This is a genomic window from Algoriphagus winogradskyi (assembly GCF_900182815.1).
Lineage (GTDB): Bacteria > Bacteroidota > Bacteroidia > Cytophagales > Cyclobacteriaceae > Algoriphagus > Algoriphagus winogradskyi.
In genome coordinates this window covers 173015-288357 of record NZ_FXUA01000003.1, presented here as the reverse complement: position 1 = coordinate 288357, position 115343 = coordinate 173015, and the positions used below count along the sequence as shown (strand labels likewise).

General features: G+C 40.8%; 88 protein-coding genes and 1 tRNA gene (2 of these 89 running past the window's edge). 43 read left to right on the top strand and 46 right to left on the bottom strand.

Features of this window, described 5'->3' with window-relative positions:
- From QOL76_RS09740 to QOL76_RS09710, 7 genes are all read left to right on the top strand, one after another.
- Positions 1–1217, top strand: partial view of a RagB/SusD family nutrient uptake outer membrane protein gene (locus tag QOL76_RS09740; protein WP_283412767.1) — the 3' portion only. The gene continues 274 nt to the left of window position 1, outside the view; only the last 1217 of its 1491 coding nucleotides appear in the window; its start codon lies off the left edge, out of view; its stop codon occupies positions 1215–1217.
- Between the two features lie 109 nt (positions 1218–1326).
- Entirely contained in the window at positions 1327–2016 is a 690-nt protein-coding gene (locus tag QOL76_RS09735) for a fasciclin domain-containing protein (protein ID WP_111316803.1), read from the top strand.
- Positions 2017–2225: 209 nt separating this feature from the next.
- Positions 2226–5750, top strand: a complete 3525-nt coding sequence (locus tag QOL76_RS09730; protein ID WP_283412766.1) for a sulfatase-like hydrolase/transferase — start codon at positions 2226–2228, stop codon at positions 5748–5750.
- Positions 5751–5849: 99 nt separating this feature from the next.
- A complete protein-coding gene (locus QOL76_RS09725; RefSeq protein WP_283412765.1) occupies positions 5850–7616 on the top strand; it encodes a sulfatase family protein in 1767 nt (588 codons plus the stop codon).
- Positions 7617–7655: 39 nt separating this feature from the next.
- Positions 7656–9566: an ulvan lysase-like protein gene (locus QOL76_RS09720; RefSeq protein WP_283412764.1), complete on the top strand. Its 1911-nt coding sequence runs from the start codon at positions 7656–7658 to the stop codon at positions 9564–9566.
- A 16-nt stretch (positions 9567–9582) separates the two neighbouring features.
- On the top strand, positions 9583–11103 hold the full coding sequence (locus QOL76_RS09715) for a sulfatase (RefSeq protein ID WP_283412763.1): 1521 nt from the start codon (positions 9583–9585) through the stop codon (positions 11101–11103).
- Between the two features lie 315 nt (positions 11104–11418).
- On the top strand, positions 11419–12264 hold the full coding sequence (locus QOL76_RS09710) for a hypothetical protein (RefSeq protein ID WP_283412762.1): 846 nt from the start codon (positions 11419–11421) through the stop codon (positions 12262–12264).
- A gap of 186 nt (positions 12265–12450) precedes the next feature.
- Here QOL76_RS09710 and QOL76_RS09705 read toward each other — a convergent pair whose 3' ends face one another.
- The 4 genes from QOL76_RS09705 to QOL76_RS09690 form a co-directional block, all read right to left on the bottom strand.
- Positions 12451–14025, bottom strand: a complete 1575-nt coding sequence (locus QOL76_RS09705; RefSeq protein WP_283412761.1) for a carbohydrate binding domain-containing protein — start codon at positions 14023–14025, stop codon at positions 12451–12453.
- An 11-nt stretch (positions 14026–14036) separates the two neighbouring features.
- Positions 14037–15755 carry a RagB/SusD family nutrient uptake outer membrane protein gene (locus tag QOL76_RS09700; protein WP_283412760.1) on the bottom strand — a complete coding sequence of 573 codons (1719 nt, stop codon included), beginning with the start codon at positions 15753–15755 and terminating at the stop codon, positions 14037–14039.
- A gap of 18 nt (positions 15756–15773) precedes the next feature.
- Positions 15774–18896 carry a SusC/RagA family TonB-linked outer membrane protein gene (locus QOL76_RS09695; RefSeq protein WP_283412759.1) on the bottom strand — a complete coding sequence of 1041 codons (3123 nt, stop codon included), beginning with the start codon at positions 18894–18896 and terminating at the stop codon, positions 15774–15776.
- Between the two features lie 344 nt (positions 18897–19240).
- Positions 19241–20809: a tetratricopeptide repeat protein gene (locus QOL76_RS09690; protein ID WP_283412758.1), complete on the bottom strand. Its 1569-nt coding sequence runs from the start codon at positions 20807–20809 to the stop codon at positions 19241–19243.
- 504 nt (positions 20810–21313) lie between these two features.
- Here QOL76_RS09690 and QOL76_RS09685 point away from each other — a divergent pair.
- From QOL76_RS09685 to QOL76_RS09650, 8 genes are all read left to right on the top strand, one after another.
- A complete protein-coding gene (locus tag QOL76_RS09685) occupies positions 21314–22516 on the top strand; it encodes a glycoside hydrolase family 117 protein (RefSeq protein ID WP_283412757.1) in 1203 nt (400 codons plus the stop codon).
- Between the two features lie 23 nt (positions 22517–22539).
- On the top strand, positions 22540–23556 hold the full coding sequence (locus tag QOL76_RS09680) for a zinc-dependent alcohol dehydrogenase (RefSeq protein WP_283412756.1): 1017 nt from the start codon (positions 22540–22542) through the stop codon (positions 23554–23556).
- Between the two features lie 25 nt (positions 23557–23581).
- The gene (locus QOL76_RS09675; protein ID WP_283412755.1) at positions 23582–24352 is read left to right on the top strand and encodes an SDR family NAD(P)-dependent oxidoreductase; all 771 of its coding nucleotides are present in this window, start codon (positions 23582–23584) and stop codon (positions 24350–24352) included.
- Between the two features lie 21 nt (positions 24353–24373).
- On the top strand, positions 24374–25831 hold the full coding sequence (gene aldA / locus QOL76_RS09670) for an aldehyde dehydrogenase (protein ID WP_283412754.1): 1458 nt from the start codon (positions 24374–24376) through the stop codon (positions 25829–25831).
- Positions 25828–26922 (top strand): mandelate racemase/muconate lactonizing enzyme family protein, encoded by a 1095-nt coding sequence (locus QOL76_RS09665; RefSeq protein WP_283412753.1) that lies wholly within the window; start codon positions 25828–25830, stop codon positions 26920–26922. Before aldA ends, QOL76_RS09665 begins: the two co-directional genes overlap by 4 nt.
- Before the next feature lie 9 nt (positions 26923–26931).
- Positions 26932–27975, top strand: coding sequence for an aldose epimerase family protein (locus QOL76_RS09660; protein WP_283412752.1), 1044 nt, complete (start codon positions 26932–26934; stop codon positions 27973–27975).
- Positions 27976–28008: 33 nt separating this feature from the next.
- Positions 28009–29022 carry an L-rhamnose/proton symporter RhaT gene (locus QOL76_RS09655; protein WP_283412751.1) on the top strand — a complete coding sequence of 338 codons (1014 nt, stop codon included), beginning with the start codon at positions 28009–28011 and terminating at the stop codon, positions 29020–29022.
- A gap of 161 nt (positions 29023–29183) precedes the next feature.
- Complete coding sequence (locus QOL76_RS09650) at positions 29184–30758, top strand: sulfatase family protein (RefSeq protein ID WP_283412750.1); 1575 nt, start codon at positions 29184–29186, stop codon at positions 30756–30758.
- A gap of 38 nt (positions 30759–30796) precedes the next feature.
- Here QOL76_RS09650 and QOL76_RS09645 read toward each other — a convergent pair whose 3' ends face one another.
- On the bottom strand, positions 30797–31639 hold the full coding sequence (locus QOL76_RS09645; protein WP_283412749.1) for an AraC family transcriptional regulator: 843 nt from the start codon (positions 31637–31639) through the stop codon (positions 30797–30799).
- A 172-nt stretch (positions 31640–31811) separates the two neighbouring features.
- Between QOL76_RS09645 and QOL76_RS09640 the strand changes: the two genes are divergently transcribed.
- The 7 genes from QOL76_RS09640 to QOL76_RS09610 all read left to right on the top strand — a co-directional run bounded on the left by QOL76_RS09640 (position 31812) and on the right by QOL76_RS09610 (position 38918).
- Positions 31812–32975: a cytochrome P450 gene (locus QOL76_RS09640; RefSeq protein ID WP_283412748.1), complete on the top strand. Its 1164-nt coding sequence runs from the start codon at positions 31812–31814 to the stop codon at positions 32973–32975.
- A gap of 73 nt (positions 32976–33048) precedes the next feature.
- Positions 33049–33288 carry a 2Fe-2S iron-sulfur cluster-binding protein gene (locus QOL76_RS09635; RefSeq protein WP_346771405.1) on the top strand — a complete coding sequence of 80 codons (240 nt, stop codon included), beginning with the start codon at positions 33049–33051 and terminating at the stop codon, positions 33286–33288.
- On the top strand, positions 33285–34541 hold the full coding sequence (locus QOL76_RS09630) for an NAD(P)/FAD-dependent oxidoreductase (RefSeq protein ID WP_283412746.1): 1257 nt from the start codon (positions 33285–33287) through the stop codon (positions 34539–34541). The genes QOL76_RS09635 and QOL76_RS09630 overlap by 4 nt, the downstream gene beginning before the upstream one ends.
- A 33-nt stretch (positions 34542–34574) precedes the next feature.
- Positions 34575–35693 carry a Zn-dependent alcohol dehydrogenase gene (locus tag QOL76_RS09625; RefSeq protein WP_283412745.1) on the top strand — a complete coding sequence of 373 codons (1119 nt, stop codon included), beginning with the start codon at positions 34575–34577 and terminating at the stop codon, positions 35691–35693.
- Positions 35694–35702: 9 nt separating this feature from the next.
- The gene (locus QOL76_RS09620; protein WP_283412744.1) at positions 35703–36506 is read left to right on the top strand and encodes an alpha/beta hydrolase; all 804 of its coding nucleotides are present in this window, start codon (positions 35703–35705) and stop codon (positions 36504–36506) included.
- A gap of 16 nt (positions 36507–36522) precedes the next feature.
- Positions 36523–37566 carry a family 16 glycosylhydrolase gene (locus QOL76_RS09615; protein WP_283412743.1) on the top strand — a complete coding sequence of 348 codons (1044 nt, stop codon included), beginning with the start codon at positions 36523–36525 and terminating at the stop codon, positions 37564–37566.
- Between the two features lie 86 nt (positions 37567–37652).
- Positions 37653–38918 carry a glycoside hydrolase family 117 protein gene (locus tag QOL76_RS09610; RefSeq protein WP_283412742.1) on the top strand — a complete coding sequence of 422 codons (1266 nt, stop codon included), beginning with the start codon at positions 37653–37655 and terminating at the stop codon, positions 38916–38918.
- Positions 38919–38964: 46 nt separating this feature from the next.
- Here the strand turns inward: QOL76_RS09610 and QOL76_RS09605 are convergent, their stop codons facing one another.
- From QOL76_RS09605 to QOL76_RS09590, 4 genes are all read right to left on the bottom strand, one after another.
- On the bottom strand, positions 38965–39669 hold the full coding sequence (locus QOL76_RS09605; protein ID WP_283412741.1) for a siderophore-interacting protein: 705 nt from the start codon (positions 39667–39669) through the stop codon (positions 38965–38967).
- Between the two features lie 47 nt (positions 39670–39716).
- Positions 39717–40571: an SDR family oxidoreductase gene (locus QOL76_RS09600; protein ID WP_283412740.1), complete on the bottom strand. Its 855-nt coding sequence runs from the start codon at positions 40569–40571 to the stop codon at positions 39717–39719.
- A gap of 143 nt (positions 40572–40714) precedes the next feature.
- Entirely contained in the window at positions 40715–41581 is an 867-nt protein-coding gene (locus QOL76_RS09595) for a helix-turn-helix domain-containing protein (RefSeq protein ID WP_283412739.1), read from the bottom strand.
- Positions 41582–41923: 342 nt separating this feature from the next.
- Positions 41924–42015 (bottom strand) — tRNA-Ser (locus tag QOL76_RS09590).
- 302 nt (positions 42016–42317) lie between these two features.
- Here QOL76_RS09590 and QOL76_RS09585 point away from each other — a divergent pair.
- Positions 42318–42572, top strand: coding sequence for a hypothetical protein (locus QOL76_RS09585; RefSeq protein WP_283412738.1), 255 nt, complete (start codon positions 42318–42320; stop codon positions 42570–42572).
- Positions 42573–42615: 43 nt separating this feature from the next.
- On the opposite strand, the gene QOL76_RS09580 is transcribed toward QOL76_RS09585, so the two are convergent.
- On the bottom strand, positions 42616–43827 hold the full coding sequence (locus tag QOL76_RS09580; protein WP_283412737.1) for an S-adenosylmethionine:tRNA ribosyltransferase-isomerase: 1212 nt from the start codon (positions 43825–43827) through the stop codon (positions 42616–42618).
- A gap of 70 nt (positions 43828–43897) precedes the next feature.
- Between QOL76_RS09580 and QOL76_RS09575 the strand changes: the two genes are divergently transcribed.
- On the top strand, positions 43898–44980 hold the full coding sequence (locus QOL76_RS09575; RefSeq protein WP_283412736.1) for an o-succinylbenzoate synthase: 1083 nt from the start codon (positions 43898–43900) through the stop codon (positions 44978–44980).
- On the opposite strand, the gene QOL76_RS09570 is transcribed toward QOL76_RS09575, so the two are convergent.
- Positions 44977–46116 carry a lactonase family protein gene (locus tag QOL76_RS09570; RefSeq protein WP_283412735.1) on the bottom strand — a complete coding sequence of 380 codons (1140 nt, stop codon included), beginning with the start codon at positions 46114–46116 and terminating at the stop codon, positions 44977–44979. The two genes, QOL76_RS09575 and QOL76_RS09570, sit on opposite strands and share 4 nt — an antisense overlap.
- 174 nt (positions 46117–46290) lie before the next feature.
- Between QOL76_RS09570 and QOL76_RS09565 the strand changes: the two genes are divergently transcribed.
- On the top strand, positions 46291–48825 hold the full coding sequence (locus tag QOL76_RS09565) for a phosphoenolpyruvate carboxylase (RefSeq protein ID WP_283412734.1): 2535 nt from the start codon (positions 46291–46293) through the stop codon (positions 48823–48825).
- Positions 48826–49055: 230 nt separating this feature from the next.
- Here QOL76_RS09565 and QOL76_RS09560 read toward each other — a convergent pair whose 3' ends face one another.
- The 8 genes from QOL76_RS09560 to QOL76_RS09525 form a co-directional block, all read right to left on the bottom strand.
- A complete protein-coding gene (locus tag QOL76_RS09560; protein WP_283412733.1) occupies positions 49056–49382 on the bottom strand; it encodes a nucleotidyltransferase domain-containing protein in 327 nt (108 codons plus the stop codon).
- Positions 49357–49776, bottom strand: a complete 420-nt coding sequence (locus tag QOL76_RS09555; RefSeq protein ID WP_283412732.1) for a nucleotidyltransferase substrate binding protein — start codon at positions 49774–49776, stop codon at positions 49357–49359. Before QOL76_RS09555 ends, QOL76_RS09560 begins: the two co-directional genes overlap by 26 nt.
- 136 nt (positions 49777–49912) lie before the next feature.
- Complete coding sequence (locus tag QOL76_RS09550) at positions 49913–52546, bottom strand: valine--tRNA ligase (RefSeq protein ID WP_283412731.1); 2634 nt, start codon at positions 52544–52546, stop codon at positions 49913–49915.
- 287 nt (positions 52547–52833) lie between these two features.
- Positions 52834–53979 carry an ATP-binding protein gene (locus QOL76_RS09545; protein WP_283412730.1) on the bottom strand — a complete coding sequence of 382 codons (1146 nt, stop codon included), beginning with the start codon at positions 53977–53979 and terminating at the stop codon, positions 52834–52836.
- 171 nt (positions 53980–54150) lie between these two features.
- Positions 54151–54651 (bottom strand): GreA/GreB family elongation factor, encoded by a 501-nt coding sequence (locus QOL76_RS09540; protein WP_283412729.1) that lies wholly within the window; start codon positions 54649–54651, stop codon positions 54151–54153.
- A gap of 89 nt (positions 54652–54740) precedes the next feature.
- A complete protein-coding gene (locus tag QOL76_RS09535; RefSeq protein ID WP_283412728.1) occupies positions 54741–55103 on the bottom strand; it encodes a DUF4260 domain-containing protein in 363 nt (120 codons plus the stop codon).
- A 63-nt stretch (positions 55104–55166) separates the two neighbouring features.
- The gene (locus QOL76_RS09530) at positions 55167–55748 is read right to left on the bottom strand and encodes a Crp/Fnr family transcriptional regulator (protein WP_283412727.1); all 582 of its coding nucleotides are present in this window, start codon (positions 55746–55748) and stop codon (positions 55167–55169) included.
- Positions 55749–55914: 166 nt separating this feature from the next.
- Positions 55915–57804: a CocE/NonD family hydrolase gene (locus tag QOL76_RS09525; protein WP_283412726.1), complete on the bottom strand. Its 1890-nt coding sequence runs from the start codon at positions 57802–57804 to the stop codon at positions 55915–55917.
- A gap of 236 nt (positions 57805–58040) precedes the next feature.
- Here QOL76_RS09525 and fahA point away from each other — a divergent pair, with 236 nt between their 5' ends.
- Together fahA and QOL76_RS09515 are read left to right on the top strand one after the other, a co-directional pair.
- Positions 58041–59309 carry a fumarylacetoacetase gene (gene fahA, locus QOL76_RS09520; RefSeq protein WP_283412725.1) on the top strand — a complete coding sequence of 423 codons (1269 nt, stop codon included), beginning with the start codon at positions 58041–58043 and terminating at the stop codon, positions 59307–59309.
- A gap of 267 nt (positions 59310–59576) precedes the next feature.
- The gene (locus QOL76_RS09515) at positions 59577–61079 is read left to right on the top strand and encodes a hypothetical protein (RefSeq protein WP_283412724.1); all 1503 of its coding nucleotides are present in this window, start codon (positions 59577–59579) and stop codon (positions 61077–61079) included.
- A 270-nt stretch (positions 61080–61349) separates the two neighbouring features.
- Here QOL76_RS09515 and QOL76_RS09510 read toward each other — a convergent pair whose 3' ends face one another.
- Both QOL76_RS09510 and QOL76_RS09505 read right to left on the bottom strand, forming a co-directional pair.
- Positions 61350–62873 (bottom strand): arylsulfatase, encoded by a 1524-nt coding sequence (locus QOL76_RS09510; RefSeq protein ID WP_283412723.1) that lies wholly within the window; start codon positions 62871–62873, stop codon positions 61350–61352.
- A 146-nt stretch (positions 62874–63019) separates the two neighbouring features.
- The gene (locus tag QOL76_RS09505; RefSeq protein WP_283412722.1) at positions 63020–63931 is read right to left on the bottom strand and encodes a sugar phosphate isomerase/epimerase family protein; all 912 of its coding nucleotides are present in this window, start codon (positions 63929–63931) and stop codon (positions 63020–63022) included.
- A gap of 159 nt (positions 63932–64090) precedes the next feature.
- On the opposite strand from QOL76_RS09505, the gene QOL76_RS09500 reads away from it, so the two are divergent.
- On the top strand, positions 64091–64756 hold the full coding sequence (locus QOL76_RS09500) for an FAD-binding oxidoreductase (RefSeq protein ID WP_283412721.1): 666 nt from the start codon (positions 64091–64093) through the stop codon (positions 64754–64756).
- 8 nt (positions 64757–64764) lie between these two features.
- On the opposite strand, the gene QOL76_RS09495 is transcribed toward QOL76_RS09500, so the two are convergent.
- From QOL76_RS09495 to QOL76_RS09460, 8 genes are all read right to left on the bottom strand, one after another.
- Positions 64765–66024 (bottom strand): cation:proton antiporter, encoded by a 1260-nt coding sequence (locus QOL76_RS09495; protein ID WP_283412720.1) that lies wholly within the window; start codon positions 66022–66024, stop codon positions 64765–64767.
- A 138-nt stretch (positions 66025–66162) separates the two neighbouring features.
- Positions 66163–66888, bottom strand: coding sequence for a DoxX family protein (locus QOL76_RS09490; protein ID WP_283412719.1), 726 nt, complete (start codon positions 66886–66888; stop codon positions 66163–66165).
- A 39-nt stretch (positions 66889–66927) separates the two neighbouring features.
- Positions 66928–68259: a cell envelope integrity protein CreD gene (gene creD / locus QOL76_RS09485; RefSeq protein ID WP_283412718.1), complete on the bottom strand. Its 1332-nt coding sequence runs from the start codon at positions 68257–68259 to the stop codon at positions 66928–66930.
- 53 nt (positions 68260–68312) lie between these two features.
- Positions 68313–68639 carry a hypothetical protein gene (locus tag QOL76_RS09480; RefSeq protein WP_283412717.1) on the bottom strand — a complete coding sequence of 109 codons (327 nt, stop codon included), beginning with the start codon at positions 68637–68639 and terminating at the stop codon, positions 68313–68315.
- Positions 68640–68691: 52 nt separating this feature from the next.
- Positions 68692–68985: a winged helix-turn-helix domain-containing protein gene (locus QOL76_RS09475; protein WP_283412716.1), complete on the bottom strand. Its 294-nt coding sequence runs from the start codon at positions 68983–68985 to the stop codon at positions 68692–68694.
- A 1-nt stretch (position 68986) separates the two neighbouring features.
- Complete coding sequence (locus tag QOL76_RS09470; RefSeq protein WP_283412715.1) at positions 68987–69601, bottom strand: hypothetical protein; 615 nt, start codon at positions 69599–69601, stop codon at positions 68987–68989.
- A 90-nt stretch (positions 69602–69691) separates the two neighbouring features.
- The gene (locus tag QOL76_RS09465; RefSeq protein WP_283412714.1) at positions 69692–70387 is read right to left on the bottom strand and encodes a LytR/AlgR family response regulator transcription factor; all 696 of its coding nucleotides are present in this window, start codon (positions 70385–70387) and stop codon (positions 69692–69694) included.
- Positions 70384–71469, bottom strand: a complete 1086-nt coding sequence (locus tag QOL76_RS09460; protein WP_283412713.1) for a sensor histidine kinase — start codon at positions 71467–71469, stop codon at positions 70384–70386. Before QOL76_RS09460 ends, QOL76_RS09465 begins: the two co-directional genes overlap by 4 nt.
- Positions 71470–71680: 211 nt before the next feature.
- On the opposite strand from QOL76_RS09460, the gene QOL76_RS09455 reads away from it, so the two are divergent.
- Genes QOL76_RS09455 through QOL76_RS09445 form a run of 3 tightly spaced genes read left to right on the top strand, consistent with a single transcriptional unit; the run spans position 71681 to position 74786 of the window.
- Positions 71681–72109: a hypothetical protein gene (locus QOL76_RS09455; RefSeq protein WP_283412712.1), complete on the top strand. Its 429-nt coding sequence runs from the start codon at positions 71681–71683 to the stop codon at positions 72107–72109.
- 35 nt (positions 72110–72144) lie between these two features.
- The gene (locus QOL76_RS09450; RefSeq protein WP_283412711.1) at positions 72145–73374 is read left to right on the top strand and encodes an alpha/beta hydrolase-fold protein; all 1230 of its coding nucleotides are present in this window, start codon (positions 72145–72147) and stop codon (positions 73372–73374) included.
- A 59-nt stretch (positions 73375–73433) separates the two neighbouring features.
- Complete coding sequence (locus tag QOL76_RS09445) at positions 73434–74786, top strand: amidohydrolase family protein (protein ID WP_283412710.1); 1353 nt, start codon at positions 73434–73436, stop codon at positions 74784–74786.
- A gap of 31 nt (positions 74787–74817) precedes the next feature.
- Here QOL76_RS09445 and QOL76_RS09440 read toward each other — a convergent pair whose 3' ends face one another.
- Positions 74818–77172: an ABC transporter permease gene (locus QOL76_RS09440; protein ID WP_283412709.1), complete on the bottom strand. Its 2355-nt coding sequence runs from the start codon at positions 77170–77172 to the stop codon at positions 74818–74820.
- Positions 77173–77389: 217 nt separating this feature from the next.
- Positions 77390–77839 carry a nuclear transport factor 2 family protein gene (locus tag QOL76_RS09435; RefSeq protein WP_283412708.1) on the bottom strand — a complete coding sequence of 150 codons (450 nt, stop codon included), beginning with the start codon at positions 77837–77839 and terminating at the stop codon, positions 77390–77392.
- Positions 77840–78244: 405 nt separating this feature from the next.
- Here QOL76_RS09435 and QOL76_RS09430 point away from each other — a divergent pair, with 405 nt between their 5' ends.
- A complete protein-coding gene (locus QOL76_RS09430) occupies positions 78245–79507 on the top strand; it encodes a hypothetical protein (protein ID WP_283412707.1) in 1263 nt (420 codons plus the stop codon).
- 3 nt (positions 79508–79510) lie between these two features.
- Entirely contained in the window at positions 79511–80965 is a 1455-nt protein-coding gene (locus QOL76_RS09425) for a Dyp-type peroxidase (protein ID WP_283412706.1), read from the top strand.
- A gap of 10 nt (positions 80966–80975) precedes the next feature.
- Here QOL76_RS09425 and QOL76_RS09420 read toward each other — a convergent pair whose 3' ends face one another.
- Complete coding sequence (locus tag QOL76_RS09420) at positions 80976–82541, bottom strand: SRPBCC family protein (RefSeq protein WP_283412705.1); 1566 nt, start codon at positions 82539–82541, stop codon at positions 80976–80978.
- Positions 82542–82739: 198 nt separating this feature from the next.
- On the opposite strand from QOL76_RS09420, the gene QOL76_RS09415 reads away from it, so the two are divergent.
- Positions 82740–87869: an adenylate/guanylate cyclase domain-containing protein gene (locus tag QOL76_RS09415; RefSeq protein WP_283412704.1), complete on the top strand. Its 5130-nt coding sequence runs from the start codon at positions 82740–82742 to the stop codon at positions 87867–87869.
- 58 nt (positions 87870–87927) lie between these two features.
- Here the strand turns inward: QOL76_RS09415 and QOL76_RS09410 are convergent, their stop codons facing one another.
- On the bottom strand, positions 87928–89457 hold the full coding sequence (locus tag QOL76_RS09410; RefSeq protein WP_283412703.1) for an FG-GAP repeat domain-containing protein: 1530 nt from the start codon (positions 89455–89457) through the stop codon (positions 87928–87930).
- Positions 89458–90447: 990 nt separating this feature from the next.
- Between QOL76_RS09410 and QOL76_RS09405 the strand changes: the two genes are divergently transcribed.
- A complete protein-coding gene (locus QOL76_RS09405) occupies positions 90448–90633 on the top strand; it encodes a hypothetical protein (protein ID WP_283412702.1) in 186 nt (61 codons plus the stop codon).
- 70 nt (positions 90634–90703) lie between these two features.
- On the opposite strand, the gene QOL76_RS09400 is transcribed toward QOL76_RS09405, so the two are convergent.
- Positions 90704–91606 carry an NAD-dependent epimerase/dehydratase family protein gene (locus QOL76_RS09400; protein ID WP_283412701.1) on the bottom strand — a complete coding sequence of 301 codons (903 nt, stop codon included), beginning with the start codon at positions 91604–91606 and terminating at the stop codon, positions 90704–90706.
- Positions 91607–91907: 301 nt separating this feature from the next.
- Here QOL76_RS09400 and QOL76_RS09395 point away from each other — a divergent pair, with 301 nt between their 5' ends.
- Entirely contained in the window at positions 91908–92783 is an 876-nt protein-coding gene (locus QOL76_RS09395; protein ID WP_283412700.1) for a carbon-nitrogen hydrolase, read from the top strand.
- Between the two features lie 6 nt (positions 92784–92789).
- The gene (locus tag QOL76_RS09390) at positions 92790–93863 is read left to right on the top strand and encodes an agmatine deiminase family protein (RefSeq protein ID WP_283412699.1); all 1074 of its coding nucleotides are present in this window, start codon (positions 92790–92792) and stop codon (positions 93861–93863) included.
- A gap of 78 nt (positions 93864–93941) precedes the next feature.
- On the opposite strand, the gene QOL76_RS09385 is transcribed toward QOL76_RS09390, so the two are convergent.
- Genes QOL76_RS09385 through QOL76_RS09375 form a run of 3 tightly spaced genes read right to left on the bottom strand, consistent with a single transcriptional unit; the run spans position 93942 to position 96999 of the window.
- A complete protein-coding gene (locus QOL76_RS09385; RefSeq protein WP_283412698.1) occupies positions 93942–94634 on the bottom strand; it encodes an ABC transporter ATP-binding protein in 693 nt (230 codons plus the stop codon).
- On the bottom strand, positions 94631–95887 hold the full coding sequence (locus QOL76_RS09380) for an ABC transporter permease (RefSeq protein WP_283412697.1): 1257 nt from the start codon (positions 95885–95887) through the stop codon (positions 94631–94633). The genes QOL76_RS09385 and QOL76_RS09380 overlap by 4 nt, the downstream gene beginning before the upstream one ends.
- Entirely contained in the window at positions 95884–96999 is a 1116-nt protein-coding gene (locus tag QOL76_RS09375) for an efflux RND transporter periplasmic adaptor subunit (protein WP_283412696.1), read from the bottom strand. Before QOL76_RS09375 ends, QOL76_RS09380 begins: the two co-directional genes overlap by 4 nt.
- Before the next feature lie 156 nt (positions 97000–97155).
- Between QOL76_RS09375 and QOL76_RS09370 the strand changes: the two genes are divergently transcribed.
- Complete coding sequence (locus QOL76_RS09370; protein WP_283412695.1) at positions 97156–98013, top strand: alpha/beta hydrolase; 858 nt, start codon at positions 97156–97158, stop codon at positions 98011–98013.
- A gap of 11 nt (positions 98014–98024) precedes the next feature.
- Here the strand turns inward: QOL76_RS09370 and QOL76_RS09365 are convergent, their stop codons facing one another.
- The 5 genes from QOL76_RS09365 to QOL76_RS09345 form a co-directional block, all read right to left on the bottom strand.
- Positions 98025–98444 (bottom strand): type II toxin-antitoxin system VapC family toxin, encoded by a 420-nt coding sequence (locus QOL76_RS09365; RefSeq protein WP_283412694.1) that lies wholly within the window; start codon positions 98442–98444, stop codon positions 98025–98027.
- Positions 98428–98700 (bottom strand): DUF6364 family protein, encoded by a 273-nt coding sequence (locus tag QOL76_RS09360; RefSeq protein WP_283412693.1) that lies wholly within the window; start codon positions 98698–98700, stop codon positions 98428–98430. The genes QOL76_RS09365 and QOL76_RS09360 overlap by 17 nt, the downstream gene beginning before the upstream one ends.
- 255 nt (positions 98701–98955) lie before the next feature.
- Positions 98956–101475 carry a replication restart helicase PriA gene (priA, locus tag QOL76_RS09355; RefSeq protein ID WP_283412692.1) on the bottom strand — a complete coding sequence of 840 codons (2520 nt, stop codon included), beginning with the start codon at positions 101473–101475 and terminating at the stop codon, positions 98956–98958.
- Positions 101476–101478: 3 nt separating this feature from the next.
- The gene (locus QOL76_RS09350; RefSeq protein ID WP_283412691.1) at positions 101479–103506 is read right to left on the bottom strand and encodes a thioredoxin domain-containing protein; all 2028 of its coding nucleotides are present in this window, start codon (positions 103504–103506) and stop codon (positions 101479–101481) included.
- Between the two features lie 156 nt (positions 103507–103662).
- On the bottom strand, positions 103663–104640 hold the full coding sequence (locus QOL76_RS09345) for a GSCFA domain-containing protein (RefSeq protein WP_283412690.1): 978 nt from the start codon (positions 104638–104640) through the stop codon (positions 103663–103665).
- A 142-nt stretch (positions 104641–104782) separates the two neighbouring features.
- Here QOL76_RS09345 and QOL76_RS09340 point away from each other — a divergent pair, with 142 nt between their 5' ends.
- Together QOL76_RS09340 and QOL76_RS09335 are read left to right on the top strand one after the other, a co-directional pair.
- Positions 104783–105292, top strand: a complete 510-nt coding sequence (locus QOL76_RS09340) for an RNA polymerase sigma factor (protein WP_283412689.1) — start codon at positions 104783–104785, stop codon at positions 105290–105292.
- Positions 105279–105872 (top strand): hypothetical protein, encoded by a 594-nt coding sequence (locus tag QOL76_RS09335; protein ID WP_283412688.1) that lies wholly within the window; start codon positions 105279–105281, stop codon positions 105870–105872. Before QOL76_RS09340 ends, QOL76_RS09335 begins: the two co-directional genes overlap by 14 nt.
- Positions 105873–105915: 43 nt before the next feature.
- On the opposite strand, the gene QOL76_RS09330 is transcribed toward QOL76_RS09335, so the two are convergent.
- Positions 105916–106668: a DUF1835 domain-containing protein gene (locus QOL76_RS09330; protein ID WP_283412687.1), complete on the bottom strand. Its 753-nt coding sequence runs from the start codon at positions 106666–106668 to the stop codon at positions 105916–105918.
- A gap of 4 nt (positions 106669–106672) precedes the next feature.
- Positions 106673–107092, bottom strand: a complete 420-nt coding sequence (locus tag QOL76_RS09325; RefSeq protein WP_283412686.1) for a DUF1801 domain-containing protein — start codon at positions 107090–107092, stop codon at positions 106673–106675.
- A gap of 203 nt (positions 107093–107295) precedes the next feature.
- Between QOL76_RS09325 and QOL76_RS09320 the strand changes: the two genes are divergently transcribed.
- The 3 genes from QOL76_RS09320 (at position 107296) to QOL76_RS09310 (ending at position 114796) form a co-directional block, all read left to right on the top strand.
- A complete protein-coding gene (locus QOL76_RS09320) occupies positions 107296–109731 on the top strand; it encodes a S9 family peptidase (RefSeq protein ID WP_283412685.1) in 2436 nt (811 codons plus the stop codon).
- A 427-nt stretch (positions 109732–110158) separates the two neighbouring features.
- Complete coding sequence (locus tag QOL76_RS09315; protein ID WP_283412684.1) at positions 110159–113293, top strand: SusC/RagA family TonB-linked outer membrane protein; 3135 nt, start codon at positions 110159–110161, stop codon at positions 113291–113293.
- A 12-nt stretch (positions 113294–113305) separates the two neighbouring features.
- Positions 113306–114796 (top strand): RagB/SusD family nutrient uptake outer membrane protein, encoded by a 1491-nt coding sequence (locus tag QOL76_RS09310; protein ID WP_283412683.1) that lies wholly within the window; start codon positions 113306–113308, stop codon positions 114794–114796.
- Between the two features lie 62 nt (positions 114797–114858).
- Here the strand turns inward: QOL76_RS09310 and gloA2 are convergent, their stop codons facing one another.
- Positions 114859–115248, bottom strand: a complete 390-nt coding sequence (gloA2, locus tag QOL76_RS09305) for an SMU1112c/YaeR family gloxylase I-like metalloprotein (RefSeq protein ID WP_283412682.1) — start codon at positions 115246–115248, stop codon at positions 114859–114861.
- 51 nt (positions 115249–115299) lie between these two features.
- A protein-coding gene (locus QOL76_RS09300; RefSeq protein ID WP_283412681.1) for a D-alanyl-D-alanine carboxypeptidase crosses the window boundary here: on the bottom strand, positions 115300–115343 show its end. The gene runs 1264 nt beyond the window's last position; only the last 44 of its 1308 coding nucleotides appear in the window; the start codon falls outside the window, past its right edge; it ends in the stop codon at positions 115300–115302.

The following is a 115343-nucleotide window of genomic DNA, read 5'->3' as shown; positions in this document are numbered from 1 at the left end:
CAACCAATAATCTTAACGATCAAAGCCGAAATTACGGGGGATGGGGAGACATGTATAATGTGCTTTTGAGAGCTAACCTAGCGATCAATAACATTCCTAATATTTCTGGTGATGTCAATGGGCTTTTAGGGCAGGCACATGCTTTAAGGGCTTTCGTTTACTTCGACCTTGTACGGACCTTTGGTGATGTGCCCTTATATCTGGACGTGATCACAGGAGTGAGTGACGATATCTATCGGCCAAAAACGTCAGGAGATGAGATCATGAATAGTTTGATTATCCCTGACATGCTAAAGGCGGAGGAGCTAATCCTTAATCCTCATGAAAAATCAAGATTTTCACTATCAAGTGTATACAGTTTGCAGGCTGAAGTATACATGCATTTAAAGGAATATGCGCTAGCTAAAGAAGCGCTGGATAAGTTGGATGATTTAAAACAATTTACCCTAGTGAACACGGCCGAAGACTTTCACGCCCTTTTTCGCAATGAACCGGATAGATCTGGTATCCCGACTAACCAAATGGAAACAGGACCAGAATTGATATTCTCAATCGTCTTGAATATTGAGGAAGATCAAGGGGCAGGTGGTATCTATAGTTTATTTTGGCCTGGTGTTCCCGCATATTTTATTTCAGAGCATCTTGAAAATAAGTGGATCGAAACATTTCCTACAGATTCTATTTCCTGGCATTCCAAATATCCAGACTATACTCCCAAAACTGTAGATGAAAATACTGGACAGACGATTTACGGTGACTATCATAGATATGTACAACTGATCGAGTCTGTTAAAGATATCGGTGAGCGAAGATATGGGAAGTACAATCTGACAAACTACTCTGGAAATGAAGATGATACAGATGTGGTTGTGTATAGATATGCAGGGATGCTTCTACTCAAAGCCGAAGCTGAACTTCAATTAGGTAATCTGGAAGAAGCAGCAAATCTGGTCAATAGAGTGAGGCAAGCAAGGGATCTTCCAGGTATTCAGCTGGCAGACTATACAACTAGTGAAGAAATGCTGAATGTAGTCTTGGATGAGCGTCAGTTCGAGTTGTTGGCTGAAGGGAAAAGATGGTGGGACCTTATTCGTAATGATAAAGCGGTCGAAGTAATGGCACCAATCAATGGGCAAGGTGCTGATAGATTATTGTTTCCGATCTGGTTTCAGCATTTGGTAGATAACCCAAATTTAACTCAGACTACTGGTTATTAATTTAAATGAACTTATAGATGAAATCGAGCATGACTCAAACGTCACACACTGACATTATTATTGGCCATGTAAGATTCCATATGACCTCTAAAAAAATAATTATAATCATATGAAAGTATATATAAATAAGGCAAGTAAACTATTGATTGCAGCTGTTGTCGCTTTTGCCACATTCAGTTGTGATCTGGAATTGCAAAAGGAATGGGAGTACGTGCCGGAGCCTTTTGGAAATAAGCCTACAGGAATGTCAGCTCTAGAATGGCTGGAGATGATAAATAGCGATCCTACCTACCAGGATGCCAACGGACTTCCAGAATTTAATTACTTGCTAGAAGCAATTGCTCGAACAGGATTAGAAGATTTGTATTTAGGGCAGGACACTACCACAACTTATCTCTTATTAAGAAACAGTGCTTGGAATGGAAATAATCAGCTGATACAGAACATGGCAGGTAATAGAGATTATCCGCTTGACTCGATCAGCAATGAGAGGCTTGAGCATGTTCTGAGATACCACATTATTGATGAGTATTTGTCTCAACCTGCCATACCTAAAAACGATTTCTTCTTGTACTACCAGACCTTAGTACCGGGTGATTCGGGCTCGATAGAGATTAATAAGCGATTGTTTGATCAATCTATCCGTATCAATACCAGCATTGCTAGGATAGGTTCTCCATCCACACCTTCCAATATGCCGAGCACATCTAGAGGTACGGTGGTGAATCTTCATAATTTCATTTTTACCAATGGAATTGGGCATCAGCTGAACAGTTACGTGAGGTATCAACCGTTCTAATTTTAAAATAAACAAGGAAGAAGTAAGTCTACTAATGCTTGCTTCTTTCTGTTTTCTACAAACTGATCCGAAATAATCACTGAAGATTTAAAGCTATTTAGAATACACTAGGGTACAGGATAGTAGTTTAATTCTTAAAATCTAATTTGAATTTCCATTTCAAAAGTGGATCAAAATTTCCCTACATCAATTAAAATTCACCCAAATTAATGAACAAGTTTATAGCAGTAGTTTGCTTTTTATATATTCCCTTCAATGCAACAAAACTTCTCGCTCAGGAGTCAAAATCACCTTCGGATAAACCAAATATTATTTTCATTCTAACTGATGATCAGCGCTTTGATGCATTAGGATATGCGGGAAATAAATTTGTCCAGACACCGGAAATGGATAAGCTTGCCGAAACGGGAGTCTATTTCGAAACTGCCATAGTCACTACGCCCATCTGCGCGGCAAGTAGAGCCAGTTTGTTCACCGGGCTTTACGAGCGATCACATAATTTCAATTTCCAGACAGGTAACATCCGGTCAGAATACATGGAAAACTCCTATCCAACAGTTCTAAAAAACCATGGATATTATACGGCGTTTTATGGCAAGTATGGCGTGCGATACGATGATCTGGACAAACAATTCGATGAGTATGAGTCCTATGACCGTAACAATCAATATCCTGACAAAAGAGGGTATTTCTACAAAACCATCGATGGAGACACAGTTCACCTGACCCGATATACCGGGCAGCAGGCACTGGATTTTATCGATAAGGCTCCTTCAGATCAACCTTTTAGTTTATCATTGAGCTTCAGTGCTCCTCATGCACACGATGGTGCTCCTGATCAGTATTTTTGGCAATCCACCACAGATCAATTGCTTCAGAATACCACTATTCCAGGTCCTGTACTCGGAGAGGATAAGTATTTTCAAGCACAACCGCAGTTTGTACGCGACGGGTTTAACCGCCTGAGATGGACATGGAGGTATGATACGGAAGAAAAGTATCAGCATAGCCTGAAAGGATATTATAGAATGATATCGGGTATTGACCTGGAGATCGCCAAGATTCGTCAGAAACTAGCCGAAAAGGGACTAGACAAGAACACAGTAATTATCGTAATGGGTGATAATGGCTACTTTCTAGGTGAGCGTCAACTTGCAGGAAAATGGCTGATGTATGATAATTCCATTCGTGTTCCTTTGATTATTTATGATCCGCGTGTAGGTAAACATCAAGATGTAAAAGACATGGTGCTCAATATTGATGTGCCAGCAACTATTGCTGATTTGGCGGGTGTTGAAGCTCCAGAAAGTTGGCATGGAAAGAGTTTGATGCCGATCGTGACCGGACAAGATCAGGAAATCGGTAGAGACACGGTATTGATAGAGCATATTTGGGAATTTGATGAAATACCGCCAAGTGAAGGAGTGCGCACCGAGGAATGGAAATATTTCCGCTATGTCAATGACAAAAAGGTGGAAGAACTTTATTACCTAAAAGATGATCCACAGGAGGTTAATAACCTTATCAATGATCCAAAGTATAAGGACATTGCTAGAAACCTTCGAGCCAAAACGGATGAGCTGATCACTAAATTCAGTAATAAATACAGAGCTGCGCCATCTAATCTGACCGTTGAGCTCATTAGAGATCCTCAAAATGCTGTGAAGATTTTGGATACCAAACCTGAATTTGGCTGGCAGATATCGGAATTTTCCAAAACTCAGTCTGCCTACCAAATCCTAGTCAGTTCCAGTGAAGAGCTGATTAATTTGAATTCAGGCGATGTATGGAATAGCGCTCAGGTCAGATCCAGCAGTTCTTCCAATGTAGAATACAAGGGAGAGACTTTGGAAGTAGGGAAAAGCTACTATTGGAAAGTGAGGATATGGGATGAGGAAAATCGAGTGGTGGATTATTCAAAGGCTCAGAAATTCACCGTGGGTGAAAGTGAGGATAAGATGATTTCTACTGCCAATATTCAGGATGTAAGTAGAATTAAACCTCGGGTTTTTGAGAAAAAAGGAGGCGCTTATTTCATGGATTTTGGTAAAGCTGCATTTGCTACTATTGAGTTCAATTATAAAACGGATAAGGCGGAGACTCTGATTTTTAGAATAGGAGAAATGGCTGATGGCCAAGCTGTCAACAGAACTCCTCCCGCAAAGAGCCACATTCGCTATCAGGAAATCGCAGTAGAGGTAAAACCAGGTCAAACAACCTATCAATTGCCTATACAAAAGGACGAAAGAAATACGCTTCCGGGAGTAGCGCTGCCTTTACCTGAAGGAACTCCTGTTTTGATGCCTTTTAGATATGCTGAGGTAGAAGGAGCAAGCGGGAATTTAGTAGGTGATGACTTTATCCAACTTGCTTACCATACCTATTTTGATGATAAAGCAAGTGCTTTTGAGAGTTCTGATGCTATTTTAAATCAAGTTTGGGAGCTGTGTAAATACACCATCAAAGCGACCACTTTCAATGGGCTTTACGTGGATGGGGATCGGGAGAGAATTCCTTATGAATCAGACGCGTACTTAAATCAGCTGAGTCATTATACCACGGATGCTGAATATGCCATGGCCAGAAGGACAATAGAGTATTTTATGGAGCATCCCACCTGGCCTACAGAGTGGCAGCAACACGTGGCACTGATGTTCTATGCGGACTATATGTACACGGGTAATACGGAATTGATCGAGAAATACTATGAGCCATTGAAGTATAAAACACTTTATGAGTTGGCAAATGAGGATGGACTGATCACTTCTACCAAGGTAGATCATGATTACATGTTGAAGCTGGGTTTTAAGGAGGATTATAAAAAGCCACTTACGGATATTGTGGATTGGCCACCGGCAAAGTTTAATGGAGCGGTTACTATGGGAGAGCAGGACAACTTTGTTTTCAAGCCCTATAATACCGTGATCAATGCCTTCTACTATGAAAACATGAGAATCATGGCTGAATTTGCCAAGGTCATGGGTAAACCCCAAGAAGCTTTGGAATTTGAATACCGGGCTGCCAAGGTGAAGAAATCGCTCAATGAGCAAATGTTTGATTCTGAGCGTGGAGTTTATGTAGATGGAATCGATACAGATCATGCTTCCTTGCACGCCAACATGATGCCCCTGGCTTTTGGGCTGGTGCCAGAGGAGCATAAGGAGTCAGTCGTGGAATTTATCAAATCCCGTGGAATGGCCTGTAGTGTTTATGGTTCCCAATACCTAATGGATGGGCTTTACCGGGCAGGGGAGCAGGATTATGCTTTATCCTTATTGGTGGACACCAGCGATAGAAGTTGGTACAATATGATAAAACTGGGATCAACGATTACTCTGGAAGCCTGGGATAACAAATACAAAAATAACCTGGATTGGAATCATCCTTGGGGAGCTGTTCCGGCCAATGTAATCCCGAGAGGTTTATGGGGAATACAGCCTAAAACCCCTGGATTTGGTATTGCACAGATTCAGCCTCAAATGAGCACGCTCAAATCCAGTTCTATCGAGGTTCCAACTGTTTTGGGTTCGATCAAGGCGAACTATGTCTTCAACAATGCAAGGCTACAGACCTATGAGATAGAAATACCGGCAAATATGGTGGTTGAATTTTCTTTAACTGAAATGGACGGAAAGGATGTAATCCATAATGGGCAGAAAGTAGCCACAGCGTTTGGTACGATAAGGCTAGAACCTGGTAAACATACTATTCTGTTGAAAGTCAATTCTTTCTGATTAGTGGTAAGAGTGTATTAATCTTAATAGTTAGTTTATTGTTCTTGTCATTTTACAGAAAAAATTAAGCTTTCAAAAACCATTACATCAATAAGCCCTGTGAAAAATTATCTTATCAATTACCTTAAATACTACGCAGTCAAAAATCATATTTTGGTTTTGCTTGCCATGCTGTTTGCATACGGATGTACCAGTAAAGGATCCGCTCTCGAAGCAAATGAATCTGAATATTTTCTCCCTGAACGCCCCAATATTTTATGGTTGGTGACCGAAGATATGGGAGCTTATATCCCGGCTTTTGGAGATTCAAGTGCCATTACGCCAAATTTGAATCGTCTAGCTAGAGAGGGAGTCATTTACACCAATTTGTACTCCACTTCAGGAGTCTGCGCACCTAGTAGAGCCGCAATAGCCACTGGAATGTATCCTTCTAGTATAGGAGCCAATCATATGAGAACTGATTCTTATACCGAAGTGACTGGACTTCCAAAATATGAAGCTGTTCCAGGGCCCGAAGTGAAGATGGTCAGTGAGCTGCTTCGAGAGAAAGGATATTACACCAGTAATAATTACAAAGAAGACTATCAGTTTAAAGCACCTGTCACAGCCTGGGACGAAAATGGGCCTTATGCACATTGGAGAAATAGAGCTGAAGACCAGCCGTTTTACTCAATTTTTAACTTTACCACTACACACGAGTCGGGTCTTTTCGAACCTTATGGTTTCCGAAATATAGAAATGAGACATTACCACTCAGGTGATACCACTTACAAATGGGAACCGGGTAATATGACTGAAACGGAAACGCCTGTTCATGTTTCCAAAGACCAAGAATTTGCGGTTCCTCCCTACCTCCCAAATACTCCCATAGTGCAACGGGATATGTGGAAGCTCTACAATAATATTTCTGAAATGGATAGGCAGTTGGGAGCAATACTGGCACAATTGGAAGAAGATGGATTGCTGGAAAATACCATTATCGTGTTCTATGGAGATCACGGTGGGCCACTGCCCCGGGAGAAACGTTTGATTTACGATTCAGGGCTAAATACACCCATGATCATCCGATATCCTAATTCTTGGAGAGCTGGATCTAAAGATGATCAGCTGATTAGTTTTGTGGATTTTGCGCCGACACTCCTTTCATTGATTGGTGAAAAACCACTGGATTACATGCAAGGACAGGCATTTTTGGGTGATTTCCAGGCTCAAGAAAAGCGTGAATACATACATGGTGCTGCTGATCGCTTTGACGAAGTCACGGATGCCATCCGAGCAGTCCGTGATAAGCAGTTTAAATACATCAGAAACTATCGCCCGAACCAAGGGTATTACTTGCCTTTGACTTATAGGGAGCAAATCCCAACGATGCAGGAGCTTTTACGGATGAATGAATCCGGAGAACTGAATGCAAGTCAAGCCCAATGGTTTCGAAAGTCCAAGCTGAAGGAAGAATTATATGATTGTGAAGCAGATCCTTACGAGCTGAATAATCTTGCAGAAGATCCTAACTATCAAGAAAAACTCAAGGAATTGAGCAATGAGCTGGATCGCTGGCTCACGGATATTGATGACAGACCTAATTTACCTGAGCAGGAATTAATAAAAAGACTTTGGTCAGGCGCAGGTAGCAAGCCCACCACAGCTGATCCCAAGATTAAGATCACTAATGGGAAAATTGAAATTCAATCTGCTACTGAAGGAGCTTCTATAGGATATAAGTTGATCAATTCCGACGGAAAACAATCACCAACTTGGAGTATATACCAAGAGCCTATAGATGTAGAAGAGGTAGAAAGCATCTGGGTAAAAGCCCATAGAATAGGATACAATCCCAGCCAGGTTATCAAACAAAATTTAAACTAGGCATTCTGATCAAACCTCAATTAGCCTAATTCGACTGAAATGAAAAGAAGGGAATTTATCCATACTACAGCATTGACTGGTATCGGTCTATCGCTGCCATTTGCTAATCTTTTTGCCAAAGGGGATCCTGTCACTTTTCACTCAGAAGAATATAGAGATTTGGTTTTTAGTCTTTTAAAGGATTGGTGTGATGGGATGATTAAGGTTCAAATTATTAATCCTTCTGATCCTAAAGTTCACGGTTTGCTGGATTGCCCAGCTTGCGAAACCATACACGGAAGGGTGTCTGATGCTGTTTACCCTTTTTTCTATATGGCTGAGGCAACTGGAGAAAAGAAATACCTGGATGCGGGGATTGCCGTGTTTGAATGGAGTCAAAATGTCTCCCAACCTGATGGTAGTTGGACAAATGATGTAAATCCCAATTCTTGGAATGGGACTACCGTATTTGGTGCAATAGCGCTGGCTGAGACTCTGAAATACCATGGGGATTTGCTGGAAGCCGACCGTCGCCAGAATTGGACTGATCGCCTTGGCGAAGCGGCAGAATTCATTTATAGGAAATTCCCCACCATCGATGCCACTAACGTGAACTACGGAGCGACCAATAGTTATGCGATGAACCTGATTGGGAATTTGCTGGATGAGCCCAAGTACATAGCCCTCAGTAAAAAACTTGCTGCGGAGGTCAAAAAGTATTTTACTGCTCCCAATTCATTATTGTATGGTGAGATAAAACCTTCTGCTCACAAATTAAGTGGAAAAGGGCTTCCAGGAGTGGATTTGGGGTATAATGTGGAGGAGTCGCTGAATAGCCTGGTCATGTACGCTTTGCACGAAAAGGATGAGGAATTGCTCGGGATTTTGCAAAAGTCTTTGGCAAGTCATCTGGAGTTTATGTTGCCTGATGGAGGTTTTGACAATAGTTGGGGCACGCGAATGTTTAAATGGACCTATTGGGGCAGCCGAACCTGTGATGGATGCCAACCCGCATTTAGTCTGATGGCTGGTTATAATCCAGCTTTTGGGACCGCAGCATTCAAAAACACAGAATTACTCAAACGATGTACGGCTGATGGATTACTTCATGGTGGTCCACATTACGTTTCACATGGGATCAAACCTTGCGTCCATCACACATTTGCCCATGCCAAATCACTGGCGGTGATCTTGGATCATTGGGATCAAATGCCAACAATAGATCAATCGAATCCACTTCCTAGAGCCACGGCTGATGGGCTAAGATATTTTGAAGAATTGGATACAGTCCTATTTTCAAGGGGAGATTGGAGAGGAACTGTTTCTGCCTATGATGCTCAGTATTATCCTAAAATGGATCTCCGGCAAGCTACTGGCAATTCTTTAGGAATGCTTTATCATACTAAAGTAGGCTTGCTTTGTGCTGCAAGCTTGGCTGTTTATAGGTTGATGGAGCCTTTAAATCAGCAAGATGCTCCCGGAAAAGATATTGCCCTTACACCTCGCTTGGAGACTTTTCAGGTAGGTGAATGGTTTACCAATCTTTATGATTTGCCAGCCTCTTTTTCTACAGAAGATCAAAACGGAGAAATCCGTATATCGGGAGATGTTAAGTTAAAAAATGAAGCCAGGGAGATTTTACAAGGGTCCGCTTCTGACTTTAGGATCACCTATATCTGTTCCGGGAAAGGCATGCAGATCAAGGCAGAAACTAGGCAAGCATTGAAGCAACAAACCTCATTTACAATCCCCATTATTTCCAAAAATACTGAGCCAGTCGAACAGCCAGAGGATCATGTGATCATCATTACCAAACCTGAGGGCAAAGTAAAAATTGAAGCAAATGTCCCGCTGACCATTATAGAAACAGAGAAAGGCAGGACTTTTAATATGGTGCCCGGCGTGGAAGCCCTGCCAATTCGAGCAGAGCTTGTATCTGAGTCTGTTGAATTGACTATAAGTGTGATTTAAACTGAGTGCTTTAGTTATGAAAATTATAGGTCGTTTTGTTTTAGTACCACTGGCTCTATTCGTTTGGATTCAGGCTTCATTGGCCCAATCAAATCAAGAGAAGTCATCTAAGCCCAATGTCCTGTTTATCTCCGTTGATGACCTAAACAATTGGATTGGGTTGCTCAATGATTACTCTGATACCAAAACTCCCAACATTGATAAATTAGCGGCCAAAGGTGTATTATTTTCAAATGCACATAGCCAAGCTCCTCTGTGCGGCCCTTCACGGGCTTCGATCATGACTGGATTGCGTCCCTCGACTACTGGGATCTACGGGATGATCAGTGACGAAAAAATCAGATCTGAAAATTCAACGACCTCAGAATTAACTTTTCTCCCAGAGTATTTCAAGGAGAACGGATATTATACCATGGGAATTGGAAAGCTGTTTCATGACCATGCCCCAGAAGGACTTTTTGATGAGTCGGGAGGAAGGGAAAAAGGTTTTGGACCTTTGCCTGATGAGCGATATGTGTGGGACGGTTATGGTACCTCAGATCGCAAAAACTATGGACGTACCAGTACCGATTGGGGAGCTTTTCCTGAGTACGATTCTCTGATGCCGGATCATCAGTCGGTGGACTGGGTGATCGAACGATTAAACAAGGAATATGACAAGCCCTTCTTTATGGGCTTGGGATTTTTGAGACCACATGTACCGCTCTATGTACCTCAAAAATGGTTTGACATACACCCTCTGAGTGAAATTCAAGTGGCTCCTTACTTGTCTGATGATCTCAATGATATTCCAGAAGTTGGACTTAAGATCAATGATTTGCCCATGATGCCCTCTACCGAGTGGGCGATTGAATCCGGAGAATGGAAGAAAATAATCCAAGCCTACTTGGCATGTGTCAGTTTTGTAGACTACGAGATCGGACGGGTAATGGATGCTTTAGAAAAAAGCGGGCATGCCGACAATACCGTGATTGTCCTATGGTCAGACCATGGATATAGACTGGGGGAGAAAGGGACTTTTGCCAAGCATGGCTTATGGGAATCTGCCACCAAAGCCCCGTTGCTCTTTGTCGCACCAACTCTACCAAAGGGAAAAGTGATCGACTCTCCTGCTGAGATGCTCTCGATCTATCCGACGCTCTTGGAACTATGTAGTCTGCCGGCATATGATAAGAATGAGGGTAAAAGTCTGGTGTCAACCATGCAAGGAAAAAGTCATGAGAAAAAGGCATTTGCCCTTACAACCTATGGAATGAATAACCATGGAATCAAGGCTGATGGTTTTCGGTACATTCAATATGAAGATGGGACTGAAGAATTGTACGACCATACGATTGATCCCTATGAATTTTCTAATCTCGCAGGTAACCCAACCTATGCAAAGAGAATCAGGAAAATGAAGAAGCTATTGCCAGAGTACAATTCCACCTGGGACCCGAACTCTTCCTATACTTTTCAGCCCTATTTCGTGGAGCAAAAAGCCCGGACCAGCGGCGCAGATGGCAAGACAGTGAAGGTGATAGGAGCTGATAGGTAAGGGATTCCTACTCTTGATTATTTTAGTTTAGTTGGATAGCATTTGAAATACCTAAATTAGCCCACCGCCTATGCCCTAAAGTATAGGATGAAAAAGGATGCAATTCAACTGAGAAATAGCGCAAGGCTAGAGCTATGGGTATTAACATGGCATAATAGATAGGGTTTGATGTTAGAAAAGTAAAGGCATATGTCTGGGTTTTTTTTAACTTCAAACTTTAGGTCTTTCCACAGAAAAAATACCTGGAGTTCTCATGCTGTCCTTGAGGGATTTAGCAAATACATAAGCCATTTAAACCTAATAACTTAACCCAAGATGAAAATCAAATTTTTACTTACGATGACCATTGCCCTAGTGCAATTATCATTTCAAACTATTGCTGGAGATAATCCTGGAAAACTTACAGATCGATTTGATATTAAAAAAGACTTGTTGTTGCTTCAACTTGATTGCAAAACTGATGTAGACGATCTGCATACCCTTGCAGCTTTTATGACTTTGGTTGCGAATAAGGAATACTCCAAGCTCAACTTTTATCCCATTGCCGGTACCTATGGAATTCAGAAAGGGCTTTATGTTCCACCAAATGATTTGTTTAATCTAGCCTTCGGGAAAAATTGGTCAGACGCTGATGCGGACTTCAATCAGGCTATCAAAGAAACGATGATTCAGGTAAAAGCTGCACTTTCTAAGCAAGGAGATATATGGATAGCTGAGGCAGGCCAGTCCGATTTTTCGGCTGCACTGGTTAAGGCTGTTCAATCCGAGATGCCGACGATTGATGTTTCTCAGCGTATTCATGTAGTTCAACACAGTGATTGGAATGAGGAATCTACTTCCCCGGAGGCCTTGGGATTTGTCAAGAGAACTACTGACTATCACAAAATACCTGATGGAAATGCAGTAGGGAATGGTTCGCCAGGTTTTCAAACTTCTGAGCAACTTGATGTTGAAGGAATTATGTCAAATAAAAAATTGAGCAAGATTTGGGAGCTTGCAATTGATATTTCTAATGAATACAATGGAAAAGACGGGAGATATAATAACAAAGCTGTTGCCGCTGGTGGTTTAGATTTCTCTGATCTTTCTGAGGTTTGCTATATTTTAGGCTTGGAGAATATAAAGGATGCAGAGGATTTTTTTGAAAAGTTCGCGGATTGATAAGCCTACTTATTTAAAGTAAAAAAGTTGTAGTACAAATGAAGCCCGGGTATTCTGGCTACTTTATTACAACAAATGGGATGTATTAACTATTTCGGTTGGAATCCTTTCCCTTAAAAAAGATAGGGGTGGCCATTCATATGTTTGGCCACCCTTATACTGTTGAAACCCAATCTCCTTATTTACCTATTGTCTTAATTTTGCTTCTGAAATAGAAATGTTGTCCATGTAAAACTTGATAGTCTGGGCATTTCCTGCGTTGGCACCACGGATGTTGATGTTATAGTTTCCAGTGTTTGCAAACTCCACTAGAGTAGAACTGTACACCCATTTTCCAATTTCAAAATCTGCAGAAAATTCAGGGTTTGGACCCACACCCCAGTTTGTGTCAGGTGCCCAATAGAACCTCAAATCTGGAGGATTTGCTGCAGGGTCGCTGTTTCCCAGGTCTTCCATATACACCCAAACTCCGATTTCATAGGTTTTTCCTTTTTCCACTGGAAAAGTGATCGGTACATTAGCATTGTCGGTGTGGCCTATGATCATGCCGCCATTTGGTTCCATGGTAACATAGGCGCTCTTTTTGCCATCGTATGATTTGACTGTACTAAGGTTGAATTTATACTTATCCCATGGCGCTCCCCACCATTGGTAAGGCCAATTAGTAGCCATTGAGTTTTCAAAGCTGTAGTCAAAAGCAGTTTTCTTAAGGATGTTTTCTCCTATGAAAACTACCGGGACAGCTTCAAAATCATCAGATTTCACACCATCTGCTGTAGCCAATTCTCCTTGAGTATAAGAGACTGTGACTATATCATCATTAAAGATGGATTGGTTGTCCAATGTCAAAATCACAAAGTTTCCTTCATTTGGATCCAAAGTGGCTGAAGAAACTGAAGTTGCTATTTGGTTACCATTATTTATAATATTCACGGTGAAATCAGCAGGATTTAGCGTGTTTCCATTCATCTCTCTGCTGAAGTTTAATGCAATTCCACCGGCTCTTTCTTGAGCACCTTCCAAGGAGACTGGCTCGGTAGATGGAATGATTTTTAGAAAATTTTCTAACGCAAAAACAAATTCACCCTGAGGTCTATCTCGTGAAGCGATTAATTCAAAATCAAATTCGCCAACTTTCTTATATCGAACATCAAGCGTTTCCACCAACTCCTCTGAGTATGGTGGGTCACCTCCGTCTAAATTCCATTGGTATTGTGCAGGCTCACCTTCAGAAGTAACGGTATATCTGATGAAATTCCCAGCCATCACCTCATTGAGTGCGCCATCTTGAAGATTGAGTGCCTCACCTACAGTGCCATCGCTGTTTATGATATTAGCAGTAATAGCCAATTTCACTTCTCCTAGTACTTTCACTACAATTGTGGTATCGAGTTCTTTTCCGCGCTGTTCTAATCCCACAAAAGCATTGTCTTTGAACACCTGATGAAGTTTAACTTCATGTTCGCCGAGCATTTTGAAAGTTGTTTTAACCGTAGCTTCGGTCGAGGTAACGTCGTTGTCAGAGCCTTCGATATCGACTACACCTTCTGGAAATGTCCAAGTGCGTGACACTACACCTGATGAAACGTCTCCGAACGCGAGTTCTCCATTAATTTGAATGGTATTTTCAAAATCCATTTCGGAGGTAAAAATAACCTGATTGCTTGCCTCATTCAAGTTCATGCCTTCATAAGGATCTTCGCATGATTGTAGCAACACGGCCACCATCATTAGTTTTATGATATAGATATATTTTTTCATTTGAGTCGGGATTAATTACCTATTTGATTATTGTTTTGGAGTTCCAAAGCAGGAATAGGGAAGTAATTGTGTACGGTAGGAGAATAATTGGCTGATGAAAGCAAGAAATCAGGTCTGATCCTTTCTGCGATGAAAAGAGGTTCTTGATCAAAAATGGAAGCTTTGTTTGCCTCTCTCCATACTTCATCCTGGCGAAGCTCATCAAAAACCTCCTTCACTATTCCCCATCTTACAAGGTCTTTCCAACGATGCCCTTCAAAAGCTAGCTCTAATGGCCTCTCCACCCGGCGAATATGGGTCATGATGTTATCCGCAGTAGGAGCGACCATTGGTTGAGTCCCATGAACCTGCTTGCTGATATGAAGCTGCGGGAATGTATTGCCGTTTTCAGTCAAGTATTGCCTGATAGTGACCACGCCCGATCTAGCTCTCACTAGATCGATGTATTCAATAGCTTCATCCACAGATCCACCTGCATTGAGCAGCGCTTCAGCGTACATGAGATACACATCGGCTAAGCGGATATGTCTGAAATTTATTCCAGATCTAGCATTGCCATCTTCATTTGGTAGGTGATACCAATTTGTGTGTTTTTTGATATAAGCACTTTGTCCAAAAGCCCATCCGCCACGTGTGCCGATTGGTAATTGGTAATACAATCCTTCACCATTGATAGGAACTACGGAGGCAGACATTCTTACTGATTGGGTGTTGTCTTTATTGATAGAGTTGTTTGGATCTACCTCGTCATTTACATATAGTTCATGGAGGTAGTAGCTAGGCAAAAGCGTGTTATACGCACCGAAATTCAATTGTCCGAGTCCCGTAGCAATAGCTGTAGCTTCTGCCCCTGTTCTACCAGGATCATCATCTACCACTGACCCATTTGCGCCCGGGTTGATTTCGCTATTGTATGCCACTTCGAAAATTGATTCCTCATTGAATTCATTTTCTTCGGAGAAGTTATCTCTGATTTTTGGAGTCAGTGCATACACTTTAGAATCAATTACACTTTTGAATTCTGTTGCCGCTTCAGACCATTTTTCTTGGAATAGCAAGGTTTTACCATATAGAGAAGTTGCGGCTCCCCAAGTAACTCTTCCTTTATTTTTATCATCCCAGGATTTAGGTAAATGAGTTTTTGCAAACTCTAAATCTGGTAATACCACCGTGTTTAGGATTTCTTCCTTTGTGCTTGGAGGCAAATTGAAATCTTCATCAGTCACGGGTATTTCCGTTCGGATGACCGCTTTTCCGTAGGTATGTGCTAACTGGAAATAGAAGAATGCTCTAAGAAATTTAGCTTCAGCCTCAATTGTCTCTTTTTCATTTTCAGCAAAAAGGCTAGGATCAGCTTCTTGTATTTGGTTGATCACTTGATTGGCTCGGAAGACTCCGATGTAGAGCTCATTCCACTTGTCAGTTACTTGATCACTGGCGTCGTTATAGGTAAGGTTTCTGTAGGCGGTAGGTCTATACCAGGATTCGGTGCCACCTATATCTCCGAGGATCATCTCATTAATCAAACCTGCTCCGCTGATAGATTGGAACTGTAACGCTCCATAGACAGTAGCAAGCCCAGATTGGAATTGCTTGGATGTTTCCCAAAAGGTATCGGTAGTTATGGCATTTGGATTTGTTTCTTCCAGAAAATCTACACCACATCCGAAGAGAAGCATTGAAGATAAGGCGATCGATGCAAAGGATCTTTTATATATTTTGAGTTTCATTGGATTGCTTTTTTAAGATTAGAATTGGATCTGAACACCGAAAATGAATCTTCTGGATACCGGGTAATTACCCTGGTCTACACCTCTAGTGTTAATACCATTTCCCCCCACTTCAGGATCATAGCCAGTGTATTCGGTGAAAGTGAATGGATTCATAGCGGTACCGTAAATCCTCGCTTTATTCACTCCGATCTTGCCAGTAGCAGAAAGTGGAATTGTATATCCTAGCGTAATATTTCTGATTCTGAAGTAAGTGCCATCTTCCAAAAAGAAATCAGATCTCGCTCTCACGTTGTTGTGGTAATCATCTCCTCGATCTGTAGGGATATCAGTGTCTGAGTTTTGCGGAGTCCACATGTAGTATTGATCTAGGTGACGGCCTTGGGTATAGGCATAGTATTTAGCGCCGTTGTACAATTTTGCGCCATAGGAAAAGTAATTTTGTACAAACAGATCAAAGCCTTTGTAGTCAAAATTTGTACTCAAACCTATGTTGAATTTGGCTTGACCAGAACCCGAGTATACACGGTCGTTTTCATCAATGCGGTTGTTTCCGGCATCAGGAATCCCATCTCCATTAGTATCTTCAGTCATCTGATCTTTGTACATCATATCACCGATCTGAGCGCTTGGGTTTATTTTCTTATAGTCCGCTAGTTGCTCTTGGGTTTTTATTATTCCATCATGCTGTACTAAAAAGAATGCTCCTGCTTCATAGCCTACGGCAAAGAAAGTCGTGTAATCCACGTTTGGACCAAGGGAAGAAGATGGCTGTCCATTTCCATACCCTCGTTCTATTCCTTCCAAATCAGTGATTTCATTTACATTTTTAGTAAATGTAGAGGCGATATTCCATTTGAAACCTGAGGCATATTCTGTTCTATAGGATAGTGAAAGTTCAATCCCTTTGTTAGTCATGTTTCCAGCATTCACGATAATAGGGCTGTATGTCCCAGTTGCGCCTGGATGGAAAGCTCCACCGGATGGGGGAGTTGCTCGTGGCAAAAGCATGTCCTGCTTGTCGTTTTTGTAAACGTCAGCAGTGAAGTTTAATCTGTTTGAGAACATGGCGAGGTCTATACCAAGATTTGAAGAAATACTAGATTCCCACTTTACATTAGGATTAGAATACCTTCTCTGAATAGCTCCATTGTATAGTTCTTCATCCAAACCGAAAATGTAATTCACACCACTTTCAATCTGGCTGGCATAGGTATATGGAGGAATGCTTTGATTTCCTACTTGAGCATAACTTCCACGGATTTTGAAGTTATCAATGAATTCAGTATTTCCATTTCTGAAAAAACCTTCTTCTGAAATATTCCATCCTGCGGACACACCGAAGAAGTCACCATAAACATTGCTTTGACCAAAATTTGAAGAGCCATCTCTTCTAAAGCTTCCAGAGATCAAGTAGCGCTCGTCGTAATTGTATTGCACTCGACCCATCAAACCGCTCAGTGAATTGGTATAGTCGAAACTAGTCGGCTTAGTCGCTTGCTGTCCTGCTCCCAAAACAGGGGTTTTATTGCTCAGAAGTCCAATAATTCCTGTTCCTATTTGCTTGGAAGTGAATTTCTCCCATGATGCAACACCAGTTACATTTAGCTTATGCTTGCCAAATTCTTTTGAATAGGAAAGAATGTTTTCTATTGTATTTCTCTGTGAGAAAGTGAATTCTTCATTTAGAAGCGCATCTTGTCTAGAAGCTGTAGGATTGAAAGAACCATCTCTATTGGTAACCAAATATTGAGGTCTGAAGAAATTTCTGCTATAGTTATATGAGTTGCTACCTAAGTTGATTTTATAGCTAAGGCCCTTTAATATTTCATATTCTAAATTCAGCGCGATGTTGCTTGTGTTGACTTTTCGCTCATCCACATTGTCAAGTTCTCTAGACAGGTAGCTGTATAGAATAGCATTGTCTACAGGGATTTGCACATTGTTTTCTCCTACTGTCTGTAATGAATTAAGAGGAGCTAGCCATGGACGCTGAGCGATGGAATATTCATAAAGTGACCAAGGTTCTTGAGTTCTGTTTTCCTCTGTGTAACCAATACTTGTGAATGCTTTGAATTTCCCTCTATTAAATTGGGCTGTAAGTCTATTGCTAAGCCTGTCAAATCCAGAGTTGATCAAAATACCATCCTGATTGAAGTAGTTAGAGTTGAAGTTTACCGAAAGATGCTCGGTACCACCGGATACGCCAATTCCATAATTCTGAATAAGTGCATTGTTATTTTGCACATCACTTACGAAATCCGTGTCATAGTCCAATGCGTCTGGGTTGAAAAAGAAGATCAGGGGATCACGTCCTAAAGCTTCCAGTTTTACCTCTTCAGCATACATCTGCTGCTGAGAATTCATCAATGGAGTACCTGAGGTGATATTTTGTACCCCAGCGTATGCGTTGAGGTCCACTACGATGTTACCTTTTTTTCCTCTTTTGGTAGTTATCAATATTACCCCGTTGGATGCTCTGGTGCCATAGACAGAAGCTGCTGCTCCATCTTTTAGGATATCCAAAGACTCAATTTGATCTGGAGAAATATTTGGATTGCTTTGATATGGGACTCCATCCACTACATAGAGTGGTTCCAAAGCGCCCATCAGTGAGCCTACTCCTCTAATTTGGATATTAGCTGCTTGACCTGGACGGCCACTTGCTGCTTGCACATCCACACCAGCCACTTGTCCCTGTATCGCTTCACCCACGTCAGATACAGGCGCTTTAGAAATAGCATCTGCCTTGATTTGCGCTACTGCGCCGGTGATTTCTTTTTTGGTTTGTGTACCGTAGCCGACCACTACTACTTCATCCAAACTCTGAGTATCCGGAGTCATCTGCACATTGATTTCAGATGCATTCCCTACAGTCCGTTCTACTGAGTTAAACCCGATGAAAGTATATACTATTACATCCCCTTCTTTTGCAGAGATAGAATAGTTGCCATCTACATCAGATATGGTGCCTGTGGTAGTGCCTTTTATTATAATAGATGCACCAGGTAGTGCCATTCCAAGATCATCAATGATCTTTCCTCTTACTTGCTGCTGTGCAGATACAAATGGTATCCATAAGCACAACAAAACAAGCGTTATCGGGAGGGTTTTCCTCCAGCAGTAAAATTGTTGTTTCATACGAGATTTTGAGTTTAGGTTAATATTGTTTTGGTAGAAAAATCAAGGATGTCTCTTATGTTGCTAGAGTCATTTCTGATCTTAAAACCTCGGTCAATGTAGAGATCCTGAACAATACAAGCCATTTTTCAAACTCGATTAAAACTGAACAAATCAATTAAAATATCGATTGCGAAGCCTTTTTTGGCGGTTGATGACTCGACGGGATATTTTTTTATCTCAAATCCAGCTCAAATGCTTGGATTCTTTATAGACAAAAAAAACACTGTCCCAGTTGAGCCAGTGTTTAGATTTAGAAGGGAAGAATATGTTTGTTTCTATATATGTTTAAAAAGAAATAGCCATTAGAACTGAGCTATAAATTCGGTAAGATTTTCGGTTCTGTCGATTGAGAACTTTTTTCGAAGTCTATACCGGGAAGTATGAACACTTTCTATAGATATTCCTAACAGCGATGCCATTTCCTTACTACTGAAATTCAGCTTAACGAGAGCACAGATTTTTAGATCAGTTTGGGAAAGTTCTGGATATTGCTTTTGCAGATTTTCGTAGAAACTTTGGTTGATAGCAGTGAACCTAGCTTCAAATTCCTTCCAGTTACTACCCGGAGTTCCCTGAACCGATTTTATCATCCGCTTTAGACTATTCACATCTACCAATCCTTTGTCATCAGAAAGGTTGTTTTTGAGTTTATCTATAAATTCATCTTTTTCTATAAGTTGCAGTGCAGTAGCTGTCAGCTCCTTGTTCTTCAATTCCAAAATCTCACTACTCTTCTGCCGTTCCATTTGCCTTCTTTCTGCCAGTGCTGATTTCTCCAAAAGGTGTTTTCTACGAATGTTGCGAACTAGCAAGTACCCATAAACTACCAGAGAGACCAGAACTACACCTAATAGCCATAATTTTAAGGTATTTATTCTTTCTTCGTTCTCTAGTTTAGCAATGTGTTGCTCCTTGATCAATTCTTTTTCCTTTTCTTTTTGAAGCCTGTATTGGTCATTGATTGCAAAAAGATGCTTGTTGTTTTTACTATCAGGACCAAAAATCTCAGCGTTTATCTCATTGACTTCCTTGGAGTGCTGATATGCACGTGGGAAATCATTGGTGAGCGCATAGATTGAAGCCAAAGCTTCGTGTGACATTAATTTATAATTGGAATGGGATTGAAATTGCTTGGAAAGTTCGAGAGCTTGATTGTATTCCGCTGCGCTTTTGGCCAAATCGCCCATATTTCTAAATACATTCCCAAGCATGGTATGGATCACGATTAAGTAGGAGCGGTCATTTTTTTCGAAGAATTTCTGTGACTCTGCCAGCTTTTCGAAAGCACTGTCGAAGTCACCTTGCATGCCGTCTAGATAGCCATCTTCTGCCACCACATAGTTCATAGGAGGATTGCCTATTTCCTTCTGAAGTTGATAGCAACTATCAAGATATTTAGCAGCTGTAATGTAATCTCCGTTGACGCGGTAAAAGTTAATCAGTGAGAAATAGTCACTTATTATATAAGTTGCATCAATTATTTTTAGCTCATATAACTCCTTATTAATAGTAAGTCCAAGATTGAAATACTTAAGAGCTTCTTCATCGCGATGATAAAAACTATATAGCCACCCCAACTCTTGATATATTTTTGCTTTGAATAGATTGTTGTTGATTTGATCCGCTAAAATTAAAGCTTCCCAATAGCCATCGTATGAATTTCCATAGTCGAGTAAATGGGCATACATACTTGATAATTCATTCAGTGAAAGTATCAAATTCACTGTGTCTTTATTATCTCGGTGTAGTTCTATCGCATTTTTTAACTGAAGAATTGAACTGTCCGAATTGCTGTACTTAAGTTCATTGGATTTAAAGGGGTTTTCTCTGCTTGTAGAGTTGCTTTGCGCAAGACTTGTCAGGTTCGTCAAGATTGTCAAGACAAAAACAACACAAATCAAGGGGGTAATCGCAACGATTTTTGAAGGCTTGCTATAACAAAGGAATGATGATAATTCGAAATGAAATTGATTCATTTGGCGTATTTGGGCTTGTTTTGGGTTGTATTGACTGTTTTTTACAAAATATTCTAAAGTGAAGGCCGCTTCGGAATATTTGTAAGGACAATTTATAGATCGTCCAGAATAATTTTTTGCTTTTTCAGACTTTTTATCGCCTTGTTCAGTTTTTGTCTAGGTGGATTCTGGGGTATTATTCTTTTCAAATCTCATATTTGTTCAAAGCGAAAGGATATAAAAAATGTTTTTCTCGACGCTTCCTTTTGAAATGAAGCTTATAAAAGTGCCTGATTTTGATGTTGGAAATTTAGACAACTTTTTGGCTGGATGATTTAATGAAATAAATATGTGTTGGTTTCAGATTATAATCTTTTTTCAAAGTAAATAAGTAAGTAAAACCCAAAATGAAAAATATATATGAATTACAAATCACTTCTATATTCCTTATTAGGAGTTATGTTTTTACAGGCTTGTGATCCTGCATCAAAAAAAGAAATAGCTACTTCTGAAGAAGAAATCACTGTCAGCCCAGAGCAATTAGACAAACTTGGAATTACTAATGCAGATCATCTTAGTGCTGCTTCTAAACGAGCATTGAAATGGCCAAATATCGGTAATGAGTGGTTTATTGAGTTTTCAGGTCTTCAACCTCTCAAAGGTGATCTTGCTTACGAAGAAGGTGTAGTTCGCAGAGATCCCAGCGCCATGATCTTTGAAAATGGTAAATATTACGTCTGGTACAGTAAGAGTGTCGGGCCGACGGATGGATTTGCAGGCGATATAGAGAAGGACAAGGTTTTCCCTTGGGATCGATGCGATATCTGGTATGCAACCTCGGAAGACGGTTGGACTTGGAAGGAAGAGGGGATGGCTGTAGGTCGAGGAGAGCCTGGGGCTTATGATGACCGTTCGGTATTTACTACTGAGATTATGAAACACGATGGGGTGTACTATCTGACCTATCAAACGGTAAAATCTCCCTACACCGTCCGCGTAAAAAATCAAATCGGACTGGCTTGGTCAGACTCTCCAGATGGTCCTTGGACCAAAAGCGAAGAGCCCATTCTGAGCCCGGCTGACAACGGTATCTGGAAAGGCGAGGAGCAGGATCGCTTTGCAGTGGAGAAAAAAGGTGATTTTGATAGTCACAAGGTTCACGATCCCTGCATACTTCCTTACAAAGGGAAGTTCTATCTCTACTATAAAGGCGAGCAAATGGGCGAAGAGATCACCTTTGGTGGTCGTCAGATCCGGCATGGAGTGGCTATAGCCGACAATCCAAAGGGTCCTTACGTCAAGTCTGAATTCAATCCCATCAGTAATAGTGGTCATGAGATCTGCGTGTGGCCATACAATGGCGGAATAGCTTCGCTGATCACGACGGACGGGCCTGAAAAGAATACGATTCAGTGGTCGCCTGACGGGATAAATTTTGAAATAATGTCCTCCATCCAAGGAGCGCCACATGCCATCGGCTTGAACCGGACGGCAGATTCAGAAAAGGAACCTACGGAGATCCTTCGATGGGGACTTTCCCACATCTACAACAGCTACAATTACCAAAGTATCATGAGGTTTTCGTCAGCACGAAAAACGACTCACAAGGCTAAAGGAGAGTAAGCAAACCTAAAAACAAAAACATTTTGAAAGCAACAGTTTACAATGGCAATCAATCCTTCACTGTGATTGAGAAGGAAATCGACGCGCCAAAATCAGGAGAAGTCCGCATCAAAGTCGCCTATTCCGGCGTCTGCGGCACAGACGTTCACATCTTTCACGGCATGATGGACAAGCGGGTAAGCATCCCCCAGACGATTGGTCATGAGATGTCTGGAGTGATCGACGCAGTCGCAGACGATGTCACCGGATATGCAGTTGGTGAAAAAGTAGTGGTTCGTCCTCTGGACGATCGCTTGGTAAAAGCATCTGACAAAGGCTTCAATCATATCTGTGAAAAATTAAAATTCATCGGGATCGATAGCCCAGGTTCCATGCAGCAATACTGGAATGTTCCAGCGTTTGTGCTACACAAGCTTAAAGCTGAAACGGACTTAAAACTTGCCGCTTTGATCGAGCCATTATCTGTAGCGGTACATGACGTACGCATGTCTGGATTGGTGGCAGGAGAAACAGCTGTCGTACTCGGCGGAGGCCCAATTGGCCTTCTTGTGGCACTGGTAGCTAAGGAAGCTGGTGCAAAGGTCATCATCTCGGAAGTGAATGAAACCCGAATCAAGATGGCTGGAGAATTTGGTCTTCAGGCGGTTAATCCTACCAAAATAGACCTTGTAGAGTTTGTGCGAGAGCAAACGGAAGGAAGATTGGCAGATGTCGTATTTGAGGTCGCGGGAGTTCAACCGGCTTTGGATGTGATGACGGAAGTAGGGGGAATCCGTGGCAGGATCGTGATGGTGGCAATTCACGGGCAGAAAAAACCGGTGGATTTGTTCAAGTTTTTCTGGAAGGAATTGAAACTCATCGGAGCCAGAGTTTATGAGAAAGAAGATTATGAAAAGGCAATTGAGCTGGTAACTGCGAATGAGCTTCCTTTTGAAAAGATGATCACCGACGTGCAGCCTCTTTCCAACATCCAACAAGTATTTGAATCAATTGACAAAAATCCTGAAGGCCTGAAGGTATTGATGGATTGTCAACTTTAATTTTTAAACCCTAATAAAAGCATACATGGCAGTATTAGACACATTTAGATTAGATGGCAAAACAGCCTTAGTCACAGGTTGCAAGCGAGGAATAGGTAAAGCAATGGCGATAGGTCTGGCAGAAGCCGGGGCAAATATCATAGGCGTGAGTGCCACCTTGGAAGAAAATGGATCTGCGGTTGAGCAGGCTGTGCTAGCTACTGGACGGGAATTCAAAGGCTACGCTTGCGACTTCAGCGACAGAAAAGCAGTCTATGAATTCATCGCAAAAGTGAAGGCGGATTTTCCGGTGATTGACATCTTGATCAATAACGCAGGGACGATTTTGCGTACGCCTGCAGCTGAGCATCCTGACGAGATGTGGGATAAGGTGATCGAGGTCAACCAAAATTCCCAATTCATTCTCACCAGAGAATTTGGGAAAGAGATGATCGCTAGAGGATCAGGAAAGATTGTGTTTACAGCTTCTCTATTGACCTTCCAAGGCGGAATTACCGTGCCCGGTTATGCCGCTTCCAAAGGAGCTATCGGTCAGATGACTATGGCTTTTGCCAATGAATGGGCTGGAAAAGGGGTGAATGTCAATGCTATTGCACCAGGATATATCGATACTGATAATACCGAAGCATTAAGAAATGACCCCGAAAGATCGGCTTCGATTCTTTCCAGAATTCCCGCCGGACGCTGGGGCAAGCCTGTAGATTTCGCTGGACCCACTGTTTTCCTTTGTTCAGATGCCGCCGCTTACATGCACGGCACGACCATGCTAGTCGATGGTGGCTGGATGGGTAGATAACTCACCTTTAATGAGATCAATATGTCAGATATAAAAGAATACAAATTATTCATCGATGGAGAATGGGTCAGATCCGAATCTGGCGAGACCATAGATATCATCAACCCGAGCACGGAAGAAGTGGTGGCCAAAGTTCAAAATGGGACAGTGGCTGAGGCAATAAAAGCATTGGAAGCGGCACAAGCTGCGCAAAAATCCTGGGGCAAGATGCCTCCAAGAAAACGCGCAGAGTTGCTTTATAAATTAGCAGCAGAGATCAAAGCAAACGCTGATTACTTGGCTGAATTGCTGGTAAAAGAGCAGGGGAAACTGCTTAAGGTAGCCAAAGGGGAAGTAGCTGTGACGGCCTCTTTTATAGAATATGCCTGCGAAGGAGCGAGAAGAATCGAAGGAGATATTATTCCTTCGGATAATCCCGGGGAGCAGATTTGGATTCAGAAAATCCCCCGTGGAGTAGTAGTGGCGATCACAGCCTGGAATTTTCCTTTGGCACTAGCAGCAAGGAAACTCGGCCCTGCATTGGTAGCTGGAAATACCATCGTGATGAAGCCAACCTCGGAGACTCCGTTGGCAACTTTGGAACTGGGAAATCTTGCCAATAAAGTAGGCATCCCAAAAGGTGTAATCAACATCCTTACCGGTCCAGGTCGGGCAATGGGGACCGCTTTGGTGGAGCATCCGATCACCAAGATGGTAACTATGACTGGCTCTACTCCTGTAGGTCAGGATATTGCGAGAAATGCAGCCAAGAACCTGACTCATGTCCAGCTGGAGTTGGGAGGGAAAGCGCCCTTTATCGTTTTTGCCGATGCAGACATCGATGCTGCCGTGGATTCGGCGCTACATTCTCGATTTGACAACTGTGGGCAAGTATGCACTTGTAATGAGCGCATGTATGTGCAGGAAGATGTTTACGAGGTTTTCATGGAAAAATTCCTTGCCAAGACTAAAGCACTGAAGGTGGGCGATCCGATGTTGGACGATACAGACATGGGTCCAAAGGTCAATAAATCTGAGTTGGCCCACATGGAAAAGCTGGTAGAAATCAGTATCGCTGAAGGAGCCACTGTAGCGACCGGAGGTAAACGTCCAGCTGGAGCTGAATTTGAAAAGGGCTATTGGTTTGAGCCAACTGTACTGACCAATGTGACTCAGGAGATGACCATCATGCATGAAGAGTCTTTCGGTCCCATACTTCCTGTGATGAAGTTCAAGTCTTTTGACGAGGTAATCGGCTATGCCAATGACTGTGAATATGGCTTGGCGGCGATGGTTTTTACTAACGACATGAACCTGATCATGCGTTGCAACGAGGAACTGGAATATGGAGAAATTTATGTCAACAGAGGTCACGGAGAGCAACATCAAGGCTTTCACAATGGATACAAACTTTCCGGAAGTGGTGGTGAAGATGGCAAGTATGGCTTCGAGCAGTACCTGGAGAAAAAGACTTTCTACGTCAACTATAACAGATCATGAGCAATTTGATAAAAGAAGTAAACTGTAAGCTTTTCAAGGTTCCTTTACCGGAAGTTTTAAATGATGCCAAGCATGGCGATCATACCCATTTTGAATTGGTGACTACGACCATTACCCTGGAAGATGGGAGTGAGGGAACCGGATATACTTATACCGGAGGCAAAGGAGGTCATGCCATTAAGGCGATGGTAGAATATGACTTTGCTGGAGTTCTGGTGGGAAAAGACGCGAGTGATATTGACGGAATCTACGATTTCATGGAATGGCACATTCACTATGTCGGACGTGGAGGAATTGCCTCTTTTGCTATTTCTACCATTGACATTGCACTTTGGGACATTAAGTGCAAGAAAGCAAATCAGCCATTATGGAAGATGGCAGGTGGGGCAGATAACACCTGCAAAGCTTACTGTGGAGGGATTGATCTGCAGTTTCCGCTGGAAAAGCTTTTGCATAATATAGAAAGCTATCTAGCCCGGGGATTCAATGCCGTGAAAATCAAAATCGGACGTCCAAACTTGCAGGAAGATCTAAACCGTATTTGTGCGGTGAGGAAGTTCATTGGCCCTGATGTCACTTTCATGGTAGATGCCAATTACTCCATGGATGTGGAGAAGGCTATCAAGGCTATTGAAGGGTTCAGAGAGTACGACATTACTTGGTTTGAAGAACCTATTATTCCTGATGATTACCTAGGCTATGGAGAGATTGTAGATAGGACTGGTTTTCCGCTGGCGATGGGTGAAAACCTCCATACCATCCATGAGTATGAGTACGCGATGGAGCAGGCAAAGCTTTCTTTTATACAGCCTGACGCCTCGAATTGTGGAGGAATCACTGGTTGGCTCAAAGCGGCTCGGTTAGCTGCAAAATATGGCGTACCCGCTTGTTCACATGGCATGCAGGAATTGCACGTAAGCTTAGTCTCCTCGCAGCCCAATGCGGGTTGGTTGGAGGTGCATAGTTTTCCAATAGATGAATATACCACCAGGCCACTTGTTGTCGAAAATTTCAGGGCAGTGGCTCCTGACACTCCCGGTGTAGGAGTTGTGTTTGACTGGGAAAAACTCAGCCCTTATTTACATGCTTAACTGAAGTTTATGAAACCGACAGAAACTGACTTTGGTCGGATAGGAGATGCGACCATCACGCTATTTACCCTGAGCAATTCAAATGGAATGCAGGTGAAAATAATGAATTATGGAGCTACAATCACATCGGTTCAGGTGCCTGATCGAGATGGCAATCTGACCGAGGTTGCTTGTGGATTTGATTCCTTGGAGGGCTATTTTTCAGAGAATTATAAGGCTAATTCCCCGTATTTCGGCGCAACTATAGGTCGCTATTGCTCTCACATCAAGGATGCTAAATTCAGTTTGAATGGCAAAGATTATCAGCTCGCAGGTAATGGTGGAGGGAATAACCTTCATGGAGGTACGGTCGGATTCGATAAGAAAATATGGTCCGCCAAAGTAGTGGAGGATTCACCCGATTCATCTCTGGAGATGAACTTACTGAGTGAGGATATGGAGGAAGGTTTCCCTGGCAATGTAGCGGTCAAAGTTCTTTTTTCCTTGAATGAATCCAATGAATTCAGTATACGCTACCAAGCCAAGACAGATGCACCTACGCCATTGGCCGTCACCAATCATACTTACTTCAATCTAAGTGGTTTCAAGAATAACATTCTTGGGCACAGTGCTCAGATCTCAGCAAGTCGCCGCTTGGCTATGGATGCTACAGGAGCGGTGACAGGTTATGTGATTGATTTGGAAAAGCAACCCGATAATTTAAGTCAAGCCAAGATAATAGCCGAGGTGCATCAGGAAATGAATGATGGTTTTGAGCATTACTATGTATTTGATAAGCCTGTTTTCAAATTTGAGAAAGTAGCTGAAATCACCTGTGCCGAAACAGGTATCTCTTTGGATATCACTACCGATGAGCCGGGGATGCTTTTCTATACGGGAAAATATACCTGCGATTCCCTGCGCCGGGAAAGCGGACATGCATTCGGTAAATTCCGTGGATTTTGCTGTGAGACTCATCGATTTCCCAATGGTCCAAACCTCCCCGGCCTTGCGGGCACTATCCTGAACCCTGGCGAAGAGTTCAACTCCATGACCAAGTACAGTTTTCACTAATTCTATTATAACTCAACCCAAAATTCAACCAAAATGACTGAAGGAGTTTTATTGGCAATCACCGCCGGCGTTATGCTTGGTCTGTACGCTTTGCCAGAGAAGTTTACCAATGGATTCACCTATGAAAATACCTGGAGCCTTTTCTTTTTATTGACCATGTTTGTAGTACCTATCGTGGCCTCAGTTCTATTGATAGATGGTTTCGGTCAGATTTTCGGAGAGATGCCCGCAGAACTCTGGCTAAAAATGGGCTTAGCAAGCTTCCTTTGGGGGATCGGCGTGATGATGTGGAGCAAAGCTATCAATCACATCGGGCTTTCATTGGGATTCTCAATCTTTATAGGTACTGTCATTTTTATCGGTTCTCTGATTCCATTTGCCGTGGATGGCTTGCCCGATACAGAGTCTTTGATTCTGATTCTGATCGGTATATTGGTTGTGCTTTTTGGTGTTATTCTCAAAGGAAAAGCTGGTTTGATCCGTGAGAAAGACGAGGCTTTGGCAAACATAAACAACCTGACTGTAGACACCAAAGGCTCTATGGCAACAGGGATACTGATCGCTGTAATTGGGGGTTTGTTAGCGACAGGATTTAGCTATGCGAATGCTGTGGGGAGACCATATTTACACGAAGCAAGCCAAGCGCAGGGAAATGCAGATTGGGTGACAGCAGTTGCGGTTATGTTTCCGATTTTTATAAGTGGTGGTGTCGTGATGGCGGCATACTTTGGTTATCATTTATCCAAAAAGAAAGCATGGTCTGCGTTCAAGACTCCTTCATTTAGCAAGAATTTCATTTTGATTTTAATCATGGCCGTCTTCCATTATGCGGCTTCAGCACTGTTTGCCTTTGCAGCTTTCAAACTGGGAGAATCTGGAAATACGGTAGGTTATGCGATCTACAATACTTCCTGCGTAGTCACTGCGATACTAAGTGGGGTCATCACCAAAGAGTGGATTTCAGCTTCCCCAAAGTCTAAGAAACTGCTTTACGCCGGAGTGGCCTGTATGGTGATAGGAATTGTGGTGATCGCAATGGGGAATTAGAATTTTCTTTTAATCAGTAATTAAATCAAAATCCCTTTGCTGGAAAAGCTGGAAGATGGGTGATCTAAGTGCCCTCAAAGCAGGCGTTTGTCTTAAATCAGTTGCTATAATTCTTTCGCTAGGGAAAAACTTAGATTGTTCATTTAATTAAACATACAGCTATGATTAGACCCTATTTAGCCTTCCTTTTTCTGCTTATCGCCTCCGTTTCGCCGGCGCAAGATAAAAAGCAACCCAACATTATTTACATCATGTCCGATGATCATACCACCCAAGCTGTAGGAGTTTACGGAGGGAGATTGGCGACGTTAAATCCTACACCTAACTTAGATTATTTGGCCGGTCAAGGGATGCGGTTTGATCGGGTTTTTGCTACCAATTCGATCTGCACGCCAAGCAGAGCCACGATCATGACGGGGCAGTATCCCCAAACCAATGGGGTGCTGGATTTGGATGGCGAGCTGGCTCCAGCTAATCAATATCTGCCGCAGGAGTTGAGCAAATTGGGCTATTCGACTGCGATCATCGGAAAGTGGCATCTGAAGCAAGAGCCTGCCGCTTTTGACTACTATGAAGTGCTAGACTCTCAAGGAGAGTATTTTGACCCATATCTCATGACCAAAACAAATGGGGCTTGGCCGAATAATAAGATCCAGTACGAAGGTCATTCCTCGGATGTAATTACTGATAGGACTTTAGCATACCTACAGCAAAGAGATAAAACAAAGCCTTTCTTTCTGATGCATCATTACAAAGCGCCTCACGACATGTTCGAATACGCGCCTCGATATGAGGAATATTTGGAGGATGTGGAAATACCAGAACCTGCCAGTTTGTATAGTCAGCCTTACTATGGATCTGATGCCACGGTGGGCAACTTAGGAAAGCTAAAGCCGGTAATCGGTACTTCTGTGTCTGATCGGCATATCTTGCGCAACTACGTGGAGACTTTTGTAAACGATACCGTTCGAGGATTAGAAGGCACTCATCTTGCCTATCAAGAATATCTAAAAAAGTACTTGCGCTGCGTCAAAGGTGTGGATGATAATTTGGGACGCCTATTTGATTATTTGAAAGCAGAGGGCTTGTGGGAAAATACCGTGATCATCTACACCGGTGACCAGGGCATGATGCTGGGAGAGCATGACTTGATGGACAAACGTTGGATGCTGGAAGAGTCAATGCGAATGCCCTTTATCGTTCACTATCCTAAGCTTGTGAAGGCAAACTCCAGCAGTAAGCTATTGATCAATAATACCGACTTTGCGCCAACTATGATCAGCTTAGCGGGTGGGGAAGTTCCCTCGTATATGCAGGGGAAATCTTTTGCCAACACGCTGGCGGGCAAGACTGAGACGGATTGGAGGGAAGCGACCTACTACCGCTATTGGATGCACATGATCCATCATTGGGTTCCGGCGCATTTTGGGATCCGAACCGATCGCTACAAACTGATCTTTTACTATGCTAAGCACTACCTGCCGGAGTCGGATTGGAAGAATTTTTATTGGGAAGGTCAGCTCCGGAGTCTGGGGTATGATACTCCAGTAGCCTGGGAACTCTATGACCTGGAAAACGATCCCAATGAATTGCACAATCGGTATAATGATCCGGCTTATAAGGAGATCGTAGCCAAGCTGAAAGCAGATTTACTTGCGGAAAGAAAAGCATTGAATGAGACGGATGCCAAGTATCCTGAGATCCAAAAAGTGATAGATGAGCACTGGGAGGATTGATAGGCTTGTGTGGATGATTTGAAAAAAATCGTCTCTGATCAACGAATAGCAAGATGTTGCTTTCTATACCTCGCCGGAGTGAGTTGATAGGCTTGGTGAAATTTTTTGTGGAAAAAGGGAAGAGATTCAAACCCACAAGAATACGAAATCTGTGCAATGGAATAATCCGAATCCAAAAGCAAACGCGCGGCGATATTCACCCGATATTCATTGAGAAAGGTGAAAAATGACCTGCCCATCATCTTGGTGAAAAACCGGGAAAAGGACTGCTCGGACATATTGATCAGTTCGGAAAGCTCCCGGAGATAAATCTTTCTTCCATAGTTTTCTGCTACGAAATCATGGATTTTGGCCATACGAGAACCATATTCTGAGGGAAGATTGTCGATGAAACTTGCCTCAGAGAGTGATTTAAAGTGACAATCCGCCAATCGCTGTAGAAGAGAAAGCAATTGAGTGTATTGTTCTGGGGCAGTGAGTTCCGGAAGCTTTTTGAAAAGTGGAATTAGCTCAGAGACATCGGCTTTCTCGAAGATGATTCCTTTAGAGGCAGTCTTTAACAGCTGGTGAATAGCTTTCAGTTCATGGATTTCAGGGTAAATACCCACATTCCATTGCACCACATAGGAGATTGCTAAGTCGGTTTCGTGAACGCTATTTCTCCAGCAATGAGGGAGATTCGAGCGAAGCAGCACAAGTTCTCCGGGCTCGTAGGACCCTACATAATCTCCGATGAACTTGGTGCCGACGCTTTGCTCTATGTAGGTGAGTTCATGTTGTGGATGGAAGTGCCAAGGAGTTTCGAAGTTTGGTTTCGTAAAGCAAAAGCTCTGAATTGACCTCAAACTACCGAGAGGAATGGGTTCCAATATTGGTTTCATCGTAACATGGATTTGTTCATGAAAATAATCTATTTGGTCTGAAAATACGTGATTTTTTCCAATAGTAGACAGGATAGATAACTAATCTGTCAAAAACGACTATTTATCTCAATAGAAAAAACCTGATACTTGTAGAGTTGATTACGGATGAAGAAACCCAAAACCTGTACAAATGAAAACAAGCACTTTTCCTGATCCCTTTGAAACAGCCAGAAAAGAAGACGGCGTTCTTGAAATAGACGATCAGAATGACAAGGTCACGATGTTGCTGCGGCACAAAGATGTGCGGAAGACAGCGCATAATTACAAGAGTTTTACTTCTGAGACTCAGCCAGGTCGGATCGTCGTCCCTTCGGAAGTTAGCATTCGGGACACGCGGCAGATACCCTTTGAGGTAGATCCGCCGAAGCATGGAGCATACCGAGCCTTGATCGAACCTTGGTTTAGACGTCCTTTGGATCCAGAAAATCAAGCTAAACTAACCGCTCAGATTGAGTCAATCGTCGCGGATGCGCTTTGTAAGCAGACCGTTGAGATTGTGGAAGACTTTGCTCTGCCACTCCAATCCAAGGCCTTGACGCTTCTGCTCAATACCCCTCTTGAGGAGTCCGAGACTTGGATTTCTTGGGGTACACACGTCTTCCGTAGTGAGGGAGAAGCACTCGATGGAGACAAGGCAAATGTGCTATATGACTACATCGAGGCACAACTCGATCGGACAATTGCGCAGCCCGGTGAGGATTTATATTCGGTTTTGCTCAATTCAGAAGTTGAGGGAAAGAAACTGACCAAAGAGGAAGCCAAGGGTGTGATGGTTTTGACTTTCGCAGGAGGCAGGGACACAGTGATCAATGCGGTGACCAATGCGATCGCATACTTTGCCGATCACCCCGAGGGGCTGGCGCGCTTGCGCCAAGAACCAGAGCTGATCGGGAATGCGGTGGAGGAAATGATCCGATATTTTTCGCCCCTGACGCAAATGGGAAGAGAAGTCACGGAAGATACACAGGTCTGTGAGCATGCGATCAAAGCGAAAAGCCGGGTTTCACTTTGTTGGGCTTCTGCAAATCGAGACGAAGGGATTTTTGAAAATGCTAACGAAATCGTGCTGGATCGGAAGGTCAATCCACATGTCGGCTTCGGCTTTAGTCACCACAATTGTCTGGGTGCTACTCATGCAAGACAAATCATGCGGATCCTGCTTTCTACACTTTCGCATCAAATAGGAAAAATTGAAATTTTGAGTTCCGAAGACAATATAGAAGACTGGAAGAAGTATAGGCGTAAGGTTGGCTATCATCAACTTACTGTAAAACTCAGTCCACTAAACAAGTAATCCCATGGCAAAAATCACTTTTATTACAAGAGACAAACAATCTATTACACTCGAAGGCAATGCCGGTTCGGCGATGGCGCTGGCAGTAGCAAACGGCGTCACAGGCATCGATGGCGACTGCGGGGGCGTTTGCTCCTGCGCGACCTGTCACGTGTATCTTAGTCCTGAGGGTTTGGAAAGGGCGGGAGCAGCTAGCGAGATAGAAACTGATATGCTCGAATTGGATGACAATGCCAATGAGTTTAGCCGACTTTGTTGTCAGATAGAAATCTCAGATGCCATTGATGGATTGGTTTTAAACGTGGCTAGGTGAGTCCTGAATTGAAAGAGGCCTCATTTTCACGTTGCGTGGTAGTCGGTGCTAGTCATGCGGGCGTGAATTTCGCTTTCGCCCTGCGCAAAGAAGGTTGGCTAGGAGAGATCGTGCTGATTGACTCCGATCTACAGCTTCCCTATCATCGCCCACCACTTTCTAAATCCTATTTGCAAAGCACAGAGGAGAGCGGCTATACCTTGCTGAAAGCGGAAGATAGCTATGCTAAGGAAGGAATCGAGCTGAGGTTGGGCCTGAAAGTGAACTCGATTGATCGCGAGGGGAAGACGATTGTCCTGCAAGAAGAAAGCTCTTTATCCTATGATAAATTAGTCTTAGCGACAGGAGCGAGGCCGATTATTCCGGCTATTGTGGGGATTCAAGAAGCATCCAATGTTTTTCCGCTACGGACGGCCTCAGACGTCAAGAAAATCCGGGAGGTGCTTAGTCGCACACCAAACCCCAAGGTAGTGGTTATCGGTGGTGGATACATTGGCTTAGAGACCGCTGCTTCGCTCAAAAAATTGGGGGCCTCAGTTTCTGTCTTGGAGCGGGAAGCCCGAATCCTTTCCCGGATCACGACCTCTGAAATGTCAGACTTTTTTGCGCAGCTACATGCAGAAAACGGGGTAGAAATCTTCACCAATAAAAACATCACTGCCATCGAGAGCACGGACCATATCGCTGAAGTTATATGCTCAGATGGAGCACGATTTCCCGCAGATTTAATCGTGGTGGGTGTCGGCATTCATGTCAATACTGAGTTGGCTGCAGGTGCGGGTTTGGAAGTATCAAACGGCATTCATGTAGATGCTCATGGCCAAGCCAATGACCCGAATATATATGCGATCGGGGATTGCACCTACCATCACAATATCCATTTCGATCGTTTTGTTCGCTTGGAATGCGTTCAAAATGCCGTCGATCAGGCGAAAATAGCAGCGGCTGCTATCGCTGGCAAGGCAGTCGCATACGACGCTGTTCCTTGGTTTTGGTCAGATCAGTATGATGTCAAATTGCAGATCGTAGGTCTATCGGAAGGCTTCACAGAGCTTGTTTTCCGCAGGGAAGAAGGCGATAGAAGTTTCTCAGTCTGGTATTTCCAAGGGGAAAAGTTGCTTGCAGTGGATGCTGTGAATCATGCCAAAGCCTATGTCTGGGGAACAAAGTTTATAAAAACTAGACAATTACTAGACAAAGCGAAACTCCAAGATTCTAAGCTGGAATTTAAGGCTGCAATCATCTTAGCTTAACAGAGTCATTAGACAATTTTAAATAAACCCATTATGTCAATTTCTTCTAAAAGTGCGGTAGCAATGGGCGACGGCACTTTTATCATCAGCCCAGTGACGATTTCTGATCCTCAGGAAGACGAGGTCTTGGTAAAGATGAAAGCCGCTGGGCTTTGTCATACAGATTATGATTCCCTCACTTGGGGCAAGCCCATCGTGATGGGACATGAAGGTGCGGGTATAGTCGAGAACGTCGGCTCTGCAGTGAAACGTGTGCAGGTAGGAGATCAGGTGATCTTGAATTGGGCTACACCCTGCATGCAATGTTTTCAATGTCAGGAAGGTCATCAGCATATCTGCGAAAACAATTCGCCTGTAGTAGCAGGTGGAAATGGACATACGCCCAGTCATGCCAATCTTGCGAGTACGCAGTGGAATGGAAAAAGCATCGAGCGTTCTTTTAACCTCGGCACACTCAGCGAGTATGCCTTAGTCAAGGAATCAGCAGTGGTCAAGGTCAGTGAGAAAGATCTTAATTTCTCCGCGGCAAGTATTGTGAGTTGCGGGGTGATGACGGGATATGGATCGGTGGTCAATGCTGCCAAGCTTAAGGCTGGAAGTTCTGCAGTGATCTTGGGATGCGGAGGCGTTGGCCTGAATGTGATCAATGCCTGCAAAATTTCCGGGGCCTCCCGGATCATCGCGATAGACGTGAATCCTAACAAGCTAGAGTTCGCGAGGGAATTTGGAGCGACAGATTTGATCCTGGCAGAAAAGGATGATAGTGGACTATTGACAGCTGCGGAACAAGTAAAAGAGCTTTTGGGTGGAAGAGGGGCGGATTATGCTTTTGAATGCACTGCTATTCCGGCTTTGGGTGCTGCGCCATTGGCCATGGTGAGGAATGCCGGAACGGCCGTCCAAGTCAGTGGCATAGAAGAGGAAATCAGTATTGATATGAGACTTTTTGAATGGGACAAGATCTACATCAATCCACTTTACGGCAAATGCCGGCCTCAACTAGATTTTCCAAAAATCATCCAGCTCTATAAAAAAGGAGAGCTAAAGCTGGATCAGATGATCACTCGAGAATACGACTTGGAAGACTTACAGCAGGCATTTGATGATATGCTTACTGGAAAGAATGCCAAAGGAGTTATTGTTTTCCCCTAAATCAAAACGATGAGCAGTTTCAGAACAATTGAATTATCAGACGAGAAATTTGAGCAGGATGGATTACGCTTTCTCACCGTGAAAACTCCAAACCTGAAAGGGCGAGGGGATATATGTCTTTTTGTACCGGATGTACTCGAAGGCATGACTGATTTGCCGATCTACATCTTGCTGCATGGGGTGTATGGTAGTGCGTGGGTTTGGGCTATGAAAGGCGGGGCGCATCATACTTCCAAGCGAATGATGGAGTCCGGAGAGATCCGACCTGCAATTATCGCGATGCCATCGGATGGACTTTGGGGAGATGGTTCTGGGTACCTGAGGCATAGGATAAAGGACTTTGCGCAGTGGATCGTCTCCGATGTACCCAGGGCTGTCTATGAAAATATCTCTCAGGCCAGCGAAAACTCACCCTTATGCATCACAGGACTGTCGATGGGAGGATATGGTGCCTTGCGATTGGGCGCTGAGTTTCCTGATCAATTCAAAGCTATCTCTGCACACAGTGCGATTACCAAATTTTCTGAAATGGGAGATTTTGTGGAGGAGCCGCTAGACTCATTCGACTTGATGAGTCAGGAGATGGATGTGATAGCTAGTGTAAGAAAGAATGCAGCTAAGCTTCCTCCTATGAGGTTTGACTGTGGCAAATCGGATGAACTCATTGAAGGGAATCGATTGCTTCACACGCAGCTGCTTGAATTGGGAGTGACGCATGAATACGAGGAGTTAGAAGGAGGACACGAGTGGACGTATTGGCAGAGTCACTTGGAGCGTTCACTTCGATTTTTTGATCAAACTAGTTTTAAATAAACCAACGATAAATAAAATGAAATTCACCTTGAATAACGCTTTTTCCTTGATCTCAGCCGGGATTTTGGGGTCTATGATCGCATTGATCAGTTGCTCAAATGGAGGGATAGATGATGATATTCTCGACCCTATACAAAAACCGGATAGCATTCCCGTAGTAGAAACTAATTGGAAGACTATACCTGTACCAGCCAATCCAGGAGAAAATATGAAATGGGAATTCCAGGAATTTTCAGATGATTTTGAATACTTGGCACCAGCAGCAAACAAAGGCGTTCAATTCTCTGACAAATGGGATGATTTTTACCATAATTCCTGGGCAGGCCCAGGGCTTACTGAATGGAAACGAGATCACGTACAGGTGAAGGATGGGCAATTGCAGCTGCGTTCTTCCAGAAAAGAAGGCACTGCCCTGATAAATCAAGGATGTGTTACAGGCAAAACCCGCGTGCAGTATCCGGTGTATGTGGAGGCTTATGCCAAGGTGATGAACTCCACTTTGGCCTCCGATGTATGGTTGTTAAGTCCTGATGACACACAGGAAATAGATATTGTGGAGGCCTATGGAGGGCAGTTCTCAGAGAGTGCGGGGGCTGCGCATACTTGGTATGAAAAGCGAATTCATATTAGTCATCACGTTTTCATCCGTAACCCATTTGCTGATTATCAGCCAACCGACGCAGGAAGCTGGTACTATGACGGCAGTACGATTTGGAGGGAAGAATACCATCGATACGGAGTTTACTGGCGAGACCCATGGCATCTGGAGTATTACATTGATGGGAAGTTGGTGAGGACAGTTTCAGGGAAGGACATGATTGACCCTAATTTTTATACGAATAGTGAAGATCCAGGCAATACTGCAAAGGATACCCGAACTGGCTTAAGTAAGGAAATGGACATCATCATCAATACCGAAGATCAGACCTGGAGATCTACGCCGGCTTCGGGCAAAAAATCAGATACCTACACTCCTACAGATAGCGAATTGGCAAAGACCGAAGACCACACGTTTAAAGTGGATTGGATTCGTATTTTCAAACCAGTGTTGAAAAATTGAGAGTTTGCTTTACCCTTACTAACTGGCGTGAGCCGAGATTATAAATACATTTAACAGCATTCCTAATACCCTCTAAAATAACTAAAATGAAATTCCGAAGAATCATTTTTCTCTTTGTGGTTGTCATGACTACAACTTTAACAGGTTTTGCCCAAGAAGAAACTGCCACTAGAGCTTTTCCTTTTCTTTTACCTAAAGAAAAACCCGAATTCCCTTTGAGTAAGGCAATGGAAAGGAATTACGATGCATATCCAGCAGCACGGCCTGAGGAGAACGAGCTTTATACTCAATTCAAGTATACTGAACTGAAGGGCTTTGACTACAATGGACATGATGGCACCATCTCTAGACGCGACCCTTCCAAAGTGATTTTTGTTAACGGCAAATATTACGTCTGGTATACTTATAGAAACACTCCTGTATCTCCCCAAGGTCCAGAAAAATCAAACGATACCATTCCTTCATCAGATTGGGATCTTTCAGAGATTTGGTATGCTACAAGTAAGGATGGCATTCAATGGGAAGAGCAAGGAGTGGCGGTTCCAAGGCCACCAAAGCCACAGATAGGCTGGAGGTCTGTAACTACTACTGATATTTTGCTATGGGAAGGGAAGTATTATTTATACTATCAGGGGTTTATGGAAGCTAGTGGCAAAAGAGGAGATGATTGTCCGGTGGCAGTTTCATATGCAGATTCTCCAGATGGACCCTGGACAGCTTATAATGAAATAGTCATTCCCAATGGAGATGAAGGGGACTGGGATCAATATTCTATTCATGATCCTCAACCCATTGTCCACAACGGCAAGATCTATTTGTATTACAAATCTGATTTTGATGGAGATCCAAATTTAGTTCGGATGCAAGGATTAGCTATTGCTGAGCATCCATTGGGGCCATTTAAGAAACATCCCTTGAATCCCGTGATTAATTCAGGGCACGAGACTACTTTGTTTCCCTTCAAGGAAGGAATAGCAGCGCTCGTGATCAAAGATGGGAATGAACACTTCACTATTCAATATGCAGAAGATGGAGTTAATTTTGATATTGCCGCTATCACTAACCTTATGCCCACTGCCGCCGGGCCTTATATGCCTGATGCTTTTACTAATACCTCCTATGGAAAAGGAATTACCTGGGGGATCTCACATATCACCAATGCGACAAACTGGGAGCAAAATCACGCTATTTTACTGAGGTTTGATTGTGATCTTAGCTTAGATATTCATGATCCAGAAATGAAAAAACATAATTACTATTATAAACCAGAATTCTATTACCAACATGGATTAAGCAAGAAGCAGATGCAGAGAATACAAGAAGAAAATGAGACCCTTATAAAGGGTAATTAGTTCTTACTATTATCGTCGTTTCCCTTTTGGGTTTAGCTTTCGTTATTTATTCCAAACCTTTTTTGGCGGGATTCCAAAAAGGTTTGGTTTTGATAAATTTGGTTTCCCAGTTCAATTCATTCCTGAAAAACTGGTTAAGTGCTACACAAACTCTGCTATCTCCAGCTATGTAAACGATCTTTTTGCCTGTCATGTCTGCTAACAGTTCTTTTGCCTTATGAATAAGCTCTTGAGAAGGATTATGTGGTAGACTGTAAAAATCAAATGGAGCTTGGCCGTCAATGTCAGAGAACAGATCATCTGTGTCCGAACTGTAAATGATACCTTTCACTTTCTTATTTGGGAGGTTACGATTGATCATATAAAGATGTGACAGGGCACTCAGGTCACCGATCATCAAGTAGCTATCCGCGGAGTCATCGACTAAGAAATTGCCTTTCTTCCATTTGAAATAAATTTCGTCACCAATGGTGCAGTCTTCAGCCCATTTTGATCCTATTCCATTACTATGTGTAGCAACAGCCAAATCAATGATATCTTGTGACGTATCAATATTCCAAACGCTATAACTTCTTACTTTATCTTTTACAGAAGTGCCTTCCTTATCCAGTCCTACTGCTAAGCGGATAAAATGCCCAGGGACGAAATCAGCTTCCGAAATTCCTTTGCTTTCCAGACGGATAAGAAAAGCCGAATCTGAAAGTCTTCTTTTTTCTACAATAGTCGCCTTTTGCAGCACGACCTTTTTCAAAATACTATCAATTATTCCCATAATGTATTATAGCTCAGAAGTCAAATCTATCGGGATTGATTTTTAAAGGAACTTATCATCTCGATGGTGGATAGGTGTGGTCTTCCCGCTACCTTTTCAAAATCCGTCGCGACATCATTTGCTCCTATTCTAATCCCTTCATAAATCCCTGCAATTATTGTCCCCATGAAATCGCCAAGTGCTGCCTTTCTGTCATTCTCGTACGTTTCTACACCGATAGGTACATACTTTAGACTAGTGTTGTATACTTGATTGATTCCCTTTGCTAATTCAGATTGTGTAATTGGGCTGCCTGCAAGATTGAACACCTGTCCTTTAAGATTTTCATTCAAAAGCATTTGAGTATAAGCATAAGCCAATTCACTTCTGCTGGTATAAGCACATTTCCCATCCCCGGCACAATTACTGATTTCACCAGCTTTGATATAGTTATCCAGATATTCTAAATCCGGTTCAATATAGATTCCATTTCTTCCGATTACCCAAGCTAATCCGGATTCTTGTACATCGATTTCTGTTTGACGGTTACTTTTTACTACTGGGCTAAAGGAAGTGTTTTCTTCTGCACCAATTATGCTCGTATAGACAATCTTCTTTACACCGTTTAGTTTCGCAGCATTTATTACATTTCTATGCTGTTGAATCCTTTCACGGGGATCATCCATGCCGGAGATTAATACCAAAGCCTCAACTCCATTAAGGGAATTTTTTAGTGAATCAGGGTCGCTGTAATCACCCTCGCGTATTTCTACTCCTAAGTGTTGGGCTTTTTCTGGATTTCTGGCTAAGCCTATCACATTTTGGCTTCCGATTGCTACCGTGAGCTCCTGTATTATGGAAGTTCCCAGCTTTCCACTGGCTGCTGTTACTGCGATTTTCATAGGTTTTTCTTAATAGGCTTACACTATCGTTAACTGAAAAGCAACTCTCTTTTACATTGAATTTCATACCATACAAAGCTAGAGTAAAACCGGTCCCTAGAGCAAGGTGAATCAGTTACAGAAAATGGTAAATATGAAACCATCTACAGTTTTAGGGTTGATTTAAAGTCTTTTGGGCTCTGGTTAGTATGCTTTTTAAAGAACTTCGTAAAATTAGTTACTTCATCAAAACCTACTTCAAATGCAATTTCTTTCAAACTTTTATCTGTGCTAAGGATTGCTCGTTTTATTTCCAAAAGAACATAATGATCGATAAAAGCTTTGGCTGTAGCTCGAGTGAAATTCTTGACAATAGTGTTCAGATGCTTGGGGGAGACTGAAAGCTTTGCGGCATAATCTTTCACATTTCGAGTAGTTTTGAAACCTTCCTCAACCAAGTTTTTAAACTGAAAGAATAATAAATATTGATTCGTTTTGGTAGTGGAAATTGGATTTTGGGAAACACGCTCTAGCTTAAGTAAAAATAATTCCAGAATCTTGGCTAGAATATTCTGTTGTACATGCCCGTTTTCATAGGCCTGTTCTCCAGTTACTTCCTCAATAAAAGACTCACTAAATGAAATATTCTCCACAAGGGGGTCAGAAAGGTGGTAATTGTAAAGATGGGAAATGGATTCTATGGAAGGTTTTGAAAAGTAAGTCAGAATAAACTCCTCTTTAAAAATGACTAAAAAGCCTGAATAGCTAGCGTTTTCTTGAAAAGCATGTACCTGACCTTTCGCTATTTTTAATACCGAGCCTTTCTTTAAAGCGAAATTTTTCAAATCAACCTGGTGGGTTCCTGTTCCCTCGGTGACTATAAGCAAAGCGAAAAAGTTGATTCGATGTGGCTTTCTGGGATTATGATTTAGTTCTTTTTCGTTCTTAGAATAGACTTCTGATGCTTTAAGCAAATCAAAGCTCAGAGAATTGGCATTGCCTCGGAATGTAATATTGGGTATGTCAAACAAGGAATTAGTGATTCGACGGTTTAAGTGAAATTCTCAAAATTTAATTGATTCTGTACAAACATTAGAAACAATGTGGGGATTATGGATGGCTTGGGAATAAAATCTCAGATGGCTTTACCTTCATGACGTACGAATATTTCGGTTTGAGAGCGTTTTTCGGTGGAAATTCTTTTCGATAAGAACAACTAAAGACCGTTTGTGAGTAATTGCTTTAAGAGCAAGGAAGTTTAAAAAAAGAAGCTTTGCCGATTTACAGATTAAAGCTAAATCAAAACCGATTAGCCACTGATCAAGAAAAACAAAACCCTAACTATCAATATTTCAGATAGTTAGGGTTTGTAGTGGTAGAGAGTGGGGGATTCGAACCCCCGGTACGCTTTGACACGTACGACAGTTTAGCAAACTGCTGGTTTAAGCCACTCACCCAACTCTCTAGATAATTATACTTGGCTTTGTTTTCGATTTACAAATTCATCCGTTCAATGAAATTTTGGAACTTTGGTTGATTTCTCTCCCAGCTCCATCATGTAAAGCGATGCAAATATAAGCCAATTGATCACACTTTAACAAATCATTAATGGATAGGATTTCTAGGATCAGATCTTTTTGTCTAATGATCTGAAAATCAAATAAAATAATTTAGCATCTTGCTAGTCGAAATATGAAAAATACCCTGTATAGGGTATAGATTTAATATATTCCAAAGCTAAATTTGTATATCATTAACATGCCAACTATGATAATCCAAACGACTTCAGCGAATTTTATGATTGAGAAAAGTGAAAAGAAAGATGGATGTGTATCTATTCGTTCAAATTCTCAAGATGAATTAAATCGATTTTTTGGGTCCCTAGAAATTATTGTAACGGAGGACCTGTATTATGCATATGAAGTTCTTTCCTGTAAACAAGAATTCGCAAATGCCATGATTCTAATGGTGAAGGAGATTGATTATTCTGAATTTGCGGAGTTCAGTCTTCAAACAGCTTAGAGCTATTTTTTGATTCAATAATAATTAAGGAGCACGGACATCCTTAAGCTATCCAAAGTAAACTACTGTCCCCATAGCTCAGGAATCTGTAGTCACTAGCCAAAGCTTCTGCATATACTCGCTTCCAATCTTCACCAAGTATCGTGGCGATCAGCAGAATCAATGTTGATCCGGGTTGATGGAAATTGGTAATCAATCCTTTGACTACTTTGAATTCATATCCTGGGAAAATAAAAATCTCTGTAGTCCCCATGATTGTTTGAAGATCATGTTCTTTCATATAATTAAGAATGGCTTCGTAGGATTTTTGAGCAGAAGGCAAACTTTCTCTCACCTCATAAGGAAATAGTTTCTCGATTTTTAATTCCTTTCCTTTCTCCTCAAGCAACTTTACACCGTACCAATAAAGGCTTTCCAAGGTTCGGACAGAAGTAGTTCCTACAGTAACCACATTCCCAAGATGGGAAATAATTTTTTCTATCGTTTCCCGATTGACATGAATCTGTTCACTATGCATCGGATGATCAGTGACTTGGCTGGCTTTAATTGGTTGAAATGTGCCCGCGCTAACATGAAGTGTTACTTGGGTTTCATCGATCCCCTTCATTCGAAGCTTTTCAAAAAGCTCACTGGTAAAATGTAACCCTGCCGTTGGAGCAGCAACAGCTCCTTCTTTGTTAGAGTAAACAGTTTGATACCTCGATTTATCTTCTTCGACTGGCTTTCGGTTCAGATAGGGTGGAAGAGGAACTTCACCACTTGCTTCTACAACATCTACAAATGCCACATCAGGATTGTTCCAATCAAACTCCACTTGTTTGGATTCACGGTTGATTAATTTAGCCTGAAGTGTTATGGTAGTCCCATTAAATTGAAGCTGGCCTTTCAAGATTTCCCCGTCTTTCCATTTTTTTGAGTTTCCAATCATGGTTTCCCAAGTAACTGGATGCTTTGCCAGCATGATCTCAGGGATGACGGTCGTAGGGGAAATAGGCTGAAGTAGAAAGATTTCAATTCTCGCTCCTGTTTCCCGCTGAAAAATCAATCGTGCAGGAATGACTTTGGTGTCATTATAAACAAGGAGTGTTTCTGCAGGAAGTAGCTCAGGGAGATCGCTAAAATTTAAGTGGGAAATCTGCCCATCTTTGAAATGAAGCAGTTTCGAAGAGTCTCTCTTTGCTAAAGGGAATTTTGCGATCTTCTCCTCTGGTAATGTATATTCGTAAGCTTTTAAATCAATTGCTGGGATGTGCATAATAGATGTAATTCTGCTTGCAAATATAACCCAACACAATTCAAGTATCTTCCTTATCCTTTCCAAATCCATGACTGACTCTGCCAAAATTACCTTTGAATACCTGAAAAGAACTCTTGTTTTTAAATTCGATGCAGGAACGTCAAGAGGTGTATTGAAGAAAAAGGACGTGTTTTGGATAAAAGCCTTTTATCCAGATCAGCCAGAGATTGCTGGCTGGGGGGAAGCTGCGCCCCTCGTGAAATTAAGTCTGGATGACCGTCCGGATTTTGAGAATATATTACAGCAAACTCTTGAGCAGATGGCAACTATCGCATGGAGTCAAAATGAAAACGAAGTGCTCAGCCAAGTAGGACAATTAATTCCTGTCTATTTACCCAGCATAAGATTCGGTTTAGAAACAGCAATTCTCGATCTTATCAATGGAGGAAAAAAGAAGATCCTAGGTCAGGATTTTTTTGAAGGAAATAGAACTATTCCAATCAATGGATTGATATGGATGGGAGAAAAAGATTTTATGCTTGAGCAGATCAATGAAAAGTTTGAGCAAGGTTTTGATTGCATCAAAATGAAAATTGGAGCAATAGATTTTCAGCAGGAATTGGAGCTTCTTTCTTACATCAGAAAACGATATTCAAAAGATCAAATCACACTTCGGGTAGATGCAAATGGCGCTTTTTCGCCTGAGGAGGCTCTAGCTAAACTACATGAATTAGCGGAGTTTGATCTGCACAGCATAGAGCAACCTATAGCAGCGGGGAATTGGGAGGCAATGAGAAAGCTTTGCGAAGCTACTCCACTACCAATTGCACTGGATGAGGAATTGATTGGTGTGGAAAATAAAGGTGAATTATTAGACGCAATTCGGCCTCAGCATATTATTTTAAAGCCAACCTTGCTAGGAGGGATCTTAGAAACCAAAGAATGGATAGCGCTTGCTGAAGAGCGTAACATTGGCTGGTGGATGACTTCTGCCTTGGAAAGCAATATTGGTTTAAATGCTATCGCACAACTTGCTGATAGTTTGGGAGCTTCGATTCCACAAGGTCTGGGCACAGGAAAATTGTATCAAAATAACCTGAAATCTCCACTCGAAATCGATCAAGGCCACATTCGCTACAATTCCCAGATTGTTTGGGAGCAACCTTCTTAGTCCCCTAGTCTAAATAGGTATACGGGGCTATGTACACTTACTTTCCAATCCGTTTGTGTCAGCATTCCTGTTTCCTCGTCTCTTTCAAAAACAACAATATCATCACTTGCCTGATGTGCTGCAAGTAGGTATTTGCCATCAGATGTTAGATTGAAGTTTCTAGGCATGATACCTCCTGATGAAATCTGCTGCGTGAATTCGTATTCACCAGAAACTTTCTTACTGATCACTGAGATCGTATTTGCATCGCCTCTATTTGAGACGTAGATGTGTTTTCCGTCTGGAGAAAGTCGAACTTCCGCAGCTCCGACAGCACCTTCAAATCCTTCAGAAAGTAACGATATTCTTTGCTTCTGGCTGATTTTTCCCGAGTCAAAGCGTAAGATTTCCAAGGCAGCGGTCATCTCCTGAACAAGCATGATCTCTTTTCCATCTGCAGAAAAAACTAAGTGTCTCGGCCCGTCTCCTGGAGTTACTTTATAGGCATTGTTCAGCGTCACAGGCTCAGGAGAATTTGCATCAAAATTATAAACATATACCTCATCAGTTCCTAAGTCTGCCACAAGTAAGTATTTGCCATCCGGACTAAACACGGTGCTGTGTACATGTGGCGCGCTTTGTCTACCTTTATTAACACTGCTTCCTTCATGTTGAATGGACTGTAGATGGCTCAAATCACCTTTTTCATCAACTTTATAAACGCTAAAATTTCCGCCGCTGTAGTTGGCGGCAGTCAGGAATTTTTCATTTGGAGAAAGAGCCAAATAACACGGATGATCTCCAAAGCTCGGTAATTCACTTATTTTCGTAAGTGTTGGCTTGTCAGTGCTACGATTCAGGCTAATAATATTTCCGCCTGGAACATTGTCTATTTCCTCTAAAGTAAAGACCTTGTCTCCGGCTGAGTTTGCCACAACAAATGAAGGTCCTTGGATTCCTGGGAAAATCGTTCTGATTTCTAATTTGTTTTCCGAAGGAGTAAAATCGAGTTGATTGAGTCCCTGACTAGCATCGTCAGTATAGGTGCCTACCAGAAAGGAGTACGTCATAGGTGTTTCTATTATTTCAGTTGTTTTTTCCGTATTACAGGAGAAAGAGATGGCGAGTATGACTGCCGCTAAAAGTGATCGTTGCATAACCGAAAGATATTGAATTATATGAAATGATGGTTTTGTGTTTTTATCGGAAAATTTAGCTTTTGATTGCTAAAAAGTAAGAGAATGAGATTATTTGTTAATGAAAACACAATAGTTATTTCAGTTTTTAGAATTTTTACTAATTTGCTTAACCATTAAAACGGAAGATGAATAATGTATAAAACCTATGATACCCAAGTAGCCAAGCGCTTCACCATTTACAACAGTTTATTTTTAGATCTTCCCTTCAATGACATCTACCGTACCGGAACTCTACTTCCGATTTTAGGTACAGCATGTCAAAATGGTTTCCAAAAAGGGTTGACGCCCAAGGAAATTATTGCAGGGTTTTTCGATGAATTGATGCCGGATTCTACTGCAGAGCAGCAATCTGATTTGCTGTTTCAGATGATTCAGTACGTGGAGCGTCAAGTTGTTTTGTTTGACTCCATTGAGGATGCTGCTTATGAGAAAATCCATGATCTGAAAGGTAAAGGAACGATCAAAGCTTTGGTCGATAGAACTGATAATGACAATAAGCGCGAAGAGCTGATTGAAAAGTTGAAAACTTTCTCGGTTCGTCTCACACTTACTGCCCATCCTACACAGTTTTATCCTGGCAATGTCCTGGCAATAATCACTGATCTGGAGAATGCCATCCGTACAGATGATCTAGGTAAGATCAATTCACTGTTACAGCAACTTGGGAAAACAGGCTTCACCAAGCGTGAAAAACCAACTCCATACGATGAAGCAGTAAGCTTAATCTGGTTCCTCGAAAACATATTCTACGAGAGCATTTCGGACATCATGGTGCGTTTACTTGGATCATTGGATATTCCACTTCACGATTGGGATAATCCAGGTCTGCTTAAAGTCGGATTTTGGCCAGGAGGAGATAGAGATGGTAATCCATTTGTGACGCACGAGATCACTAAGCAAGTAGCAGCTCGCTTGAAAAAATGGGTTATAAAATGCTATTACAAAGATGTTCGTAAGGTGCGCAGAAGACTTACTTTCAAGCATGTTGAAGAGATATTGATAAAAATTGAGCGTGGTCTTTACTCCACTCTTTTTGAAAATAATCCTGTTTATCAAACCAAAGACCAGTTGCTAGCAGATTTGCTTGCTGCAAGAGAGGGCTTGATCAAATACCACGAAGGCCTTTTCTTGGATGTTTTGGATCAGTTTATTCTTAAAGTAAAGATCTTTGGTTTCCATTTCGCCTGCATGGACATGCGTCAGGATAGCCGCAAGCACGATGCATTGATTGAAGAGATATTTGCACTTCAAGGAAAGGAACTTCAGGGTACAGAAGATGAGCAAATCGCTCAGATCATGAACCTTACTGAACTGCCAGAAATCGATTCTTTGCAGGATGAATTCAACCAAGAGATATTGAAGTCTATGGGTGTGATTGACTCAATTCAGCAGGAGAGTGGAGAGGAAATCATGAATAGATACATAATTTCCAATTGTCAATCCAGAAAGCACCTCCTTGAAGTATTTAAATTAAATAAATTATCGCTGGGTAAAGGCAAGGAAAATATGCCTTTGGATATTGTCCCTCTTTTCGAGACGATTGATGATTTGGCGGAAGCGCCAGAGATCATGACTAGTCTTTACAACATGCCTGAGTACAAAAAGCACTTGGAATTCAGAGGAAATAAGCAAACAATCATGCTTGGATTCTCTGACGGAACAAAGGATGGAGGATACCTTCAGGCGAACTGGTCGATTCTAAGAGCAAAAGAAGAGATGACCAGAGTTTCCAGAGAGAATGGAATCGAAGTCGTGTTTTTCGACGGTAGAGGAGGGCCTCCCGCTCGTGGCGGAGGAAATATGCATAATTTCTACGCTTCCTTAGGTGAAAAAGTAGAGAACTCTGAGATCCAGGTTACGATCCAAGGTCAAACGATTTCTGCAAACTACGGTAAGCAGGCTTCTTGTACTTATAACTTTGAACAACTGCTGAGTGCAGGCTTGGAAAATCACCTATATGGCGGAGCTGACAAGAATCTAAATACAGAGCAGCGTGCTTTGATCGATGAATTAGCCGGAGAGGCTTATGAGTCCTATAAAAAATTCAAGAGTCATCCGAAGTTCGTTCCATACCTGGAGCATGTAACTCCACTGAAGTATTTTGGGATGACCAATATTGGCTCCAGACCTTTGAAAAGAGGAAAAGGTGAAGGATTGAAATTTGAGGATCTTCGGGCAATTCCTTTCGTAGGTTCTTGGGCTCAGATGAAACAAAATATTCCAGGTTTCTATGGAGTGGGAGCGGCAGTGGAAGTCTTGGAAAAGAAAGGGAAACTGGGTGAATTGAAAGCTCTGTACAATGACAGTCTTTTCTTCAGAGCCCTTCTTGGCAACTCCATGCAGTCATTGACGAAGTGTTTCTATCCAGCCACAGCTTATTTGAAGCAGGATAAAAACTACGGGGAATTCTGGGAGATCATGTACGATGAATACTTGAGATCCATCGAGAAACTAAAAGAAGTTTCTTCCATGGACGAATTGATGGGAGATAATAAAGTGATCAAAAAGTCAATCGAGATTCGTGAGCGAATTGTATTGCCATTGATTACAGTGCAGCAATACGCCATTCAGCAAATCCTTGAAACAGGTAAATCTACAGATGTGCTTCAAAAGCTAATCTTGAGAAGTATGTTCGGAATTATCAATGCGGCTAGAAACGCGGCATAGGTTCTACTTATTGTAAATCAAAAAAGCCCGATTGAATATGATTTCAATCGGGCTTTTTTACTATTAACCAGACAGTTTACAGAGGGTTGTGCAGCGGGCACGGTTTATATTCCTGTTCTTTGTTTTATGGTTCTTCGTTGGCTTGATTCTCCACAAGCAGGACTTAATAAGAGGTGAAAATTTTATAATGCACTTCAAAATCCCAATATCACAGGCACTACCTGGCTTAACTATTTTTCGTAAAATCCTTTTCCTACTCTCTCAATATGATCAATCAGACCTTTATGATCAATACGATGAAAAAGTGATAGGTCAATTTGGAAGGGTAAAAGCAGATCATCTAGCTCATTTTCAACGGTTAAAAGATCTGTTAAGGATAAATTCTCTCCAACTAACGTCAGATCAATATCAGAATTGGGACGATATGTTCCTAAAGCTCTGGATCCATAAAGCATGGCTTTTTGAATTGCAGGGTGATTTCGTAATACGTTGTTTATTTTTTCGATAGTCTCTTCCGACAGTCCGAAATCTTTACTCGTCTTTAGCTTTGAACTCATACATTTTATCTTGCAGTTCCTTGAATAGTTGGTAGTAATTTTCTGTGATTTTCGTTGAAATTTCTTCAGCTATTCCCTCATTGTAGGTGTGGGATGACTGGTTTCGACTTTTGATCATCTCCATCCAATTCTCTCCGTCAGAAATCAGCCCCAGTCTAAATGCTTCTCTTGTCGCATCTCGAGAGCCCGTTATGGAAGAATTTCCTTGAAAAATCAAATAGTCTTTTAGCAAATTCCAAGACAGTTCATGCGTAAATTCAAATGCTTGGATAAGTCCCTGTTCTTCAAGATCGCTTAACTCTCTTTCTTTTGATAGAGTTACAGCCTTCTCTAGTTGACCAAGAGCTTTCGAATAATTTTCCAGTCGCTGATGCCATCGCGTGTCTTGTTCCATCTCGTCAATTAACCCAAAAAGTTTCCTTTCTCCAAAAGGATATTAAAAAACCGAAGACTTTAACAGTCTCCGGTTTTTGTAATTACTTTTTAATTATTCAGGAAGTCCTCTGCCCCTTAGCGGGGATATTATCAACTTATCCCAGCTTCGCTAAACTCTCTTCCAAAGCTTTAATCTTAGCTTCAGCATCTGCTTGTTTTTTGCGCTCCATTTCTATTACCTGCGCAGGCGCTCCAGCTACAAATCGCTCGTTGCTTAGCTTCTTCATTACAGAGTTCAAGAAGCCTTTTGTGTAGTCGATTTCTTTCTGGATATTTTCCTTTTCCTCTTCCACATTAATCGAGTCACCCATCGGTACAAAGCATTCGTCTGACTTCACTACGAAGCTGAGTGCGTTTTCTACTTTTGTACCAAAGTTTAGCGATGACAAATTTGCCAGCTTATTCAATACTGCTGAGAATCTTCCATACAATCCTTCATCTTTAGCATTGATAGTTAGATCCAATGTTTCTTTTGGTGACATTCCTTTTGAAGCCCGTAGATTCCTTACTTGAGAAACTACCTCAAACACCTGATTTGCTTCTTCTATGATCTTGCTGTCAAATCCCTTTTCTGCTGGCCAAGAAGCCAAAATCAAGGACTCTTCCACAGACCTCTCTTTGATCTGATGCCAAAGGTCTTCAGAGATAAATGGCATAAATGGATGCAAAATCTTAAGAATATCTTCGAAAAGCGCAATCGTCTTGTCGTAAGTAACCTGATCGATTGGGTGCTGATACTCTGGCTTGATCATCTCCAAGTACCAAGAGCAGAAATCTCCCCACACCAACTTGTAGGTAGTCATCAATGCGTCAGAAATCCTGAATTTCTCATAGTGCTCATTGATTTCTACCAAGGCTTGGTTAAATCTATTTTCAAACCATTCTATGCTTGATGTGTTTCCGGAACCGTCCAAAGTTGGATCGATTTCCCAGCCTTTTACCAGACGGAAAGCATTCCAGATTTTATTGGCGAAGTTTCTTCCTTGCTCCACTAACTTATCGTCGTATGGCAAATCATTTCCGGCAGGAGAGGAGAAAAGCATTCCTGTACGGACACCGTCAGCGCCATTTTGGGCGATCAAGTCCAAAGGATCAGGTGAGTTGCCCAGGGATTTAGACATTTTTCTACCCAATTTATCACGGACGATACCAGTCAGGTACACATTTTTGAAAGGCTTCTCGCCCATGTATTCGTAGCCAGCAATGATCATTCGCGCCACCCAGAAGAATAGGATCTCCGGAGCAGTCACCAAGTCATTAGTTGGGTAGTAATATTTCAATTCTTCATTCGGCTTGCCAGTAGTGAAAACCTCCGGATCAAAAACCGAAATAGGCCATAACCAAGAGCTAAACCAAGTATCCAACACATCTTCGTCCTGCTTCAAATCAGCTAGCGTAAACGTACCTTCAAATTGCTCATTGGCAAGCTGCAGAGCTTCTTCCGAGGTTTTGGCTACCACGAACTCCCCATTTGGAAGGTGATAAGCTGGAATTCTATGTCCCCACCAAAGTTGGCGGGAGATACACCAGTCACGTACATTATCCATCCAAGCACGATACATGTTCTTGAATTTCGGTGGATACAATTGGATGATATCCTCCATCACAGCTTTTTGAGCTGGTTTGGTTATCTCATCCATTTTTAGGAACCATTGTAAAGAAAGCTTTGGCTCGATTACCGCATCTGTTCTTTCGGAGTGACCTACATTGGATTTGTAATCTTCTATTTTCTCCAACTGATCGACTTCCTTCAGCTTTTTGCCGATCATTTTTCTCGCGACAAAACGATCTTCACCAACCAAAATCTGAGCTTTTTCATTTAGTGTTCCGTCATCATTTAAGATGTCGATCACTTCTAGTTTGTGCTTCAGGCCAAGTTCGTAATCATTGATATCATGAGCCGGAGTTACCTTCAAGCAACCTGTACCAAATTCCATGTCTACGTACTCATCCTCGATGATTGGGATGGCTTTGTTGATCAGAGGAACGATTGCTTTTTTGCCTTTGAGATGGGTGAATCTCGGATCATTTGGATTGACGCAAATTGCCACATCTGCCATGATTGTCTCAGGACGTGTAGTAGCAATGGTCAGGAATTCATTTTCTGTTCCGTCGATTTGATATTTGATATAGTAAAGTTTGGATGCGATTTCCTTAGTGATTACCTCGTCATCAGAAAGGGCGGTTTTCCCTTTTGGATCCCAGTTCACCATGCGGATTCCGCGGTAGATTTTTCCTTTTTTGTGCAAATCCACAAATACAGAAATCACCGCGTCACTTAGTCCTTCATCCATAGTGAAGGCAGTGCGATCCCAATCGCAGGAGGCTCCTAATTTTTTCAGTTGATCCAGGATAATTCCACCGTATTTTTCCTTCCATTCCCAAGCATGCTCCAGGAATTTCTCTCGGGTGAGGGATTTTTTATCTATTCCTTGCTCTTTGAGCAAGTTTACCACTTTGGTCTCCGTGGCGATCGAAGCATGATCAGTACCCGGAACCCAAAGCGCATTTTTGCCTTGCATTCTAGCCCGACGGATCAATACATCCTGAATGGTATTGTTTAGCATATGCCCCATGTGCAAGACGCCCGTGACGTTGGGTGGAGGCATGGTAATCACATAAGGTTCCTTGTTAGGATCTACTTTCGATGAAAAAAGCTTGTGCTCCATCCAGTAGGCATACCACTTGGCTTCAGTAGCTGCTGGATCGTATTTGCTGGCAATAGACATATTCGGATGATTATTTAGAGGGGCAAAAATAGGGAAAAAGCCAATTTTGGAGGCATGATTGGGGTATCAATTGTTTAGAATAGGATTATTAAACCACAAAGTGCACGAAGGTAACGCAAAGAGGCACGGGGATTACTGGTCTTGCTTCTCCAGAAAAGGGGTTTATTTATATGAGTAGGGCAGAATTTGTTTTGACTTTGATAGTTAGTTTTCTCAATAGCACCAATTGAATCAGTTTTGTTTCTCAGATCATCTGACAGCTAGGGCGGAATGGATAATTGTTTTTTTCACAACTCCCCAAAATTACTAATTTGAATACCATCTCGTTCTTGGCTTATATTTCCAGCATAGATAAGCTTGGCATGGCTTTCAGGAGCAATTTTTTGAAAGTATTTCAATCCTTTAAGGAAATCAGGATGGTAGGTTTCCGAAGATTTAATTTCAATTGCAGTCAATTTCCCATCTTTTTCCTGCAAAAGATCTACTTCATTTTGGTGATTGTCTCGCCAATAGTAAAGAGCTGGGATCTCACCCGAATTCAATTCTTTTTTCATCAATTCTAAAATCACTAGGTTTTCGAATAAAGGACCTCTAGCGAAGTGGACATTCAAATCTTCTGCTTGCTTAATCCCTAACAGACTACATAAAACCCCTGTGTCGTAGAAATATACTTTCGGAGATTTCAAAATCCTTTTATTAAAATTACGGTAATAGGAAGGAAGTCTGAAAGCGATAAAGGATGTTTCTAGTACTGAAAGCCAGGAATTAACGGTTTTCTGATCGATTCCCAATTCATTGGAAAAGTTGCTTTGATTAAAAATCTGACCAGTCCGGCCAGCTAATAGCTGAAGAAATTTTTGAAAATTGCCTAAATCCATCACATTCAAAATCTGTCGCACATCACGTTCTATGTAAGTTTGGATGTAATTAGGGTAATAGTCGTTTGGAGCGATATCAAACTGATATTTTCTTGGGTATCCCCCATTTACAACTAGATCTTCCCAACAGGGAATAGTGATGTGATTGGCTAATTCTTGCTTAGAAAATGGCAGCAAATTAAGAATAGCCACCCGGCCGGCTAAGGATTGAGTAATTTGGTTAGATAAAAGAAAGTTTTGAGAACCTGTCAAAATGTACTCACCTGCTATATTTCGTTTGTCTGTCAGTACTTGCAAGTAGGAGAAGAGTTCTGGAACCCATTGCACCTCATCCAGAATCACACCGTTTTGATAAGATCGGAGAAATGCCAAAGGATCGGTTTTTGCGAAATTTCGTGCTTCAGGTAACTCTAAGTTAACGTACGTAAAATCAGGTTTTAATTTTCTGGCAAAGGTGGTTTTGCCCGATTGACGCGGGCCTGTAATAGCTAGCAAAGGGAATTTGCTCAGAAGAGTTAGCGCTTTAGATTTAATATTTCTGTCAAAATAGTCCATTTTGTACAAATTAGGAATTTGATTCCAAAAATACACAAAAATGAATTTATGTGAAATAATTTCTTGAAAAAGAGAAGGTTATGTATTTGGTTTTTAAGGGGGAATTTGATTACCTCCCAATTAAGAACTTTGATCTACTTAGATTATGAGTCATATTCTGCTTTCGACTGTTCAATAGCAAATCTCCATGATCTCAAAAATCCTATCCTCTTTGGCCAACTTTAAAATTGCTTTTTCGCCAACCTTTTTGCCGATTAAAATCTTTGCAATAGGAGAGATAAATGAGATTTTATTCTTGGAAATATCTGCTTCATCCACACCAACTAGCTGGTAAGTCTGATGCTTTGATATTGTTCCGATTTTAAGAGTTACGGTTGCGCCAAAGCGAATTTCATCTTGAGGCTGCTCGCTCAAATTCACGATTTTAGCTACTGCTATTCGCTCATCAAGCAAACGTATTTTTGCATTTATGAAATTTGAAGCAATACGTTTTTCCTGCTCTGTGGAGGCTTCGATAGCCGACTTCTCTTCGATCAGTGCTTGTTTTTCCGCAAGTAGTTCCGCCATTCCGTTTTCTGTCACGAAATTAGTAACACCCTCTGGTAAATCCGCTCTTGGCGGCACAAGTGGTGTTTCTTCCTGATCATCTTCTTTTACAAATCCTCTACTCATGGGTTGATTGTGATAGTCTATCCTACATAAGGAATAGAAATGCTTTTAAGTTTCATGAGGATTAATTGAGGGAATTGGGATGTAAAGACTTAACTATTCTTGATATTCCCAATTTCACCCAAATGGGTATGATTAAAATTATCGCTGAATTTTAACCCATATCCCATGATTCTATCAAAGGAAATGTGTGCAAATAGTATGATCCCAGCAAGAATCCAATACTCATTTTCAAATGTAAGTCCGTACAGTGCTACAAAAACAGCCACCAATCGGTGATGGAAAAGATTATAAATGTAAGCTCCAATTTTCGGGTTGAATAAATAGCCAATCATTCCTATATCAGGGAGCAGCAAGAGTGCTGGAAACCACCACCAAGCAAAATCTAAAGTGCTGAATAAATAAATGCTAAGAAGGAATATTGCTGCTTCTTCCAATTTTAATAAGTTTCTCATTTCTAAGTGATTTAGTGTTGAGGCAAAATTGGTAAGTAGCTGGGAGAGCGCTCTTGATAAATATCAAGAAGTTGAGCTGAGCTGTTTATTTCTGATTCTGCTGAATGTTTCTGGTGTCATCCCGAGCATGGATGCGATGTATTGAAGCGGAACTTGATTGAAAAGTTCCTTATTGTACTCAAAGAAATGCAAATAGCGTTCTTCAGCAGTCATCGAAAGATGGGTGAAAACCCGGTCTTCCAAAAAGGTAAAGCATTTGGCAATAAACAGTTTTTCCAGTTCATGCCAATTCGGAACAATAGTTCCGATGGACTTGTAATCGGCTCCACTGATTGTGAAAAGCTCAGCATCTGTTAGTGCTTCGATGTTCCACCGAGCTGGGCTTTCAAAAAGTAAACTGGAAAGATCTGTCAAAAAATAGCCTGGTGTAGAAATCCATTGGGTGACCTCTTTGTCTTCCGTTTGCTTATAAACTCTCAAAAGCCCCGATTTAATAAAACTCAGTTTGTTGCAAGGTTTGCCAGCCTTCAAAAAGTAGTCACCTTTTTTAAGGGTTTCAGAGTGAAATCGGGAAGTAATTACCTGCAAACTATCCTGACTCATCACACCAAAGTAGTTTGTTATATTTTGTTCTAGGGCTGTCATTGTGGGAGTGAAAATAGTGAACTTTTCCCATAAAGGTCTAGGAGGATTTTTTGGAGGTACGCGATTTGGTGTTTTATTGGATGATTAGAAATTGGTTTTGTTCAAACCAGAGCAAACAATAAAAGGAAGCATTTCTGCTTCCTTTTATTCTATCAAGATCTTTAATTTATTTCTTTACAATCGGCAGCACAATCCTGCTCAGACTCTTTCCACCGTGATGAATCGAGTTGGTAGCGACGATTCCTTCGGTTTCGTCGTAGGTATTTCCACCAGTATTCATATTTCGGTCAAATCGTGGGAAGTTGGAACTGCTGACTTCGATGCGGATTCTATGACCTTTGTCAAAGTAGTTTGAAGTACTCATAGGGGTCATTTTTACTTCGTACACTTCACCATCTTCCATCCAGACTTCTTTGTCGTAGCCTTCTCTGTAGCGAACACGCTGAATTGTTTCATCTAGATTATATGCTTTTCCGTCAGGATAGACGTCGATTAGCTTTATTGTGACATCAGTATCTTTGGCATCAGAAGATAGGTATAGGTAGGATTCAATAAAGCCTGAAACTTCAATTCCCTCTTCCAGCACATCCGAAGTATAAACCAAGATATCTTCACGTTTCTCCATCTCAGATTGATCCTTTGAGCCCCCATTTCCGTCAATTGCATTCCCTGTACAGCAGACATTTCCGCCAAAAGAAGTCACAGGATTCATTGGGTCATATTTGAATGTATCTGGCTGATCCTTCTTAGGCTTTTTGGAAGTTAGTTTCCCATTTCCGTTGAGCGTATTTGCCTTTCCTTCTGAGTCCAAATACATCGTCGTCATCACCGCTTCTGCAGGAGGCCATACGTCTGAAGTTTGCCATTTATTTGCTCCCATCGTGTAATACTGCACTCTTGGCATTTCCTCCATCACCTCAGATTTCTCTCCTTTTAGCCATACATCAAACCAAGCCGTGATGATCTCATCGTAATTCAATCGGGCATCACCCACATTCAGATCGCCTACCATGGTGTTTTCAGAGGCTCTGGTATAGGAACAGTGAAGCACAGGGGCGATCACGAGGTACTGATTATCTCTTGCAATTTGCGAAACGGCATTTTCACGTGCATGATTGAAAAGCGCTATGTTTGGACCAGCTGACACATCAAACCAAGATACAAACCAAAAACTTGGCTTGTCAAATGGCATATCGTCGTGATACAATCCTCCTTCAAACCACTTTGCATCGTTTGGCTTGCGGGTGATCATCTCTTCATAGATTCCCATAGGCCCATTCTGATTTCTGATAATATCCTGAATGGGAAGATGTGCCAAAGCTTCTTTGGAATCAATTCTAGGGTACTCAGGAGACATGTCATAAAAACGCTGTAGTCTCAATAAGTCTTTCTGCTCAATACCTTTTGGTAATCGAGGTGCCATCGGATCTTGTTGTACGCCATACAGCCAGTTCGTGAACAGCATCTGACCAGCACCGCCTCTATACCAGTTGCCTTGCTCATTGAATTCTCCTACGCGACCTACTCCAGCTCCATATCCCTGTGGTACAAGTGCTGCCAAAGCTGGGTGATCTAAAGAAGCCACAGCCATTTGCCACTCAGCAGTGGAGGAGCAACCCAGCGTTCCTATTTTACCATTACTCCAATTTTGCTTGGACATCCATTCAAATGCATCATAACCATCCGTCAGCGGCACACCCAGGATATCCCAATCTCCCTCGGAAAAGTAGCGCCCTCGTTCATTTTGTACGACGTAGGCATAGCCTTTTTCGACCCACGAAAGGGCAGTCTGCATGGTGCGCGTATTTAGTTCGCCATTTCCCCAAGTGTTGAAGTTGTAGGGAGTTCTGGAAAAAACTATGGGATATTTTCCTTCACCTTTTGGCCGATAAATGTCCGTAGCAAGTCGGACGCCATCACGCATAGGCATCATGACTTTCTGGTCTACTATAGCGACTTCCTCAAGCTGATCGATGATGCTTTTTTCCTGAGAAAAAGCCAAAGAGGTGACAAAGACTAATAAAAGTGTCAGGAATATGTGATTTGGTTTTTTCATGAAATAGAGATTCGGATTTATTCAAAGTTAATAAAGCAATCACTTTCGCGATATAGAAAATGATGACTGGTTGATTTTGTGGATTGGAATTAATTGAAATTTAGCTCTTTCGCGTCAACGGTCAAGTAGCCAAAGACTTATAGCTCTCCTTTCAAAATGAAATCTAGCTACTTCAGCTTTTGCACTTTTCATTTCATATAGAAAGGCTAAATTTGCACTCCTAACGATTTTTACCAATGAGCGACAGCCCAACCAACGCCCTGACTACCTGGGTGGAAGTAGCAAAAAATTCAGATTTCACGATTTACAATCTTCCTTTTGGAGTTTTTAAGAACAAAAAACTTAGTCCGCGTATCGGAATAGCAATTGGAGATAAGATTGTAGACCTAAGTATCCTTGATCAAGAAGGATTCTTTTCAGATATGTTTTTGCCTGAGGGGATTTTCTTAAGTGAATCTCTTAATGATCTGATCGAACTCGGAAAAGTAACTACCAAAAAAATCAGAGAACGCGTTCAGGATCTGCTTGCGGCAGATAATGAAAAACTGAGAGATCATTCTGCCAGAGGAAAAGTAATGCTGAATCGGAAGGAAGCAACCATGCTGATGCCGGTGAAAATCGGTGATTACACAGACTTTTATAGCAGCATGGAACATGCCACTAATGTGGGTAAAATGTTTCGTGATCCAGAGAATGCACTTTTGCCAAACTGGAAGCATCTTCCCGTTGGCTACCATGGTCGTGCCTCTTCCATCATACCTTCAGGAGTGCCGGTGATCCGACCAAAAGGACAAACTAAAGATCCTGAATCAGGTTCACCAGTTTTTGGGCCTAGCAAAAAGTTAGACTTCGAACTAGAGTTGGCATTCATTACAGGCAAATCCACCAAGCTCGGTGACTCTGTATCTACAGCAGATGCGGAGGATTATATTTTCGGTTTTGTTTTGTTTAACGATTGGTCAGCTCGGGATATTCAGGCTTGGGAATATGTTCCTTTGGGTCCATTTTTGGGTAAAAGCTTTGCATCCTCTATCTCACCTTGGGTAGTTACTCTCGAAGCTTTGGAGCAATTCAAAGTTGAAAGTCCTGTGCAGGAACCTGAAGTTTTGGATTATTTGAAATGCGAACAATCCCATAGTTTCGATATACATCTAGAGGCTTATATCCAGCCGGAAGACGAGAAGAGCAGCAAGGTCTGTACTTCCAATTTCAAAAACATGTACTGGAATGTTGCCCAGCAATTGGCTCATCATACCGTAAATGGCTGCAATATCAATGTCGGTGACATGATGGCTTCGGGAACGATCTCAGGTCAGGAGCCGGATTCTTTTGGTTCTATGTTAGAGCTTTCTTGGAATGGTAAAAATGCAGTTAAGCTTGAATCCGGTACTGAGCGAAAGTTCATCGAAGATGGCGATACAGTAATTATGAAAGGATTTGCGGAGAAAGACGGGGTGCGAGTTGGCTTTGGAGAAGTAAAAGCGAAGGTTCTTCCAGCAAAGTGATTTGCAAAAAATAATAATCTAAAACCCTGGCTTAGTACAAGTCAGGGTTTTTTTGTGCGCTTTTCCCTATCATTTTACTGGTCAATGCTTAAATTTACTAAGAGATTGAATATCAGCGGATTGAACTAATTTTATCTGCTTGGGTATTCTAAGGTTCCCGTTATTGGCTTGATTTTTTTCAGAGCAGTGCGGGATTGTATTTTCATAATCGTCTCAATTTTTTAAGAGACAAACGCTTTTTTTCAAATTTCATAACAATTAAAAACAATGGCTAAACTTAGAAATTTATCTATCACATCCCCGTTACTTTTTGCTTTACCCTTACGGAGTGAGTGGGCAGTAAACCCAATTGACATCAATAAACCAATCATGGCAGGAGACTGGGATGGAGCCGGAAGCCTCAAGTTCTCCCGAGGATTTGTGATGGCAAAAAATGATGCAAATTTCCTTTATCTCACCTTAGATGTGGTATCTGATACTGGGAATGATCCGAGTACGAACGATTACTTTTGGCTGTCTTTTGATAACAACCGTGATCGTAATATCACTTCAGGTGTAGATGTGAATTATGGCTTGTACCCTGGTCAGCCAAACAAGCTAGGTAAGCAAAAATACCTTGGACCTGGCCAGTGGACTGGTTTACTTTCAGATCCATCCAATTCGGCCGTAGTGCAGGAATTTGGCGCTAGCCCCAACTCAGACGATTCCCATAGAATCTGGAAGTTTAGAATACAGCTCAGTGAGATCAATGTGGCGTTATCTTGGCCGCTCAGTACTCCATACACTTATTTTGGTTTCAGAGTGAAGTCCAGCAATCCTGGCTTTACAACTGATTTTCCTGGTAATTTTTACAAGGATTTCACGAAACTTCGTCAGTTAATTCTTAGTAGAAAGCCGACAATTCCTGTAAAGGATTTGGGTCCTTTAGTAGGTAGTGTAGGTTTGATTCCAACTACCAAAATTTCTCCTACTACTGGTCGTGCAACAACAGATGCAGGATATTATCTAGCTGTGGAGAATGCTGCCTTTGGGGGTACTTTGAATTTGATAGGCAATCGTACCAAGCTGCAGCAGCTCTATTCTGCAGGAAATAGAAAATACAAAGTGGAAATTGCTGGTCCGGGGGGAGGTTCGTACACCAAATTGATTAGCAATTGGTCGAATTATCGCTGGACAGGCTCAACCTATGCCTTGGAGTCTTTTGCTCCCAATTCATTTGGCTATTATCAAATGACAAATCCCGCAACTGACTACTCGATAGATGATTTACTGATTCAGTTTCCGACTTCTGGTTTATTACCGGGCTTATATAGCGTGAAAGTCACTTTTTATATAGGAACGAGTTACACAGAATTGGATTCGCAAGTGTTGAGGTTGTATATAGACAATCACGTGCCAGACGTAGTGATACAAAGTGTGAAGCATGGCAGCAGCGAAGTTTCTGCCTGTGCGATCGAAACAATAGGCGCTGCTCCAGATGGTTTGAATTTCCGAATTACTGCCAATGATCCCGAAGGGAATCTTAGAGGAGTTAGTTTCTATGCGACTTATGGTTCAGGGCTTTCTACCAGTATTTATAGCGAAAGCTATACTCCGGCAAAAGGAAACTGGACAGGCTTCGTTAATAAGGTGATTCCCGCATCCGGAAATTGGAGACCACCGCAATCCTGTGCATACAGCTTTGTACTTGCAGCAAGTGCGAGGACTACCAACGGCTATTCTTGGATAGGGCACAATAATACCCATCGCAACTTGACACTTTTGGTTTAATTGGCTAAACATTAAATGGTTTCAACGCGAAAACCACTTCTACTAAGAAGTGGTTTTTTTAATTTCATGTAAATACCAGAAAATATGTCTAATCTTCTACAGGAATCATTTTTTGTTGTTTTGGTTTTTGCGGGATAGTTTGAAGACCAAATAGCCGATCCCAACAACAAAATGTAGGATCAGGATTCCGAAAATCAGGATTATTGTGGTATTTCCGTTCATTGACTAATCTATGACAAGAGGTTTGTTGCCAATAACTAAGTTTAGACTTTAATAAAGACTAACTCTGGTTTTCCAGTTTTGAAAATCAACTTCCATTTCCTTGGCAATTTCAGGTTGCAGTGTAATTATATTATTGGTTTCTGTTGGGTCACTATTAAGATTATACAATTCCCAGGGAGCATTTTTCCCATGGCTGACAAGTTTCCAGTCGCCTTTTCTCACGGCTTTGCCTACAGACCATTCCCAGAAAATAGGTTCTTGCCGTTGGGATTTTTCACCACGGATAGCGGGTAATAGGCTTTGTCCTTCAGCAGGCAAATTAGAATTTCCTTTGAACTCATTTGGGTATTTAGCACCTGCGAGTTCGGCCAGGGTAGGGAGAATGTCGATTAGATGGGCTGGAAAAGAGTTGATTTCATTTTGATGTCCCAAGCCTTTTGGCCATGAGACGATCAAGGGAGTTTTAATCCCTCCTTCAAACGAATAGTTTTTAAAGAATCGAAGAGGAGTGTTTCCAACATTTGCCCAATCTGCTCCAAGGGAAGTCCATTGTCCTACGGAACCGATTTCCCCGTTTCCAGGGATAGTTACTACTTCGGCTGAAGCACCGTTGTCCGAAAGGAATAGAAAAACAGTATTATCTAACTTGCCTTGTGTTCTTAGCTTCTGGATTATTTCTCCGATTTTTTGATCCATTCGATCAATCATCGCTGCATATACTTCCATTTTCAGCTCTTCTACTTGTCGCACTGAATCTGAAAGAGATTCCCATGGCTCATATGTTGGGTCGCTTAGCGCATAGCTTTCATCTATGATTCCTAGTTTTTTCTGCTTTTCAAATCGTTTTTTCCGGATAGCCTCATAGCCTTCTGCATATTTTCCTTTGTACTTCTCAATGTCTTCTGGCCAAGCCATTAGTGGATCATGCGGCGCTGTGTAAGCCAAATAAAGAAAAAATGGTTTCTTATCCTCTTTGTATTCGTCCAACCACTGCAAAGCATGCTTGGTGAAGTAATCGGTGGAATAATAATCTTGCGGCACTGAATAAGGCTGCATCAATTTCCTGTCATCGTAAAATGGGCGATCAGGTCTTTTTTGGGCAGGTTCTGGTTCATTCACACGCCGCGGGCCGGGATTGAAATGGTTTGAAGCGCCTTCTTTCAATCCATAATACCTATCAAAACCCCGGTCCATTGGATGATCGTAGCCATGGTGTTTTCCCGCCCACAACGTTCTATATCCAGTTGACTGGAGAAGTTCTCCGGCTGTGATTCCATTTTTCAGAGGCTGAAGGTAAGTGGCGCCATATCCAACCTGCTGAGCATACAAGCCTGTAATCAATGCTGCTCTAGAAGGATTGCACTTTGATGTATTATACATTTGGGTGAATCGGATGCCTCTGTCTGCTAACCAGTCTAAATTTGGAGTTTCTACCTCACTTCCGTAGCATCCGATATCTGACCATCCTAAGTCATCTGCTAGAATCAAGACAATATTTGGCTTTTCTTGCTGAGCCTTTCCAACCAAAGGAATAAAGAGCCAAAGCAGCAAAATAAAAATTGGGTTTTTCATAATCAGGTTATCGTTTTCGGGACACCGATTAAATTACTAAAAACATCTGAAATGAGGAGTGGGTTATTATTGAGTTTTAAAAGCAGGATCCTCAAAACGACAAAAGCCACCGATTAAGGTGGCTTTTAATTTATAAAAAGGGGGGATTATTTGAATCCAATCTCTTCTAAACCTTGATGGCTGATTTTGATTGCTTCCAAAGGGTCTAAATCGAAAGTATTGTCCTGCTCTACTAAGTAGAACTCCATTCCTGATTTATCCTTCTCTGCCAAGATTCTCTTGAAATCTATCGTACCAGTTCCCACAGGAGCAAAGTTACCTTCTTCATTCATGTCTTTCACATGCCAAGCAATGAAGCGCCCTGGATACTTTTCAAAATAGGTTAGCGGGTCAACATCTGCCTTCGTTACCCAGAAAAGATCCATCTGAAAGTTTACAAATTCGGGATTACATTTCTCCAAAAGTAAATCTTCGATCACTGTTCCATCCTCCAAAGTTTTGAATTCAAAATCATGATTATGGTAAAGTAACTTGACGCCTGCATTTGAACACTTTTCGCCCAAGGTATTCATGATATTAACCAATTCTTCTGGTGTACCCTTCATGCCCATTCCATCTTTTCCGGAAGTAAACATGCCCATAGGAGGTACAGGAATGACAAAATATTCTATTCCAGCAGCCTTTACGTCTGAAATCAATTGATCTGCATTCTCCAAATTAACCATGCCCATGTGCGCACTTTTCGCAGTCAGGCCAAGGGATTCTAAGTAGGATTTGAATTCAGTAGGGGTCATGCCGTAGAACTTCCCATCTGAATAATTAGCTGTTTCTACGTAAGCATAGCCGTTTTCTGCTACAGCTTTTAGCGTGCCTTTAGGGTCTTTCGACATAGCATCTCTCAATGTATAGAGAGCTAATCCACCAAAATTGGCTGATGCTACTTGTGTTTCTTCCATTGTTTCTTCCACCTCTTCAGTTCCTGTTTTGCTGGAACATGCCGTGAAAGCAAGAGATAGAATGAGTAATAAGAGGATGCTTTGATTTACTTGTTTTTTCATTTTTGAATAGGGGTTTTTCAAAGCTCAAGTTAGCTAATTCATATAAATATTGAAGATATTACTCAATTTACGTCCTCGGACTCGTAGCATTAAATAGGAAGTGACTAAACAAAAAACTTTGAATACGTATTATATAGTAACACCAACTATCTTATTTTAATGGCTTACGTTTCAAAACTAATTGATATCCAAAAACTAACACATGATGTAAAGCAGTATAAAGTGGAGAAGCCCAAGGGCTATTCTTTTACTCCAGGTCAAGCAACTGAAGTAGCTATTAACAAACCAGAGTGGAAAAAGGAAAAGCGGCCATTTACATTTACTTCTTTGCCAGAGGATGATTATTTGCAATTTGTAATAAAATCCTACGCTGATCACGATGGGGTGACCAATCAACTCGACCGATTAGTGGTAGGCGATGAGCTAATACTAGATGATTCCTGGGGAGCCATAAACTACAAAGGAAAGGGAGTATTTATAGCTGGAGGTGCTGGAGTTACCCCGTTTATCGCGATTATAAAGTCTTTGAAAGAAAAAGGAGAACTGTCTGGAAATCAACTTTTCTTTGCAAATAAGACTAAGCAGGATGTGATTTTGGAAAGCTATTTCAGAGAGACGTTAGGGAAAGACTTTGTTTCTATTCTTGAAAAGGAAAGTGCTAGTGGTCATGAAAATGGTCTCATTGATGAAGCGTTTTTAAAGGAACATGTACAGGACTATTCTCAGCACTTTTACGTTTGTGGACCTGGTCCAATGGTGAAAGCTATAAGTGAGACTTTAGAGCAATTAGGAGCAAGTCCAGGAGCTATTACTTTCGAGAAATAAGTTTTCTGTTACTTCGGATCGTCATTCTTGCTCATACCTATTACCCTTTTCACCAAAGGTCCTATTGTTAAACCTTGTCCTATGATTGAGAAAACCACAATTACATAGGTCACGGTTAGGAAGAGTTCTCGCTCCATTTGCGGCTCAAGAGATAAAGCTAATGCGATGGAAATTCCACCTCGGATTCCGCCCCAAGTCATCATCAAGCCTGTTTTAGGGATAAAGTCCAGTTGCTTTCTGAAAATTGCCACTGGCCCTGCCAACGATAAATATCTTGCGAGAAGAGCTACTGGAATTGCGATTAGCCCTAGAGTTAGGTACTCCTCGCTTGCAGTAATAATCAGGAGCTCCAGACCGATTAATACAAAGAGGACTGCGTTTAGTAGCACATCGATCAACTCCCAGAATTTATCCACGTAGTTATGTGTGGTCTCAGACCAGGCAATGGACGGAGATTTGTTTCCTATAAAAATCCCGGCTACCACTACGGCCAGCGGACCCGATACATGAAGGTAATGTGCTAGCATAGATAGCCCCATCACCAGCGCTAACGTGATGATTACTTCGGTTTCGTAGTGATCTATCACTTTCATCAGTCTAAATGTCAACCAGCCTGCGATCAGACCTAAGCCAATTCCTCCAGCCACCTCTTCGAGAAAAAGTAATCCGACTTCGCTTGCACTCACCGCACCGATTCCTTTCTGTGCTATTTTGAAAATCACTAGGAAAATAACCACACCCACGCCATCATTAAAAAGCGATTCGCCAACTATTTTGACTTCAAGTTTTTTAGGTGCATTGGCATCTTTAAGAATCCCCAAAACAGCAATAGGGTCCGTAGGAGAGATCAGAGCTCCAAACAATAGACAGTAGATGTAGTCGATTTCATGCCCAAAAAGAATGAAAACGTAGAACATCATGGTTCCCGCCAAAAAAGTGGAAATTAGCACACCGATAGTGGCAAAGACAGCAATCGGGGCTTTCATCGCTTTCAATGAATCCAGTTTGGTATGCAGCGCGCCAGCGAAAAGCAAAAAACTCAGCATCACATCCAACAAAGCAGTTTCGAAGTCGATAGAACCTATCAGCAACTCAGCTTCGTCGATGAAAAAGTGATTGATTTTACCTAAAATGGTGATGCCAAGTGTGAATACGATGGCAATAATCATCAAGCCAATCGTAAAAGGCAACTTCAGGAATTTAGTATTGATAAAGGCAAATACTGCTGATAGGACTATAAGAATGGTAATGATGCTAAAAATATCCATTGACTAGAAGTGGTTTTGATGGCATTTGCCAAAATACAACCATTTTATTGATTGAGTCAAAAAAGTGCAGGGATCATTCCCACAGAAGTCCCTGCAAGTATATGCATCTCCTGTTTTTATTTTAATGGATATAACAACCTACTTTTTGCTTTGATCAAATCTCTCTAGGCAATCATCCAAGGGGTTTCCATTGGTATGGACACATTCACAAAATTCAAATCCAGCTACCTCATATTCTTTTCCTACAAACTGTTTTTTGCAGGATTCTAAAGAATTCTGAGGCATCGCTTCATGCCCAAAACGTGAAAACAATACGGTGAAAACCAGGATTCCAATCACTCCTAAAAAGAACAGAAATGGAAACTTTTTATCGTATTTCTCAGGCTTTGGCACGCTTACTTCCTTCGAATATCGATTAAAAGGCAAGATGTATCTCAGCTTGTCGTAATGCCAAGCCAGAATGTAAAGATTGGCCAACACCATTAATGGCGACGTGACATAGGAGCCCACAAATCGAACTGCATATGAAAGCACCCAAATATTTACAATAATGGGCAAGTACAATATTGCTCCCATTAACACTGTGCGAGGAATAAGAAGTAAGATGGCAGCTAGCACCTGGGCCACACCAATGAACGTGTAGTAATACCCCGTGTGATGCAGAGCCTCCAAGTAGGAGCCCATGGGATGTATGACAGATAAACCGCTGGCAAATCGCTCACCAAGAATTTTCACCATTCCTGCTACTATAAATGCATAGGCTAGAAGGATTCTGCAACCGAGTTGAAACAACCAGTGCCATCTATTTCTCTTAATGCTGAAGTAATAGTTCTCTAATTTTTCAGGTAAATTTGATGATTTCATTTGCTATCAAATAAAGGTGTCAATCAGATCTACTCAGATTTATTTTTTATACCAATCGATTTTTCTCGAGATGAACATAGTCACGGCCAGCGCTATGAATAGCCCAATGCTTCCGATCAATAAGGCGTAGTCCTGTTGCTTTATGATCACAAAAATGAAAAGGTAAAAGGCAGAAAGAATTCCTGTGAAAATCCCTGTGGTTTTGAGTTGCGAAAAGAGGCTTTTGGAATAAAATGCTAGGAGTCCTACGGTAGCTAAACTCGAAATAAGGTATGCTGATGTGAAACCAAATTGCTCTGAAAGTGCTATCAACAGGGTGTAATAGAGGACAAGCGCAAAACCAACCAGAGTATATTGAAGCGGGTGAATTCTTCTTTTAGTAAAGGTCTCCATGAGGAACAATGCCAGAAAACTCAAGATAATGATGAGGATTGCATATTTCGAAGTTCGTATGCTCTGCTGGTATTGATCTACGGGCATTTTGAGACTTAAGCCAAAGGAACTTTCCAGAAAATTTGGCAGCGTGTTGGTGATTTCCTGGCCAAAAGGTCTGTTGAAATGGAGGACCTTCCATGTGCTCTCAAAACCTTCCTTGGTCAAAACTCTTTCTTCAGGTAAAAAGTCTCCCTGGAAACTCGGGTTAGGCCAGTTTCCACTGAGGTTCAAGGTGGTGGTTTTGCCTAAAGGAACAATATGAAACTCCTTGCTTCCTTTCAGCTTTATTTTTCCAGAGAATGTAAAATCATTTGATGCAGAATCTAGGGAAGCAGGGAATTGAAGACCCTTCAAGTTAGTTTGAGTATCAGTAAATGGTTCTGAAATAAGCGATTTGCTATCAAGTTTTAGGTCAGGATTTTCACCAATTCCTCTTAGATCACTCACGGAAATTAGAAAGGTGGCTTGATCCCAAAGTACTTGCTCAGTGGTTATATCAAGTTTTCCAAGTGCAATGGAGTTGAAGTTGGCTTTCAGGTCTAAATCGCCTCGGTAAACGACCACATCAAAAATGCCTCGATGAAGAGATTCGGCCTGAAGGTCCCCAGTGACGTCTAAAAGATCAGGCAGAAAATAAGCAGTTTGTAGTTCCTTAATTACCTTGGTTTCACCGTTGCTCTGTACTTCTCGGTACGTATGATAGGGTAGTGCCAGATAGGGACCAATTACAGTTTGCGCCCGAGACCATTTATCTGTCACTTCATTTTCCGTTTCTTGGAGACGGATTTGCCTTTCGTTAATTAAGTCCGTAATCAAGGCTTGAGGAATTAAAAGTAATAAGGCAATGAAGCCTATTACTAAAAGTTTTAAGCTGGTAGAGCGGGAAATCCAATCCTGAAATTTTTCGAGGATAGAAAGGTTTGATTCTTTTTCCATGATTTAGTGAGTTAAAGTGTGAGGTAAATTATAGGTAGGTGTATATGGAGATATTAATCCCAAAGCCCAACTAGGCTGAATGCGAAAACTGCACCGAGCCATATCCCTACGAAGTAGAGTAGAGTGCTGAAACTGATAGCCGCCAGTTTTCTTCCTCCAGAAGGAAACCAAATAAATCCCATGAGGTAGAAGAATAATCCTCCAAACAAACCTCCCAATGGGATAAAGGTGAGGGGGATATACATCCAGGATTCGAAATCCTCACTTTTGACCAGAATGAGAAACATAAGCCAGGAAAATGGAATGCAGGCTCCAATGAGTGCCGCTACTGCAGCTGATTTGGTTTGAATGCCTTTCAGAAACTCTATGCTTGTTTTCATTATTTTGTGTTTTGAAAGTACTTTGTATTTCAAAGTGAATGTTTAAATTTTTTTAGGTTTTGTTTTCTTTGATCAAATTTTCAAGGAATTCAAGATGGTCTTGAAATGCTGCTTTACCTTTGGCCGTTGCAGAATAATTGGTTAATGGTTTTCTGCCCAGGAATGATTTAGCTACAGAAATGTATTCTTGCTTCTCTAGGTTTTTCAGGTGCGAAGCCAGGTTGCCATCCGTCACATCTAGCAGCTCTTTGAATGAATTAAAATCAAATTCATCATTGACCATCAAGATGGACATGACCCGCAATCGGACCACATTTTCAAATGCCTTATCGTAATTCCCCTTCACCTTACCTGTCGTATTTGTAATACATCATCGCTCCGTAGATGACATGCAGTACTCCAAAACCTAATGACCAGGTGAGCAGGCCAAAACCTGGGAGGAATGCCGAGATAACTCCAAGCACAAGCTGACAATAGCCAAGGTATTTGATGTCGTTATGAGTGAAGTGGGAGGCATTCAGCAAACCCAATCCATAAAAGATCAAGGTTGTGGGAGCGACTACAGCGAGATGTCCTCTTGAAATCAAAGCCAAGCAAAAGACTCCACCAATTGCTATGGGTATAAATAGCGCTTGGATGAAACGTTTGCTTGCTGGAGTCCAGAATTTGGTAGACTTTTTCTTGCTGTTATTTTGACTCATCACCCAAGCAGTTCCTATAGATAGTAACAACACGATCAATGCAGTGATTAGCAACTTGCCAACTATCCCTTCATCACTGATCTTGTCTATGTTACTGCCATAAGGTACTTTTGGATAATAGATCCAGGTATAAGCAATCCCGGCTGCGATCAAAGCGTAGGTCCCTGCCAATATTCCAGAAAGTCCACTGAGGCTTAGGAAGCGAGTGCTTCGCTCCATCATAGACTTGATTTCGGCTAACTCTTGTTCAGGTTTTCGCATAGTTAAAAGTACTTTGAAATACAAAGTAAATTAGAAAAATCATTTTCTCACTATGGATGAGAAAATATTCAGAATTTTTAAGATTTATATTTATTCAAATTGCTGAAGCCTTTTCAAAACATCCTCTTTATAAGATCTGCTAATGGTCAAAGCCTTTCCATCTATTTCTAGAAATTCATGGGTATAGGAAGTGATGGCTGCGATATTTCCGATAAAGGATCGGTGGAATCTGATGAATTGATTTTCAGGAAGCTTTTTTTCGAAATTAGATAGGCTCTCGCGCACAACCGATACGCGATCAGTCAAATGAATCTTGATGTAGTCAGCAAAGCTTTCTATGTAAAGTATGTCCGCGAAGTTTACTTTTTCCATTTTTCGATCTTGACGAACAAACAAGAAATTGGGCTTTTCTTCAGTTGAATTTGCCCTGCTTTTCTCAATAGCCTCTCTTACTTTAGAAACTGATTTAAGAAATCTCTCAAAAGGAATGGGTTTCAGCAAATAGTCCGTTGCCTCAAGATTAAATCCCTCAATAGCATATTCCCGATAGGCAGTGGTGAAAATCACATGAATCTCCTGAGGGATGATTTTGGCGAAAGCCATCCCGTCAATTCCAGGCATATTGATGTCGAGGAATATTAAGTCGATTTGTTCAAGTTGTAGTACATTGAAAGCTTCGTTAGCATTGCTTGCGCACCCGATAAGGTTCAAATGATCAACCTTGGATATGAAGTCCTTCAGAATATTCTGGGCAATGGGTTCGTCGTCAACGATCAGGCAATTCATGAGCTCTTGGGATGATTTGTTTGTATGTGAAGGTTGACAATAAAGTAGCCATTCACTTTTTCGAAGGTAAAATTATGGGCTTTTGGATAGAGGAGTGCTAGGCGTTTTTGGATGTTTTGAAGTCCTATTCCAGAAGAAGTTAGTGTTTCATTCTGATCAGTTTCCTCTAAGGAGTTTTTTAGGAAGAAGTTTATATCACCCTCACTAGCCTCTATTCTTAATTCTACAAAAGCGTCATTTCCCTGGGACTTTCCATGTTTGAAACTGTTTTCCAGCAAAGGAAGAAAAAGCATAGGAGCGATCATTTGGCTGCTTAAATTATCTGGAAAAGTCGATTTGATTTTCAGTTTTTCCCCATGTCTCAACTTTTCCAAATCCAGGTAATCCTTCAAATGATCGATCTCATCTTGTAAGGGAACCATAGACTTTTTGGTTTGGTACAAGATATAGTCCAATAGATTAGAGAGTTTAAGTATCAACTCAGGTGTTTGATTGCTTTTTAAAATTGCTGAGCCATAAATCGTATTTAGTGTATTGAATAAAAAATGTGGATGAATCTGCATTTTGAGGTAGGAGAGTTCGTCTTGTTTTAGTTGAAGTTCACCATTTACCAGCGCATATTGTAGATCCTGATTTCGCAGGTGAATTTTATAGCTTTCTCGGTAAGCAGAAAATAAGGAAGTCAATAACACAATAATATATACCCCAATGATGATGAGGTAAAGATTCTTGCTCAGCATAAAGTCACTATCCATTGTCTCCAAAGAGTTAATGAAAATAAAGCCATAAAAGGAGGATAAGGCAATTAAGAAAAATGAAATAACTAGGGTGTAAACCGTGTATAGCGCAAACCAGAAGTACTTTTGCCGAAATAGGTATTCTGGAATAAGGTGAAAACTGAATACATTAACCATTCCCATGGTAACTGGGAGTAAAAAGACTCCGAAAGTAAAGGCAGGAGCGAGATCGGAAATAGTAATGCCGAAGTAAAAAGTAAAGAACAAAAGAGTGCCTAAACAGATCGATAACTGTTCCAGTAGCTTCTTTGATACCTGAATTAACAACCGCTTATTATTCTTCATTGAAACGGACAAGGTCTTGTAAAAATTTGTATTTGCAAAGAATTTGCGATGGTTGACGGGTTTTGCTGGATAGGCAACATTGAGTAGCTGGTATTTTTCAAAACCAAACGAATTCCTGTCAATTTGGTAGTTTAGTCAGTTGTTGGTCGCAAAATCTTATTTGAGAATACCAAGTACTGTAAACTTGTATCATCAACTAACCACAAAATCTATGTACACCATCACAGCTATTTTAACTCAGAAATTGGTTCTATCAAATGTAATCATTGAAAGATTTGTAGAAGGAGGATTGATCGGGATGTTACTTATTTTAGCCTGTTCACTGCTAGCGGTTTTTTTTACGCTGAAGGCCATTGCCAATCTGAATGGGGAGGTGGCTACTTTTTTGAAGTATAAAAAGCTGATCAACCAAGCAGTACTTCTCGGATTGGTGATTTCATTTGCCAACAGTTTAATGGGCTTGATCCAGGGGTTTGATGCCCTAGAGGCAACTGGCGGCGCGGATCCAGCTATCCTGGCAGGTGGATTAAAAATCACCTTGCTCTCACCCTTATTTGGATTAATAGTCTTTATTCTGGGGTATTCTACCACTTTTATCCTGAGCTGGATTAGAAAAGTAGAAATAGAAGAAGCCAAATAAATTTCCATTTAAAGTATTTCCCTAACACCATTCTGATGTCATCCCTGATTCAAAAAGCAGTGCTTTGTCTTGCTATCTTGTTTAGCATAATAAGTGAAACTAATGCCCAATTCCTTTCCCAGATAGGCTTAAAAGACTCTGTTTATTCAGAGGTTTTAAATGAGTCCAGACAATTTTTTGTACAATTTCCTGAGAAATTTGACCCTCAGAGTGATAAGAAATATCCTGTTGCGTTTATTCTGGATGGGGAAATTCTGTTTCCGGCTCTTACAGTGACTCAAAAGTTTTATATGGGTGGTTTTTTGCCGGATATGATCCTAATCGGAGTTTCTAATCAAGAAAATAGAACCAGAGATTTGACTCCTTCAGTTGTCGAGCCAAGCTATGGTCCGAATGGAGGGGCCGCTCAATTTTTGAGATTCCTAGGAGAGGAATTGATTCCATATGTGGAAGAAAACTATCCGGCCAGCGATTATAGAACGTTAATCGGACATTCTTATGGCGGACTCTTTTCGATCTATACTTTGATCCATCAGCCCGAACTTTTTGAGAATTATTTGGCGATTGATCCGAGTTTGGATTGGGATGATCAATTGATGCTAAAGCAAGCCAAGGAAGCATTTACGAAAGAAGGTCTGAATGGAAAATCGCTCTATATTTCTCTAAGTGGTCAGCTGCATATGCAAAAGCCAGAAATCACTATTGACAATGTCATGGATGACGATTCTGAATTCACCATGTTTGCCCGAAGCAATATTGCCTTTGCTGAGCTTTGCCGAGTTTATTCAGATCAAGGATTAGCGTTTGATTGGGAGATTTTCCCTAAAGACCTTCATGGAACCGTACCTCTACCTTCCTTAAGAAATGGGATGATTTCTCTTTTTGATTGGTTTCAAATGGAAAAAACCGAATTATTTAATATTCCTGAAACGCCCACCTCAGAATTACTCGATATCTTGAATTATAGAGCAGAGAAGCTAAGGAGTCATTTTGGTTTTGAAGTGCCACCCTTTCCTGAAGATTTGATCACCATTTCAGGTTATATGAATATGGATATGGGGCAAATGGAAAAGGCGAAAATGTTCTTTGATCAGGGGCTCAAATATTTTCCCAAAAGTGCCAATATGTATGATTCTATGGCTGATTATTTTGAAGCAAATAACGACATAGTGAGCGCTCTGGAATTTGTAAAAAAGGCCTACGAGATCTCTGGGAGTGATTATCACAGAGATAGAATGGGGGAGCTGACTTTGAAGATCAAATAATACTGGAAGGGATTTCTGTATATTCAGTATTCATTTTTAACGCAAACTCCTTTCTAAACATGACAAAATCCCTTTTCCTTATCATATTTTTTATCCTTTTGGTAAGTTTCCAAACCTACTCCCAGAACCTTGTGATCAGAGGAGGTTGGGTGTTTGATACTGATAGTAAAAGTTTTCAAAAGAACTCAGGGATTTTTATTGGAGATGGGCTTTTTAGAAATGGAGAAGGAATAAAAGATTGGGAGGTTCTCAGTTTAAGTGATGAGGATTATGTGCTTCCGGGCTTAATTGATTTGCATGCACATTACAGAGTGAGCTATGCCAATAAAGCCTTTGATGATACGGTAGCTATGCCCAAGATTTTTCTTGCCAATGGCATTACCAGTACTTTTCCTGCTGGAGAAATTGAGCCTGAGAAAATGTGGGATCTTCAAGAGGCGATCGATGCCAATAAAAGGCTTGGGCCTAGAATCCTGCACTCTGGACCGTATTTTGGTTCGGCGGCTCCTGATTGGAACCCTGATTTTACTGAGAAACAAATCCGAGATCGAGTGGATTATTGGGCAAAAAGAGGTGCAATTGGTTTCAAAGCTAAAGGGATTTCAAAAGAGCATCTTGCAATTCTAATCGACCAAGCTCATAAGCATAATCTTACGGTAACCGGACATTTGGATTCTGGATTTAGAAACTCGGTCAATCCTCAGGATGCGATCAAAATTGGGATTGATCGAGTAGAGCATTTCTTGGGAGGAGATTTGTTGGTGACCACTACCAATGCTTATAATAGTTTGAAAGACCTAGACCCTGCAGATCCCAGACTGGAAGAAATCATTCAATTGTATATCAAAAACGGAGTTTATTTCGATGCTACTCTTGGAACGTACGGGGCGATTGGAATGATAGATTCTCCAATATTTGAAGATTGGGCAAATGAAGCGCAGTATTTGACTCCATTTTCTCAAAAGATTATAGCTGATGTGAAACCCTCGAGTTTCAATGAACTTTGTGCCTTAATATATCCAGTAAAACAAGGAACCCTTTTGAGGTATTATGAGGCAGGAGGCTTGATCACAATAGGTACGGATCGTCCTTTGTTATTGGATAATTATTTGGGTGGAGGGATCGGTGGTTTCTTTATTCATAGGGAAATGGCAGCCATGGTGGAAATTGGAATTCCAGCTGCCGAAGTACTTTACTATGCTACCCAGCAAAACGCTGAGGCTTTTCGAATAGACGACCGTGCCGGTAGCATTAGCCCTGGAAAGTGGGGAGATTTAATGATAATCAAAGGGAACCCAATAGAGGATATCAATCGAACCCGATCCGTTCATACTGTGGTTAAAGCGGGAAAAGTGTTCGATTCAAAAACGCTGCTGGAAGCTGCAAAAGGTAAATTGGGGCCTGTTGAATAGAAAATGTTATTTTCCATCTCTTAACAAAACCCTACTCCTCATTCTGAAGGGAATTCACAGGATTTGACCAGGCGGTTTTGATCGCATGATATCCGACGGATAGGAGTGTAAGTCCCAGCATCAGCATGCCAGTGAAAAAGAACAATGTCCAATGTATCTCTGTATGAAAAGTGAAGTTGGATAAGAATTCCCTTATAACATACCAAGCGATAGGAAAGCCAATCAGTAAGCTGGCAAAGACTAAAATAGCAAAGTCGCTACATAATAATAGAGAAAGACTTTTGGAAGAGGCGCCAAGGACTTTTCTAATTCCAATTTCTTTGGTTCTTCGTTCTGCTGTGAATGAAGCCAAACCAAAAAGACCCAAACCAGAGATTAAAATTGCAATGATTGTAAAAGAAAGAGCGAGTTTGCCTATGACTTGTTCATTTTGATATTCTCTTTCAAAAACCTCCTCTAGAAAAGAAAATTCAAAAGGATATTCCGGATTGTATTTTTTAAAAACTCCTTTTACTTGGTCAATTAATCCAGCCTTGGAAGCTTGATTGGAAACTTTGATGAAATAGTGTGAACCAAGATTTTCAGAAAACATGAAAATCATCGGTTCAATATCAAACTTCAGGTTATCGTTATGAAAGTCTTCTGAAACTCCAATGATTTGACCTTTTCCATGCCACATTTCCAATTCAGTACCGACTGCAGTTTCAAGATCCAACCCCATCGCTTCTACAGCTTTTTTATTGATGATGTAATTCGAGGCATCTTGAGCACCTAAGAAATTTCTGCCATTACTTATAGGGATGTTTAGTGTAGGAATAAATGCCTCGTCGCATCGATAAATTTTAAAATTGATGTTTGAATTTTCAGGTTTTCCAGTCCAAACGGGATCATTTGTGGTGATTGGAACGGTAAAAATGCTGTTCCCACCAAAGGCAATATTTTCGATTCCTGGAAGCTGAAGTAATTCATTTTTTATCCCCTCATAGCTTTTGACAATGCCTTCATTTTGATCAATGAGGAGGATGTTTTCTTTATTAAATCCAAGATTCCGGTTGCTGATAAAATTTATTTGCTGATAAATAGCAATACTTCCCACGATCAATATGGCCGAAGTAGAAAATTGGGCAATGACCAGAATTCTTCGCAAAGTCTGTCCTTTTAGAATCGATTTATTATCTCCTTTCAAAACAGAAATAGGTTTGAAGCGGGATAAAATAAATGCAGGGTAGGCCCCAGAAAGAACTCCGGTAATGATGGTAATAGACACTAAACCTAGTAGGAAAATAGGGTTGGTTAGGTCAAGGGCTAGATTTTTTCCTGTGAGTTGATTAAAAAAGGGAAGGAGCAATTGCACCAAAAGGATCGCTAAAATTAATGCTATCCAAGAGACCAAAATAGATTCAGTAATAAATTGAATTACGAGTTCAGATTTATTTGCACCTATAGATTTACGGATTCCTACTTCCCGACCTCTTGAACCTGATCTTGCAGTTGCAAGGTTGATGAAATTGATGCATGCCATGATTAGAATTACAATAGCTACAATCCCAAAAAGATAAATTTGTTGAATTCTTCCGCCAATATTCACCCCATTTTCAAATTCTCCATGAAGTCGAAGCTTATGGTAAGGATAAAGAAATGGCTGGCTAGTGCATTCTGTACAGTTTTTTTGTATCAGATTAGCAATTTTATCAGTAGGGATTTCTGAATTCTCACTCAGCAAGACTGTCGTTCTCGATCCACCACTTGCCCAGTTTTGCATCCATGGATTCTCTTGTAGATAGAGATCAAAAGGAGCAACGAAATCAAATTGTAGGGAAGAATTATCAGGGATGTTTTTGAATACACCAGCCACCGTCAATTCCTGATCTTGCCCAAGTAGAATAGTTTTTTCTAATGAGGTTTCATCCTTGAAAAGCTTTTTCGCCAAGTCTTCAGAAATATACACGCTGTTTAACTTATTCTGAATGTTATCAACGCTGCCTTTTACCAATGGAAAACTAAAGACCCTGAAAAAATTGGGATCAGCATAAATTCCTATTTCATTAAAGCCCTCAGCTTTATGCTTTACCAATACAGCACTTTCAAAACTGTATTGAGTCGCTAGTTCTATTTCAGGAATTTCATTGACAAGAGTTTCTTTCAGTCTGGATGGATTAGCGGGATAGGTATCAATAATTCCATCTGGTCTTTCGCTATTAACCATGACACTATAGATTCTATCGCTTTCAATATGAAACTTATCAAACGATAGTTCATCTAGGATCCACAAAAAGATAAAAATGCTTGCTACTATTCCAGATGTTAAGCCAAGAATATTGATCAAGGTATAGCCCTTCTGTCGTCTCAGATTTCTAAAAGATGTCTTCAGATAATTTTTCCACATGGTATTCTCAAATTTTGGAGAAACAAATCTGTATCTCTTTTTTGCTTCCACACAAAAAACCAAAAGGCATGCCTTCCCTAAACCCGGATAGAGAGCTTGAGAGAAGCTTTTTCAAATTGTGATAATAAAATCCGCGGACAATTTTGTTCGGTTTTGGGAAAGACCTAAGATTAAAAAAAACTTCGTAAAGGTTGATTTTGTCTAAAGCTTTGATCCACTATTCCTCTTCAGGAACCGCCATGGTGTGATTTCCAACTAAAAGGCACTGTCCATCTATTTCCATATAGGTTCGCATGAAGTGGTATCGTGTAGGAGTAGGGCCTCTATCTACTATTGTGAATCCAGTAACAATAGCCACATTTCCTGTAATGGCGACTTTCACGTCACTTTGAACCCTAGATCGTGTGTTGCTCGTTCCATTGGCAGCTTGAGTTTCTGCTCTCTTTATAGCGGCAGCTTTCGTATCAACCATTGAAGCATGATTGTGCACCCAGACAAAATTCTCTGCAAGTCTACTTTTGAAAAATTCCGGATCAGGTTTTAAGTTCATCTCTTCCCACTTTGCATCTAAGGCTTTGATGTTAGCTTCCGTCATACAAGTTTGTTGTGCAGTGGCTGTAAAACTTGCTAGGAGAAATAGGATAAATACTATATAGGATGATTTCATTGTAACTGCGGTGTTAATTATAATTAAGAATTGCTTTAAAGATATTTAGAATTGGATGGTTATCTAAACTTGCTTCATCGTTTTGTCCATATTAATTCATTTTATAAGTAATCGACGATTTTTCTAATTTCCTGATTCCTCTCTTATAGGATTATTCTTAGATCAAAATTGTGATAATGGATAATTAATTTTATATTGAAAGAGGCATTGTTAGTATTTTTAAAGTAGGCCTTTCACCAATAATTAACGGTTAGAAATCTTTTCTTGAAATGAGCATGAAACCAATTTCTACTTTTAGTTTTTCAAGGGAATTGGTCCAAATAAGCTTGTTTTCACCTTATTTATTTGACTTTCAGGGCTATGGTTTTTTTAAATATTAAATTAGTTATAGGTTAATAAATCTATATGCAACAAAACTCAACTACTATTCTGGTTCCTGTAATCGCTGATAAGGTTCAGGGTTTACTAGACCAATTGGTAGAAATCAAACGGAATTCCAAGGAAGGTATCTCCAAAGAATTTGATGCTTTGTCCATCATACATTATGCTCGATGGGTCGTGATAGATCATGGGAAGTCTTATATAAATGATGAGAAGAAAAGAAACCCGAAGTTACTTTTTGTGATAGATTACGATGGGGAGGAAGGAGAAATGCTCCATAAAGTCAGCGAAATTTCCAGTACCATATTGGATTTAGTTTATGTTTTTTGTGAAGGCTATCCACCATTAAATACAGTAAACACAGCCAGTAGGAAATCCTTTTTGGCCAGTCATGTGATCAAAGATGCAGCTGTTTACATAGGAGCTCCGGGAAGGTCTGTTTTGCAGATACAAAAGGAAAAAAAGCTTCGGGATTTTATCCGTGATTTTATCGATTCTAGGACTTGGGAAGATGTTTCACCTGATACTGTACATAGGAAAATTAAAGAAGAGGTATTAGCTAATCCCGATTTCTCGTATTTGAAAGAGGAAAGAGTTTCAATGCCTCATATCAATTATTTCGGGGTAGTTTTATTAGGAATTTGCTTGCTCGCCTTATTGCCCTTTATCATTATTTTATTGTTGATTGTACACTTCTTTTACGAGCGAAAAGATGAGAATTTCACAAAAAAGAGAAGCCAGTTAGACAATGACTTTTTGACTGAATTGGAAGTGTATGAAGATTTCAAAAATCAAAATCAATTTACCCAGCTCGTAGATATGAAAGAAGGGAATGTCCGTCTTTTAGCAATTAAGTTCATGTTTTTGCTTTCTAATTTCCTCATCAAATTCATCTTCACTCAGGGTAAATTAATGGGTATCCCTACGATTCACTTTGCTAAATGGGTTATGTTTGAGAAAAATTCCCGAGTCCTGTTTTTCTCCAATTTCGATGGGAGTTGGCAGCAATATCTTGGAGATTTCATCGATAATAGCGGTTGGGGACTTACTGGGATTTTCTCCAATACCAAGGTTTTCCCAAAGACAAACTTTCTAATTACTGGTGGTGCTTACAAGGAAGAGTACTTTTTGGCTTGGAGCCGCAATTCCGAGCTAGTGACTAATTTTTGGTACACAGCATATCCTGACCTCTCCATAAAAAATGTCAATAATAACACCCGAATTAGGGTTCAATTGATGAAAACACTTTCAGAGCGTCAGGCTGCCAAATTTCTTAAACTCCTATAGACTATGACAAGGCTAGAACTAGAAAATATCCAAGGTTATCTTATCCGCGGGTATGCTCATATGCTGTATTCGAGGTTTGTTTATTTACAGATTTCAGATGCTAAGTCATTCAAAAAATGGTTGTCACAGTCGTGGAAGGAAATGACATCAGCAAGACATATACCTGATAAGTCCAAAATCTCTTCTACGCATTTGAATATTGCTTTTACTCATGCTGGATTAGGAAAGTTGGGGTTGCATGAAGAGAATCTTGGTGCATTTTCTAGAGAATTTAGACAAGGGATGGTTTCTGACCATAGAACCAGATTATTGGGAGATTTTGGCACCAGTCGACCGGAAGTTTGGAATTGGGGAGGACCTCGTAATGAAACCATCCATCTCTGTTTAATGGTGTTTGGAAATGATAAATCTGCAAACGATGATCTTGAAAAAGATAAAATCGTGTGTTTAAATTATTATGATGCGTTAGCATCCCAGTTTGATGCAATTGGGGTTAAGGAACTCTTCTATGTAGATGGTCAAACTCAGCCAGATAATAAAGAACACTTTGGGTTTAGAGACGGAATATCTCAACCAATCATCGAAGGCTCTGGCAGAGTAGGAGATAAAGATGATGTCATCAAAGCGGGGGAGTTTCTATTTGGTTACAAAAACGAATTTGGTGTATATCCGGACACGCCTTTGATTGTAAAAGATCAAGGAGATTTGAATTTACTAACACCTGATGCAGGTGGGAGCGGTCACAAGGACATAGGAAAAGATGGGACTTTCATGGTGATGCGCCAATTGGATCAGGATGTAAATAAGTTTTGGGGTTATTTGAACGAAAAAACGAAAAATCCAGATGGTTCAATTAATGTAGCCGAGAGCTTAAAGTTGGGTGCAAAGTTTATGGGAAGATGGCAGAGTGGTGCACCAGTTACCCTTTTTCCAGATAGCGATCCTGGGCCCTATAGTGATGTCAATGATTTTGGCTATGCTAAATTTGATAAGGATGGTTTGAAGTGCCCGTTTGGGTCACACTTAAGAAGAACAAATCCAAGAGACAATGTGGATGACCATGGCAAAAAAGAATCGCTAAAACTGAGTAAGCAGCATAGAATAATCAGACGAGCGAGGCTTTATGGAGAAATCTATGAGGGATCTCCTACCAATACTACTCCAAAAGGAGATGTTGGACTTTTGTTTATTTGCTTCAATGCAGATATCAGCCGTCAGTTTGAATTTCTCCAATATACCTGGGCAAATCTCCCGAAAAACAAGGAACTGTATAATGACCCGGATCCAATTATTGGCGTAAAGGAAACAGTCGAGCCTGGAGAAGAACAGAATTTCACTGTGCAAGATGAACCGGTAAGCAAAACGATTAAGGATCTGCCAAGAGTGATCACAGTGAAGGGTGGAGCCTATTTCTTTTTTCCATCTATAAATGTACTCCGATATCTATCTACGATTTAAATCCCTGCACCTACTCTTCTAAGAATGCTTTGGCATTATTTAACCCATTTTGAAGGTACTTTTTCAGAAAAAGTGGGGCAAATATTGAAAGGAAAATTCGTGCAAATAGGTTTTTGTACGTAAAAGTATAAACCCATCGCAGTCTTGTCTTATCATCAACCGTATCAAACCACATGTGGCCATAGGTTTTGCTGGTGAATTTCTTAAAAATATCGCTGAATTCCGTCGTCTGGTATGAATAGTTTGAGTAGCGATGTACCGAGATAAGTTCTTCGACCAAAGTAGCTGAGTCCCCTCTTTCTACCAGTCTATTGTCACCAACTTCTGCCCAATTGCCACGTAACTTTTTCACTTTTATGATACCGTAAATAGGGCCAGTTTTCAGTAGCCAACTCGAAAGTTTTTCTACACTTGCTACGAATTCATATGCTGTCTTTTTATCGCAATTGACAATGACTTCAGCCGTGGTAAATATGATATGTTTGGATGGTACTTGCTGATCGAGTGTCACCTTCGTATTTACCGGAAGAATGTCATCTAGAAAATCAGAAGAGTCTTTAGGTTCCTCTGAGGGAAGTTTATTCATATCATGTCTGAATTTAGACATGGCTTCATAGACACGTTTTCTGACTCTATTAAAAGCTCCCAAAGGTCTGTGCACCGGCAGAGAATGCCAAGGGTTAAAGGAAAGGTTATCCCCATATTCGATCTGTGCGTTTGTATCGAAAACTTGGGGGTGAATGGTCAAGGTTGCAACTTTGATATTTTGAGAACTCCAGGCAACTGTAGGGTCTTCTATCGGCATGGCATCAGCATCAGTTTGAAACTGAACGAAAAAATCAAATTTGGCCTCATTGTCATGTAGCGTTTGGGCCATGTTATACCTCAAATAATTGTAATCTGTGGTGTTTTCTATGACTATGTTATTACTTGGAGATGGGCGAAGGTGATATTTGACAGCACGGTCTACAGTCCCAAATTGGTAAGGCTGGGTGCTCCAATAAGGGATTTCAAGAGGGTTTCTGCAGGCTACTTTACTTTTCGATGCACGCAGTATTATGGGCCATAAAACTGGGTTTAGAATGAAAAGTTTGCTTTTAAAGAAGTTTGGAGATGTTAATGCCTTGAGGAGTCTTGCTAATTCTTTGATGGTTTTTGCAAAGAAAGTCTCGGTACTCATCAGTAAAAAATCCTGAGTTTCGGCATTGATTTCGTCTTCCAATATCTTCTCTCCAGGCACACCCAGCAACTTAATAGCCACTCCTCTGATATCTTTTTTCTTGTCTTTTTGAGGCTTTGTGTTACCATTGGAAAATCGAACCCAAGCATTGTATTTTCTAGGATTGCCTGCAAATACTCCGACTTTAAGCTCCTCTGGTAAATCTTTTTCTACAGCAAAAGTGGCCTTTACACAGCCATGCATCTTGGTATGTACTTGTCGGAGCATCTTTTTGTCCTTGTACATTCGGGTGACTTGAGCTTCAAATTCCTGAAGCATTTCGTACCCAATACGATCTTCATCATATTGTACATATTCATGTCCTATTTTTTTTGGAGCTTCGGCTGAGATTGACATGTTATTCCTTATAGCGAGTTTAAAAAACAATAAAAGTGATTGGAATGTAATTAAAAATAAGGTGAAGCTAATGCAGATGAGAATTTTATTTTGTGTTTTTTATATTGGATTTTGTATTAAATTTAGTGAAATGGATCACCCTATTATCCATTTTATATAGGTTATTCTTCCAATTGGCAGTTTTAACACCTCTTTTTAATGAAATGGCAAATTTTATTTTCAACTAATGATTCTGATACCCAGAATTCTATCACATCTGGGGAAAATGCTATTGTTACTAAGAAAATATCTCTTGCCACACTTTCCCAGATTGAAACTATAAAAGCTAATAATGAAGCATCTTTTTCAGATGTTTCAGTACCTGGGTTTAGGACGGTTTTGCAAAGTGAAAATACAGGGACAGACCTCAGCTTAAAGTTGAAGTATGTAAAGGGTGAGAGTTTAAAAGAATATGGTTCTAAGCCTCTGAGCTTAAGTGATAAGATGAAAATTTGTGTAGCAATCACTAAAAAGCTAGCAGAAGTTCATCGTAAAGAATACGTCCATCTCAACCTGAATCCAGAGCATATTATTATTGAGGATGAGACCAATGAAGTTGTTTTTATTAGCCTTGGCCTAGCTACCCGAATCAAGAGAAAAATTGGGATCGAAAAAAGGTTAGTTTTTTTTGAAGCTGATTACGACTTCATCGCTCCCGAACAAACTGGCAGAATCAGTACAGAAATAGGATTATACTCAGACATCTATGCCCTTGGGATGATCTTTTATTGGTTTTTCACAAAGCAATTGCCTTTTGAATCAAAGGAAGGAGCTTCGAAAATCCATGCCCATATTGCCTTAACTCCCAAGCATCCTTCAGAGATAGTTGAGATTCCAAAAGTGCTTTCCGAATTGATCATGAAAATGATCGAGAAGGATGTGCAAAATCGATATCATTCAGCGCAGGGAGTCTTGTATGATTTGGAAATGATTCTATATTCCGTTCAAAAGGAGTTGGACATTGAAGGATTTTTACTCGGAACACAGGATTCATCTGGAGTCCTGCTATTTACCGACCAGCTTTATGCCAGAGATAAGCAATTAAAGCAGCTAAAAGATGCTTTCTCAAGTATATCGCTCAATGAGAAAAAGTTGGTTTATGTATATGGTAATTCAGGGGTTGGGAAATCAGCTCTGGTAGAGCGCCTTTACAGACCGGTAGTTCAATCTGGAGGGTTTTTCATATCGGGAAAGTTCGACCAGCTTCGCGCTGATGTTCCTTATTCCGCTTTTTCCCAAGCCTTGGGGAAGTTGATCAACCAAGTTTTACTCCTAAACGAGGTAGAGCTTGATAAGTGGAAAACTAAATTACATAGTCTTGTACAGCCTATAGGAAGGGTGTTGTTTGAGGTCATTCCAGGTTTGGAAAAATTGCTGGATAATGAACCGGAAATCCCGGTTTTGACAGGTACAGAAGCACAGCTGCGTTTCAATTATGCACTCACCAAGTTTTTCCAGGTGTTTGCAGAATTGGGTAAGCCGGTGTTCATTTTTATTGATGATCTACAATGGTCTGATGTTTCTTCTCTCGATTTGATGAAGACTATACTTGTCAATTCTGAACTCAATAATATTCTCATTGTAGGCGCTTACCGAGATAACGAAATTACCCCAGGGCATTTGTTTCTTCAGTTTAAAATGGAGTTGGAGGAGCAAGGAATACAGCCTGAAGAAATATTACTGGAGAATCTTAAGGAAGAAGATATCCAACAATTGGTCACAAATACGCTGGGGAAATCTGAAAGACCTTTGGATGAATTGGCTTCTTTGGTTTTCAAAAAGTCTGCTGGAAATGCCTTGTTTGCTAATCAATTCTTGAAGGCCATCTACAAGAATGAGATGCTATATTTCGATAGTGAAGAAGGGGCTTGGAAATGGAAAATCGATAAGTTGATCAGTTATAATGTAGAGGGAGATATTGTTAATTTATTTCTTGAGACGATCAATGAGCTCCCATCAGACACTATTTCTATCCTCAAGCTTGCTTCCTGCATAGGTAATAAATTTTTCATACAAGATTTGGTTAGGGTTTCGGAACAAGAAGCTGAAAAAGTAAGTCAGGATTTCAATCTTGCGCTCGACCTTGATTTGGTTATCGAAAGCCTGGATGGAAGTTATTATTTCGTTCATGATCGGGTACAGCAAGCTATCTATTCCCTGATAGATGAAAATGGTAAAAAGGAAAATCACCTGAAAATTGGCAGAACTCTGCTGTCAAAAACCAAAGAAAGCGGGCCAAGAGATGATGTTTTTGAGATTGTAAATCAATTCAATTTTGGCAAGGAGTTAATTACAGATCCTTTAGAGATTAAGACCCTTTGTGAGCTCAATAGCATTGCAGGTCAACGGGCGCAAAACTCAACAGCCTATGTGTTGGCAATGCAGTATTTTGAAAATGCTCTGCAACTTCTGGCGCCAAATGCCTGGGAGAATGACAGGGAATTCACCTATGACCTTTATCTGAAATCTGCTGTTGCTGCCTACCAGTGCAACAATCAGGAACTGTTCAGAAAATACACAGCCTTGCTAGATGCCAATGCGGTAAGCGTTTTAGATAAGCTGAAATTGGCTGATCTTAAGATCCAGAATGCCAATGTTGAAAACGATCAGAAGCAAGTAATAGAAATAGGACTTGATATACTTCGCTTGGTTAATATAGATCTAAAGCGCCATCCTAGCCAGCTGAATGTGTTGTTTGGCTTTATCAGGACCAACCTGAGATTGTTTTCTTATTCAGAAGAGAAAATTCTAAAACTCCCACAAATAAAGGATGAGAAGCTGTTGATAGCCATGTCTATCATGCATCATATGTCTTTGGCGGCTTACTTAACAGAGCCTAATCTGCTTCCATTGATCATGTTTGAGTTGATTCGGCTAACCCTGAAATTCGGGTTGGGCTCCAAGACTCCAGTTGCTTTTGTGGTTTTTGGCTACATAAATATCGCTTTTATGGGTAATATGGCGAAGGGTCTCAGAATGGGTCAGTTAGGAAATAGTGTTTTTGAAATTATAGAAAACGAAGACGAGTTCGTCTCTTTCAAGCAGGTGTATGTGATGTTTATTTCGCATTGGTTAAAGCATCTTGCGGAAAGCATTCCGGAGTTGGAAGAAGCATTGAAAAAAGGACTTGAAACCGGTGATTTCGAGTTTACTTCCATCATTGGACAGCTGATTATTTATTGGAATTTCTATGGCGGTGAGCCAATCCCCAAGATTTTACTGAGAGGAGAATTACTCAGCAAACAAATCACGCCATTGAATCAAATCATGCAGATCAAGCGCATTGATTTGTTCCGCCAATCAGCTTTATGTTTATTGGAAGGTGTGAAGGACTTTGAAGTTTTGAGAGGGGAGATTTTTGATGAGCGAAAAATAGACTTTCCTGATATTCCTGCTTTCAGTTTATACTATCATAATCTGTATTCCCAGAAGAAGTTTTTGAGTTTGATTTACAATCAAAATGAAACGGCGTGGAAGTTCTGTTCTTTGGAAAAGCAGCACTTGATACCTGTAAAAGGCTCCATTACGGAGATGCTTTTCTTCTATTACGAAAATCTCTGCATTACCCCGATTTTTCATTCAAGATCTAATGCAGAGCAAAAGGAGCTATTGAAAATCTGTAAGAAAAATATCAAGCTGATCGGCGGGTTAGTGAAGCATTCTGAGGTTAATTTTCAGCATCGTCATGAGTTTATGAAGGCGGAGTATGAGGCGCTGAAAGGAAATTTTGATAATGCTGTGAGATCCTTTACTTATGCGATCCGATATGCCAGAATGCACAAATATGTTCAGGATGAGGCGTTGATGTGGGAGAGAGCAGGCGTTTATTTTAATGCTCAGCAGCAACCCGAAGCTGCACAATTTTACCTTTCAAATGCTTATAAATCCTACGACAAGTGGGGTGCCAAGGCCAAACTAGTTCAAATGAAAGATATTTATGCTGGATTTATTTCAGCTGAAGAAATAGGAGTAAATGCCAATATTCTCGACCTAGATACTATCCTGAAGACTATAAATCTAATCTCAGGAGAGATGAAATTGGAAAACATCCTTACTGGTTTGATGCAACTTGTAAGTGAAAATGCGGGAGCCGATCGGGCTTTCCTGATCACTATCGAAAAGGATAGTAAATTGATCAAAGCGTCTATTGATAATTCTAGCAATGAGATTCAGGTACTACAGAATATACCTTATGATGAGTTTGATGAGATTAGCCACTCGGTAATCAATTATGTACTGAGATCTGGTGAAACTCTAGTGCTGGAAGATGCCACGAAGACTTTGCCATATTCGGATGAAGAATATATCGATTCGAACAAGGTGAAATCTATTTTGTGTATACCTCAGAAGCATTCCGGTGTTGGATTCTCATTGCTATACTTGGAGAATAGCTTGCTGTCTGGAGCATTTACTAAGGAACGGATTGAGATCCTGCAGGTGATGGCTACCCAAACGGCTATTTCCCTACAGAATGCTATGCTTCTGGAGAGCACAAACCAGCTCAATGAACAATTGATCCAAGAAGTGGAAGTGAGAAAAGAGGTGGAGGAAAACTTGAGGTTGAACGAGAAGAGGCTAGAAGAGTATAATGCCAATCTGGAATCTAAAGTCAAGGAAAGAACGTTGGATCTTCAAAACGAAAAGGAAAAATCAGATGAGCTCTTACTGAATATTTTGCCTCTTGATATAGCCAGAGAACTGAAAGAAAATGGATCCGCGCAGACTAAGAAGTATGCTAGTGTTACCGTGATATTCACTGATTTTGTCGGTTTTTCTCTCATTGCTGAGCAAATGACGGCGGTTGATTTGGTGGCGGAGATTGATTATTGTTTCAAAAAGTTTGATAGAATCATCGAAAAACATGGGATAGAAAAAATCAAAACAATTGGAGACTCATACATGGCTGCCGGAGGCATTCCAGTTGCTAATACGACTCATCCTTTTGATGTGATTAATGCAGCCATTGAAATTCGGGATTTTGTAGAACAGCATAAGGCTGAGAATATCCGTGAAAATAAACCTGTTTTTGAACTTAGAATCGGAATTCATACAGGAAATATTGTGGCTGGAATTGTAGGGCTAAATAAGTTTGCCTACGATATCTGGGGAGATACGGTAAACCTTGCTTCGCGAATGGAAAGTAGTGGAGAGGCTGGAAAAATAAACGTTTCCGGCGCCACCTATGAGCTCATAAAAGATCATTTTTCTTGTATCCATAGAGGTAAAGTACAAGCCAAGAACAAAGGAGAAGTAGATATGTATTTTGTTGAAAGATTGAAGGAGGAGTAGCTCCAATTTTTCTAGATTATAACACGTTTGGTGAATTTTCTACTGCAGATTAGCTTGACTAGTTGCTTTGCCGGTTCTCCAAAATCAAAACGCTTGGAAGTTCATTGATCCCTTGGATTACTAGGTTGGTGAATTCTATAGTAGTGTGCAGGTATGAACCCAATACGATGTCCTTATCTCCATCTCCGTCGAGATCTCCTACATCCATTGTCATCCATTTTCCCAAGGCAGCCTCAGGAATGTATTTGGGTTGAAAAATCATGTTTCCTACGTTTTCAAAAAGTAGAAACTGGTACTTGGGATTTTCAAGCTCATCGTAAAAAGCGATGGTCGCAAAGTCTAAATCTCCGTCTTTATCAAAGTCCAGAGCCATGGCTTTGGCTGCACCATACTGCGGGTAAAACCATGCTTCCTCAAAAATCCCTTTTCCTTTATTTTCATAAATTCTAAAGCCATGATAAGGTTTGGCGACTGATGAATAGTCCCAATTATCGCCATTGCTAACAAGCAAATCCAGTTCTCCGTCACCATTCAGATCATTCAATTCAAAGTAACTGGAACCCATCACCGGTGAGAATCTTAGCAAAATCTGCTCTGCTTCAAACAGACCATTTCCCTGATTGTAAAAAACTGAGATTCGCTCATTGCCCTGGCAGAAGAGCGCCACGATATCTAGCTTTCCATCGTGATTTAAGTCAACAACTTCTAATTTTCTTGCACCAGCTCCACCAAGTTGAATGGGGGCGGAGGTAAGGTTGCCGTCCGGATAGATCGCCAAGTTTCCTCCATGGTGGCCATAGTTACAAAGCAAGAAATCAGCTTTTCCATCCTTTTCTAAGTCTTCCCAAATCCCAAAGACAGGTCGGGGAAGCTGACCCAAAACCTGATTCCAACCGTCAGAATTCAAATCCATTTCATAGAGCGCACCTTGAGAAAGATCACTTGGAGCTATTGATCCGATGGAAATAAAATTAAAAACATTGGGTTCTTTTCTGATGAAATCTACTGCTGGACTTGCAGTCTGAGGAAGGGTGTAAAGTTCATCGTTTTGAACTTTCACAAAGAGTTGATTGGTCGTGCCATCTGCGATAAAAAGCTCTGACCTTTCCTCATTAATCGCCACCAGGCTAGTTTTTGGACTTTGAATCCCCTCGATGAAAAGCTTTTTCGCTGCAAAATTCAGTAAAGGATAGGGGTTTTCTTTTAGGTTTTGCGGAGCTAACTCCTTCGGTGCTTCTGCTCCATAATACTCCACAATTGCTTTGAAGTCTGCTGTACTGATCATAGCAGTGGTTGGGTAAACTCCTAACTTTTTGCTGATTGTGATTTCTTCAGCAGATTTATTCTCATAAACGCCCAAACTTTCCTGAGCAGCTTTTATGCCCATCATGGCTGCCATCTGTGGGAGTACTTTTTGCTTCCAAATAGCTTTGGGCAAAAGGGAGGGCGAAGGAAAAGCATGACAAGAGCTACAGTATCTTTCAGCTAGCATTTTCCCGTTGAGAATAGCTTCGTCCTGTGCAAAAGCACTAAAGTAAAGCAGGAAGCCCAGAGAAGCGAGGAAGATTGATTTTCGAATCAGAGACATTAATTGCCTGTGTTGAAGTGCGTATGAAAGACAGGATCCTGCTTTTTAAATAGCCGAATCAGAATACCAAGATAAATTCGATTTTCTGTTTTTTAGTATACTCGAATTGCAATAAAACTGAGTTTGGTTGTTGGGGTGGTGATGTTTATAAAATCCGGAGCTGTTCTTAAGGCAAAAATGCTGGAGATTCATATTCCTAGTATGAACATTTGGGAAAATCGTATGAAGATTCTACCTCAAAGGCTGAGCGTTCAGTATTGAAGTATGAAAATTCGAGCTAATAGGTTGAAAATTTAGTGTCCGAAGTTCAAGCTTCGAGTTAATAGGTTCAAACGTCAGTCTTAGAACATTAAAATTTCAGCTATTAGGGTGAATCTTCAGTGTTGAAGAGTGAATCTTCAGGTAAATAGGTTGAAAGCTGCTTAGCGCCTGCTTGGTGAATTTTTATAAAAGGGTAGAGGTAGTTATAGATTGAGGTAGTCAACGCTTCCTTATACTATCAAAGTCTACCTAAATTCAGGTGGGGGAGAATATTAGTTCTTTTCTATCAGAGCCAAGTAGCTTTACTTTTTTCATTAGTCTTTCTTGGAGTTTCCCATGACTTAATTTCCCCAAATCGGGAACTTAACTGATGAGCTAATAGTAAGGGTTTTATTAAAAAGAAGAAGTTCCAAGGTTGAAAACCATTATATATGCTTTGAATGTGAGAATTCGTGGATGGGTAATATCAGTTTTGCATCTGGTATGATTAGGCACATTATCTCTCCGTCAGAGAAGCGGACTATCCGCTTTCATTAAGGGATAATCATGATTTTTGGGTGCGATTGCATATTCCTACCAGTAGCAACGTTGTTATTGATTTGGGAAAGAGTGGTAGTTATTTGTTGGTATTACCGATGTTCATGCTTATCCAACTATTGAAACCCAACCTTTCAATTTATTTCTAGTGGCATGATTGTGGAACCCGAGGTTCTTTAAAACATCATTATTATGAATTTGAAAAGAATTTTCGGAGCCATTCTTACCATATTGGGCATAGTAGGACTTATTTATGCCGCTGTCACATTTGCAAATGATTCGGCAAGTACAAAACAAATGATTGTTTATGGATCATTGGGCCTAGTATTTTTTATAGCTGGCATAGGCTTAGTCAAAACCACTAAGGATGAAGGCTGATAAGTGGTATTAGGCACCAACCAAAAAAAACAATTATTTCTTACAAAGTTTGAAGTTCTATTGGGTGATCTCACCCCCACTTCACATATTTCTGCCAGTTATGCTGCTCTTTGAAGCCTAGTACCTCACGGATTTTTAGGTTTGAAAACAGGGCTTCATGCTCTCCCATTTCTCGGGTAAGAGGTACACCTGGGAAGAAGGTTTCAGCCAGTTCTTTGGTAGGAATAACTGCACCGTTTTCATCGTTTCCAGCATTGAAAACCTGAAATCCAAGGCCGTCCTTTTTCAGACATAAATCCACAATCTGTCCCAGATCACGCGCATCTATATAGCAGAATGCATTCCTACGACGCACTTCTGGGTTTTTGAAATAATGAGGGAAAAGCTCAGCATACTCATGGGGTTCGATCACATTTCCAATACGAAGGGCGTAAATATCGATTCCTGATCTACGCTGGAATGCACGCGCCGTTTTTTCATTTACTACTTTTGAAAGTCCGTAGCTATCCATTGGATCCACGTCATAATCTTCTTCCAAAGGCAGAGATTTAGGATCCGTTTCACCATCTGAAAAACAGATTCCGTAGGTAGTTTCCGAAGAAGCAATGATGACTTTCTTAATCCCAAGTTTAACAGCCGCTTCAATCACATTATAGGTTCCGATGGTATTCACCCGAAAAGTTTCATTATCAGGATTGATTAGGATTCTTGGTACTGCGGCAAAATGTACCACTGCATCAAATTTCGGGACTCCATTTCCGGGTTCCAGTTCATCCAAGCCAGCGTAAGAACTCATGGCATTAAACATCTGTCCGGAATCTGTAATATCAGCGATCAAATTATCTACTCCAGGATGATCCAAAGGCTTCAGGTCCACATTCATCACTCTATGTCCTTGATCAAGTAGGTAGGGGATCACGTGTTTTCCTGCTTTTCCTGATCCTCCAGTAAATAATATTCGCATTTTAGTCATGTATTCTTTTGAGTTGATTGATGAATTGAAGTCTTTGGAAAATGATATTTGATTTCAAATCCATGTAAACAAAGTCAAATTTAGTAGAATTGAATTGGTCTGGGAAGATACCAACCATAGTGTTTGAAGATTTATCACTAATGACGAAAAGGCATTGAGCTTTTTTCATGCTGAATTATTTCTATCCGATTTCAGTTATTTGAATCCTTTGCCTTCACGTCCTTGAATTTAAAAATCTTCATTTGTGATTGGCGGCAGGCAAAAGTATCTTTGTAATCTTAATCTTTAAAACCGATCTATAGTGGCAAATAAAACTGTAAAAGTGGGCTTGGTCCAGTTGAGCTGTTCTGCTAATGTGGCAGAAAACCTTGACAAAACCATCGCTGGTGTGCGTGAGGCTGCGGCCCAAGGCGCTCAAGTTGTGGTCCTTCAGGAGCTGTTCCGTTCCCTTTATTTTTGTGATGTAGAAGACTACGAAAACTTCAAGTTGGCTGAAGCCATCCCAGGTCCTTCTACGGATACCTTTGGTGACTTGGCAAAAGAACTTGGAGTGGTCATCGTTGCATCTCTTTTTGAGAAAAGAGCAGAAGGCTTGTACCACAATACCACAGCAGTATTAGATGCGGACGGTTCTTATCTTGGCAAGTACCGGAAAATGCATATTCCTGATGATCCGGGCTATTTTGAGAAGTTTTACTTCACTCCTGGGGATCTGGGCTACAAAGTTTTCCCAACCAAATTCGGAAATATTGGTGTGTTGATCTGCTGGGATCAGTGGTATCCGGAAGCAGCAAGAATTACGGCATTGAAAGGTGCGGATTTCTTGGTTTACCCAACTGCAATCGGCTGGCACAAGGATCAGGATGGATTGACAAATGACGAGCAATATGGCGCTTGGCAGACAATCCAGCGTTCACATGCAGTGGCCAATGGTATTCCGGTGGTTTCCGTGAACCGTTGTGGCATCGAGGGTGATATGAAATTCTGGGGAGGTTCCTTTGTTTCCAATCCTTTTGGAAGAGTATTATTTAAAGCTTCCCACGAAGAGGAGCAAATACATGTGGAGGAACTTGACTTTGCTGGGTCTGATAGATACAGAACGCACTGGCCTTTCTTAAGAGATCGTAGAATTGATTCCTACCAGCCAATTACTAAGCGATACCTGGACGAAGAATAAATTTCCATGAAAGATATATTTGAATTGGCTAAAGCCGGTGAAAAAACTCCGGCTGAGTTGGGCTACTATTTCCCAGCGGAATTTGCTCCTCATACGGCTACTTGGTTAAGTTGGCCGCATAAAGAAGGTTCTTGGCCAGGGAAACTTGATACTGTTTTTGCTCCGTATTCTGAGTTTATCAAATTCGTGGCTCTTGGCGAAATCGTCAATATCAACGTAGCGGATGAGGCTATGAAGGCTTTTGCTTTGGCACATTTGGAAAAAGCAGGAGTAAATTTGGCAAATATCCGGTTTCACTTTTTCCCAACAAATGATGCATGGTGTCGAGATCATGGGCCTGCATTTCTAATTAATCCGAAAGCAGATGTGAAGAAGGTTTTGGTGAAATGGGATTACAATGCCTGGGGAGAGAAATATCCTCCTCATGATCTAGACAACCAGATTCCGATCAAAATCGCTGCTGAATTGGGTATTCCTTGCTTCAAACCTGGAATGGTCATGGAAGGTGGTTCTGTAGAATTCAATGGAAAAGGGACGCTATTGACCTCAGAAGCCTGTCTTTTGAATGAAAACAGAAACCCTCATTTGAACCAAGCGCAGATCGAACGCTACCTTCAGGATTATTACGGTGTGAACCATATCCTTTGGGTTGGAGACGGGATCATTGGTGACGATACAGATGGACATATAGATGACATCACCCGCTTTGTCAATGAGGATACCGTGCTGACTGTGGTGGAAGAAAATAGGGCAGATGAAAATCACCAGCTGCTCCAGGAGAATTTGGAGAGACTGCACAAGATGCGTCTGGAAAACGGTAAGCAATTGAACGTGGTTGAGCTTCCAATGCCAAGTCCGGTGATTTGGGATGATCAGAGACTTCCTGCTTCCTATGCCAATTTCTACATTGCTAATCATGCTGTGGTCGTTCCGACTTTCAGAGATAAAAAGGATCAGCAAGCGCTGGATATTATTTCAGACTGTTTTCCAGATCGAAAAGTAGTAGGCGTAGATTCTACAGATATCATCTGGGGATTGGGTAGTTTTCACTGCCTGAGTCAGCAGGAACCGAGTGTGTAGTTGCTATTTTTAAAGTCAGAAGTCTAAAGTTAGAAGTTTGAAATTTTCAGAATTCTGACTTTAGCCTTCAGATTATCTTTATTGCCCACTAATCACCCTTCCATCTTCCATTTCAATAATCCGGTCTGTTCCAGCAGCGAATTCAGGGTCATGAGTCACGATAAGAATCGTTTGGTTGAATTCGGTGGTTAATTCTTTGAAAATATTGAATACGATATCTGCATTTTTTTTGTCCAGATTCCCGGTTGGTTCGTCACCCATGATCAATAGTGGATCATTGATTAGCGCTCTGGCAATCGCTACGCGTTGTTTTTGGCCTCCCGAAAGCTGGTTTGCTTTTTTTAATGCATGATCCTGCATGTCAAAGATTTTCAGCTTTTCCATTGCCCGATGCTCCAATTCCTCTCTAGAGAATTTCCCAAGCTTTAAACCCGGAATCAGCACATTTTCTAATACTGAAAATTCATTGAGTAAATAATGAAACTGAAAGACGAAGCCTATTTTTTCATTTCGAAGCCTGGAAAGGTAACTCGAGGCTTTTCCAGTTGTGATTTGTTCATCTATCAGCAGCTCTCCTTTGTAATCCGTATCCATGGTTGATAGAATGTAAAGCAAAGTGGATTTTCCGCAACCACTTTTCCCGACTACTGATACGAATTCTCCACGATTAATCCTGAAACTGACATTTCTCAATACCTGAGTTTCGATGGGATTGTAGAAAAACTTATCAATGTTTTTCGCTTCCAGAACAGATTGATTTGTCTTTGTCATTTCCCTCTGATTATATCTACTGGATCTACAGAACTAGCTTTTCTCGCTGGGAAAAATCCCGCCAAGTATGTGGTCACTAAACTGAAAATACCGCCGATCATATAGTACTTTACACTGAAATCAACTGGGAAAGTCTTTACAGTTGGGAGCGCTTCAGTTTCAAATGGAATTTGCTCAATGCCTAAACAAGCTAAATACCCAAACAAGAGTCCGATTCCTCCTCCAAAAACTCCAATAGAAACGGCGATCGTAATGAAAATGCGCTTTACATCCGAGCTGTTGAAACCGATTGCTTTCAGAATGGCAATCGTGTCTAATTTCTCATAGATCATCATATTCAGGATATTGTAAATCCCGAAACCTGAGACCACCAATAGCGTAATACCGACGGCATAGCTGATTAAAGTCCGGATGCTCGAACCAGTTTCAAATTGCGCATTGACAGTCTGAATATCATCTGCTTCAATTGCAAAAATGTCTCTGTATTCATCTGCAAAGGCAGGTGCCTGATTGAAATCAAAGAGTTTTACTTGAATATCTGTTAGGTAAGAACTTGGCTCTCCCATCATTTTTTGAACAGTATTGATGGAGGCGAAGCTATTAGCATTGTCAAAATCTGCTAATCCCGATTGATAATACCCAACTACTTTGAGCTGCGCTTTATTTCCTTTTGCTGTTGTCACTTGGATCACATCTCCAATATCTGCCAACATCCGATCGGCGGCACCCTTACCCAAAATAATGCTGTTATTTTGGAGTAAATCAGCCGGATTACCTACCGTGACATAATCTTGGAATGCAAATAATTCCGTTTCCATTTCGGGGTCTATTCCGTTTACGATTCCTGTCAAATCGATACTTCCTACATTGTAAAAGACTTGGGAAGCTATTTTAGCACTTACTCCTTTTACTCGTGGATCCTTATTTAGCGTGTTTAAAATTGGCTCTGAATTATAAATCGATAACCTCGAATTACTTGGCTTGATAGATCTGATGACGTTGATTCCTGAACCAAACTCAGGAGAAAGGTCTATAGGTTGGTTCGGGTTTGGCTTAATCTGATTGTAGAATCTGATATGTGGAGTCCGATTGAGTACTAACCCATCTAATAGCGTGTTTAGCCCATTCATAAAGCCTAGTAATGCTACAAACATCGTAATGCTAAAAGTTACTCCTATAGCTGCTACCAATGTTTGCTTTACCCGCGCAAACATTAATGCTCTAGCTATTTCGATAATAAGCGACCATTTCATAGGCCAGGCTTGATGATTCTTGTTTCAGAAGTAATTCCCTCAAGAATTTCTGCAAATTGATAGTTTCTTATTCCAACTTTTACTGCAAGTGTATCCTCATTTTCACTGATCAACAATGAATCCGCTATAAGGTAGGTCCTTGGTATAACCAATGCTTTCTCTCGAACTTTCGTAATGATGTTAGCTTCCAAACTCAGGTTTGGGTAGAGTTGAGGAGGAGCTTTGGTGAAGGCAGCCTCAACTTTAAAGCTTTTGGTTTGAGTATCCATGATCGGATAGATTTTGCTCACTTCAGCCTCAAATGTCTGGCCTTTGTAGCTATCCATCGACACAGAAACGATCTGGCCAAGTTTGACTTTGGAGATATCATACTCATCTACCTGTAATTCAAGAATAAAGTCATTGGCACTTCCCAAGACAGCAAGTGCTACTTGTGGTGTAACCATTTCACCTTTTTCTTTCAAAATGGAGTAAACTTTGCCATTGATTTTACTTTTCAGCACATAATCACTTTCCAGGACTTTACTGATTGCAAGATTCTTGGAAGCGCTGCTGGAGTTGAATTGGATTTCTCTTTTCAAATCATTGTATCGGATTACAGATGATTCATAGGCAGTTTTTGAATTTTCCCAATTGAGACGTCTTTGCTCAAATTCAACTTCAGTTCCAATGTTTTGATCATGGAGATTTTTCTGGCGAACGTAAAGTAAGGAGTCGTTCTGCATCTTGCTTTTAGCCAGATCGATGGTGAGTTGGAGATCTTTTAGTTTGGATTGGTTTTCTTGAAGTCCCGCGTAGGCTTTTGCTATTTCCGCATTTTCTCTACTCAGTTTTTCCCGTTCGCTAAAGACAGCCAATAGAGGAGTGCCAATGGAAACTGAATCTCCTTCTTCCACAAAAATCTCTTGAATTGGACCGCTGGCATTAGTGAATGCATCGTATTGATCCACTGCTTTGATATTGCCAGATGCATAGACAGATTCAGTTATCCCAGTTATTTCGGGTTGAATAGGCTCTCGGGAATCTGACCCACAACTCAAAAAAATAACACTTAGAGGTAATACACTAAAAAGAGAGAGGCAATTTGGGTTCTTAATCTGAAGTATTTTCATAAGTATTCTTTGAATAAAAGAATGGAAATGATTCATAATTTAAAGACAATTAGCAGATAAGACCAGTTATTTTGAGCAAAGAAGCATTTTACTTCGTAATTATCTTAAATAGAATTTCTATTAAACCAGCTTTAAATTTCTACTTCCAAATTCTACATGATTAAAGCCCTTTATTACAGCTTTTCAATTTGCGTTTTTAGCTTCCTTTTGAGTTCCTGCGCTTTTCAGACTTTGCACAGAACGAAAGATGTCAATTTCATTTCTAGCGGGAACCAAGCGGGTCTAACCCAAAAGTCTCTAGATATTTACGCTCCTAAAAAAGCTGAAAACCTCCCCGTATTGTTGTTTTTCTATGGTGGAAGTTGGAAGTCGGGGAAGAAGGAGATGTATAACTTTCTTGGGAATAGATTAGCTAGAAGGGATGTGATCGTTGTGATTGCTGATTATCCTTTGTCCCCTGATTATCAGGTTCCAGCTATGCAAGCATCGGCTTTGGCAGCTGTGAATTGGACGAAAGATAATATTGAAAGCTTTGGAGGAGATTCAGACCGGATTTTCGTTTCTGGACATTCTGCAGGAGGGCATCTTGCATCCTTGATTGCAGTGAAAGAAGATGAATTGAAACCTTCAGAGAATGGAAAGGAGTTGGCGGGTTCTATTTTGATCGATGCTGCCGGATTAGATATGTATGGTTACTTGGAGGAAACGAGTGAAGGAGAAGGTAAGAAGTATCTGAATGCATTTACCGATGACCCTGCAGTCTGGAAGAAATATTCTTCGATGTACTTTTTGAAAGAGAATTTAGCACCTATGCTGATTTTGGAAGGAGAGCGGACATATCCTAGTATTCAGGCAGGTCGAGAGAGATTTATGAAGCGTGTTGAAGAAAAAGGAATTGATGATGTGACTGTGAAAATCTATCCTAAGAAAAAGCATATTCCCATGATTACACAGTTTCTATGGACTGGTGGCAGAGTCTATAAAGATGTTTTGGGATTTATTGAGGAGAATTGATTTTTGAATTCTTACTTCACCAGACTATCAATCAATTCCTCAGGAGTGATTACAGGGAGGTAAGGCTTAGAGAGCTTGAGGAAATCTTTGTCTGAGGTGACAATGGCATCCATATGGTGATTAAGACAAATGAAATAATGGATGGAATCTTCTATATCTGTGTGGGTGGATTGAATTGCAGAAAGAATTGAATTTTGATCTCCTTTAAGCAGTGTAAACTTGTCACAAATCACACCTATTATTTCTTTGCAAACGGGAAGATCTTTAGCCTGCTTGAGGTAATAAGCACAAGTTTGGATTACTGAGATGGTTACATGACCTTGTATTTGGTTATTGTCCAGTTTTTCAAAAATTGAATTGATCAATTCTTGCTTTGGACTTCTCTCCAAGAAAAAATCAAAGAGTATATTGACATCAAAGAAGATCTTCAAAGCCGTATTTTTTAGCTCGTTCCTTATAAATCTCTTCTTTCCAATCGTAACCTTCTGGGTAATCTACTTTCGATTTTGGTAAAGATTTCATGTATTCCACCAAGCTCATTCCGTTTTTCAATTTTGGCTTTGGTTTGATTAGCGCTTCGAAATGCTCTTCCACAAGACTTGAAATACTCGTCTTATTTTGATCCGCGTAAGCCTTGATCTTATCCAGCAGGTTTTCTTCTATAGTGATGTTAAGTCTCTTCTTCATGTGGGCAGAAATATTTTAAAGGTCACATGGAATCTCGCATACTAGATAATCATCCAACCGTATGACGATTTTGTTATGCTCGATTTCATAATTTATGCGCATGATCCTGTGAATATACGCATGAACATATAAAAACGTTTTTAACTTGTTGATAAAGAGTGTGTAATATTCTCCGGAAATCTTCCAATCTTCCAATCTTCCAATTTTTCAATCTTCCAATCCGCCACGACGGACAAGTTCTTCCAATTAATTAATCTAAGAAGGATCCACATCCACCACGAATCTCACCGAGCGAAACTCAGGTCTTGATTTGAGCTCTTCTGTGATTTTCCACAGATTTTCTTTGAAGATCACACCTGTATTGCTGCTTCGATCCAATTTGATCAAACTTTCAAACTGATACTGATTCTTTATTCTGGCGATGATGCCTTTCTCGGGACCCAGCACAATTTTCTTAATAGGAATTTCAGCCATGCCGTGATGAAGATTCAACGCGGCTTTTTCCGCCACTTTGTAATCTGTGTGACGAGTCGTGATTTTCACCAGTTTTACAAATGGCGGGTAATAGAACTTCTTCCGGTCATGAATTTCCTGATTGAAAAACTCAAAATAGTCACCTTTAATCACCTGAGCATAAATCTGTGTTTCAGGATCTCTTGTTTGAACGATTACTTGGCCTTGAGCTTCTCTTCGCCCTGCTCTACCTGCCACTTGTGTGATTTGCTGATAGGCTCTTTCTCCAGCGCGGAAATCAGGGAAGTTTAAAATCCGATCGCCATCCCAAATCCCAACAACTGTCACTCTTCCAAAGTCTAGCCCTTTTGTGATCATCTGTGTACCCACGAGAATATCCAGATTTCCAGACCCAAATTCGTCTAATAAGCGCTGATAACCATGTTTGTTTCGGGTTGTGTCCAGATCCATTCTGCCAATTCTAGCTTCAGGAAAAAGTAAACCCAAAGATTCTTCTATTCGCTCCGTTCCCATGCCCATCGTGGTGAGTTGCGTACTTCCGCAGGCAGGGCAGGAGCTAGGCGTTTTTTCTTTGTATCCACAGTAATGACAGCGGAGTTCTTCCGAGAACTGATGATATGTGAGACTGACATCGCACTGTACGCATTGTCCAGTCCAGCCGCAATCCTCGCATTGAACATAGGGTGAATAGCCTCTACGATTTTGGAAGATTAAGACTTGCTCTTGTTTTGCCAGGGCATCTTGAATTCGCTCACGCAAAATGCGAGTCGTATCCAGTTTGAGGAGATTTTTTCTTTTATCAGCTGCCATATCAGCCAAATGGAATTGAGGCATGCTGGCATCTCCAAAGCGATGGGTCAATTCCACGTAACCAAATTTACCCTGACTAGCATTGAAATAGGATTCGAATGAGGGCGTAGCCGATCCTAAAAGCGTCCTTGCCTGATGGAAATAGGCAAGCATAATTGCAGAATCCCTTGCCTGAAAGCGTGGCGCAGGATCAAATTGCTTATAGCTTGACTCATGCTCTTCATCGACGATGATTAGTCCTAAGCTATCAAATGGCAAGAAAATAGAAGATCTCACACCAACCACGAAAGAGAACCTTCCGCTTAATACGCCATTCCAAACTTCCACCCGCTCATTGTCAGAATACTTGGAGTGGTAGACACCCATTTGGCTTCCAAATACTTTTTTAAGCCGAGTTACAATCTGGGTGGTTAGTGCGATTTCTGGCAAAAGCAGTAAAACCTGAGAGCCAGAATCCAGTACCTCCCGGATCATCTGAATGTAAATTTCAGTTTTGCCACTTCCTGTTACTCCATGAAGCAGGACGGATTGCTTACTTTCAAATTGATGCTTGATTTCTTCGAAAGCTGCTTGCTGACTGGTAGAAAGTACGGCTGGTTCGGATTCAGGTTCTTCTTCGGCAAGCCTGTTTACTACGACTTTGAAGGACTCGAATATTCCGTTTTTAATCAGTGTTTTCAGCGAACTCTCAGAATCACCTTCCTCTAATAAGGTAGCTTTATCAAGCCCTGTTGAATTTGCTTTTGGTCTTTGAAGGACGGGGACATCTCGTAGGTATTTCAAAAGGATTGATTCCTGTTTTGCCTTGCCAGCTAAGGCTTCAAAAACTTCCTGTAACGCGTTTTTGCTAGCTAATAATTCCGGCATCAATCGAATCCTCGTCTCCACCTTTGGAGTATATTTCTCCTGCACTTTCTCAAAAATCAGAATGGCTTCTTTCTTGACAAGGCTCTTCAGAATAGGGTGGATACTTTTGATGGAAAGCACCTTTTCGCAGTCATCATAAGAAAGCTCAGGTTTGGAGTCTAAAGCGTCCAGGATCATAATTTCCCGATCATCAAGCGGGTATTTGCTCGTTTCCCGATCGTAGTTAGGGTTGAGCTGTACCTTACTTTCGCTACTCAATCTTAATCCTGAAGGCAATGCGGCATGCATCACTTCCCCAATATGACAGAAGTAATATTCTGCCATCCATACCCAAAACCGGATTTGAAGCGGATTTACGCTAGGCGTATCGTCCAGAACTTCGAGAATTGGTTTGGCCTGATAAGCTTGTGGGGGCTTATTGTGGACTTTTCCAATGATTCCCGTGAGGACTTTTTTCTTTCCAAACTGTACAATGACGCGAGCCCCTAGATTGATCTCTGGCTGCATGGAATGCGGAATGCTGTAAGTAAACATCCTCGGTATCGGAACGGGCAGGATGATGTCTGCGAAATTATTTCCGCTTCCTGATGGATATAAATCTTGATCTGAAAAAAGGCTTTCCAAGGATTAAGCTAAATAGGGGAGTTGTGAAATCGCTTCCTCATACGTGCTCACTGGTTTGCGGCAGGTATGATCAAAGCACACATAAATTAAGGCATTTCCTGACGAATCAGGAGTTTTGTCAGCAAGAATAGCGGCATTTTGTGTCAAACTATCTGAAAAAGCTAAAATCATATTTGACGAATAGTTTTGCTGAAATTCCTTAACCTTCTCGGATGCTCCCTTTCCGATAATAGCGATTTCGGCAGTTGGGACAAGCTTTTCCAAAAATAAACTTGCCCAATTACAGAGAAATCCAGGTTCTTTCAGAATAAGTTCTTTCATGCCACCGAGCATTTTTGAAGCGATTTCAGAGTATTTCTCTTCGTAGGTAAAAAGAGAAAGTCGATGAAAATTCCTCGCCATGATCGAGTTGGAAGCCGGAATGACATTATCGAAAAGCTCTTTTTTATTAGCGATCAGTTTCTCTGCTTTGGGGTTGTTGAAGAAGAAAAAACCATCGCTTTCATCGTAAAACTCTGCCATGCAAAAATCTGAGAGAGATCTTGCCAAATCCAGCCATCTAGCATCTCCATTTGCTTCAAATGCCATCATAGATGCTCTGATCACTGCTGCATAATCTTCCAAAAATCCAGGAGTGTAAGCCTTACCATTTTTGTAAGCTCGATGTAAAACTCCATCAATCAGTAGTTTTTCCTGAAGAAATTCCAAGTTGCGGATAGCCAAATCCAGCATACTTTTTTCTCCAGTTGCATAATAGGATTGAATTAATCCTGCGCTCATCAGACCATTCCATCCGCTTAGGATTTTATCGTCTTTTCCTGGGAAAATCCGTCGGTTTCGTACTTCTAGAAGATGGGATTTTATATGCTTGAGCTTGGATTTGAAATCAGATGCACTCATTCCAAACTCTTTCGCTAGCGCAGCTTCTTCTTCTGTTTGGAAGAGAATATTCACTCCTTCTTCCCAGTTTCCACCTGGTTTGAGATTATATAATTTGCTAAACCAAGGTAATTCCTCTGGAATCAGTTCCTTCAACTCCTCGTAAGTCCAAACATAGAATTTACCTTCCACACCTTCAGAATCTGCATCCTGTGCCGCATGAAATCCACCTTCTTTAGTTAGCATTTCTGCTTCTAGCCAACCTACAGTTTCAGTAACCTTCTCTTTGAAAAACTCGTCTTCGCTCACTTGATATGCTTTTGCGTACAATTCTAGCAGTTGCCCATTGTCGTATAACATCTTTTCGAAGTGCGGGGCAAACCATTCTCCATCCACAGAATAGCGGGCAAATCCACCTCTCAATTGATCGTAAATCCCGCCCATTCCGATCTTTTTCAGAGTGAAAAAGACTTTTTCGAGCATAGCTTCATTCTTGCACAGCACTGCATAATCTAGAATGAAATGCCAGATTGCTGGCATAGGGAATTTAGGAACGCGATTCATACCTCCCCATTCTGAATCAAATTGAGCGATTATCTTGGTAGCAATTTCTGCGAGTTCATCCGGGTCCAATTCCTGATTTCCGGCAGAAATCCCGTATTTATCAGTTTCCCTTCTATTGAGACTGGTGCCAAATCCTTCGGCACTTTCAGCCAATTGATCTTCATGCTTTTCAAAGGCATTGGCGATGTTTGACAAAAGTCCTTTCCACTGCTGATTTGGGAAGTAGGTACCCCCATAAAAAGGTTTTTGATTTGGCATCAAAAAAACATTCAGAGGCCAACCTCCTTGCAATCCCATCGCCTGAACCGCATCCATATAAATATTATCGATGTCAGGTCGCTCTTCCCGGTCGATTTTGATGCAGACAAAATGAGCATTCATGATCTCAGCGGTAGCCTCATCTTCGAAACTTTCCCGCTCCATCACATGACACCAGTGGCATGCCGAATAGCCAATTGAAACCAAGATAGGTTTGTTTTCACTTTTCGCTTTTTCTAATGCTTCAGCCCCCCAAGGCATCCAATCGACAGGGTTATGTGCATGTTGGAGTAGGTAGGGAGATTGGGAATGAATTAGGCGATTGGACATAGTTAATTGGAAAATTGAAATATTTTAAAATTGAAAAATTAAAAGATAATGGGTTGGAAAGTGGGAGGGTTGTAAGGTTTTTTTGAATGGAAATGACTGTAGGATATGTATAACACTAAGGATAATCTCGTAAATCGTATAGCGTACTTCGTAAATCTAACTAGTTAATATTCGTGTTTTAACTGAAGAGATCTCCTTAGAAAAATCAAATTCCTCATTCATTCGTTCCAGCTTTCTTAGAAGATTCTGTAGGAACTTTTGATGGGCCTCACTTTTTGGATTGAGTGGGCGATGGGAAAGTTCCAGGTGGATTTTTCGAATTTCCTCTGCTTTAGCCTTAGTTTCTGCTGTGAAATGTGTGGATTTCCACTTTTCCCAGATATAATTTTCTGCTTCCTCACTCGGATGAATCAAGTCAGACTTATAAAAGCGATAGTCTCGCAATTCATCTATAATTATTTCGTAAGCAGGGAAGTAAGTGATGTTATTGTATCTTTTTTCTAACTCATAGCATAACACCCTTAGGAGGCTCTTGCTGAGTTGGTTTTCAGGTAGCCCATCTTTGATGTGTCGGACTGGACTGACAGTTAAGATGATTTTAAGGTTCGGATATGCTCTGGAAATGTTTCCAAAAATGTGATCGAAATGAGAAGTCATCTCATTCAAAGACACGAGTTTCTTTCTAAAATGCTTCTGCGGAATTTTGTGGCAGTTGGCTACTCTTCCGAATTCTGCTGTCTCGTAAATCCAAGATGTACCAAAAGTCAGGATTAGATGAGTTCCTGTTTCCAGATACTCTTTCACTTGCGCTAGTTTTAGGGTATATTTTTGCTCCAAATCTTCCTTAGAAAAACCATGGAGATCTGAGTGTGTGCCAAAATAGAAAAATACCCCATCACGTTCGATCACTCCATTTTCTTCCATTTTATCCTGAAACATGGCATGATCCAGCAGATCACCCAGAATCATCGGGTGGAAGATCGTCCCGAAAGGATTGATCAGACAATCCATTTTAGCATCAATCATCTTCTGCCCAATCGTCTGCGCAAAGCAGGAACCCATACTTAGGATTTTGCTCTGATGGGAAATAGGAAATTGTGATTCAGGAATAGTGAATTCGGTGGACCATTGCATACCCGAAATTAAGCATTGTGACTCGATTCCCTAACTGAAAGAAATATGCGTTTCCAATTAATTTTGGATACTTTCTAAAAATTTTTCAGCAATTCTGTGATTTTTATCTAAGAACCAAGACTAATGGAGTAAATGAAATCAAATGAGTAAAGAGGAAGAGTTCGTCAATCTTATCCATGAAAATCAAGGACTGATCTATAAGATCGCCACGATCTATGCGAAGGAAAAAGCCGAACAGGATGATTTGTATCAAGAGATTGTTTACCAGACGTGGAAGTCTTTTGACCATTTCAAAAAAGCTTCGAAGCCTAGTACTTGGTTGTACAGAGTGGGCATGAACACGGCTATTACTCATTTGAATAAGTCCAAAAAACAGTTGAATACCCTGCCTTTTGACCAGGTAACCATTCAATTTTCTGAGTCAAATGATTCTGAGCGAGAAGAGAAAATCCAGCTACTTTATACCCAGATCAGAAAATTGAATCTGCTGGATAGGGGAATCATTTTTCTCTTTTTGGAAGAAAAAACCTACGAGGAAATCGCTGAGATCTCCGGAATCTCAGTGAGCAACGTAGGTACAAGAATGTCTAGAATCAGGCAAAAACTAAAATCAGAAATGAATCCTAAATCTACTACCGATGGAACTCGATGAAATGAAGTCACTTTGGGCTGACCTCAGCCTGCAGGTGGAAAAACAAGATAAAATCCAAAAAGAACTTCTTATGGAAATCACCAAGCAAAAATTCAGAAGTAAGCTTAACAGTGTCAGAATCCCCGAAATAATAGGATCTTTGGTCTGTGTGGGCTATGCGATGTACTTTCTTTCTCGATTTGGAGAGTTTGAATTGTGGTACAATCAAATATTTGCACTCGTCTGTATCTTTCTTATGATCGCACTACCAACAGCTAGTTTGACAGCAATAAAAGGAATGAGGGATTTGAAAATTGATACTGAAACTCCGGCTGGGATAATGGACAAGTTTGTCAAAAGCAAGGTTAGGTTTTGGAAGGTTCAGCGCTATGGGATGATTTTTGGTGTCATCTTAATGATTGCCATATTGCCGCCACTTGTGGAGTTGAATGGGGCTGATGAGATAATTCAGAAACCATGGTTTTGGGGATTATATGTTCCAGGAGGTTTAATATTTATGTTTTTATTCACACGCTTCGTTTATAAAAAGTATAAAGGGACAATTTCAGCTTCTGAAAAAATGCTTCGTGACATCGATTGATTAAAAACAAAAGGAGCTGTGTTGAGCAGCTCCTTTTTAGTAATTATTTCACTTCTTTTTCTTCTTTTTTCAGTTCTTCCCAAAGTCGTTTCACTTGCAAATCGCCGTATCCATAAATAGGATATTTGATGTGGAAAGCGCGAAAGATTTTACCGAAATCATCTGTTTCCAGTTGTGCTGAGATTTCTTTCAGAGCCTCTTTTGGCTTGCCCAAATATTCTCCATGCGGAAGGGATTCTTTCCAAGCTACTACTGCGGGATACAGAAATGGTAGCTCTGGGCTCACTTGTTTGGAAAGGGTAAGAGCTTCAGAAACGTCCGGTCTTTGGTACAGATCCCACATATCACGCAGGATATGTCTTTCGTTTTTGGTGAGCAATTTGGCATTTCGGTAGGCTTGTTCCAATTGCAGTTGATTCATGCCTCCAAAACCCTCAATGAGGTCGGTAGTTGGCGACACCAGGTAAACGTCGCCTGTGTGATTTTTCAGTAAAAACATGGAAAACCACAAGTTGACCTGACAAAAAAGATCATTTTCAAACCAGAGATAAACCTTGGTATCTGCAGTAGCAGTCATGATTTTTTCAAACTCAGGAACCACTTTTGTAAAATAATCCTCTTCGGAAGCCCCTGTATAATTCGATTTTAGAAATTTCTCTCGAATCAGCCAGAGCCCTTCTATTGAATTTGCTTTTACAGGGCCATCTATGAGAGCTTCCCTGGCAACTGCGATTTTACCAGGGATACTTGCCGGAAAAACTTCAGCTAAGGCGTCACCATTTAAAACGTGTAGCATGATTTTATTTTTGGTTATTGTGATAGACTAAATTTATGGAAGTACGGATCATTTCCCGAAAAATTTCTTCATCAACGTCAGACATTTTGTTGATATAAAGACATCCTTTTGATTTTTTATGTTTACCTAGTTTTGAAAGAAAAGGTTCCAAAATCGTCCATTCAAGCATGATGTAAATGGCAATTGACTGTTTTCTTGGTGAATAGCCTACTGGAAACCAGTCCATTACTTTACCAGAAGAATACTGGTAACTATAGCTGCCAAAACCTACAATACTTGGTCCCCACATGACGGCATCTTTACCGGTTTCCTCTTTGAAGATTTGCAGGAGTTTAAATCCATCGTCATTTCGGGTAGGATGTTCTATGGCGTTGAGAAAGTCTTCCACCGAAGCATTTGTGGGTTGGGTTTTTAGTTCTGACATACTTGATAAAAGTGTATTTCTTTTTTGTTGGGTAGAGAATTTATGATAATAGCTTTTTTGGCAGTTGAATTTCTAGATATAAGGTGTTGTTTTCCAGTTTTTTCAATAAAAATGTGATTTAAACTGTTTTTTAGCCTCTTATCGTAATCCTGTTATGGCTTTGGTTTGTTTATGGTACTTTTCACTAACCAAAATATAACAATATGAAAATAAGAGCTACTAAAATCTTTGCTTTAGTTATTTTCCTCGGATTCCAAGGGGTAGAACTGTTTGGGCAGAGCACATATCAAACTCCTCCCAAAGCAATAGCTGACTTGGTCAATGCGCCAAGTACGCCTTCAGTAAGATGGAGCAAAAATGGGGAATGGATGCTGCTCATGGAGCGTTCAGATAATCCAAGTATAGAGACGCTTTCTCAACCAGAATTAAAAATAGCTGGAATGAGAATTAATCCTGCTACATCTGGCCCAAGCCGCCAAATAGGTGTAGAGAATATCAAAATTAAGAAAACTCAATCAGGAGAGGAGATTCAGATTACAGGATTGCCTTCCATGCCAAATATGGGCGGAATGAGCTTTTCTCATGACGAAAAGTACATGAGCTTCATTCAGACTGATGCTGATGGTATAAGTTTATGGCTTGTCGATATGAATACCTTTTCTGCGAAAAAGCTTACTGATAAAATCATCAATGATGTCTATGGAAATCCAGTTGCTTGGACTCCAGATAATAAATTGCTAGTAAAAGCAGTAAATCCAACCCGAGGAGAGATTCCAAAGAGACCTGCAGCCCCAGCGGGTCCGATTATTCAGGAGACTACCGGCGATGCAGCTCCGAGCAGAACTTATCAGGATTTGTTGGAGAATTCTTATGATGAAGCGCTTTTTGCCTATTTCATGGATTCTCAGTTGATGAAGATTGACTTGGAAGGGAATAAAACACCTATTGGTCCGTCTGGAATGATCAAATCAATGGATCTTTCTCCAGATGGAAACTATATTATGGTTGATTTGATTAAGAAGCCATTTTCATATTTGGTGCCAGCGAGTAGATTTCCATATGATGTGGAAATTTGGTCTATAGATGGTAAGAAAGTGAAAGCTTTGGCCCAGATTCCTTTGGATGAAAATAGACCGACTGGTTTTGATGCTACAGTTACAGGTCCAAGAAATATCAATTGGAGAGCGGATAAGCCTGCCATGCTGTATTGGGTGGAAGCCCAGGACGGTGGGGATGCACGGGTAGAGGTAGAAGTGCGTGAGATTATTTACACGTTGGCTGCACCATTTGCTGGTGCAAAACAAAAACTGGCAACTACCCCTTATAGATTCGGAGGTATAATTTGGTCCGATGATTCTTTTGCTATTATGGGTGAGCGCTGGTCAAGAACTAGAATGGACAAGCGATCAATCATTAATCCTTCAGATCCTTCCCAGCCAAAGCAGGTGATCATAGAGCGATCATCGGATGATTTATACAATGATCCGGGTGATCCAGTAATGGTGGAAAATGAATTTGGGGAAAATGTAATGCTTCGCAAAGGTGACTTAGTTTATATGACAAGCCCAGGAGGATCGCCAGAAGGAGATATGCCTTATTTATCAACTTTCAATACCAAAACAAAAGAGGAGAAGATTCTTTGGAGATCACAGGCTCCATTTTATGAAAGAGTCGCCAAGGTGTTAAATGATGATGCTACAGAATTTATTACTATTAAGGAGAGCACTGATATTCAACCTAATTATTGGTTAGTCAATACCAAAAAGCGAATAGCTCCGCGTCAACTGACCAACTTTGACAACCCTTATGAATCAATCAAGGGAATACAAAAACAGCTGGTCACTTATAAAAGAAATGATGGGTTGAATCTTTCTGCTGTGATTTATACCCCTGAGGGTTTTGAGCCAGGGAAAGATGCTCCCTTGCCAGTATTAATGTGGGCTTATCCAAGGGAATACAAATCCAAAGAAGTAGCAGCTCAAGTAAGAGGTTCGCAGTATTCCTTTACGAGGGTTAGTTCTGGATCACCTCTTTTCTGGGTGACTCGAGGCTATGCGATCATGGATAGAACCGAAATGCCAATCGTAGGTGAAGGGGATAAAGAGCCTAACGATTATTTTATTGATCAGCTTGTTGCTAATGCGGAAGCGGCCATAGATGAAATCGTGGACTTGGGGATAGGTGACAGAGATAGAATTGCAGTCGGTGGCCACTCTTATGGGGCATTTATGACTGCAAATTTGCTTTCACATACCAATTTATTTGCGGCGGGAATTGCTAGAAGTGGCGCATACAACAGGACATTGACGCCATTTGGGTTTCAGTATGAGCAAAGAACGTATTGGGAAGCCCCAGAGGTGTATTTCAATATGTCTCCTTTCTCCTTTGCACATAAAGTAGAAACTCCGATACTGCTTCTTCATGGTCAGGCAGACAATAATTCAGGAACCTTTCCTATACAATCTGAGCGATATTACAATGCACTAAAAGGTCATGGTGCCACTGCACGACTTGTATTTCTACCAAATGAGAGTCATGGATACGCAGCTAAGGAATCCATTAACCATATGCTGTGGGAAATGGATAACTGGCTTGAAAAGTATGTTAAAGAAAAAAATGTAGTAGAAAGAACCAAGTAATTTTCTTTTCAATAAATACTCAAAAACCCTTCCTGAAGACTGATTCAGGGAGGGTTTTGCAATTGGTGGGAGATGGTTTTAGGCAAATTGAATCTGATTTTTATTCATTTTGCACTGTGTTTTAAGTTGCTTTTTTACTTAAACGGCTTGCAAATTTTAAATAGATGAGGTTATTTTTACCCGATAATTTAAAAAAAAGTGTTTTATTTTCAATGTCATGCTTGAATAAAAGAAAGAATGCATTTAAAAAATGTCAAAATTGAAAAATTCAGTTTTCGTCATATTTTGAAAAACGAATAGAATTCTTACGATTTACCCAAAATGATTTTTTCATCTAACGATTTGAGAGTTTAGTTTCAGTTTAGTAATAGTTTAAAATTTAGCAGCCAATGGAGGCTGTGTTTGTGTTAACCTTTAATTAAAATTTATGAAGAAAACATTACTTAGTTTACTCTTGGGGTTACTAGTGAGTGTTTCAGCTTTTGCGCAAAGCAGAACTGTAACAGGGAAGCTAGTTTCAGCCGAAGATCCAGATGGACTCATTGGAGTCAGTGTTTTGGTAAAAGGTACTACAATAGGAGCAGTATCAGATCTTGATGGTACCTACTCTATCGAAGTACCACAAGGCTCGACCACTTTAGTGTTTAGTTACATTGGGTATCGTGCTCATGAAGAATTAATAGGAAACAGATCCGTGATCAATGTCACAATGGAATCGGATGTTCAGAATCTTGACGAAGTAATAATTGTCGCCTATGGTACGGCTGATAAGGGCAACTTTACTGGTTCTGCTGTTTCTTTAAAAGGCGACCAGATCGCTAATCGCCCGATTAACAATGTTGCGAATGCAATAGAAGGGCAATCTCCTGGTGTTATTACTACATCTGCTTCAGGTCAGCCGGGATCAACTCCAGCGATAAGAATTAGGGGAATAGGGTCAGTAAACGCATCTAGTTCTCCTCTTTATGTGGTGGATGGAGTGCCTTATGATGCCGCTATATCCAATTTGAATCCTGAGGATATCGAAGATATGACTATCCTTAAAGATGCATCTTCTACTGCATTGTATGGTTCCAGAGCTGCAAATGGTGTGATTATGATCACTACTAAAAAAGGTAAAAAAGATAAATCTAACTTCACTTTCAGAGTTCAGCAAGGTACAGCTAGTAGAGCGCTTCCTGAATACGATAGAGTGAGTGCTGAGCAATATTATCCTTTAGTTTGGGAATCCTTGAGAAATAGTCGACTTACAGGCGGCAGCGACCTTGCAGCAGCGAATACCTATGCTTCTGAAAACTTAATCGATGTATTGGGATACAATGTTTACAATGTGCCAGATGACCAGATTGTAGGTGTTGATGGTACTTTGAATTCCTCAGCTGTAAACAATTTCCAAAGCCTTGATTGGTTTGATGATATTGTGAGTAGAGGCGGAAGATCTGAATACAATATGACTTATAGTGGGGGGACAGGTAAAACTGACTACTTCGCTTCTGTAGGTTATCTGGATGAAAAAGGTTTTATCATCAATTCAGATTTCCAAAGATTTACAGGTCGATTGAATATAAATACTCAAGCCACAGATTGGTTCAAGACTGGTGTTAACCTTTCTGCTACAATGAGTGAAGGGAATAATGCAAGAACAGGTGGAAGTACGAGTTATGTGAACCCTATGTTTTTCGCAAGAAGCATGGGTCCTATCTATCCTGTGTATGCACAAACTCCAATGACGGGCGGTTATATTTTAGATGAATTTGGTGAAAGAGTATTTGATACAGGTGATTTAATCGGAATGGGCCTTCCAAGAAGAGGTACTGGTGGGTCTCCAGGACGACATGCGTATCAGGAAGCACTACTAAATGTAGATCAAATTGACAGAGATGTGATTTCCGCCCGTGCTTTTGCAGAAATTACTTTTCTAAAACATTTTGCTTTGAGAACAAACATCGCAACTGACGTTACATCTTTATTAGATATTGGGTATGATAACCCTATTGTGGGTGATGGAGCTCCAGCAGGTCGTACTAATCGTGCCAATAACCGTACAAACTCCTATACATTCAACCAGTTGTTGACTTACACAAATACTTTCAAAGAAAAGCATTTTGTAGAAGTATTAGTGGGCCATGAGAATTACGATTATAAATTCAATTATCAATATCTCGCTAAGCAGGATCAAATCCTGGCAGGTAATATTGAGCCGGGGAACTTCGTCACAATTAGCTCCGCAAATGGTAGAGTAGATAGAGATAGAATTGAATCTGTATTCTCAAGAGTAAATTATGTTTTTGATGATAAGTATTCAATCTCTGGATCATATAGAACAGATGGATCATCTAGGTTCTATGAAGACGTAAGATGGGGTACTTTCTATTCTGCAGGCGCAGCTTGGAGTATAGACAAAGAATCTTTCTTCGATGTACCTTTCTTCGACATGTTGAAGCTTAGAGCATCCTATGGTGAAGTTGGAAACAATTCGATCGGTGGTTTGTATCCATGGCAGGCACTTTATGACCTAGGTTATAATAATGCATCAGAGCCAGGTATTCTACAGGCAAGTCTTGCAGCTGAAGATTTGGAGTGGGAGTCTAATAACACCTATGATATAGGGCTGGATTTTGCCTTTGCGCGTAGATTCTCAGGTACTTTAGAATATTATAGCAGAGAGTCTCAGAATTTGTTGTTTGACGTGCCGCTTTCATTGACTACAGGACTTTCAAGTAGGTCTCAAAACATTGGTACCCTCGCAAATACAGGTATAGAATTTAGTATCCAAGGAGATATTATTAGAAATAATGATTTCAAATGGACTGCAAGTCTAAACGTTTCAACTTTTAAAAATGAGTTTAAGAAACTTCCTTTCGAAGAGCAGATTACAGGAACCAAGAAGTTAATGGTAGGTAAATCTATTTATGACTACTGGCTAAGAGAATGGATGGGTGTAGATTCAGAAACTGGAGAAGGCCTATACAGAGCAGAGGATTATGCAGAGGATGATGCTACTACAAGAATAGTTGGTCAGGATACAGTCACTACTCGCCAAAACAATGCTAGATTCCACTACGCTGGGACTTCAATTCCTGATTTCTTCGGTGGAGTTACCAACACCTTCACTTATAAAGGATTCTCATTAAATGTATTGGTTTCTTATTCTGTAGGAGGTCAAATTTATGACGGAGTGTATGCAAGTTTGATGACCGCAGATCCTGATGGAAATGCACTACATGTTGATGCACTTAACAGATGGCAAAACCCAGGGGACATCACCGATGTACCTAAAATGGATGTTACTGGAGCAGCACAAACCAATGCCGGTTCTGATCGTTGGTTAATTGATGGGTCCTACCTCAACTTGAGATCAGTAAATCTTAGCTATAGTTTACCAAGGTCCCTATTGCAAAGAATTAGCGTAGCAGGAGCAAGTGTTTATGTGGCTGGCGAAAATTTAGGCTGGATGTCTAAAAGAAGTGGAATGTACGTGTCCGGTAACTTTGCAGGTACTACTTCCAATACTTACACTCCGGCAAGAACGTTTACGGTTGGTCTTAATGTCAACCTTTAATCTGATATAATTATGAAGAAGATATTTAAATCAATAGTTGTAGTTGCCTTGCTAATGAACTTTAGCTGTGCTGATGATTATTTGGATACAGTTCCTACAGATGCAGTATCAGCATCCTCGGTATTTACCTCTACTCAAAATGCCATGGCGGCGTTGAATGGAATTCACAGAATGCTGCTATTAAGGTTTGATAGCCAGGGTCAGGCTGCTGAAGGAGCAGTAATGATTATGCGAGATGTATTGGCGGATGATTTAGTAATGACCACTACTGGAAACGGCTGGTATGTGTCAATCTGTAGATGGCAAAATCTAAACTTGGAAACTAGTGGAGATACGCGTTTTGTATGGAGATACTATTACAAGATTATTGGTAATGCCAATATGATTTTGCAAGGTATCGATGAGGCAGTAGGTCCTCAGTCTGAGAAGGATGAAATTACTGGTCAAGCTTTAGCTTATAGAGCTTGGGCGCACTTCAACCTGGTTCAGTTATATGCTGAACGCTATGATGCTGCTGGAAATAATACCCAAATGGGAGTTCCAATAGTAACAGAGCCTATCACTGAAGGTTCTGCAAGAAATACAGTTGAAGAAGTGTACACTCAAATTAATGCGGATCTTAATGCAGCGATTGCACTTCTTGACGAAAGTAGAAATGCTAAATCACACCTCAATATCAATGTGGTAAAAGGTATCAAAGCTAGGGTAGCTGCTACTCAAGGTAAATTTGGAGAGGCAGCAGTTCTTGCTAAAGAAGCAAGAGCAGGATATTCATTAATGTCACAAAGTGCATTATATGAAGGGTTCAATAATACAGACAATGTAGAATGGATCTGGGGAAGTCGTCAGGTTGATGATCAACAGACGTTCTTCGCTTCTTACTTTGCTTATATGTCTTTGAATTTTAGCTCAACTAACATCAGAAATAATCCTAAGGCTATCAATAGCACGCTTTATGATATGATTCCTGATACAGATGCTAGAAAAGGTCTTTGGGATCCTAATGCTTCAGACCCAGATTTGAGAGATCCATTCATTGATGAGATGACACTTTCAAGTTTTTCTAAGAGAGATTATATGAACCGAAAGTTTCTTGCTCAGGGTAATGCTTCCTCTGTAGGGGATGTACCTTACATGAGAGCTGCAGAAATGATTTTGCTTGAAGCTGAGTCTTTGGCTAGAACTGGTAATGATTCACAAGCAGCAGACGTTTTATTTGAACTAGTGTCTGCCAGAGATGATGCTTATACTAAGTCAACAAATACTGGTCAAGCTCTGATCGATGAAATTATGATCCAAAGAAGAATAGAACTTTGGGGGGAAGGTTTCAGGTTCTATGATTTGAAGCGATTAAATTTACCATTGGATAGAACTGGTGCAAACCATGTAGAATCTGTAATCAACGGAAAATTCGAAGAACCAGCAGGTTCAAATGCTTGGCAATGGGCTATCCCAATTGATGAGTTGAATGCAAATGATTTAATGGTTCAAAATCCTTTTTAAAGATTATCTATAGAATTAAAACCCGAGGAAACTTCCTCGGGTTTTTTTGTTTTCAACTGAAGCTACACTTCATAAAACTCTATAGGCAGATTATCAGGATCTGCGATAAATGTAAACCGTTTGTTTGTGGCTTCATCTACCCGGATGGGCTCTACATGGACTTGATGTTTTCTCAGTTCCCTTATGGATTCCTCAAGATTTGCTACTGCAAAAGCTAAATGCCTTAGACCTGATGCTTCCGGTCTTGATATTCGGGATGGAGGTGATGGGAAAGAGAATAGTTCGATTACATACAGTCCATTTAAACTTAAATCTAATTTGTAGGAATTTCTTTCTTTTCGATATTCTTCCCGAATTATTTGAAGACCAAGAACTTCAGTATAGAAATTTTTAGAACGTTCATAATCAGAACAGATAATTGCAATATGGTGAATACCTTTCAGTTGGAGCATTTTTTCAAGATGGGAGCAAAGGGAAAAGAAGTTTTCATGGGTTAGTGTAACTCAATATTTATCATGGATATAGTATAATACTTTGGTCAGTTCGG

What these genes read in the sequence shown, in the direction of transcription:
- QOL76_RS09565 (WP_283412734.1), top strand. Translation starts at nt 46,291, where the DNA reads ATGTATAAAACCTATGATACCCAAGTAGCCAAGCGCTTCACCATTTAC.
- fahA (WP_283412725.1), top strand. Translation starts at nt 58,041, where the DNA reads ATGAGCGACAGCCCAACCAACGCCCTGACTACCTGGGTGGAAGTAGCA.
- QOL76_RS09405 (WP_283412702.1), top strand. Translation starts at nt 90,448, where the DNA reads ATGAATTTGAAAAGAATTTTCGGAGCCATTCTTACCATATTGGGCATA.
- QOL76_RS09315 (WP_283412684.1), top strand. Translation starts at nt 110,159, where the DNA reads ATGAAGAAAACATTACTTAGTTTACTCTTGGGGTTACTAGTGAGTGTT.
- QOL76_RS09705 (WP_283412761.1), bottom strand. Translation starts at nt 14,025, where the DNA reads ATGAAAAAATATATCTATATCATAAAACTAATGATGGTGGCCGTGTTG.
- QOL76_RS09625 (WP_283412745.1), top strand. Translation starts at nt 34,575, where the DNA reads ATGTCAATTTCTTCTAAAAGTGCGGTAGCAATGGGCGACGGCACTTTT.
- QOL76_RS09330 (WP_283412687.1), bottom strand. Translation starts at nt 106,668, where the DNA reads ATGCTACACGTTTTAAATGGTGACGCCTTAGCTGAAGTTTTTCCGGCA.
- QOL76_RS09560 (WP_283412733.1), bottom strand. Translation starts at nt 49,382, where the DNA reads ATGAGTTCAAAGCTAAAGACGAGTAAAGATTTCGGACTGTCGGAAGAG.
- QOL76_RS09695 (WP_283412759.1), bottom strand. Translation starts at nt 18,896, where the DNA reads ATGAAACAACAATTTTACTGCTGGAGGAAAACCCTCCCGATAACGCTT.
- QOL76_RS09380 (WP_283412697.1), bottom strand. Translation starts at nt 95,887, where the DNA reads ATGAAATGGTCGCTTATTATCGAAATAGCTAGAGCATTAATGTTTGCG.
- QOL76_RS09400 (WP_283412701.1), bottom strand. Translation starts at nt 91,606, where the DNA reads ATGACTAAAATGCGAATATTATTTACTGGAGGATCAGGAAAAGCAGGA.
- QOL76_RS09555 (WP_283412732.1), bottom strand. Translation starts at nt 49,776, where the DNA reads ATGGAACAAGACACGCGATGGCATCAGCGACTGGAAAATTATTCGAAA.
- QOL76_RS09425 (WP_283412706.1), top strand. Translation starts at nt 79,511, where the DNA reads ATGACAAGGCTAGAACTAGAAAATATCCAAGGTTATCTTATCCGCGGG.
- QOL76_RS09455 (WP_283412712.1), top strand. Translation starts at nt 71,681, where the DNA reads ATGTACACCATCACAGCTATTTTAACTCAGAAATTGGTTCTATCAAAT.
- aldA (WP_283412754.1), top strand. Translation starts at nt 24,374, where the DNA reads ATGTCAGATATAAAAGAATACAAATTATTCATCGATGGAGAATGGGTC.
- QOL76_RS09420 (WP_283412705.1), bottom strand. Translation starts at nt 82,541, where the DNA reads ATGTCAATCTCAGCCGAAGCTCCAAAAAAAATAGGACATGAATATGTA.
- QOL76_RS09535 (WP_283412728.1), bottom strand. Translation starts at nt 55,103, where the DNA reads ATGAGAAACTTATTAAAATTGGAAGAAGCAGCAATATTCCTTCTTAGC.
- QOL76_RS09580 (WP_283412737.1), bottom strand. Translation starts at nt 43,827, where the DNA reads ATGCACATCCCAGCAATTGATTTAAAAGCTTACGAATATACATTACCA.
- QOL76_RS09470 (WP_283412715.1), bottom strand. Translation starts at nt 69,601, where the DNA reads ATGCGAAAACCTGAACAAGAGTTAGCCGAAATCAAGTCTATGATGGAG.
- QOL76_RS09335 (WP_283412688.1), top strand. Translation starts at nt 105,279, where the DNA reads ATGGAACTCGATGAAATGAAGTCACTTTGGGCTGACCTCAGCCTGCAG.
- QOL76_RS09325 (WP_283412686.1), bottom strand. Translation starts at nt 107,092, where the DNA reads ATGTCAGAACTAAAAACCCAACCCACAAATGCTTCGGTGGAAGACTTT.
- QOL76_RS09510 (WP_283412723.1), bottom strand. Translation starts at nt 62,873, where the DNA reads ATGAAAAACCCAATTTTTATTTTGCTGCTTTGGCTCTTTATTCCTTTG.
- QOL76_RS09450 (WP_283412711.1), top strand. Translation starts at nt 72,145, where the DNA reads ATGTCATCCCTGATTCAAAAAGCAGTGCTTTGTCTTGCTATCTTGTTT.
- QOL76_RS09440 (WP_283412709.1), bottom strand. Translation starts at nt 77,172, where the DNA reads ATGTGGAAAAATTATCTGAAGACATCTTTTAGAAATCTGAGACGACAG.
- QOL76_RS09495 (WP_283412720.1), bottom strand. Translation starts at nt 66,024, where the DNA reads ATGGATATTTTTAGCATCATTACCATTCTTATAGTCCTATCAGCAGTA.
- QOL76_RS09445 (WP_283412710.1), top strand. Translation starts at nt 73,434, where the DNA reads ATGACAAAATCCCTTTTCCTTATCATATTTTTTATCCTTTTGGTAAGT.
- QOL76_RS09370 (WP_283412695.1), top strand. Translation starts at nt 97,156, where the DNA reads ATGATTAAAGCCCTTTATTACAGCTTTTCAATTTGCGTTTTTAGCTTC.
- QOL76_RS09460 (WP_283412713.1), bottom strand. Translation starts at nt 71,469, where the DNA reads ATGAAGAATAATAAGCGGTTGTTAATTCAGGTATCAAAGAAGCTACTG.
- QOL76_RS09540 (WP_283412729.1), bottom strand. Translation starts at nt 54,651, where the DNA reads ATGAGTAGAGGATTTGTAAAAGAAGATGATCAGGAAGAAACACCACTT.
- QOL76_RS09385 (WP_283412698.1), bottom strand. Translation starts at nt 94,634, where the DNA reads ATGACAAAGACAAATCAATCTGTTCTGGAAGCGAAAAACATTGATAAG.
- QOL76_RS09720 (WP_283412764.1), top strand. Translation starts at nt 7,656, where the DNA reads ATGAAAAGAAGGGAATTTATCCATACTACAGCATTGACTGGTATCGGT.
- QOL76_RS09655 (WP_283412751.1), top strand. Translation starts at nt 28,009, where the DNA reads ATGACTGAAGGAGTTTTATTGGCAATCACCGCCGGCGTTATGCTTGGT.
- QOL76_RS09345 (WP_283412690.1), bottom strand. Translation starts at nt 104,640, where the DNA reads ATGCAATGGTCCACCGAATTCACTATTCCTGAATCACAATTTCCTATT.
- QOL76_RS09430 (WP_283412707.1), top strand. Translation starts at nt 78,245, where the DNA reads ATGCAACAAAACTCAACTACTATTCTGGTTCCTGTAATCGCTGATAAG.
- QOL76_RS09735 (WP_111316803.1), top strand. Translation starts at nt 1,327, where the DNA reads ATGAAAGTATATATAAATAAGGCAAGTAAACTATTGATTGCAGCTGTT.
- QOL76_RS09650 (WP_283412750.1), top strand. Translation starts at nt 29,184, where the DNA reads ATGATTAGACCCTATTTAGCCTTCCTTTTTCTGCTTATCGCCTCCGTT.
- QOL76_RS09610 (WP_283412742.1), top strand. Translation starts at nt 37,653, where the DNA reads ATGAAATTCCGAAGAATCATTTTTCTCTTTGTGGTTGTCATGACTACA.
- QOL76_RS09525 (WP_283412726.1), bottom strand. Translation starts at nt 57,804, where the DNA reads ATGAAAAAACCAAATCACATATTCCTGACACTTTTATTAGTCTTTGTC.
- QOL76_RS09515 (WP_283412724.1), top strand. Translation starts at nt 59,577, where the DNA reads ATGGCTAAACTTAGAAATTTATCTATCACATCCCCGTTACTTTTTGCT.
- QOL76_RS09730 (WP_283412766.1), top strand. Translation starts at nt 2,226, where the DNA reads ATGAACAAGTTTATAGCAGTAGTTTGCTTTTTATATATTCCCTTCAAT.
- QOL76_RS09415 (WP_283412704.1), top strand. Translation starts at nt 82,740, where the DNA reads ATGAAATGGCAAATTTTATTTTCAACTAATGATTCTGATACCCAGAAT.
- creD (WP_283412718.1), bottom strand. Translation starts at nt 68,259, where the DNA reads ATGGAAAAAGAATCAAACCTTTCTATCCTCGAAAAATTTCAGGATTGG.
- QOL76_RS09350 (WP_283412691.1), bottom strand. Translation starts at nt 103,506, where the DNA reads ATGTCCAATCGCCTAATTCATTCCCAATCTCCCTACCTACTCCAACAT.
- QOL76_RS09550 (WP_283412731.1), bottom strand. Translation starts at nt 52,546, where the DNA reads ATGTCTATTGCCAGCAAATACGATCCAGCAGCTACTGAAGCCAAGTGG.
- QOL76_RS09545 (WP_283412730.1), bottom strand. Translation starts at nt 53,979, where the DNA reads ATGGACTATTTTGACAGAAATATTAAATCTAAAGCGCTAACTCTTCTG.
- QOL76_RS09360 (WP_283412693.1), bottom strand. Translation starts at nt 98,700, where the DNA reads ATGAAGAAGAGACTTAACATCACTATAGAAGAAAACCTGCTGGATAAG.
- QOL76_RS09490 (WP_283412719.1), bottom strand. Translation starts at nt 66,888, where the DNA reads ATGAAATCATCAAATTTACCTGAAAAATTAGAGAACTATTACTTCAGC.
- QOL76_RS09340 (WP_283412689.1), top strand. Translation starts at nt 104,783, where the DNA reads ATGAGTAAAGAGGAAGAGTTCGTCAATCTTATCCATGAAAATCAAGGA.
- QOL76_RS09645 (WP_283412749.1), bottom strand. Translation starts at nt 31,639, where the DNA reads ATGAAACCAATATTGGAACCCATTCCTCTCGGTAGTTTGAGGTCAATT.
- QOL76_RS09620 (WP_283412744.1), top strand. Translation starts at nt 35,703, where the DNA reads ATGAGCAGTTTCAGAACAATTGAATTATCAGACGAGAAATTTGAGCAG.
- QOL76_RS09635 (WP_346771405.1), top strand. Translation starts at nt 33,049, where the DNA reads ATGGCGCTGGCAGTAGCAAACGGCGTCACAGGCATCGATGGCGACTGC.
- QOL76_RS09685 (WP_283412757.1), top strand. Translation starts at nt 21,314, where the DNA reads ATGAATTACAAATCACTTCTATATTCCTTATTAGGAGTTATGTTTTTA.
- QOL76_RS09375 (WP_283412696.1), bottom strand. Translation starts at nt 96,999, where the DNA reads ATGAAAATACTTCAGATTAAGAACCCAAATTGCCTCTCTCTTTTTAGT.
- QOL76_RS09660 (WP_283412752.1), top strand. Translation starts at nt 26,932, where the DNA reads ATGAAACCGACAGAAACTGACTTTGGTCGGATAGGAGATGCGACCATC.
- QOL76_RS09530 (WP_283412727.1), bottom strand. Translation starts at nt 55,748, where the DNA reads ATGACAGCCCTAGAACAAAATATAACAAACTACTTTGGTGTGATGAGT.
- QOL76_RS09410 (WP_283412703.1), bottom strand. Translation starts at nt 89,457, where the DNA reads ATGTCTCTGATTCGAAAATCAATCTTCCTCGCTTCTCTGGGCTTCCTG.
- QOL76_RS09710 (WP_283412762.1), top strand. Translation starts at nt 11,419, where the DNA reads ATGAAAATCAAATTTTTACTTACGATGACCATTGCCCTAGTGCAATTA.
- QOL76_RS09700 (WP_283412760.1), bottom strand. Translation starts at nt 15,755, where the DNA reads ATGAAACTCAAAATATATAAAAGATCCTTTGCATCGATCGCCTTATCT.
- QOL76_RS09390 (WP_283412699.1), top strand. Translation starts at nt 92,790, where the DNA reads ATGAAAGATATATTTGAATTGGCTAAAGCCGGTGAAAAAACTCCGGCT.
- QOL76_RS09500 (WP_283412721.1), top strand. Translation starts at nt 64,091, where the DNA reads ATGGCTTACGTTTCAAAACTAATTGATATCCAAAAACTAACACATGAT.
- QOL76_RS09310 (WP_283412683.1), top strand. Translation starts at nt 113,306, where the DNA reads ATGAAGAAGATATTTAAATCAATAGTTGTAGTTGCCTTGCTAATGAAC.
- QOL76_RS09320 (WP_283412685.1), top strand. Translation starts at nt 107,296, where the DNA reads ATGAAAATAAGAGCTACTAAAATCTTTGCTTTAGTTATTTTCCTCGGA.
- QOL76_RS09665 (WP_283412753.1), top strand. Translation starts at nt 25,828, where the DNA reads ATGAGCAATTTGATAAAAGAAGTAAACTGTAAGCTTTTCAAGGTTCCT.
- gloA2 (WP_283412682.1), bottom strand. Translation starts at nt 115,248, where the DNA reads ATGCTCCAACTGAAAGGTATTCACCATATTGCAATTATCTGTTCTGAT.
- QOL76_RS09675 (WP_283412755.1), top strand. Translation starts at nt 23,582, where the DNA reads ATGGCAGTATTAGACACATTTAGATTAGATGGCAAAACAGCCTTAGTC.
- QOL76_RS09480 (WP_283412717.1), bottom strand. Translation starts at nt 68,639, where the DNA reads ATGAAAACAAGCATAGAGTTTCTGAAAGGCATTCAAACCAAATCAGCT.
- QOL76_RS09505 (WP_283412722.1), bottom strand. Translation starts at nt 63,931, where the DNA reads ATGAAAAAACAAGTAAATCAAAGCATCCTCTTATTACTCATTCTATCT.
- QOL76_RS09585 (WP_283412738.1), top strand. Translation starts at nt 42,318, where the DNA reads ATGATAATCCAAACGACTTCAGCGAATTTTATGATTGAGAAAAGTGAA.
- QOL76_RS09615 (WP_283412743.1), top strand. Translation starts at nt 36,523, where the DNA reads ATGAAATTCACCTTGAATAACGCTTTTTCCTTGATCTCAGCCGGGATT.
- QOL76_RS09575 (WP_283412736.1), top strand. Translation starts at nt 43,898, where the DNA reads ATGACTGACTCTGCCAAAATTACCTTTGAATACCTGAAAAGAACTCTT.
- QOL76_RS09600 (WP_283412740.1), bottom strand. Translation starts at nt 40,571, where the DNA reads ATGAAAATCGCAGTAACAGCAGCCAGTGGAAAGCTGGGAACTTCCATA.
- QOL76_RS09435 (WP_283412708.1), bottom strand. Translation starts at nt 77,839, where the DNA reads ATGAAATCATCCTATATAGTATTTATCCTATTTCTCCTAGCAAGTTTT.
- QOL76_RS09570 (WP_283412735.1), bottom strand. Translation starts at nt 46,116, where the DNA reads ATGCAACGATCACTTTTAGCGGCAGTCATACTCGCCATCTCTTTCTCC.
- QOL76_RS09465 (WP_283412714.1), bottom strand. Translation starts at nt 70,387, where the DNA reads ATGAATTGCCTGATCGTTGACGACGAACCCATTGCCCAGAATATTCTG.
- QOL76_RS09715 (WP_283412763.1), top strand. Translation starts at nt 9,583, where the DNA reads ATGAAAATTATAGGTCGTTTTGTTTTAGTACCACTGGCTCTATTCGTT.
- QOL76_RS09640 (WP_283412748.1), top strand. Translation starts at nt 31,812, where the DNA reads ATGAAAACAAGCACTTTTCCTGATCCCTTTGAAACAGCCAGAAAAGAA.